The organism is Streptomyces sp. Je 1-369, from assembly GCF_026810505.1.
Classification (GTDB): domain Bacteria; phylum Actinomycetota; class Actinomycetes; order Streptomycetales; family Streptomycetaceae; genus Streptomyces.
Genome location: NZ_CP101750.1, coordinates 8,065,870 through 8,181,212, shown reverse-complemented (window position 1 = coordinate 8,181,212; position 115,343 = coordinate 8,065,870). Strand labels below are relative to the sequence as shown.

Here is a 115,343-nt window from a genome sequence, read left to right as displayed (position 1 = left end):
CGCCGGACGCCACCGTGGATAGCGCGCGCCCCACCTGCCGGGTGCGCAACTCCTCCGTGTCCAAGGGAAGGGGCCCTGTCGCCATGCGCGAAGAACACGCCGCCGAAGTGCACACCGTCGAAGAACACACCGTCGCGGAACACACCGTCGAGGTCCGCGGGCTCCGGGATGATCCGGGCCTCGTGCTGCCCACCGTCGACGTGACGGCCGCCGGGCCGACCGCGACTCCGATCCAGCAGTCCGTGGAGCTCGCGCGGCGGCACGGGCCCCTGTACGTCCGCCGGTACCACGGGCGCGAATCGGTGTGGGCCTGCTCCTTGGAGCTGGTCGAGGAGCTGTCCGACGAGACGCGGTTCGCCAAGGGGGTCGGGCCCGCCCTGGAGAACGTCCGCGGCATCGCGGGCGACGGCCTGTTCACGGCGTACAACGAAGAGCCGAACTGGGCCAAGGCGCACGACATCCTGCTCCCCGCGTTCGCCATGAACTCGATGCGGACCTACCACCCGCACATGCTGCGCGTGGCCCGGCGCCTCATCGCCTCCTGGGACGGCAGGTTCGCGGCGGGCGCGGCCGAGTCCGCGCCGGTGGAGGTCTCGGAGGACATGACGAGGATGACGCTGGACACCATCGGCCTGTCCGGCTTCGGCTACGACTTCGAGTCGTTCGGCCGCACCGACCCGCACCCCTTCGTGCAGGCTCTCGTACGGGGCCTGGCGCACAGTCAGGCGAAGCTGGCCCGCGACCCCGCCGGTGACTACGCCGCCGACGACGCCGCGTTCGAGGACGACGCCGCCTTCCTCGCCCGGGTCGTCGACGAGGTGATCGAGACCCGCAAGGCGTCGGGCGACACCTCCGCCGACGACCTGCTCGGCCTGATGCTCAACTCCCCGCACCCCGGCAGCGGGGAGACCCTGGACGAGGCGAACATCCGCAACCAGGTCATCACGTTCCTGATCGCCGGGCACGAGACGACGTCCGGCACGCTCGCCTTCGCCCTTCACCACCTGGTCAAGAACCCGGCGGTCCTGCACCTCGCGCAGGCCGAGGTCGACGCCCTGTGGGGCGACGACCCGGATCCCCAGCCGACGTACGAGGACGTGGGGAAGCTCCGGTACGTGCGGCAGGTGCTCAACGAGGCGCTGCGGCTGTGGCCAACGGCGCCCGCGTTCCAGCGCAGGGCCCGCGTCGACACGACCCTCGGCGGGCACCCGGTGAAGGCCGGACAGTACGTGGTGGTGCTGACGCCCATGCTGCACCGGGACCCCGTCTGGGGCGACAACGTCGAGGAGTTCGACCCCGAACGCTTCGCCCCGGAGACGGAGGCGGCCCGTTCCCCGCACGCGTACAAGCCCTTCGGCACGGGTGAACGCGCCTGCATCGGGCGGCAGTTCGCGCTGCACGAGGCGACGATGCTGCTCGGCATGCTGGTGCACCGCTACCGGTTCATCGACCGCGCCGACTACCGCCTGAAGGTCAAGGAGACCCTCACCCTCAAGCCCGACGGCTTCACCATGACGCTCGCGGCGCGGACCGCCGAGGACCGGGCGCGGAGCCGGACGGCGGCAGGGAGCGCACCGGGCAGTGCCGTCCTGCCGCAGACCGGTCCTGCCGCGGACGGCCTGCCCACCCGCGCGGTGCCCGGGACCGCCCTGACATTGCTGCACGGCTCCAACTTCGGGACCTGCCGCGGGTACGCCGAACAGCTCGCGGACCTCGCCGCCGGCCTCGGCTTCGACGCGCGCGTCGCCCCGCTGGACGACGCCGCCGACGCGCTGCCCGCCGACTCCCCCGTCGTGATCGTCACGGCCTCCTACAACGGCAAACCCACCGACGACGCACGCGAGTTCATGTCCTGGCTGACCGGGGCCGCGCCGGACGCGGCGGCCCGTGTGCGGTACGCGGTGCTCGGCGTCGGCGACCGCAACTGGGCGGCGACGTACCAGCAGGTGCCCACGCTCGTCGACGACGGTCTCGCCGCCGCGGGCGCGACCCGGCTCCTTGCGCGCGCCGAGGCCGACGCGTCCGGCGATCTGACCGGGGCCGTGGACCGCTTCACCTCGGCGCTCCGCGAGACGCTGCTGCGGGAGTACGGGGACCCGGAGAGCGCCGGAGCCACCGCGACCGCCCCCGAAACCAGGGTCTACAACGTCGTCGAGGTGTCCGGCGGGCCGCTTGACGCGCTGGACGCGCGGCACGGCACGGTGCCGATGACCGTCACGGAGGCGGCGGACCTCGCCGACCTCAGCCATCCTCTGGCCCGTCCGAAGCGGTTCCTGCGGGTGGCGCTCCCTGACGGCGTCACGTACCGCACCGCCGACCACCTCGCCGTGCTTCCGGTCAACGACCCCGCGTCGGTCGAGCGCGCGGCGTCCGCGTTCGGCGTCGGCCTGGACACGGTCCTCAACATCCGGGCACACCGCCGCGGCCGCACCACCCTGCCGCTCGACCGACCGGTCGCGGTACGTGAACTCCTCTCCCGATACGTGGAGTTGGGCGACGCCCCCACCGCCGCACAGGTGGCCCTGCTCGCCGAGCACAACCCGTGCCCGCCCGAGCGGGCCGCCCTGGAGCGCCTGGCGGCCACCCCGGACGAGCTGTCCGCACGACAGGGCAGCCTCCTCGACCTCATCGAGGACCACCCGGCCCTGCGCGGCCAACTCCCCTGGCCCGTCCTGCTCGAACTGCTGCCGTCCGTCCGCGCCCGCCACTACTCCATCTCGTCGTCACCCGCCGTCGCGCCCGGCCACGCCGACCTGATGGTGTCGCTCCTCTCGGCACCGGACCGCTCCGGACGCGGCACGTTCCGCGGTACGGGTTCCTCGTACCTCCACGGCCTGCGGCCCGGCGACACGCTCCACGCGCGCGTGCAGCCCTGCCGCGACGCCTTCCGCGTCCCCGCGGACGCCCACACCCCAGTCATCATGATCGGCGCGGGCACGGGTCTCGCCCCCTTCCGCGGCGCCATCGCGGACCGCCTGGAACTCCTCCGCGACGGCACCCGCCCGGCGCCCGCCCTCTGCTACTTCGGCTGTGACCACCCCGACGTCGACTACCTCCACCGCACCGAACTCGAAGCGGCGGAACGCGCGGGAGCGGTGTCGATGCGCCCGACGTACTCCAAGGCTCCCGAGGGCGAACTCCTCTTCGTCCAGCACCGCATCGCGGCCGAGTCCGAGGAGCTCTGGCACCTTCTGGAGGCCGGGGCCCAGGTCTACGTCTGCGGTGACGGCGCCCGCATGGCTCCCGGTGTCCGTGCGGCGTTCCAGGCCCTGCACATGAAGCACGCGGGCGCCGACACCTCACAGGAGGCGTCGGAGGCGTGGTGGCGTGGGCTCGTCGCCGAGGGGCGGTACGTGGAGGACGTCTATGTGAGCGCCTGAGGGGGCGGCGGCGGAGCTGCCTCGACGCTGCCCAGCCACAGCACGTCACGGGCCCGAGCAGCCGCCACCCGCGCTCGGTCACAACGAGGAGCTGGGCGGCGACGCGCTGCAGCCCTTACCGGGCGTCTCAGCCCCTGTACGTCTCGAGGAGCCGGAGCCACACCTCGCTGATCGTCGGGTACGCCGGGACCGCGTGCCACAGGCGGCTCAGCGGGATCTCACCCGCGATCGCCATCGTCGCCGAGTGGATGAGTTCGCCCACTCCGGGGCCGACGAAGGTGACGCCGAGGAGGATCTCGCGGTCCAGGTCGACGATCATGCGGGCGCGGCCGCGGTAGCCGTCGGCGTAAAGGCCCGCGCCCGCCACTCCGGACATGTCGTAGTCGACGGCGCGGACGCGGTGGCCCGCGGCTTCGGCTTCCGCGAGGGTCAGGCCCGCGGAGGCGGCCTCGGGGTCGGTGAAGACGACCTGCGGGACGGCGGCGTGGTCGGCGGTGGCGGCGTGGGCGCCCCAGCGGTCGGTCTCCAGGAGCGGGACGCCCTGGGCGCGGGCGGCGATGGCGGCGCCCGCGATGCGGGCCTGGTACTTGCCCTGGTGGGTGAGGAGCGCGCGGCGGTTGGCGTCGCCGACCGCGTAGAGCCAGTCGCTGCCCTCGACGCGGAGGCTGTCGTCGACCTTCAGATAGCTGCCCGGTTCCAGGCCGACCGTCTCCAGGCCGATGTCGTCGGTGCGCGGGGCGCGGCCCGTGGCGAAGAGGATCTCGTCGGCCTGGAGGGTGGAGCCGTCGTCCAGGGTCGCCGTCACCACGCCGTCCTCGCGCCGCACCGCGCTGACCGAGACGCCCTGGCGGACTTCGGCGCCCGCCTCTGTCAGGGCCTCCTGCACCAGTTCCCCGGCGAACGGCTCCATCCGGGGCAGCAGGCCCCCGCCGCGTACCAGGACCGTGACCTGCGACCCGAGGGCCTGCCACGCGGTCGCCATCTCGACGGCGACGACACCGCCGCCGACCACCAGGAGGCGGCCGGGGGCGTGGTCGGCGGCGGTGGCCTCGCGGCTGGTCCACGGCTTGACGTCGGCGAGGCCCGGCAGATCGGGCAGGGCGGCGCGGGTGCCGGTGCAGACGGCCACGGCGTGGCGGGCCCGGAGCGTGTGCGCGGTGCCGTCCGTGCCGGTGACCGTGACCTCGCGGGGGCCCGCGATGCGGCCGTGGCCCCGGTACAGGTCGACGCCGATCCCTTCCAGCCAGCCGACCTGGCCGTCGTCCTTCCAGTGCGAGGTGTAGTCGTCGCGGTGCGCGAGGACCGCGGACACGTCGAGTGGACCCTGCACGGAGTCGCGCAGGCCGGGCACACGGCGGGCGTCGGCGCGGGCGATGACGGGGCGCAGCAGGGCCTTGCTGGGCATGCACGCCCAGTAGGAGCACTCGCCTCCCACGAGCTCGCTCTCCACGATCGCGGCACTGAGGCCCGCGGCGCGGGCGCGGTCCGCCACGTTCTCCCCCACAGGGCCGGCTCCGATGACTACTACGTCGTACGTGATGGCATCCGTCATGAGGACAGTGTGTCGGCAGGTGTGCGCCGTGGCCACACGGGTACGCGCGCCGGACACGCCCCTGCGCGCGCGGCACCTTCCGCGCGTGCGACCAGGCGGAATACGTCCGCACGATCGGCCGTTGTGCACAGCGGCCACGCCCCAAAAGGAAGTAGGGACACACCATGAGCACTGTGGAGCTCACCAAGGAGAACTTCGACCAGACGGTCACGGACAACGGATTCGTCCTGATCGACTTCTGGGCGGAGTGGTGCGGGCCCTGCAAGCAGTTCGCCCCCGTCTACGAGAAGGCTGCCGAGGCCAACCCCGACCTGGTCTTCGCCAAGGTCGACACGGAGGCGCAGCCGGAGCTGGCGCAGGCCTTCAACATCCAGTCCATCCCGACGCTGATGATCGTCCGCGATCAGGTCGCGGTGTTCTCCCAGCCGGGCGCGCTGCCGGAGGCCGCCCTGACCGACGTCATCGGGCAGGCCCGGAACCTGGACATGGACGAGGTCCGCCGCCAGGTCGCCGAGGAGCAGGCCAAGCAGCAGGGCCAGCCGGAGCAGTAGGACCAGGAGAAGCAGTAGGGGCTGTGGGCTAGGGCCTGTGTCGGAAGTCCCGCCGTCCGCCCGGAGGGCGGGCCCCGCGGCGTCCGGTACGTGCGATCGCAAGGCGGAGGGTCGCCCCGATACTGGTTGTATCGGGGTGTCCCGACAACGCCGCGAGGGCGCGTGCCGGGCGTCGCGGGGCAGGCGGGACTTCCGACACAGGCCCTAGCTGGACTCGCGGTGCACGACGTCCGCTCCGAGGACGTCGTGCACTTCGGGTTCCGCGCCCGGGTCGCGCACCACGCGGTCGACCAGTTGGGCGAGGCCGCGGCCCGACGGCAGTTGTATGCGGACGGTGCTGAGGCGGGGGCGCAGCAGTTTGCCCAGCATCAGATCGTCCGAGCCGAGTACGGCGGTGTCCTCGGGTATGTCGATGCCCTCGTCCTGCAGCGCGCGCATCAGGAGCATCGCGTACTCGTCGTTGTAGGCGAAGACGGCGTCGATGCCCCGGGCGCGGCAGCGCGCGGCGAGCCGGGCGGCGGACGCCTCCTCGTAGGCGAGGGGCAGCTCGGTGACCGAGGCGCCCGCGGTACGCGCCCGCTCCACCGCCTGGCGGACCCCTTCGAGACGGGGCTGCGAGAAGGGTTCGAGGCCCTCTTCCTCGGGCACGACGACGCCGATGGTGCGCCGGCCGCGGGCCAGGAAGTGCAGGGCCGCCGCCTCGCCGACCCTGCGGCCGTCCATGAGCAGGGCGTGCGCGCCCTCGACGCGGTGCGGGCCGAGGGTGAAGACGGCCTTGGCGCCGGACCGCTTCAGGACCGTCACACCGCGCGGGTTGAGCGCGGAGGCGTCGGGTGCGAGGACGGCGACGGGGCGCAGCTCGGCCCAGGCGCGGGCGGCGTCCTCGCCGGTCAGGCCGAGGCTTGCGTACTGGACGACGGTGTAGTCGAAACTGCTGAGCGCCCACTGCAGTTCGTTGAAGAACCGGCTGAAGAGCGGGCCCATCGGGATTTCCGGCGTCGGCATGAGGACCATGCGGCTGTGTCCGGCGCGGAGGCTGCGGGCGGCGGCGTGCGGGACATACCCGAGTTCCCTGGCCGCTTCGTGGACACGGCGGCGGGTGGGTTCGCTGATCCGGACGGCGCTGGTGTTGTTGAGGACGTACGAGACGGTCGCACGGGAGACGCCCGCCAGGCGGGCGACGTCGGCGCTCGTCGGCACGGAGCGCTGTGCGGGCTGCTGCTTCGGTATCTGCACCATGGCGGGGCCAATCCTTGCAGACGGCGCCGGGGGCGCTTGCGGCGGGCGGTGGAGCCGACCGGTGCGGGCGTGGGCGCGCGGTGCCGGTGCGTGGCGCGGGCGCCCGGCGCGAACTCCCCAGCACGCGTCCCGCGTTGGTCCGGAGTGACACGCGTCCGCGTTGGCCCGGAGTGCGGCCCCACCCTCACCGCGCGGCCGTCACCGCCCCGGCCACCGGCCACAGCACCCTGTTCTCCGTACGGATCCGTACGACGAGCCAGGCCGTATTGGCGAGGGTGAAGAGCAGGGCCGTGACCCACGCGGTGTGGACGAGGGGCAGGGCGATGCCCTCGACCACGACGACGAGGTAGTTGGGATGCCGCATCCAGCGGTAGGGCCCGGTGGTGACCAAGGGGAGCGTGGGCACGACGATGACGCGGGTGTTCCACTGGGGCCCCAGTGCCCGCATGCACCAGCCACGGCCTGCCTGGGCCAGGGCGAGGAAGGCCAGGCAGGGCCAGCCGATCAGTGGCATGAAGGCGCGGTCGGCGAGGGCGGCCTCCGCGAGGATGCCGACGAGCAGGCAGACGTGGAGGACGACCATTGCGGGGTAGTGGCGTTGTCCGTACTCGGCGCCGCCTCTGTCGAACGCCCACCGTGCGTTCCGGCAGGCGACCGTCAGTTCGACCAGGCGCACGGCGGTGACCGCGGCGACGAGAAGGAGCAGGCTCGCCGGAAGCGTCACGCGGTCGTGAGCCGGTCGCGGCGTTCGGCGAGTGTGCGGTATCTGGTGGCGCGGTCGGCTGCCTCTTGCAGGTGGGCGCCGATGTCTTCCTGGGCCCGTCGGCCGACCGGAGTGAGTCCGGTGGCGTCGACGGCGCCGAGCATGCGGACGAAGGGGACGACGATGTCCCTGTGGTAGGTCTCCGGCGAGAGGATGCCCGACCTGGCCATGGAGCTGATCAGCCGGCCGAAGCCGGGCGCCCCGTGGCCCGGGGGACGGAAGGTGCGCAGGACTTTGGACACGGCCTGGAGGGTTCGGTCCGGGTGCATCGTCATGCATGCCTGGAGGACGGTTCGGTAGAACAGCATGTGCCGGTTCTCGTCCTGGGCGATGCACTGCATCAGTGCCGCACACACCGGTTCGTCGCACAGTCGACGGATCCCCTGATAGCTGACGCGCGTACCGAGTTCCTGGACCGTGACGTAGACCAGGGAGGCGATCAGGTCGCCGCGGTAGTCGATTTCGTAGCCGTGCTGCATGTGCCTGGCGCGGTCGTTCTCCAGCGCGACAGGGTCGGCGTTGCGGGTGACCACCAGGTAGTCGCGGATCGCGGTGCCGTGCCGGTCCTCCTCGAGCGTCCATCGGTTGACCCAGGTGCCCCAGGGGCCGTCCAGCGACAGCATCTCCCCGATGACCCGGTGGTAGCTGGGCAGGTTCTCTTCGCTGAGCAGGTTGTGGATCAGGCCGTCCCGTGCCGCCGCGTTCAGTTTCGGCTGGGAGGGGTCCCACGGCTCCCCTCCGAGGAGCCCGTCGTAGTCGCGGCCCTGGCTCCACGGGATGTACTGGTGCGGATACCAGTCGACGGTGGTCCGGAAATGGTTGTCCAGGGCCTCGGTCACCACCGGTTCGAGGTCGATCAGGATGCGTACGTCTTCAGGGAGGGCGCGCATGGTCACCGTTCTTCTCGTGCGGTCCGTCGGGTTCGGTGGGCCGGTCCGCTACCAGCTGAGGAGGACCAGTTCGATGGCGAAACCCGGGCCCATGGCGGCGACCAGGCCGGGGGCGTTCGGCGGTGGGGGCGCTTTCATGGCGGCGTGCAGGATGTCCAGTACGGAGACGGACGAGAGGTTGCCGTGCTCGGCCACGGACCCGCGGGTGAGTCGCAGGGCGCGCGGCGGCAGGTCGAGGGCCTGCTCCACGGCGGTGAAGACCTTCGGGCCGCCGCCGTGGACGATCCAGCTGACGATCTGGTCCGGCGTCAGCGCATGCCGCTCGAGGAGGCTGTGGACGGCTGTGGGCAGGTGCTCCCCCGTCAGCGCGGGGACTTCCGGGGCCAGCAGGACCCGCAGCCCGTGCGAGCCGATGTCCCAGCCCAGGACGTCCTCTGTGCCGGGGAGCAACAGGCTCTGGGTGTCCACGAGAGCGGGCCCGGCGGAATCGGTGTCCCGATCGGCTCCGGTGGCCACGACGGCCGCGGCGCCGTCGCCGAAGAGGCTGCCTGCGACGACGTTGGCGACGGCGGAGTCCGCGAACTGGTAGGCCAGGCTGGACAGTTCCACGGCGAGCAGGACGGCGACCTGGCCGGGGTGGGCCAGGAGGTAGTCGTGGAGCCGCGCCAGGCCCACGGCGCCGCCCGCGCAACCGCTGCCGAACAGCGGGACGCGCTTGACGTCCGGACGCAGCCCGACCCGATGGGCGAGGCGGGCCTCCAGCGAGGGCACGGCGAGGCCGGTGACGGTGGTGCTGATCACCGCGTCGACGTCCTGCGGACGGATTCCTGCGGCGCGCAGGGCGCCGGTGATCGCCTGCTCCCCCAGGTCCAGGGCCACGTCGAGCCACATGCGGTTCTGTTCGGTGAAGTTCTCCTGGCGGGCGAGGTCGACCAGCTTCTCCAGCGGCATCGCCAGGGACCGGGTGTCGATGCCCGAGCTGTGCGCGATCTTGCGGAGCACGAGAGCGCCCGCTTCGGACTCCAGCGCGGTGGTGCGGGCCAGGGTGGCGAGGATCTCCCGCTGGGGGTAGGTGTAGGGCGGGAAGACGGTCTGGATGGCGGCCACCCGTGGGGCGGTGGCCGACGAGGGTCCGGTGCGGTCATGTGGAGCCTGATGCATCTGGATCAGCCCCGCCTCTCTTGTCGGCTGCGACGATCCCGGGCCGGGACCCGGTACAGGTAGGGGACCACCAGTTCAGGGGGCCCAGGGCCGCCATCACGGCGGGCACCAGCACTCCGCGCACCAGGACGGCGTCGACGAGCGCGCCGAGTGCGACACCGATGCCGATGAACTTGAGCAGGGCCACCTGCGAGGTGGCCATCGCGGCGGTCGAGATCGCCACGGCCGCGGCGGCGGACGTCATGAGGCGACCGGTGCGGGCGATGCCTTCGACGATCGACGTGCGGTTGTCGCCTCCGCGGTCGAACTCCTCGCGGATACGGCCGAGCAGGAAGACCTCGTAGTCGACCGAGAGGGCCATGGCGATGAACAGGACGAACAGGAGCATGGAAGCGTCCAGCGTGCCCGTCGTGGCGAAACCGCCGAGCAGGGCGCTGCCGTGCCCGTCCTGGAAGAGGACGACGAGCGCCCCCAGGATCGCGCCGAGGCTCACCGCGGCGACGGCCAGCGCCTTGAGGGGAGCGACGACGGTACGGGTGAAGGCGCTCAGCAGGATCAGCAGCCCGGCGCCCAGCAGGAACAGGCAGGTGGGGAGGGCGTCGAGGACGCGGTGCGCGGTGTCGGTGACGTCCGCGGCCCGCCCGCCCACCATGACGCTTCCCGGCGCGGCGGTGTCCCGTACCTGCCGCACCGCGGTCTGCGCGGCGCGGGTGTCGGGGGCGGCCGACGTGGCCGCCAGGAGCACCGCCCCCTCGCCGGCCGGCGAGGTGGACGCCACGAGGACGGCGGTGATGCCCGGGAGGCGGGCGAGCCGCTCACCGTGGGCCGGGGCGCCCCCGGCCGCCCTGGGGCCGGTCACCACCACGGTGAGGAGCCGCTCGGGCGGTGCGGTGAACTCGGCGCGCACCCGCTGCGCCGCCGCGACGGAGGGGGCGGCTGCGGGCAGGGTGCGTTCGTCCACGATGCCGAGGCGGGCGTGGGTGAACGGCACGGCGAGCAGGGCCAGCAGCAGGAGCGCCAGGCCTCCCGCCGCCAGGGGCCGTGCGGTGACGGAGGAGGCCGTACGGCGCCAGAAGCGGCTTCCCTCGCCGATACGGGTACGGCGCCACCGGGCCAGCGGGTCGAAGGCCTGGGCCCGGGAGCCGAGCACGCACAGGCAGGCGGGCAGCACCGTCAGGGCGACCAGGGCCGCGAGCACGGCGACGGTCATGCCTGCCAGAGCCAGGGCGCGCAGCATCGGCACCGGCACGGCGAGGGCCGTGGCCAGACAGACGGTGACGGCGGCGGCCGAGAACGCCACCGAACGGCCGCTGGAGCGCCGGGCGGCCGCCAGCGCCGTCTGCAGGTCCGCGCCCCGCGCGCTCTCCTCCCGTACCCGGGCGAGCAGGAAGAGGCTGTAGTCGACGGCCAGGCCGAAGCCGATCGCGGAGGAGGCGCTCACCGCGACCCGCGAGACGTCGACGATCTGTGCGAGCAGGCCCAGGACCGGGATGGCGCAGCCGATGGTGAGCGCGGCCACGATCAGGGGCAGGAGTGCGGAGACCACGGATCCGTAGGCGAGGACCAGCACGACGAACAGCACCGGCGCGGCCAGGAGTTCGGCCCGCCGCAAGTCGCGTTCGACGCTCTCGTCGATCTCCCGGTTGGCCCACGTCGCGCCGCTGGGCTCCACACCGGACGCCGGGGCGGCCGCCCGGGCCGCGGCCACCACGCGGGGTGCCGCCTCCTTGCGCTCCTTGTCCGTCCCCTTCAGCCGTACGAGGACCAGGAGGGTACGCCCGTCCTTCGAGCGCAGCCAGGTGTTCCGTGTGGTCTGCGCCGACCACACGGCCTTGACGTCACCCCGCCCGGCCAGTGTCCGCACCACCGCCGCGGTGGCATACCGGGCGGTCTCACGGCCGGCGCCGGTGTGCCGGGAGACGGCCAGGACCAGATCGGGTGCGGGCACGCCGAGCCGTTCGGCCTGCCGGGCGGCGCGCTCGGCCTCGGTGCCCGTGGCGACCGCGCCGCCCGTGCTCAGCGCCGAGAAGGCGAGGGGGGTCAGCGCCGCCGCGCACACCGCCGCCAGCAGGGCGCAGGCCAGCACCAGCCAGGCACGCCGCACCGCACCACGCGTGCGGGCGTCGCGTGGGCCGTCGTCCGCGGACGGGTGCGCGGCCTGCACTAGACGGCGGCCGTGAACAGCAGGACCGCGTTCTGGCCGCCGAACCCGAAGGAGCAGCTGATGGCGGCGGTGCCGGGTACGGGCCGTGGCCGCCCGGCGACGATGTCGAGCTTGTGATCGCCGTCCTGGCCCTGGAAGTTCGCCACCGGCGGGACGAGCCCGTGCCGCAGGGCAAGGACCGTGTACGCCGCCTCGATGGCCCCGGCCGCCCCCAGCGCGTGTCCGATCACGCCTTTGGACGCGGTGACCGGCGGTCCGTCGTCACCGAAGACCTGGCGGAGGGCCGTGGCCTCGGCCGCGTCGTTCAACGGGGTCGAGGTGCCGTGCGCGTTGACGTGGGCGATGTCGTCCGGTCCGCATCCCGCGTCCGCCAGCGCCGCGCGGACGGCACGGACCGCGCCGTCTCCCCGCGGGTGCGGGGCGATGGGGTGGTGGGCGTCGGCTCCGGCGCCGTACCCCCGCAGCAGTGCCTGGACGGGGGCCCGACGGGCCCGGGCCGAGCGGGCGCGTTCCAGGACGAGGACGCCGGCGCCCTCGCCGAGGACGAAGCCGTCGCGGCGCGCGTCGAACGGACGGCTGGCCAGGGCGGGCTCCTCCCGGCGCCGGGACAGCGCCCGCATCCGGGTGAAGCAGGTGGCCGTCATGCGGGAGCGGGCGGACTCGCTGCCGCCCGCCAGCACGATGTCGCACGTCCCCGACCGCAGCAGGTCCCGGGCGACTCCGATCGCGGTGGCACCCGAGGCACAGGCGCTGGCGGTGGTGAAGTTGGGCCCCAGAGCGCCCAGATCGATCCCGACTTCGCCGGCGGCCATGCTGGGCACGCTGCGCGGAAGTGCGAGCGGCGAGACGCGATCCTGCCGCCCCGCACCGAGGTGACCGAACTCGCCGACGTAGGTGCTCAGGCTGTTCGATCCCACCCCGAGCACGACGCCCACCCGCTCCGCGTCCCACGTACGGCGGTCGAGGCCCGCGTCGGCGACGGCGCGCCGGGCGGCGACGAGGGCGAACTGGATGAAGCGGTCCACGCGCCGCGCCGGTGCGCGGCCGATCTCCGTGTCGGCGTCGAAGTCCGTCACGCGGCAGGAGAAGTCGACGGGGAGCCCCTCCAGTTCGGGGTCCGCGGCGGCCAGGGAGCGGCCCCGGCACAGGGCCGTCCAGTTCACCTCCGCCGTGTGGCCGGCCGGAGTCACCAGGCCGATCCCGGTGACCGCGATGTCAGGACACATGCTCGAATGCCGCGGCGGCCTCGCCGAGGGTGGAGGACGGGCGGAGGTCCAGGGCGTTCTCGGGCAGGACGATCCCGAACTCCTCCTCCGCCGCGACCACCAGCTCCATCAGCCACAGCGAGTCCAGGCCGAGACTCTCGAATGTCGTGGCGGGGGACAGTTGGTCGGACGTCGCCTGCACGTCGAGGCGGTCGGTCAGCAGGGCCACGAGCTCCGCGGGGAGTTCCGGCTGCTGCGGGCTCAGCGTCGACGGCTCGTCCATCTGTGTCATGCCTTCGTCTCCTGGTTCCTCAGTGGGCTCCGGGCGGCGGTGCTACGGCGTTCATCCGCGCGCGGAGGACACCCGCATCCCTTTTCAGCCACTTTTCGCCACCTTGACAGGACAGGTCCTGACAAACCATCAACCCGGATGAATCTCCACTCATTTGCGGCAGTGACGTCCAGCCGTTGGTGCCGTTCCCCGGCAAGCTACTCGCCGGTTAACGTTCGGGCACCCGTCGTCGAGCGAAGGTGTCCCCCACATGACTGCCGACCGTGCCGAAGGCCTGGTGCGCACCGCCCGCGCGCTGGCCGACGGAGAAGTGACCTCGCGCGCGCTGACCGAGCGGACACTGGCCGGGATCGAGGCCGCGCAGCCCGTCCTGAACGCCTTCAAGCTGGTGCGGGCCGAGGCCGCGCTCGCCGAGGCCGACGCCGCCGACCGGGAGCTCGCCGCGGGCGGGGCCGGTGCCGGGCGGCCACTGCTCGGGGTACCGCTTGCGGTGAAGGACGACATGGACGTGACGGGGGAGCCGACCGCGTTCGGGTGCAGGGGCGACTTTCCGCCGAAGACGGCGGACTCGGAGGCCGTACGCCGGCTCCGGGCGGCCGGGGCCGTGATCGTCGGCAAGACCAACACGTGCGAGCTGGGCCAGTGGCCGTTCACGGAAGGGCCCGGCTTCGGCGACACCCGCAATCCGTGGCACACCGGCCACACGCCCGGCGGCTCGTCGGGCGGCTCGGCGGCCGCCGTCGCGGCGGGGCTCGTCCCCGCGGCGCTGGGCTCGGACGGCGCGGGCTCGGTGCGGATCCCCGCCGCCTGGACCCACCTCGTGGGCATCAAGCCGCAGCGCGGGCGGATATCGACCTGGCCGTGGCCGGAGGCGTTCCAGGGCATCACCGTCAACGGCCCGCTGGCGAGGACGGTCGCGGACGCGGCGCTGCTCCTCGACGCGGCGAGCGGCGGTCATGCGGGCGACCTGCACCGGCCGCCCGCCATCCGGGCCGCGGAGGCCGCGACCCGCGATCCGGGACGGCTGCGGATCGCGCTGTCGCTGCGGATGCCGTTCACGGCGACGCCCAAGCAGCTGCATCCCGTGGTGCGGGACCGGGTGGTCGCTCTCGCGGGACGGCTCGCCGCGCTGGGCCACGACGTCGCGGCGGCCGACCCGCGCTACGGCCAGGTCGGCCTCGCGTTCGTGCCGCGCGCCACGGCGGGCATCGCCGAGTGGTCCCGGCAGGTGCCCGATGTCTCCCTGCTGGACCGGCGGACGCGGGAAGCGGCCCGCATGGGGCGGCTGTTGGGCGGCGCGCCGCTGCGGCTCGCACGCCGCGCGGAGGCCGTGCTGCACCGGCGGGTGGGGGCGATCTTCTCGACGTACGACGTGGTGCTCGCCCCGACGACGGCCGCGCCGCCGCCGCGTGTCGGCGCGCTCGCCACGCTGAGCGGCTGGCGGACCGACCGGGCCATGATCGCCGCCTGCCCCTACGCGTGGCCGTGGAACGTCCTCGGTTGGCCGGGCGTCAACGTGCCCGCGGGGCACACGCCGGGCGGGCTGCCCGTGGGCGCCCAGCTGCTCGGACCGGCCGGGAGCGAACCGCTCCTGATCTCTCTGGCGGCGCAGTTGGAGGCGGACCAGCGGTGGCACGAGCAGTGGCCCGCGCCCCTGCCGGGCGTGGCGGTCTCCTGAGCGCGGTGTCGCGCCGGGCCGCACAAACCGTACGGTGAACCGTGTGACTGCCTTCACCGATGACCCGCACCTGTCCGCGTCGCCCGGCCGTTCGGGCGCCACCGCGACCACCGAGGTCGAACCGCGCGCAGTGGGCCAGGTCCGCACGGAGTACGCGCCCGAGTGCGACGGCGACCCCGACCCGGGGGAAATCGTCTGGACGTGGGTGCCCTACGAGGAGAACGACGGCCGCGGCAAGGACCGTCCGGTGCTCGTGGTCGCCCGCGAGGCCTCCGGGACGCTGCTCGCCGTGCCGCTGTCCAGCAAGCGGCACGACGGCAGGGAGTGGGTGCCGATCGGGAGCGGGCCGTGGGACCGGGGAGGGCGCGACTCCTGGGTGGACGTCGACCGGGTGCTGCGCGTGCACGAGCGGGGGATGCGGCGCGAGGCGTGCGCGCTGGACCGCATGCGGTTCAACCTCGTCGTCCTCCGTCTCAAGGAGCGTTACGGCTGGCGCTGAGCGGGCCTGAGCCCAGCTCGCGCGCGAACTCCGTCTCGAACGCGCCGCGCGTCACCGCGCCCTTCGTGCGGTCGAGCACCCCGAACACGACGTGCGTGAACTCTCCGGCGAACCGGCCGCCTTCACCGAGCAGCACCCGGAAGGCCCCCGCCACGTGCGCGGGGTCGTTCATGAACACGCCGCAGCCCCAGGCGCCGAGCACCAGGCGCCGGTAGCCGCACGCGGCCGCCGTCTCCAGGACGCGTTCGGCGCGCGCGGCCAGGGCCTGCTCGACGGCGGCGGCGCGCTCGGGGGCCGTGCGGCGGATCACCCCGGCGTTGGGTGCCGCGGAGGTGAGGAAGCCGACGGTGTACGCCTCGTCGAGGAGCCGTCCGCGGTCGTCGCGGAAGACGGGAACGCCCGGTGAGCAGAGCACGCGGTCGCTGTAGAAGGGGTCGCGGTCGGCGCGGTGGTGGGCGTAGAACCCGGGGACTTCGAGCAGGCAGGTGTACAGCGCGGAGGCCCGGCACAGCGCTTCCTCCTGGGCCTGCGCGCCGTTCAGATAGCCGCCGCCGGGGTTGCGCGCCGAGGAGAAGTTCAGCACCGCGAGCCGGGAGGCGTCCGATGGCTCGTCGGCCGTCAGTCTGCGGGCCGCCTCCAGGCTGCTCTCGCCGGTGACCTCGAAGCGTGTGCTCTCCGCGCGCTCGCGGGGCGGCACTTCCACCGGGTCCGGTCCGAACATGCGCGTGCCGGCGCGTGCCGCGGCCACCACGTCGGCGATCACCGTCTCGCGGCCGCCCGGCGTCACGTACGCCCCCGCAGCGACGATCCGCTCGGTCTCCTGCGCCTGTCCGCGCAGCCGGGCGCTCATATCCGCGCCCTCTTGTCGTTCATGAACGCATGGTGAGCCGCGTGCGTCGGGCGGCGCAACAGAAATTCCCGGTACGTGAACGGCCTGGGGGGCACTCTTGTGCGGACGCCCTCAAGGGTTTTGGGTGTGACGAGCAGCACCGGATGGAAGGATCCCCGCATGCCTGAGGGAGACTGTAGGAAACACCGGACGGCGGGCCGCACAACGGCGCGTGACACGGTGTCGGAAGCCGAAGTGGAAGCGCTGGTCCGAGGCATCTGCTTCAAGACCGGCCCACCCCGCACCATCGGGGTCGAACTGGAATGGCTCGTTCACGAACCGGGCCTGCCCCACCTGCCCGTATCCGCCGCCCGCCTCGAAGCGGCCTACGCCGCGCTGCGGGCCCTGTCCCTGCACTCGTCCGTCACCGTCGAACCCGGCGGCCAGCTGGAGCTCAGCTCGCTTCCCGCCGACTCGCTGACGGAGTGCATCTCGGCCATGCAGGCCGATCTCGACGTCGTACGCGACGCGTTACGTCCCCACCGCCTCACCCTCAGCGGGATCGGCGCCGACCCGTGGCGCCCGCCGTCGCGGATCCTGCGCGAACCCCGCTACGACGCGCTGGAGTCGTGCCTCGACCGCGGCGGTCCTGCCGGACGCCGCATGATGTGCTCGACGGCGTCCGTGCAGATCTGTCTGGACGCCGGGTACGAGGAGCCGGGCCCGCTCGGCTACGCGCGCCGCTGGCGTCTGGCGCACCTGCTCGGGCCCGTCCTGGTCGCCGCGTTCGCCAACTCACCGCTGCAGGACGGCCGCCCCACCGGCTGGCGCTCGACCCGGCAGGCCGTGTGGGCGGGCATCGAACCCGGCAGATCCGGCGCCCCGCCGCTGGACGGGGAGCCGCGCGAGACCTGGACCAGACACGCTCTGGACGCGCCCGTGATGTGCGTCAAGAGAGAGCCCGGCGAAGGTCCCTGGAGCGTTCCGGAGGGGATGAGTTTCCGGGCGTGGGCCCGCGCGGGCGCGTCCCGCAGACCCACCCGGGAGGATCTCGTCTACCACCTGACCACGCTGTTCCCTCCGGTGCGCCCCCGCGGCCACCTGGAGCTGCGCATGGTCGACGCCCAGCCCGGCGAGGACGGCTGGATCGTGCCGCTCGCCGTGACGACCGCCCTGTTCGACGATCCCGAGGCCGCAGAGACCGCCTACCGCGCCGTGAAGCCGCTGGCCGAGCGGTACGGGCCGCCGGGTTCGACCGCCGCCCCGCACAATCCGCTCTGGCTGGACGCGGCACGCCACGGCCTCGCCGATCCCGAACTGCACGAGGCGGCCGCCGCGTGCTTCGCCGCCGCCGTCGCCGCACTGCCCCGGCTCGGCGCCGGGGTGTCCGTGCGGGACGCCGTGGCGACGTACGCCGCACAGTACGTCGCGCACGGGCGCTGCCCCGCCGACGACCTGCTCGACGCGGTGCGCGACGCGGTGCGCGACGACCCCACCCCCCACGACACGCCTGGGAAGGATGTCCGCCGATGACCGGCTCCACCACCGACCCGGAAACGACCGACCCGGAGGCCCTGCGGGAGCGCGCCCTGGCCGCGCTCCTCGCCGCCCGGGAACGTACGACCCTCCTCACCTCCTGCGTGGCGGACACCGAACTGACCGCGCAGCACTCGCCGTTGATGTCACCGCTGGTCTGGGACCTGGCGCACATAGGCAACCAGGAGGAGCAGTGGCTGCTGCGCGCGGTCGCGGGGCGCGAGGCCATGCGGCCCGAGATCGATCCGTTGTACGACGCCTTCGAGCATCCCCGCGCCGAGCGCCCGAACCTGCCGCTCCTCGCGCCCGCCGAGGCCCGTGGCTACGCGGCCGAGGTGCGGGGCCGTGCGCTCGACGTACTGGAGAGAACCCCGTTCCGCGGCACGCCGCTCACCGACGCGGGCTTCGCGTTCGGGATGATCGCGCAGCACGAGCAGCAGCACGACGAGACGATGCTGATCACGCACCAGCTGCGGTCGGGGCTGACCGCCCTGACCGCCCCGGATCCGCCGTCCGGTGAGCCGTTCACGGGACCCGCCGAGGTCCTCGTCCCCGGCGGCCCGTTCACGATGGGGACGTCCACGGAGCCGTGGGCCCTCGACAACGAGCGTCCGGCGCACCACCGCCTCGTCCCGCCGTTCTTCATCGACACCACTCCGGTGACGAACGGCGCGTACCAGCAGTTCATCGAGGACGGTGGATATGAGCGGATGCGCTGGTGGGACCCGGCGGGCTGGGCGATGGTCCGGCGTCACAACCTGTGCGCGCCGCTGTTCTGGTGGCGCGAGGGCGGGCAGTGGCTGCGGCGGCGCTTCGGGACGGTCGAGCCGGTGCCTGCCGACGAGCCGGTGCTGCACGTCAGCTGGTACGAGGCCGACGCGTACGCGCGGTGGGCGGGCCGGCGGCTGCCCAGCGAGGAGGAGTGGGAGAAGGCCGCACGGTACGACCCGGTGACCGACCGGTCGATGCGCTACCCGTGGGGCGACGCGGACCCCACTCCGGAGCGCGCCAACCTGGGCCAGCGGCATCTGCGTCCCGCGGCCGCCGGCAGCTACCCCGCCGGTGAGTCGCCGCTCGGGGTGCGCCAGTTGATCGGCGACGTGTGGGAGTGGACGTCCGGCGACTTCCTGCCCTATCCGGGGTTCGCCGCGTTCCCCTACCGCGAGTACTCCGACGTGTTCTTCGGCGGCGACTACAAGGTGCTGCGCGGCGGCGCGTTCTCCGTCGACGAGGTGGCCTGCCGCGGCACGTTCCGCAACTGGGACCACCCGGTGCGGCGGCAGATCTTCGCCGGGTTCCGCACCGCGCGGGACGCGGGCCCCACCGAGACGCCGACGCCGGGACCCGCCTGATGTGCCGTCACCTCGCTTACCTCGGCTCGCCGGAACCGCTGGGGAGTCTCATCGTGGCGCCCGCGCACAGCCTGTTCCGGCAGTCCTGGGCGCCCCGGAGGCAGCGCCACGGCACCGTCAACGCCGACGGTTTCGGCGTGGGCTGGTACGCCGAAGGGGACCCCGTGCCCGCCCGCTACCGCCGCTCCGGGCCCATCTGGGGCGACGGCTCGTTCGCCGATCTGGCGCGGGTCGTACGCTCCGGGGCGGTGCTCGGCGCGGTGCGCGACGCGACGCTCTCGGGGGCTGACGGGGAGGCCGCGGCCGCGCCCTTCGCCGCCGGGCCGTGGCTGTTCAGCCACAACGGCGCGATCACCGGCTGGCCCCGCTCCCTCGCCCCGCTCGCGCAGGACCTGCCCCCCGCCGAGCTGCTCACGATGGAGGCGCGCTGCGACTCCGCACTGGTGTGGGCGCTCGTCCTGAACCGGCTGCGCCGCGGCGACGAAGAGGCGCAGGCCCTCGCGGACACCGTCATCGAAGTCGCGGAGGCCGCACCCGGTTCGCGCCTCAACCTCCTGCTCACCAATGGCGACACGATCGCCGCGACCGCCTGGGGCGACACCCTCTGGTACCTCGCGGAACCCGGCCGCCGCACCGTCGTGGCCTCCGAGCCCTACGACGACGACCCGCACTGGCGCGAGGTGCCCGACCGCACCCTGCTCGCCGCCAGCCGCACCGACGTACTGCTGACCCCGCTCAAGGAGCCCCCCGCGTGAGCCCGTTCCTGCTGACCCGCACCCTGCCCGAGGACGCCACGGGCGCCGCCCTGCGCGCCGACGTCCTCCAGGGCCTCACCCGCACCCCTAAGACGCTGCCGCCCAAGTGGTTCTACGACGCGCGCGGCAGCGCCCTCTTCGAGGAGATCACCACCCTGCCCGAGTACTACCCCACCCGCGCCGAACGCGAGATCCTCGTCGCCCGCGCCGGCCTGATCGCCGAGATCACCGGTGCGCGGACGCTGATCGAGCTGGGCTCGGGCTCCTCGGAGAAGACCCGCCACCTCATCGACGCGATGGAGTCCCTGCACACCTACGTCCCCGTGGACGTCAGCGAGAGCGCGCTGACCGGCGCCGCGAACACCCTGCTCGCGCAGCGTCCCGCGCTCGACGTGCACGCCCTCATCGCCGACTTCACCCGCGGCCTCGCACTGCCGGGCACGCCGGGGCCACGCCTGGTCGCGTTCCTCGGCGGCACGATCGGCAATCTGCTGCCCACCGAACGCGCCGCGTTCCTCTCCTCCGTACACGACCTCCTCTCCCCCGGCGACGCGCTGCTCCTCGGCACGGACCTGGTCAAGGACGAGTCGGTGCTCGTCTCCGCGTACGACGACGGGACCGGCGTGACCGCCGCGTTCAACAAGAACGTCCTGACCGTCATCAACCGCGAACTGGCCGGGGACTTCGACCCGGACGCCTTCGAGCACGTGGCCGTCTGGGACCGCGAGCACGAGTGGATCGAGATGCGGCTGCGCTCCACGGCCGACCAGACGGTGAAGATCCACGCACTCGACCTCGCGGTCGACTTCCTCGCGGGCGAGGAGATGCGCACGGAGATCTCGGCGAAGTTCCGTGCGGACGGCGTACGGTCCGAACTGGCCGCCTCCGGGCTCGAACTGACGCACTGGTGGACGGACGAGAGGGGGCGGTTCGCTCTCTCGCTGAGCACGGTGGCTTAGCGGGGGCCCGGTTCGGGACCGGAGGTTCTGCTCGTGCACGGGGGCGCCGGCCCGCGGACGACGTGGGGCGGCCTGTCCGCCCAGGCGGACCGCTGGAACCTGGTCTACGTCCACCGGCGCGGCTGTCCGCCGACTCCGGCGCCACGGGCAGGTCAGGACTACGAGGTGGACGCCCTGGACCTGGCGCCGCTGCTCGTCGGCCGCCCGCACGTCGTCGCCCACTCCTACGGCACCCTCGGGGCGTTGGCGGCGTCCGCGGTCGCGCCGGGCAGCGTGCGCTCGCTCACCCTGATCGAGCCGCGGTCCTCACCCACAGAATGCGCACGCGGGCCATCGCGCATGCAGTGGATCTTTGTAAGGGGCATGTAACAGGGATCAGGGAATTGTTGATCGCAAATGAGCGCCGTGCTGTCCTGTTGAGGAGTCAGGGAGCAGCAGCCACAAACGCATGCCCCCTACATGCAGCACCTTGGCCGGTACCGGTACCGGTGCCGTGGCCATACCAAGCCGCTCGTCCCGCAGTCGGGTGGTGGACCGTACAGAGGAGAGACACATGCGCAGGAAGCTCGCGAAGGCCGCCGTCGTCATGGCCGGCATCGCCGCCGTCGCCGGAGGCACCACCGTCACCGCGCAGGCGGCCGAAGGGGCGCCGATCAAGATGGCCAACTTCGAGACGTGCGCCGCGTGGGGCCACGACCTGCAGGCCAAGGGCGTCGTCAAGGGCTACCACTGCGACAACATGAACCCCGAGAAGCAGTGGTACCTCACGCCCGTCTACTAGAGGCGGCAGGCCCCTGCCCGAGGGCCGCGGAGCGCAACCGGGCCAGAAGGGCCGCACCCTTGCCGGGTGCGGCCCTTCTCGTCCTAGTTCAGGAGGTCCGACACGATTTTGAGAGGGCCGGGCAGGTCGGGAATCTTGATCGGGGGCACGTTGGACACCGGCGGAGGCTCTACCGCGGCATTCGTGCTCTTCACGGACACTTCAGCCGTGGCCGAGGCGGCCGTGCCGAGAACGGCGACCGCCGCCAGCGACAGGGCGACAAGAGTTTTCCGGTACACAGGACGTCCTCTCATTCACAGGCAGCTCCTGGCGAGCAGGCCCCGTCATAGGTACCCGGAGGGCCCTCGCCTCGTACTCCCGCAATCGGGTGCACCTCACCGAACTCCGGCGCGGATCTCCGACCGAGCTCGCCGCGTCGGCAGGTTCCGGTGAATACGCGGGCGATCTGGTTGTCCAGCGCGGCGAGCATCGCCGGTTCTGGTGTGCCGTCGGGGTCGATGTGCATGTGCAGGGCGAGTCCTTCGGCGAACGCAACGATGCGCAGGGCCTGGTCCGCCGCGTCGATCCCCTGAGCGACCTCGCCGCACACCGTGCCGTTTCTGATGGCCTGCGCTACGCGTGAGCGGATGCCGACGAGGGTCTCTCTCCGGACGGCGGCCAGGTCGGCGTTGTGCGCGGCCTGACCTGCGAAGGCGAGACGGACCAGGAACTCGGCTCGGCGGTCGCCGTCCAGCGGCATGAGCTCGGCCAGCGCCTGCCGCAGCATCTCGGCGATGGTGCGGCCCTCGGCCTCACCTCGGTTCACCACCTCGTCCACTCGAGCGGTGAAACGCCCGTTGACGCGGGTGAACGTGGCCAGCAGCATCTCGTCCTTCGCCGTGAAGTAGTGCTGCACCAGGCCGACGGACACGCCCGCTTCCGCGGCGGTCCGCGCGACGGTCACGGCGGTGAGGCCGTCCCGTACGACCAGGCGTTGGACGGCGTCGGTGATCTGCCCGTGTCGGGCGTCAGCTCTGCTGCTGTCACCCGGTATGGCCGGTGCGGGCCAGGCCGGTGACGGACAGACGGCCGACAGCCGTCGTGACCCGGCCCTGCAGGCGCTGGTCGACCAGGTGGTGGCCGACCCGAACCCCAACCCAGGCGCTTTCCTGCTCGCCCGACGCGGCTCGGACGACCGCTTCGGCGCGGCCGGCGTCGCCGACCGTTCCGTCGGCACGCCGATGGCACCGGACCTGAAGTTCCGCGCCGGGAGCGTCACAAAGACGTTCACCGCGACGGTCGTCCTGCAACTCGTCGCCGAGCACCGGCTGCGACTCGACGACACCGTGCAGAGCCTGCTGCCCGACCAGGTCCGCACCGGCAACGCACTGTCCGGTGCGGACATAACCATTCGCCAACTGCTCAACCACACGAGCGGGCTGTACGACTATCGAACGGATCACCGACCGCGACCTGCGCACCAACCTCGAACGCCGCATCTTCGTCCCTCTGGGGCTGCGCGGCACCTCGTACGCGCTGGCACGGACCGCCATCGACGGAGCCCATGTGCACGGCTACGCGGACGTCTCGCTCCTACTGCCGAAGGCGCCGGACCCGACCCGGTTCGACGTCACCGCGTTCAGCCCGTCCGAGGCCGGCGCTTCGGGCGCCCTCGTCACGACTGCGGCCGACGTCGCACGCTTCTACCGGGCCCTGCTGCAAGGACGTCTCCTGCCCCCGGACCTGCTCCGCCGGATGCTCACCGACACCGTCCCCACCACCGGCAGCGCCCCGCCCGCTGTCGCCTACGGCCTGGGGGTCTACGTCTACGCCACCGGCTGCGGCCGTGCGTACGGCCACGGCGGCAGCGCACTGGGGTACTTGACGTTCGCCCTCAACAGTCGCGATGGGCGCGACCAACTCGTCGCCCACACCAACTGGAACTCGTTCGCCGACACCGGGATCGACGACGACTTCTGGGCTGCCTTCCAGCAGGGTTACTGCGAAAGGCCCGGGTAGATCCCCTCGACGTCAGGCAGTAGGGGCAGCTGCGGGTGGTTGTGCGTCGGTCACAGGCCGCCGACGTCCAGTGCCCTGGTGATCAGGGCCGACGCCTTGCGGGCCTCGGTCGCCGGGTCGCCGCCGGTCAGGACCCTCGTCATGTACCCCTTGATCGGGTTGTCCGCCTCGACCTCGGCCCAGCGCGGGGAGTTGGGGGTGGCCCGGCCGTTCGCCGCGCCGACGGCCATCGCCGCCGCGCCCTCCTCGTCGGCGACCGCCCGGGCCAGCTTCGCCTTGTTCGGGACGTAGTTCATGGTCCGCGCCAGATCGGTCTGCCACTTCTTGCCGGCCAGCGCCTCGATCACCTCGACCGCACCCTTGTGGTCGTTGCTGTGCTCGGGCACCACGAGGTCGGAACCGCCGGTGAAGACCGCGGCGGGCTTGCCCGCCTTCTTTCCGGGGATGGGGAAGTAACCGAGCTTGCCCTTGAGTTCGGGGTTCTTCTCCTCGATGGCGCGAGCCGCGCCGGGCACCGCGACGATCTGCGCGACGTCGCCGCCCGCGAACACCCCGGCCTGCGAGGGGTGCTCCTCGTCGGCGTCGCGCGGGCCCTCGCCGAGCGCCTGCAACTGCTGGTAGAACTCCATGCCGCGCAGCGCCTGGGGCGTGTGCAGCGTGCCGCGCCAGTCGCCGGAGGACTCCTTGGTCTCCTTGGCGAGTTCGCCGCCCTCGTCCCAGATGAAGCCGGACAGGGTGTACCAGTCCTGGCCCGCGAGGTAGATGCCCTGCTTGCCGCCGGTGTTGAGTTTCTCCGTGGCCGTGAGCCACTCCTCGCGGGTGCGCGGCGGAGTCTTGATGCCCGCTGCCGCGAACAGGTCCTTGTTGTAGATGACGACGCGGTTGGCGGCGTACCAGGGGATGCCGTACTGGGCTCCGCGGTAACGCCCCGGCTCGGCGAGACCCGGCAGCCAGTCGTTCATGCCGAGGTCGCGTGCGGACTCCAGGGTCAGGTCGTACAGGCCGCCCTCGTCGACGTACTGCGCGACCTGGGTGTTGCCGACCTCGATGACCTCGGGCCCGTCGCCGCCCTCCTCCTTGAGCGCCTTCTTCACCTTGGCGCCGATGCCGGTCCATTCCTGGATGCGGATGTCCAGCTCGATGTCGTCGTGCTCCTTCTCGAAGTCCGCCGTGAAGCGCTCGACGAACTCCGGGGACGCGCTGTCCTTCATCAGCCAGACCGTGACGGTCCTGGAGTCGTCACCTCCCGGCAGCATGCCGCACCCGGCGACCAGGACGGTGGAGGAAAGGGCGAGCGCCAGGGACACGGCGGCGCGGTGGTGCGGTCTCACGTGGGTCACTTTCTGCCTGCGGACAGGGGAAGGTCAGCCCGACGCGGGGGGTGAGCAGCGCTGCTCGAACGGGTACTGGCTGGATTTTGGTCCGTACCAATGAACTGGTCAAGGGGGTACGTCGTCTCGCACGCCGTCTCGCGCCACGGGAGCGACTGGGGCACGGTGGAGTGACGGCACTTCTCGGAGCCGTGCGGCAGCGCGCCGTACGGCCCCACCCGACGGCCCGGAGGAACATCCTCATGTCGAACCACACGTACCGTGTCACCGAGATCGTCGGCACCTCGCACGAGGGCGTCGACCAGGCGATCCGCAACGGCATCGCGCGGGCCTCGCAGACGCTCCGCTCGCTGGACTGGTTCGAGGTCACGCAGGTGCGCGGCCACATCCTGGACGGCGAGATCCAGCACTACCAGGTCGGCCTGAAGGTGGGCTTCCGTCTGGAGGACGACGCCGAGGTATGAGACCGGGGGCCTAGGTACGGCCCTCGCGTTCCTGCGCGTCCTTCAGGGCCTCCGGCGTGTTCGCCCAGGTCACCCGGACGACGGTGAAACCGGCGCGTTCCGCGTCGGCACAGACGAGCTCGTCGTCGTCCACGAGCATGCGGACCGTCCGTGTGCGGGCGAGCTCCTGGAGGATCTCCAGCTTGGTGCGGCGTGCGGGGCGCCGGTCGTTGTTGCGGCGCATCCAGATCCGTCCGTCCGGCAGCCCCTGCCGTGCCAGCCAGTCCACCGTGTCGGCACGGCAGCGCTCGGGGCGGCCGGTCAGATAGACGACCTCGCACTCCGCCGCGCTCGCCAGGGCCAGCTCGACACCGCGGGCCAGCGGCGGGTCCTGGGGCGCGGCGGCGAAGAACGCGTCCCAGTCGCGGGGCGTGCGCTCCAGGAATTGCTGCCGATGCCCGGTGTCCGCGAGGGTGCCGTCCAGGTCGAACACGGCCAGGGGCCTGCTGCTGTTCTTGCGGGATCTGCTGTCTGCCGTCACGTCGACAGCGTAGAAGCGTCCGGAGCGGATCCGCGAGGCGGGCCGGGAATCCTGGCGGGCCCCGTGCGTTGAACCCTGTGTGAGCTCAGTGATCGCGGAAACCCGGTTCTCCGTCCTCGACCGATCGCGCACCCGTGAGGGGCACGACGGAGCCGAGGCCCTGCGCGACACCGTGCGCCTGGCCCAGGACGTCGAAGCGCTCGGCTATCACCGGTTCTGGGTCTCCGAGCACCACGGAGTGCCGGGCGTCGCGGGCTCGGCGCCCACCGTCCTCGCGGCGGCCGTCGCGGCGGCCACCCGCACCATCCGGGTCGGCACGGGCGGTGTCATGCTGCCGAACCATCAGTCACTGGTGGTCGCCGAGCAGTTCGGGGTGCTCGAATCGCTCTTTCCCGGCCGGATCGACATGGGCCTCGGCCGGTCGGTCGGCTTCACCGACGGGGTGCGCAAGGCGCTGGGACGCGACAAGCACGACGCGGCGGACTTCGCGACCCAGCTCGGTGAGCTCCTCGACTGGTTCCGCGGTACGTCGGGGACGGGGGTGCGGGCCCGGCCCGCCGAGGGCCTGACCGTCCCGCCGTACGTCCTCGCGGTGGGCGAGGGCGCGGCGATCGCCGCCGACGCGGGCCTGCCGCTGGTCATCGGGGACATCCGGGGCCGCGAGAAGATGCTGCGTGGCATCGAGCAGTACCGGAACGGGTTCCGGCCCTCACCGTGGCTGGCGGAGCCGTACGTGATGATCGCGGGCAGCATCGCCGTGGCGGAGAGCCGGGAGGAGGCGCGGCGGCTGCTCGTGCCGGAGGCCTGGTCGATGGCGTATTCGCGCACGCACGGCACGTTCCCGCCGCTGCCGCCGGCCGAGCGCGTGGAGTCCCTGACCATGACGGAGAAGGAGCGCGGTTTCTACGAGTCGGGGCTGACCGGCCATGTGCACGGCACGGAGGAGCAGGTCGCCGACGAGCTGGAGCGGGTGATCAAGGAGAGCGGGGCGCGGGAGGTGCTGGTCACGACCAGTACGTACGACCGGGCGGGGCTGCTCGACTCGTTCCGGCGGCTGGCGCGGGTGGCGCGGCTGACGGCCTGAGCGCCGGGTCCCGTCCGCGTCGCGTTCCGGGATCGGCCCGGAGGCGGCGCGGACGGGCGCGGTGCGCCTGTGGCACGGGGGATGGTTCCAGCAGGAGCACCGCGGTCCCTGAGGCCCTTTCGGGTGCCTCGCGGAGGGTCTTGAGGGTCTTCAGGTGGGTGGCGGCGGTCTCATGTCGTCGCCAGGGCCTCGGTCGGGGGCAGCCGTGCCGCTCGTACCGCCGGATAGAAGCCGGCGAGGCCTCCGATGACGAGCGTGGCACCGACGCCGCCGGCCATCGCCCAGACGGGGACGACGGAGGGCCAGCCCTGGTAGGAGGCGTAGCCGCCGGTGACGGCGATGCCGAGCAGGACTCCGCCGACGCCGCCGAGTGCGGACAGGAGCAGCGCCTCGGCCAGGAACTGGGTGCGGATCTGGCCGCGGGTGGCGCCGAGCGAGCGGCGCAGGCCGATCTCGGAGCGGCGTTCCAGGACGGAGATGACCATGGTGTTGGCGACGCCGACGCCGCCCACGAGCAGGGCCACTCCGCCGAGGCCGAGCAGCAGTCCGCTGAGGGTGTCGTCGGTGGCTTCCTTGGCGGCCAGCGCGTCCGAGGGCCGGGAGACGTTGGCCTCGTTGGGGCTCTCGGGGTTGGTGGTGGCGCCGAGGACTTCCTGCACGTCGTTGACGGACGACTCGTCGGCCCGCGTGAAGATGGTGGTCGGGGAGCCGTCGAAGTCCAGTTCGCGCTCCGCCACGGACCAGCCGACCAGGGCCGACGAGTCCAGGGACGGCACGAGTTCGTTGGGGGCGAGCAGGCCGACGACGGTGAACCAGCGGCCGCCGATCCAGACCTTCACGTCGTCGCCCGCCCGGTGCACGCCGAGTTGCTCGGCGGCCTTGGGGCCGAGGACGACCGCCGGATAGCGGCTGTTGGCGGCGTTGAGCCAGCGGCCGTCGACGATCTCGGCGCCGACCGACTTCGGCAGGTCCGTGCGGGCCGCGGACACGTTGAGGCCGCCGGTCTCCTCCACGGGCGTGTAGTCGCTGCGGTACACCTTGGCGTCGGTCTTGCCGAGCGCGGAGACCGATTCGACGTCGTCCATCGCCGCGATCATGTCGACCGACTCGACCGGCAGATGGGCCTCGCCGCCGCTGAAGTTCTGCCCCGGAGTCACCGTCAGGAGGTTGGTGCCCAGGTCCTGCAGCCTGCGGTTGAGGTCCTCGGTGGAGGAGGTGGAGATGCCGACCACGCCCACCATCGCGGCGATCCCGATGGCGATGCCGAGCGCCGAGAGGAACACCCGCATCGGGCGGGAGCGCAGCCCGGAGCCGCCGACCCGCAGCACGTCCGCGGGGTTCATCCGGGCGGGCTTGGGTCGCCGCGGGGGCTCGGGCGGCTCGGGGGCCGCGGCGCGCTCCAGCTCCTTGATCGCGGTCATCGCACGGCCTCCTGGGGCACGAGGGCGTCCTGGGGAACGAGGACGGCGGGGCTGCCGTCGTCGCCGAGCGAGTCGTGCTCGATCCGGCCGTCCTTGAGGCGCACCTCGCGGGGCAGGGTCGCGGCGATGTCCCGGTCGTGGGTGATCACCACCACCGTCGTCCCTGCCTCGTGCAGCTCGTGGAGCAGCTCGATGACGACGGCTCCCGACCGTGAGTCGAGCGCGCCGGTCGGTTCGTCGGCGAGCAGCAGCGGCGGGTCGCCGAGCACCGCGCGGGCGATGGCCACGCGCTGCTTCTCGCCGCCGGACAGCTGGTGCGGCTGGTGGTAGAGCCGGTGGCCGAGGCCGACCCTGCGCAGCGCCCGCTCGGCGAGGCGGCGGCGCTCGCCGCGCGGCCTGCCGCTGTAGAGCAGTCCGTCGGCGACGCTGTCCAGCGCCGGTACGCCGAAGGCCAGGTGGAACTGCTGGAAGACGAAGCCGATGGTGTCGGCCCGCAGCGCGGACAGTTCACGGTCGGTCAGGTCCGCCACGTCGTGCCCGTCGATGCGGACGCGGCCCGCCGACGGGCGGTCCAGGGTGCCCATGATGTTGAGCATCGTGGACTTGCCGGACCCCGAGGGGCCGACGATGGCGAGGAGTTCACCGCGCCGGATGACCAGGTCGGCGCCGCGCAGGGCGGCGACGTCCTCGTACGTCTTGGAGACGCCAGTCAGCTCGACCACGGGCCGGTCCGTGGAGCGGGCGGCGGGAAGCTCCGGGGTGGACGAGGCCGCCCCCGAGGTGGCAGGCATCACTTGGGGACCCCCACGACGGTGCCTTCCTTGATGCCCTTGCCGGACACCTCGACCTTGCTGTCGGCGAACATGCCGAGCTTGACCGGGCGGTACTCGGTGCCGTCCGCGGTGACGACCTCCACCGCGTAACCTCCGCCGCGCTGCGCCACCAGGGCGCTCACGGGGACGACGAGGACGTCCTCGCGGGACTCGGCCTTCAGCGTGACCTGGACGGCGGCGGCCTGGTAGCGGCCGAGGCCCTTCTGGTCCTTCACCGTCAGCTCGACGGGCAGGGTGGCCTTGTCGTCGGAGTCCCCGGAGCCGGAGTCGCCGGATCCCGAGCCGTCGGCGGAGTCGTCGCCCTTGGAGGTGGAGGGCGTCCCGATGTCCGTGACCTCGGCCTGGACGGTGGTGTTGTCGGGGAGTTCGACGGTGACCTCGGTGCCCTTCTCGACCAGGTCCTCGAACTGCACGTCGAGGTCGACGCCGACGATCCGCTCGGTGCCGGTCCAGGAGAGGACGCTGCCGCTCAGGGCGGCGCCGGGCGAGGCCTTCACGTCGGCGACGCGCCGTGCGCCGTCGGCGACCACGGCGTCCCCCGCGGCCACGGTGCCGGTCTCCTCGCGGTTCAGGTCGTCCTGCCACTCCTTGACGGCCTCGGCGGTCGCGGAGTTGTACGTCTCGTCGACGGTGAAGCCCGTGTAGCCGAGGGCGCGGAGGTTCTTCTCCAGCATCTCGACGTCGTCGCCCTCGCTGCCGGACCGCAGGGTGCGGTACAGCGGGAACGAGCCGTACAGAAGCGGGATCCGCTGCTGGTCGACGCGGTACACGGTGTCGCCGCGTTCGATCCTCTTGCCCTCCTCGGGCACCCAGGTGACGATGCCGTCGCCCGCGCTCCCCGCGCCGGAGGTGCCTTGCCCCGACTGGTCGGACTGGCCGGACTGGCCTTGGCCCGACTGGTCCTGGCCCGACTGTCCTTCGCCCGTGCCGGACGCCGAGGCCGGTGCCTGCACGGTGGTCGCGTCGCCGTAGCCGAGGTTGCCGTCGACGGTCTCGGTGTCGGTCAGCGTCGTGCGTTCCACCTTCGCCGTGGCCGGCGGGCCCGAGGGCGCGGAACCCCCGGAGTCGTTGCCGTCGCCGCCGATGGCTCCGGTGGCGGCGACACCGGCCGCCGCGGTCACGGTGATCGCGGCGAGCGCGATCAGCGAGGTGCGCAGCGGGCGGCGCCTGCGGCCGCTGCCGGTAGGCGTCCCGTCTTCGGAACCGTCGTCGGAGCCGTCGTCCGACGCGGTGTCCGGCGCGGTGGCGGGTTCCGCGGTAAGCGATGTTTCGAGGTCGCGGGTGTGCGGGCGGTTGTCCGGGGAGGGTTCCTCGGCGGTGTCGACGGCTCCGGGCCGCTTCGTCGACACCTCACCGGAGCTGTGCCGTTCCAGCGCGCCGGACGGCTCGCCCGCCACGGACAGTGCTTCGGTCTCGTCGCGGCTGGTCACTGCGGGACGCCTCCCCCTTGACCGTTGTTCATCATCATGCCGCCGCCGGGGTACTTGCTCTGGCAGGCGCCCATGGCCTTGGTGAACTCAGGGCCGCCCGGGGTGATGCCGGTGCCGTTGATGTCGATCTTCATGTTGCTGCCCTCGATCTCCGGGTCGGGGAACTTGGGGAGCCCGTTCTCGCGCAGGCACTTCGCCCAGGCCGACACCTTCCCCGAGTCGAGGGCGGCGCCACCGCCACCGCCGCCGCCCAGGCCCTGCGGGGCCTTGTCGCGGCAGGCCTCCTCGGCCTTCTTGAACGACTCGGAGTTCGGATCGACGCCCTCGCCCGGGGTGAGCCTGACGCCGCCGGTGTCCTGCTGCGGGTCGGGGTAGTCGGACGCCCCGTTCTCGCGCATGCACTTGGAGTACGCGAGTCCCTGGTCGAAGGGGCTGGTCGGGGAGGCGGACGAGTCCTTGTCCGACGAGGCGGCGGAGGAATCCCCCGAGCAGCCCGTGAGGACGGCTCCGGTGACGAGGGCGGATGCGGCGACGAGTGCGGGTGCGATGGCTCGCTTGCGTGCGAATGCTCGCTTGTGTGAGGTGAACATGGACCCAACTTCTACGCGGCGGGCGGTCACACGGCGGGCACAAAGCGGGGCGTCCGCACAGTGCCCTGACGGGTACGGGCTCACGCGCCCGGGCAGGCCTGAGCGGCCGCGCACGCGAGGTGTGCGGCCGTTCCGGTTCCGGCACGGGGCACGCGGCCGGGGAACCCGGTCAGGTCTCCGCCCGCTCCGGGCTCCCCCGCGTCGGCGTCCCGCGCCACGCGGTGTGTCTGCGCTGCTCCTCCGGTGTGCAGTCGATACGTTTCACGGTCGCCTTGAGCAGCGGCGGTGCCATGACGGAGGTGACCACCGCGACGAGCACGATGATCGTGTACGTCCTGGTGTCGAGGATGCCGAGCCGCAGTCCGACCATGGCGACGATGATCTCGATGACGCCGCGGGCGTTCATTCCCGCGCCGAGCGCGAGGGCCTCCCAGCGGCTCAGTCTGCTGAGCCGCGCGCCGATGTAGGCGCCCGCGAACTTCCCGAGGACGGCGGTGGCGAGCACGATCAGCGCGGCCCCGAGCACCGCCGGTTCGGTGAGCGCGCGCAGGTCGATGCGGAGCCCCGCGGTGGCGAAGAAGACGGGCGCGAGGACGGCGAGGACGACCATGCGCAGCGACACCGTGCGGGCCCGGTCGAACTCCCCGCTGGAGCCGATGAGCATGCCGCACAGGTACGCCCCGAAGACCGCTTCGAGACCGAGCGACTGCGTGCCCGCCGCCGCGAGCAGGATCATCGCGGCGGCCGCGGACACCGTCCGCTCGTCCGACCCCTTGCACAGCCGCAGGGCTCTGCGTACGAGCGGGCGGCCGATGAGCAGCGCGATCAGGAGGACCAGCAGGAGCGAGCCGATGGCCTCGGCGAACACGCCCGCGGTCAGGCCGCCGACGGTCATCGCGGAGACCACGGAGAGCATGAGCCAGCCGAAGGTGTCATCGATCATCCCCGCGGCCAGCGTGAGTTGGCCGACGTCCCGGTGGATGAGGTCCATGTCCATCAGCGTCTTGGCGATGACGGGGATGGCGCTGACGCACATGGCGACGCCGAGGAAGAGCGCGAACATCTGCCGGTCGGACGCGCCGATGCCGAGCATGCGGGCCAGCGGATAGCCGAGGCCGATTCCGAGGGCGAGGGGCACGAGCAGCCCGGCGAGGCTGACGCGCAGTGCCGTGCCGCCCCTGCGGCGGATCATCCGCAGGTCCATCTCGATGCCGGTGAGCCCGACGAGGAGGAGGACCGCGATCTGTCCGACGGCGTCGAGCAGGTGCACCTGCGCCGGGTCCGACGGCAGCAGCCACGCCGCGGCGTCCGGCGCCACCCAGCCGAAGAGGGACGGGCCGAGGAGTACGCCCGCACTCAACTCCCCCACGATGGCCGGGAGTCCGCAGCGCGTGGCAAGCCTGCCGAGCATGATGGCGAGGAGCAGCAGCACGCCGACCTGCAGCAGGAAGATGAGCAGGGGGTGTGCCGCGATCGGCGGCACGGGGGCGGCCGACAGCAGTTCGGCGGCCGCGGGTGGACCGGCGGCAAGCACGGCGTTCACCCGCCCCGTTCGGAGAGGACTCCCACGGCCGTTTCACCCGGGGCGAGTTCGGCGTAGCGCCGGAAACCGTAGAGCAGGGCGCTCTCGTGCCGCAGCCGCTCGACCGAGCGCACCGCCCCGACGACGATCACATGGTCGCCGGAGGGATGGGTGCGCTCCACGGAGCACTCGGCGACGGCGTGCGCCGCGTCGACGAGCGCGGGGCTGCGCCCGCGGCCGAAGGGCCGCCAGGCGACGCGCTCGAAGCGGTCGGGCGCCCCGGACGCGAAGAGCGCCGCGACCCAACCCGCCTCGCCGTGCAGCAGGTTGACCGCGAAGGCGCCGCTGTCGGTCACGGCTCTCAGCGTCGGGCTGCCGCTGCGCAGACACGTCAGGAGCGTCGGCGGGTTCACGCTGAGGCTGCACAGCGAGGAGCACGTCATTCCCCGGGGCCCCGCACTGCCGTCCCGGGCCGTCACGACCGACACACCGGTCGGGAACGACGCCATCATTTCGCGGAACTCGATGTCCATGTGCCTCGGTCACACCCCGTCGCGCATGCGTTTGAAGTAGTCGTTCTGCGTGGGCAGCGTGCGGACCAGCGACCGCGCCTGGTCCCGGATGGCCTGGAACTCGGCGAGCGCGGCCTTCTCGTCGATGAGGTCGAGGGCGGGCGAGGGCCGGACGGGGATGCCGCCGGTGCCGAGCAGGATGCAGTTGTACGAGTAGGGCGGCAGGCCGTGGTAGCGGGGGTAGACCGTGCCGGTGTCGGGGACCTTGCTCTCCCACAGCTCCAGGCGCTCGGCGAGCGCGTCGGGCACGATGCGGGTCTTGGTGTCGCGCCAGTACTGGTTGTCCGCGCGCTTCGCGCCGCGGTAGTGCAGGACGAGGAACTCCCGTACGCCGTCCATGACGTTCATCAGCGCGCTGTTGTACTGCTCGCGCAGGGTGAGGTCCCAGTCGGCCGCCGGGTAGTACTTGACGAGCTGCTCGATCGCGTAGTGGATGAAGAAGATCCCGGTCGACTCCAGCGGCTCCACGAAGCCGCTGGACAGGCCGATGGCCACGCAGTTGTTGACCCAGGAGCGGCGGCTGCGGCCGATCCGCATCCGGATGTGGTTGGCGGATACGTCGGCCGCGGCGGGGCCGACGAACGCGCGCAGGGTGCGTTCGGCCTCCTCGGGGTCCATGTAGTCGCGCGCGTAGACGTAGCCGGTGCCGATCCGGCTGACCAGCGGGATGGTCCAGATCCATCCGGCGTCCTGGGCGGTCGCGGTGGTGCAGGGGCGGAGTGGTTCCTTGTCCATGTCCATGGGGACCTGGAGGGCGACCGCGCTGTCGTTGGGCAGGGTGTCCTGGTAGGAGACGAAAGGTTCCTCGAGCGCCTTGTTGATCAGCAGGCCGCGGAAGCCCGTGCAGTCGACGAAGAGGTCGCCTTCCAGTCGCCCGTGTTCGGCGGTCTGCACGTGCGAGAGCCAGCCGCGCTCGTCGAGTCCGGCGTCCACGACGTTGTCGACGACGTGCCGTACCCCGCGCTGAGTGGCGTACTTCGTCAGGTACTTGGCGAGGAGGTGCGCCTCGAAGTGGTAGGCGTACGGGAATTGGGCGCCCTGATACTCGGCGATGGTGTTCGGCGACGCCTCGCCCTCGACGAAGTCCTGTTCCAGGAGCCGGTTGTCGAGGTAGCGGGGGCTGCGGTTGCCGTCGATGAGGGAGGCCATCACGAAGCAGTCCACGTCGAACCGGTCGCTCGTGGGGTACCGCAGCCACCAGTCGGTGAGGGGGAAGCCCTTGACCGACCTGAGCTGCTCGAAGGGGTGGTAGAAGTGGTGCCCGGGCTCGCGCCAGTCCTCGAAGCGGACGGCGAGTTTGTACGTGGCGTTGCAGGCGGGCATCCAGTCCCGCTCGGCCAGGCCGAGGAACTCGAAGAAGTGCCTGATGTCGCTGAACGTGGCCTCGCCGACGCCGATGGTGCCGACGTCCGCCGACTCCACGAGCGTGACGTTGATCCGGTCGCCGAAGGCCGCCGTCAGATACGCGGCGGTCATCCAGCCGGCCGTACCGCCGCCGACGATGACGACGTCGCGTACGGGAGCATGCGTCATTTCCCCACCCCACTGTGATGTTTGAGCGATGTGTGAGCACCGATCGGTATGAAGTCCTAGCGGCCGCGCGCGTCCCCGCCGCTCAGCGTGATCGCGCCGGCCGGGCATCTCGCGGCGGCGCCGCGCACGGCCGCGGCCGAGCCCGCTTCGGGCCTCGCCGCTTTGAGCAGCACCTTCCCGTCGTCCTCGGACTGGTCGAACACGGCGGGCACGTAGCTCATGCACAGACCGGAGCCCGCGCACCTGCCGCGGTCGACGTGTACCTCCATCTCTCCCCTTCCCCCTCTCCTTCCTCGCCGGGCCTCCCTGGTCTCACCAGGTGACCGGTAGCCGTTCCACCCCGTACGCGGTCGAACGGACCCGGAATTCCACGTCCTGTACGGGCACCGCGAGCCGCAGTCCGGGAAAGCGCCGCAGCAGCGCCGAGTAAGCGATGCGGAGTTCCATCCGGGCCAGCGCCGCGCCGATGCAGTGGTGGATGCCGTGCCCGAAAGCGACGTGCGGCACGGGTTCTCTGGTCAGGTCGAGCCGGTCGGGCTCGGCGGTCAGGTGCGGGTCGCGGTTGGCCAGCGGGATCGAGCAGACGACGGTGTCGCCCGCTCTGATCAGCCTGCCGCCGAGGGTGATGTCCTCGACGGCGGTGCGGGGCGTGGGGGCGTGCGGCACCGACAGGTAGCGGAGCAGCTCCTCGACGGCGCGGTCCAGGGCCGCGGGATCGTCGCGTACGAGGGCGAGTCGGGCCGGGTCCTCCAGGAGGGCGAGGGCGCCGAGACCCAGCATTCCGGAGATGTTGTCGAGGCCGGCGAGCATCAGCAGGACGCAGATGCCCCGCAGCTCCTTGTCGGTGAATTCGCTTCCGTGGTCGCGGACCAGCATGCCGAGGAAGCCGTCGTCGGGGTTCTTACGCTGCCGGGCCACCAGGGCGGCGAGGTAGCGGGTGAACGCCGACCCGGCGGCCGTGCGCTCCTGTCGGCCGCGTCCCGTGGCGAGGTGGGCGTGGCAGCGGCGCAGGAAGTCGTCGCGGTCGTCGCGGGGCACGCCGATGAGTTCGCAGAGCACCGGGCCCGGGATCGCCGACGCGTAGAGCTCCGCCAGGTCGGCGGGGTGCCCGGCCCGCTCCATGGCGTCGAGGCGTTCGGCGACGATGGTCTCGATGCGCGGCTGGAGCCTGCGCATGCGCCGTACCGTGAACTCCGGCGTGAGCATTCTGCGCAGCCTGGTGTGTTCGGGCGGGTCGTAGTCCATGAGGAGCCCGACGCCTTCGTCGGGCCGCTCCCCTTCGCTGTCGGCGGGCTCGCGCGAGCCGAAGCGGCGGCGGGTGGAGAAGCGGGTGTGGTCGCCGAGGACCCTGCGCACTTCCTCGTGTCCTGTGACGAGCCACAGGGGCTCGCCGCCCGCGCCGGGTGCCAGGCTGACGCGGGTGACGGGCCCGTCGGCGGTGAGGCGCCGCAGGTCGTCGGCGGGGTCGAAGTGCGTGCGGCGGGTGTGCAGCGGTACCGGTGTGCTCTCGTGCGGCATGTCGCCCCTTACCCCTTACCAGGCCACCGGCAGCGTCTCCACGGCCTTCGACGTGAAGCGGAGTTCGTCGCGCGGCGCGGCGAGCCGCACCCCGGGGAACCTGCGCAGCAGTTCCGCGATCGCGATCCGCAGTTCCATCCTGGTCAGCGGTGCGCCGAGGCAGTAGTGGATGCCGTGTCCGAACGCCATGTGGCGGCTGTTGTCCCGGGTGATGTCGATGGGCTCCGTCGGCTCCCCGGGCGAGCGGGTGTTGTTGGCGCCGAGCAGCGAGCAGGCGACCGGCTCCCCCGCCTTGACCGTCCTGCCCGCGAGGGTGACGTCCTCCCGGGCGGTGCGGGGTGAGGCGTGCGAGATGATCGAGACGCTGCGGATCAGCTCCTCCACCGCGTGGTCGATGAGTTCCGGGCGCTCCTTGAGCAGGGCGAGCTGGTCCGGGTGTTCCAGGAGGGCGAGGATGCCCAGCCCCAGCGTGCCGCCCACGTTCTGGATGAAGGAGGCGAGGAGTGTCGCGGCGGTGCCCGTCAGTTCGGCGGGTGTGAGGTCGTCGCCGTGGCGCTGGATGAGCCGGCCGAGCAGGTCTTCGCCGGGGTTGCGGCGCTTCCGTGCCGTGAATTTGCTGAGGTAGACGAGGTACGAGTTGCCCGCCGCGTCCCGCTGGTCCCTGTCGGGGTTGTCGATGCGGTTGGTGTCGAGATGGCGGGCGAGTTCGGCCTGGTCGTCGCGGGGTATGCCGAGCAGCGCGCACCCGATGAGGCTGGTGGTGGGCCACACGAAGTGCGGTACGAGGTCGATGGGTTGCGCGGCGCCCTCCATGGCGTCGAGGCGCTCGGTCACGATGCCCTCGACGAGGGGTTCGAGGACGCGCACCCGGCGGAGTGTGAACTCGCCGGTGAGCATCTTCCGCAGCCGGGTGTGCTCGGGCGGGTCGTAGTGCAGCAGGTTGCCGGGCTGCACGAGGCGCCGGGAGTCCTCGATGTTGTCCGCGGGCGGCAGTGTGGTGAAGCGGTCCGAGTCGCCGAGGATCGCCCGCACCTCGTCGTATCCGGTGGCGAGCCATGCGCGGTCCAGCGTCCCGGGAGGGGTGGTCTCGACGAGCGGCGACTGCTCGGTTTCGTCCAGTGGCTTGGGCATTTCTCGGAATCCTTTCGCCCTTTCACACGAGTCTGAATTCGGCTCCGCACACCCGTCAAGGATGTCCAGGAAGCCGCGCTCACCACCGCACGAGGAGTTCGTCGACGCCATAATTGGGCGTCCAGGTGCGGAAGCGGATTTCTTCGGCCGGCACGGCGAGGCTCAGCTTGGGGAACCGGCGAAGGAGCGCCGATATCGCGATGCGGAGTTCCACGCGGGCGAGGACCGCGCCGATGCAGTGGTGGACGCCGTGGCCGAACGCCAGGTGTCCGGAGTTGTCGCGGGTGATGTCGAGCGTGTCCTGCGGTGCGCCGTTCGCCATGGCGCCGCCTGCCGGGTCGCGGCTCACCGCGAGCAGGGAGCAGATCACGGACTCGCCCGCCCTGATCAGCTGCCCGCCCACGGTCACGTCGACGAGGGCGGTGCGGGGTGTGGCGTTCTGCACCGACGAGACGTAGCGGATGAGTTCCTCCACGGCGGAGTCGAGCAGGTCGGGCCTGTCCTGGAACAGGGCGAGCTGGTCGGGGTGTTCGAGGAGGGCCAGCGGGCCGAGGCCGAGCATGCCGCCGATGTCCTCGAGGCCGGAGCCCATGATGGCGGCGGCCATGCCGGTCAGCTCTTCGTCGGTGAGGTCGTCGCCGTGCCGCCGGATGAGCATGCCGAGCAGGTCGTCGCCCGGGGCGCGGCGCTTCTGCCGGACGAGCCTGTTCATGTACGTCATGTACGCGTTGACGGCGGCCCGTTGGCGTTCGCGTTCCTCGCGGCTGGTGTGCCGGCCGAAGCCGGTGCCGGTCCTGCTGATGTTGAGGTTGCGGGCGAGCTCGGCCGCGTCGTCGCGGGGTACTCCGAGCAGCGCGCAGCCGACCAGGCCGGGGATGGGCCAGGCGAAGTGCCGCACGAGGTCGGCGGGCCTGCCCGCCCCCTCCAGCGCGTCGAGGCAGTGCTCGACGATCTCCTCGATGAAGGGTTCCAGCCTGCGGATCCGCCGCATCGTGAACTCGGGGGTGAGCATTCTGCGCAGCCGGGTGTGGTCCGGCGGGTCGTACTGGCGCAGATTGCCGACCTCGATCTGGCGTTTTCCGCCGTTCCTGCCGTCGTCGGGCGGCAGCATGCTGAACCGGTCGTCGCCGAGGATGGCCCGCACCTCGTCGTAGCCGGTCGCGAGCCAGTGGCGGCTCGGGGCGCGCCCGCCGGTGTCGAGTTCGACGAGCGGGGTGTGCGCGCCGATTTCGACGAGTTCCGGTACGGGTTCGATGCCGTCCCTGCGGGTGTGCGCGGACGTGCTCACTGCCTTCGACATTCGGGGGCCCTTTCGCCCTTTCCGGGTGGCGCACCGCATTCCGCCGTGTCGGGAATACCGTGTCGGGAATGCGGTGCCGGGAATTCCCTTTCCGTCACACCTTTCCGGTGCCGTCACTCCTTTCGGTGCCGTCACTCCTTTCGGTGCCGTCCGCGGACCGGAGCTTGTCCGCGATGACCCCGCCGATCCGTGCCGAAGGCGCGGGCTGCAGCATCGTGTAGTGGCTCGCGGCGATGTCGTGGGACTCGATGTTCCCGGCGACGTAGGGCCGCCAGCTGTCGCCCGGGGCCGCCGGGGTGACCGCGGGCCGGTCCTCCGTCGCGACGAAGAGCAGCAGGTCACCCGCGGAACGGCGCGGCGTGTGGCGCGGGGTGAGCCGTCCCACGTTGTCGATGACCTGGCGCATGTTGGCCCTGAGTCCCTCGTCCATGTCCTGCCCGATGTTTTCGTCGGGCGGCAGCCCCAGGTTGCTCGCGCGCGGCGCGGTGGTGCCGTCCTGGCCGTCCTCGGCCCGGGCGTCGCTGTACTGTGCCCCGCCGAACTCCTCGGGGTAGCCGTCGATCACCGCGAGGAGCTCGACCCGTTCGCCCTGTTCCTCCAGGTGCGTGGCGACGGCCTGGGCGATCAGGCCGCCGAGGGACCAGCCGAGCAGGTGGTAGGGGCCTTCGGGCTGGACGGTCCTGATCTGCTCCGCGTAGTCGGCCGCCATCTCCTCCAGGCTCTGCGGCAGCGGCTCCGGTTCGGCGAGCCCGCGGGCCTGTACGCCGTAGACGGGCCGGTCCTGCGGCAGGTGCCGGAGCAGCGCCGCGTACGCCCAGCTCAGTCCCGTACCGGTGTGCATGCAGAACAGCGGCGGGAGGTCGCCCTTGGGCCGCAGCGGCAGCAGCATCTCCAGGTCGCCGTGGTCACCGCCCGCACGGCGTCCGACCACGCGGGTTCCGCCGCGTCCCCTTCCGTGCAGGGTGAGCAGACCGTCGGCGGTCCGCCTGGCGCGTTCCCCGGTGTGCAGCATGCGGTCGCCTCCGGCCGTCGCGAAGGGGCAGGCGACGAAGCGTTGCCCGGTGAGGCCGGGGGCCTCCGCGTACCCGCGGGCGAGGGACGAGCCCGCGATGTACAGGTCGCCGGTGCCGCCGGGCGGAACCGGGCGCAGGTAGTCGTCCAGGACGTAGGCGCGCGCGTTGGGCACGGGGGTGCCGACAGGGGCACGGTCGGGCAGGGTCTCGCCCGGTCCCGTCCGGTGGTCGAGCCAGGGGCCTCCGGTCTCCGCCGCGCCGTGGGCGCTGACGAGGGTGGTCCGCGGGTGGGCGGCCAGCCAGGCACGGGTGTCGTCGACGGCCGGGGTGCCTCCGTTGTCGACCACGGTGACCTCGGCGAACGGCGCTTCGTCGGCGGCCCGTTCGTCGGCGGTGGACAGCAGGTCCCGGGTGGTGACCAGGTGTTGCGCGCCTCCCGGCCCGGCGGTCGGTGCCGCGTCCTCGCCCGGTACGCCGAGCCGGACGCCGCCGCCCGCGCACAGGGCGGAGAGCAACGGTGTCAGGAGCGCGGAGACCGGGGCCCGTACGTCGAGGAATGTCACCCCGTGGTGCGTGGGGGCGGCGTGCCGGTGGTGTACGGCGTGGTCGACGAGGGTGCGGTGTTCGACGACGGCGCCCGCGACGGTGCCGTCCGTGCCGTCCGGTGCCGGGGTGCCGAGGACGAGTGCCGCCTGGCGTGGCAGGGGCGTCGGCAGCGGCGGGTCGGTCTGCGGGGCCGCGCCGTCGGCGGCGGCGAGCCTCGGATCGTCGAGGAGCAGGAAGGGCACCGTCACGCCGTCGCCGAGGAGCGGGGCCATGGCGAACGTGCACACGAGGGCGGCGGGCGTGACCTGCCGCAGGCACGACGCCACGTCCTCCATGGGCCGGTTCGGGTCGGCGATCAGGCAGGCGGCGCCGGACCTGAGCACACCGAGGACCGCGACGACGAGGCCCGAGGTGGGCGGCAGGGCGAGGACCACGACGTCCTCCGCGCCGATGCCCAGGTCGGCGAGGCGCCGCGCCAGCTGCCCGGACGCGGCGTCCAGCGCGCCGTGGGTGAGCGGCCCGTCGTGATCCATGACGGCGACGGCGTCGGGGGCCAACGCAGCCTGTTCGGCGAGCAGCTCGACGACCGTGCCGTCCGGGACCGGCGCCGCGGTGGCTTCGCGGGGCTCGGTGACCTGGCGGCGCTCGGCCTCGTCAAGGAGGAGTTCCACCTGGCTGAGGCGCAGTTCGGGGTCGTCGGCCACCTGCTGGAGGACACGGGTGAGCCGCTGGGCGAGCGCGGATGCCGTGGAGCGGTCGAACAGCTCGGTGGCGTAGCGGAGCGTACCGTCGGCTCCGTCCGGGCCGCTGTCGGAGCCGTGCCGCTCGGTGAGGGCGACGACCAGGTCGGGGTGGGCGGCCGGGGTGCCCACCGGCAGGCGTGTGGTGCGCAGGCCCGGCAGCTCCGGCGACTCCCACATCTCGGCGGAGTCGCTGAGGATCTCCAGGACCACCTGGAACAGGGGGTGCCGGTGCCCGGCGGGCAGCGCGAGAGCGTCGGCGAGCCGCCCGAAGGGCACGTCCGGGTTCTGGACCGCGCGCTGGTAAGCGTCCCGTGCGCGGCCGAGCAGTTCGCGGTACGTGGGGTCGCCGGACGCGTCCGTACGCAGGACGAGCGGGTCGGCGAACGGCCCGACGACGCCGTCCAGGTCGCCTTCCTCGTCCCGGCGCGGCAGCACCGTGCCCAGGGTGAGGTCGGTGCCCGCGCCGAGCCCGGAGAGGAGGAGCGCGAGTGCGGCCTGCACCACCATGAAGAAGGTGGCGCCGTCGGCCTCGGCGATCTCCGCGAGCCTGATGTGCGTGGCGCTGTCCAGGGCCAGCGGTACCTCGTCGGCGCGGTGCGAAGGCAGCGCGGCCCGGGGCCTGTCGGCCGGCAGTTCCTGCTCGGGTTCGGCGTCCGCGAGGGCCTTCTTCCAGTAGGCGAACTGCTCGCCGATGAGGCTGTCGCGGTCCTCCTCGTCCCGCAGCATCTCCTGTTCCCAGAGCGCGTAGTCGGCGAACTGGAGGGGCAGCGGCGCCCGTTCGGGTGCGCGGCCTTCCCTGCGGGCGCCGTACGCGGCCGCCAGATCGCGGACCAGGACGATCAGCGACGCGTCGTCCGTGGCGATGCGGTGCACGACGAGGAGCAGCACGTGTTCGGTCTCCGCGACCGCGAAGAGGCGTGCCGTCCACGGCGTCTCACGGGCGAGGTCGAACTCGTGCCCCGCGTGGTCGGCGAGCAGCCGCGGCAGTTCTTCCTCGGTCGCGGCGGTCACGGGCAGGGCGGGGCGGGCGGCCTCGGCGTCGGGCTCCAGGACACACTGGCGTACGTCGTCGGTTCCGGCGGGAACATCGGCGCCGTCGGTCCCCGCATCGGGTCCGACGAAGACCGTGCGCAGGATGTCGTGCCGCGCCGCGACGTCTGCGAGCGCCGCTGCCAGCGCGTCCCTGTCGAGCCTGCCGCCCAGGCTGAGGGCGATGGACACCCGCTGGGCCGCGGAGCCGGGGTTCGCCTCGGCGAGCCGCCATGTCCGCAACTGCCCGGCGGTTACGGGTATTTCCTCCGGGTGGTCGACGGGGCGCAGCTCCGGAAGCTCCTTGGACGTGAGCATCCGGGCCACGCCGAGCGGTGTGGACTCGCCGAAGAACCGTCGCATGCTCAGCTCGCTGCCGAGCTCTTCGCGGATCCGCGCGGCGAGGCGCATGGCCAGGCCGGAGTCGCCGCCCAGGTCGAAGAAGTTGTTGTCGACGCCCACCCGTTCCAGGCCGAGGACCTCGGCGAAGAGCGCGCACAGGGTCGCTTCGAGTTCGGTCTCCGGCTCACGGCCCGAGATGCGCCCGGCGAAGTCGGGCCGGGGCAGGGCCGCGCGGTCGACCTTGCCGTTGCCCGTCAGCGGCAGCGCCTCCAGGACCACGACGGAGGCGGGCCGCATGTAGTCGGGCAGCGCCTGTGCCAGGTGGTCGTGTACGGACTGGATCTCCAGGTCCTTGGTCTCGGGCACGATGTAGCCGACGATGCGTTTGTCGCCGGGCCGGTCCTCGCGGGCGATCACCGCGGCCTGCCGCACCTCGGGATGCGCCGCAAGGACCGCCTCGACCTCCCCCGGCTCCACCCGGAACCCACGCACCTTCACCTGCTCGTCCGCACGCCCGACGAACGACAACTGCCCGTCGGCCGTCCAGCGGGCCAGGTCCCCGGTGCGATACATGCGGCCGCCCGCACCGAACGGGCAGGCCACGAACCGCTCGGCCGTCAGGTCCGGCCGCCCCACGTAGCCCCGGGCCACCCCGGGCCCGGCGACGTACAGCTCTCCCGTCGCCCCGACCGGAACCGGGTGCAGGAAGCCGTCCAGGACGTACGTCCGTACGTTGTCCAGCGGGCGGCCGATCGCCGGGGGCCTGTCCTGCGACCTGATGTTCTCGTCGACGGGTCCCGCGGTGGCCATCACGGTGGCCTCGGTCGGGCCGTAGGTGTTCCACACGCGTGCCTGTGCCGTCCATCGGCTGGCGAGGGCGGCGGTCATGAGTTCCGCGCCGAGGATCCAGTTGCCGACTCCGGGCACGGAGGCGGGGTCGAGCATGGTGAGCAGGGAGGGGACGACGCTGGCCGTGGTGACTCCGGCCGCCTCGATCATGTCCGCGAGCGCGGACGGCTCGGCCCGCTCCTCCGCGGAAGCGATCGCCAGCGTGCCGCCACCGGACAGCGTGACCGCCACATCCAGCACCGCCGCGTCGAAGCTGAACGACGCGAACTGCAACACCGAGACACCCGCGTCCACGCCGAGAACCGGACGCATCGCCGCCGCCAGATTCGCCACGCCACCATGCGCGACAGCCACACCCTTGGGACGACCCGTCGAACCCGACGTATAGATCACGTACGCCAGCCGCTCCGCAGACAGCCGCACGCCAACGGGGACCTCGGAGCACTCCGCGTCGTCCTCGCCGAGCAGCACGACCCGCGCCCCGCCGACCGCCACGCCCGCCAGGCTCTCCCCCGCACCCACCAATACACCCGCACCACTGTCGGCCACCATGAACGACAACCGATCAGCCGGATACTCCGGATCCAGCGGAACGAACGCACCACCCGCCTTCCACACCCCCAACTCCCCCACGACCATGTCGACACCACGCGGCAGACACAGCCCCACACGCGACTCAGGACCCACCCCCAGCCCCACCAACCGCCGCGCCAGCCGATCCGCCCGCACCTCCAACTCCGCGTACGACAAAGCCTCCTCACCACACCGCACCGCCACCGCGTCGGGCGAGTTCTGCACGTGTGCCGCGAACAGTTCGGGGATGAGGGTGTCCGGGTGGGACACGTCCGTGTCGTTCCACTCCTCCAGGACGCGTGCCCGGTCGGCGGTGTCGGAGAGCTGCAGCCTGCCGACTGGCGTCCCGGGGTCCGCGGCCATCTGCCGCAGCGCCCTCAGGAGCCGGTCGAGGAGTGCGTGGGCCGTCGGTTCGTCGAAGGCGTCCGGGCGGTAGGTCAGGCGCATCCGCAGACCGTTGAGCGGGTCCACGACCAGGCCGAGCGGGTAGTTGATCGACTCGCGCATGCCCGCTTCGGTGAGTTCCACGCCTGCGGGTCCCGGCTCGCGGTTGCTGCCGTCGCCCTGCGCGGACGGGTCGGACCCGGCAGTCCCAGCGGTTCCGGTGTTCCCAGCGGTCCCAGTAGTCCCGGTGGGGAAGCTCTCGAACGCCATCAGCGTGTCGAAGGTCGCTCCGCGGCCCGCCACGCGCTGGATGTCGCCGAGGCTGAGGTACTGGTGGTCCATCAGGGCGGACTGCCGTCCCTGGACGTCCGTGAGGACCTCCGCGACGGTCAGCGCGGGGGCGAACCGCACCCGTACCGGGACGGTGTTGATGAACAGGCCGAGCATGTTCTCCATGCCGGGCAGGTCGGCCGGGCGGCCGGCCACGGAGGCGCCGAAGACGACGTCCTGACGGCCCGCGAGCTGCCCGACGACCAGGGCCCAGGCGGTCTGGACGACGGTGTTCAGCGTCACGCCCTGGGCGCGGGCCAGTTCGCCGAGCCTGCGGTCGAGCGCCGGTCCCGCGACGGCGAAGACCTCGCCGGACGCGGCGTCCGGGTCGGTCGCGGCGACCGCGCCGGGCGCCATCGGGACGACCTGCGTCGGCTCGTCCGCGCCGGTCAGCTCCGCGCGCCAGGCCTCCTGCGCCGCCTCCTTGTCCTGCTGCCCCAGCCAGGTCAGGTAGTCGCGGTACGGGGTCACCGGGGGCAGTCCCGCCGCGGTGCCGCCGGCTTCGTAGCAGGCCCACAGTTCGCGGCGCAGGACGGGCAACGACCAGCCGTCGAGCACGATGTGATGGAGCGTCACCATCATGCGGTAGCGGTCCTGGCCCGTCCTGGCCAGGAGCACCTTCACCAGGGGCGGCTTCGCCAGGTCGAAGCCCTTGGCGCGGTCCTCCCTGCCGAGCCGTTCGGACTCCTCCCACGCCGCGTCGTCGTCGAGCTCGGAGAGGTCCTCCTCGCGCCACGGCAGGGTCGCCCGGTCGGCGACGACCTGCACGGACTGTCCGGAGCCCGCCACCTGGCGGAAGCCCACCCGCAGGCTGGCGTGCCGGTCGAGGAGCGCCTGCCAGGACGCGCGCAGGCGTGCCGCGTCGAGCGGTCCTTCCAGGCCCACGATCATCTGCTCGACGTAGACGTCGGTGCTCTGCCGGTCGAACAGGGCGTGGAAGAGGAGGCCTTCCTGGAGCGGTGAGAGCGGCCAGATGTCGACCAGGTCCGGTGCGGCCGTCTCCAGCTTGTCGATCTGGGGCTGGTCGAGGGTGACGAGCGGGAAGTCGGAGGCGGTGTGGCCGCCCGCGGTGGGCTCGTCGACGTGCGCGGCAAGTCCGGTCAGCATGGCGGCCCAGCCCTCGACCAGTACCCGGGCCGCCGTCTCGTCGAGCAGGCGGTGCGGCGCGTCGAGGCTGAGGGTGAGGCGGGGCCCGTCGGGGCCGTCGTGGACGACGCCCGCGAGTTCCAGCGGGTGCGCCACGGGGAACCGGCCGTCCGCGGGACCTCGGTCGTCGCTCACCGGTACGTCGGCGCTTCCGTCCGCCGGTCCCGACGGGATGCGGCCGAGGTAGGTGAAGCCGATGCGGGCGGCGGGCAGGGCGGCGAGTTCTGCGGCGGTCTCGAGGTTGAGGTGGCGCAGCAGGCCGTGGCCGAGGCCGTCGCCGGGGACCGCGCGCACCTGTTCCTTGACGCGCTTGACGGCGATGCCCGCGTCGGGGCCGCCTTCCCGCAGGTCCTCGAAGTCGGGCTTTCCCGCGTCGAGCCGCACGGGGTGGGTGCCGGTGAACCAGCCGACCGTGCGGGAGAGGTCCATGGTCTCGGAGAGGGCGATCCGGCCATGTCCTTCCACGTCCACGAGGAAGCCGCCCTCGGGCACGCCTCCGTCGGCCCACTCCGTGACGGCCGCGGCGAGTCCGGTCAGGAGCACGTCGTCGACGCCCGCGTGGAACGCCTCCGGTACGCCGGTCAGGAGCGCGGACGTGACCGGGGCGGGGACGGTGACCGACACGCGCCGCACGGTGTCGGCGAGGTCGAGGGCCGGGTCCGGGGCCAGGGCGGTGAACTGCGGGTCGGGGCCCTGGAGGAGCTGCGTCCACGCGTCGAGTTCCGCCGTCCGTTCCGCGCCGGTCGCCTGGTCGGCGAGGGCGCGGGCCCAGTGCCGGAACGACGTGGGCACGGGCGCGAGTTCGGGTGTGCGGCCCGCCGCGGTCGCGGCGCACGCCTGCTCCAGGTCGGGCAGCAGGATCCGCCACGACACGGCGTCCATCACGAGGTGGTCGACGACCAGGACGAGCCGCCCGGGGCTGCCGGGGCCCAGGTCGAGCCAGACCACCTGGAGCATGACCCCGGTCCGCGGGTCGAGCCGCGCCACCGCGGCGCGGGTCTCCTCGGCGACGATCCGGGGCAGTTCGTCGGGGGCCGTGCCGGTGGCGTCGTAGCGGCGTACGAACGACCCGGCGGGTACGGTGCCGGGACCGGACACGACGAGGCGCCGCTCCGGTTCCGTTTCGAGCCGGGCGCGCAGCACGTCGTGGTGGTCGACCACGGCTCGCACCGCGTCGGCGAGCGTCTCGGTGCTCAGGCCTGCCGGGGCCTCGACGACTGCGGTCTGGACGACGCGGCCCGTCGCCTCGGCGCCGACGCGGTCGAGCAGTTCGTGCATGACCGGTGTGAGCGGGACCTCTCCGGTGCCGGGGTCGCCGCCGCCCGCGGGCGTGGCCCGCGTCGGGACGGCGACGAGCGCGAGGGCTGCCGGGGTGCGGTGCTCGAAGACCTGGCGCGCGGTGACGGCGAGGCCCGCGCGGCGGGCGCCGGACACCAGCATCATCGACGAGATGGAGTCGCCGCCGAGCGCGAAGAACGAGTCATCGGCGCCGGCTCGTTCGATGCCGAGCACCTCCGCGAACAGGTCGCACAGGACGGTCTCGACAGGGGTACGCGGATCGCGGCCGCCTCGCACGGCGAGCTCGGGCGCGGGCAGCGCGGCACGGTCGAGCTTGCCGTTGACGGTGAGGGGCAGGGCGTCGAGGACGACCGTCGTCGCCGGGACCATGTAGGCGGGGAGGCGGGTGGCGGCGAAGGCGTGCAGGGCTTCGGTGTCGAGGTCGCGCGGTGTTCCGGAGCCGGGTTCCGCGTCCCCGGCCGTCGGCACCACGTACGCGACGAGGCGCTTGTCGCCCGGCAGGTCCTCGCGGGCGATCACCGCCGCCTCGCGCACGGACGGGTGCGCGGCGAGTACGGCCTCGACCTCGCCGGGTTCGATGCGGTAGCCGCGCAGTTTCACCTGCTCGTCCGCGCGGCCCGCGAACGACAGCTGGCCCTCGGCGGTCCAGCGCGCCAAATCACCGGTGCGGTACATGCGTCCGCCCTCGCCGAACGGGCACGCCACGAACCGCTCCGCCGTCAGATCGGGCCGCCCCACGTAGCCGCGCGCGACGCCGGGCCCGGCGACGTACAGTTCGCCGCTGACGCCCGGGGGCACCGGTCGCAGGAAGCCGTCGAGGACGTAGGTCCGCATGTTGCCGAGCGGCCGCCCGATGGGAGGCGGGGCGTCCACGGGCTTGATGCCCTCGTCGACCCGGCCCACGGTCGCCATCACGGTGGCCTCGGTGGGCCCGTAGGTGTTCCACAGCCGGGCCCGGCCCGCCCAGCGGCTCGCGAGGTCGGCGGTCAGCCATTCGCCGCCGAGGACCCAGTTGCGTACACCCGCGACGGTCTCCGGGTCCAGGGTGCGCAGCACGGACGGTACGACGCTGGCCGCTGCGACACCGGTCGCGCGGATCATGCCCGCGAGCGCGTCGGGTTCCGTGCGCTCCTCGGCGGACGCGATGGCGAGGGTGCCGCCTGCCGCCAGGGTGACGGCCACGTCCAGGACCGCGCCGTCGAAGCTGAAGGAGGCGAACTGCAGCATCACGACGCCGTCGCGCAGGTCGAGTGCGGGACGCATCGCCTCGGCCAGGTTCATGACGCCCCGGTGGGCGAGGGCGACGCCCTTGGGGCGGCCGGTGGAGCCCGAGGTGTAGATGACGTACGCGAGTTGCTCGGTGCCGACGGGCAGGCCGAGCGGCCCGCCGGGCTCCGCCGCTATCGCCCGGGCGGTCCGCGTCTCGTCGAGGACCACGACGCGGGCGGTGCCGTCGGGCACGTCGGCGAGGGTGGCCCCGGTGGCCAGGACGAGGTCGGCGCCGCTGTCCGTGATCATGTAGTGCAGCCGGTCGGCCGGGTGGTCGGGATCCAGGGGCACGAAGGCGCCGCCCGCCTTCCACACCGCGAGCTCCGCCACGATCATGTCGGTGCCGCGCGGCAGGCAGAGGCCCACGCGGCGTTCCCGGCCGACGCCGAGTCCGGCCAGGTGGCGGGCGAGCCGGTTCGCGCGCTCCGCCAGTTCGCCGTACGTCAGGACGTCGTCGCCGCAGCGTACGGCCGCCGTGTCCGGCGCCCTGCGGGCCTGCGCCTCGAACGCCTCGACGACCGAACCGGCGGCCAGTGGGCGCCCGGTCGTGTTCCAGCGCTCGGTCACCGCGGACCGCTCCGCCTGTTCCAGTACGTCGATGTCGCCCACGCGCGCCGCCGGGTCGGCCGTGACCTGTTCGAGGACCCGCACGAACCGCCGGACGACGGACTCCGCGGCGGTCCGGTCGAACAGGTCGGGCCGGTAGTCCAGCTTGAAGCGCATGCGGTCGCCGCCCGGGACGGCGACGAGGGTGAGCGGATAGTGCGAGGCGTCGCGGGACGCCTCCGCGGGCCTGATCGTCACGGCGTCGGGCCCGGGCTCGGGGCCCGCGGGCGGCAGCGGGTAGTTCTCGTACAGGACGAGCGTGTCGAAGACCGCGGCGGGCCCGGCGATCTTCTGCACCTCGGCGAGCCCGACGTGCTGGTGGGCGATCAGGCCGGACTGGGCTGCCTGCAGCCGCGCGAGGAGTCCGGCGACGGGCTGCGCGCCGTCGAGACGTACGCGCACCGGCAGCGTGTTGATGAACAGGCCGATCATCGATTCCACGCGCGGGAGTTCGGCCGGTCGGCCCGCGACGGTGGCGCCGAAGACGACGTCCGTGCGTCCGGCGAGGCGGGCGAGCACGAGCGCCCAGGCGCCCTGCACCACGGTGTTGACCGTCAGCCCGTTCGTACGCGCCAACTCGGTTACGGCGTGCGTGAGTTCGGCCGGGAGTTCCGTGTGGACGTGGTCGGGCAGCACCGGGGCGCGGCCCGGGTCCTTGGGTGCGACGAGCGTCGACCCGTCGGCGCCGGACAGCTCGGCGCGCCAGGCGTCGCGCGCCGCGTCCTTGTCCTGGCGGCCGAGCCACGCCACGTACTCGCCGTACGGTGCCACGCGCCCCAGCACGGAGGCGTCGCCGCCCGCCGCGTACACCTGGGACAGCTCGTTCAGGAGGACCGGCATCGACCAGCCGTCCATGAGGATGTGATGGAACGTCACGACGAGCCGGTGCCGCCGTTCGCCGAGCCGCACGAGCAGGAGCCGCAGCAGCGGCGGCACGGCGAGGTCGAACCGCTGCGCGCGTTCCCGGGCGGCGAGCCGGTCGATCTCGGCGAGCGCCTCGGGCTCCACGAGTGCGCTGACGTCCGTCTCGTTCCAGGGGAGCGCGACCTCGCGCGGGATGACCTGGACCATCCGGGCGCCGGTCACCGGGCGGAAGCAGGCGCGCAGCGCCGCGTGCCGGGTCAGCAGCGCCTGCCACGAGGCGCGCAGTCGAGCCGTGTCCACGGGCCCTTCGACGGCGAGGGTCGACTGCACGGTGTAGACGTCCGGGCCCTGGTCGTCGTAGGAGGCGTGGAAGAGCATCCCCTCCTGCAGCGGCGAGAGGGGCCACACGTCCTCGACGAGGGATCGGGGTCGGGTCGTCATCGCTCTGTCTCCTCACAACGCCTGGGCCTGTCGGCCATGGCTTCTATGGCATCTGTGGCTTCTCGCCTGCGAATCCGGCTTCGAGTTCGTCGATCTGGTGCTGTGCGAGGTCGAGGAGGTGGAAGTCGGACGGGGTGTGTCCGCCTGCCGTGGGGTCGGCGGTGTGGTCCGCGAGGCCGGCCAGCATGTCCAGCCAGGCCCTGCCGAGCCGGTCGGCGTCGGCTTCCTCCAGCAGCCGGCTCGCCCAGCTCAGGGTGATCGTCAGTGCGGGTCCTTCGGCGGTGTCCCGGACCACGGCGCCGGCGTCCAGTGCGTGGGTGGCGGGCATGTCCGGGTCGACCGAGCCGCCGATCGCGGTGTCGCCGGCCATCTCCCACGGGCCGGGCGGGCCCGCGGCGCGGCCTCCGCCGGCGGCGAACCGGCCCAGGTAGTTGAAGCCGATCTGTGCCGCCGGTGCGGCCTCGAACCCGGCGCGTGTCGCGGAGTTGAGGTGGCGCAGCAGTTCGTGGCCGAGTCCGTCGCCGGGCACCGCCCGCGCCTGCTCCTTGACGGCCTTCACCAACGTACCGGCAGCCGGGCCACCGGCCCTAGCGCCGTCCAGGTCGACGCCGGTCACGTCGAGCCTGACCGGCCGCACGCTGGTGAACCAGCCCACCGTCCGCAACAGGTCGACGCCGCCCAGGGGTTGGCGCCCGTGGCTCTCGATGTCGACCAGGAGCCCGTCGGCGGCACCGGGCCGTGAGCGTGCGACCGCCCCGGCGAGGGCTGCGAGCAGCACGTCGTCGACGCCGCAGTGGAAGGCGGTCGGGGTGCGGCCCACGAGGATGGCGGCGTGCTCGGGCGGCACGGTCCAGGAGCGGTGGCGCAGGGTGCGGACGGTGTCGGTCGTAGGCTCCAACTCGCGTGTTGCGACGCCCTGTTGTTCCTTGCCCAGGAGGGCGAGCCACTCGTCGGCCTCGGCGACGCGTGCCGCGTCGACCGCTTGGGCGGCCAGCAGCTCCGCCCAGCGCCGGAACGAGGTTCCGACGGGTTCGAGGTGGGGCGTCCGCCCCGCGGCCGCGGCTTCGCACGCTGCCCTCAGGTCGGGGACGAGGACGCGCCACGACACACCGTCGACGACGAGGTGGTGCACGACGAGGACGAGGCGTCCGGTGCGGTCGGGTCCGGCGTCGACCCACACGGCGCGGGCCATGGTGCCCGCGGCGGGGTCGAGTTGCTGCGCTGCTTCTCGGGCTGCTTGGGCGGCGACGGTGTCGAGGGACGGGGTGGGGGGCGGGGTGGGGGGTGTGCCGCCGCTGGGTGATGGCGCGTCCGTCGCGTCGACGCGTGAGGCGAGAGCGTTGGCGTCGACGTGTGAGACGAGGGCGTTCGCGTCGACGCGCGAGATGAGGCCCTTCGCATCGACCGAGCCCTGTTCGCCGACGACGAGCCTGGGCTCCCCGGGGACCGTGCGGGCGCGCAGCATGTCGTGGGTGTCGAGGAGGGCGGCGAGGCCCGTGGTCAGGGTGTCGAGGCCCAGTCCGGCCGGGGCGCCGACGACCACCCATTGTGCGAAGCCGGGGCTCGTGGCCCGTTCGCCCAGCGCGTGCATCACGGGGGTCCAGGGCACCTCGCCGACGCCGATGTCGTCGGGCGCCGTCTCCGGTTCCGCGGTCTCCGCGACCTGCGCGAGACGTTCCGGGGTCTTCTCCTCGAACACCTGGCGTGACGTCAGCACGAGTCCGGCCCCGCGCGCCCGCGACGCGAGCTGCATCGACATGATCGAGTCGCCGCCCAGCTCGAAGAAGCCGTCGTCTACGCCGACCCGCTCCAGGCCGAGCACCTCGGCGAACAGCTCGCACAGGGCTCGCTCGGTCGCCGTGCGTGGCGCGCGTCCCGTGACCCGTTCGGCGAAGTCGGGCGCGGGGAGGGCCGCCCGGTCCACCTTCCCGTTGGGGGTCAGCGGCAGCCGCTCCAGCGGGACGAACGCCGTCGGCACCATGTACTGGGGCAGCCGGTCGCGTACGTACGCGGCGAGGCCCGGAGGCTCTGCGGCGCCGGGGAACGTGCCGTCGGCGACGCCCGTGGTGACGTAGGCGATGAGACGGGGCGCGTCCTCGGAGCGGTCGCGGCGCGCGACGACCACGGCCTGCGCCACGTCCGGGTGCGCGGCGAGCACGGCCTCGACCTCACCCGGCTCGATGCGGTGGCCCCGGATCTTGATCTGGTCGTCGGCGCGCCCCACGAAGAGCAGCTCTCCGTCGTCGGTCCAGCGGGCCACGTCACCGGTGCGGTACATCCGCTCCCCCGCCCCGAACGGGCAGGCAACGAAGCGCTGCGCGGACAGTCCCGGACGTGCCAGGTAACCGCGGGCGAGCCCCGCTCCGGCCACGTACAGCTCACCGGTGACACCGGGTGGCACGGGCAGCAGGTAGTCGTCCAGGACGAACACCTGCGTGTTCGCCATCGGGCGGCCCAGGGGAACGACGTCGCGTCCCGGCGTCAGCGGCTCGCTCATCGCGGCGCACACCGTCGTTTCGGTCGGCCCGTACGCGTTGACCATGCGCCGCCCGGACGACCACCGGTCGACCAGGCCGGGCGGGCAGGCCTCACCCGCCACCACGAGGGTTTCGAGGCTGTCCGGCAGGGCGTCCTCGGCCGCCAGGACGCTCGGTGGCACGGTCACATGGGTCGCGCCCGACGCGCGCAGGGCGGCGTCCAGCGACACCCTCGGCGGCAGTTCGTCCGGCGCGGCGAGGATCAGCGTGCCGCCCGAGAGCAGCGCCATGCACAGCTCGGAGACGGCCGCGTCGAAGCTGAGCGAGGCGAACTGCAGGACGCGCGAGTCCGCCCGTACGCCGAAGCGGTCGATCTGGGCCCGCGCGAGGTTGTGCAGGCCCGCGTGGGTGACGGTGACGCCTTTGGGGGTGCCGGTGGAACCCGAGGTGTAGATGACGTACGCGGCATGCGCGGCCGACAGCACCCCCAGCCGCTCCCCGTCCCCCAACGGACCCGGCGCACACCGCCCGATCTCCGCAGCCGTCTCCGGATCGTCCACCACCACGACCCGACCCGCGAACCCCTCCGGCACCACACCCCGCGACCCGACCGTGCACACCACCACCGCCGGACCCACATCACCCAGCACAAACCCCACCCGCTCCACCGGATAACCCGCATCCACCGGAACGAACACACCCCCCGCCAACGACACCCCCAGCAACGCCACCACCAAAGACACCGACCGCTCACCCACCACGGCCACCCGCACCTCAGGCCCCACACCCAACCCCACCAAGAACCGAGCCAACCGACCCGCCCCAGCCCCCAACTCCGCATAAGTCAGCCGCTCCTCACCCGACACCAACGCCACCGCACCCGGCGACACCCCCACCCGCCGACCGAACAGCTCAGGAAGCGGTGCCCCGATGACCGTCGACTCCGTGGCGTTCCACGCGTGTACGACCGTCTCGCGCACGTCGGCGTCCGCCACGTCCAACTGCCCCACGGGGGCCTGTGGGTCGGCAACCAGTTGATCGAGGAGCCGTATGAGTGACGCGATCATCTGCTCGGCGCGGGCGCGGTCGCATACGTCCGGCCGGTGCACGAAGTCGCCCTGCATGGGCGTGCCCGGCGACACGACGAAGGTCAGCGGGTAGTGGCCCATGTCCTGCGGCGCGCCCGCGGGGCGGATCGTGAGGGCGGTGGGCGCGGAGTCTCCGGAGGGCGGGTGGGGGTAGTTCTCGTAGACCACGAGCGTGTCGAACTCCGCTCCGGGCCCGGCGAGTCGACGGATCTCCGACAGGCCCATGTGCTGATGGGCCATCAGTGCGACCTGTCGTTCCTGGAGTTCCGCCAGCATGTCGGCCGCGGGCTGCCGGGCGTCGAGTCGTACGCGCACCGGCAACGTGTTGATGAAGAGGCCGATCGCCGACTCCGCACCCGGCAGATCGGTGGGCCGCCCCGCCACAGTGGCGCCGAACACCACGTCGGCGCGCCCGGCGAGACGGGCGAGCAGGAGCGCCCACGCTCCCTGGACCAGCGTGTTCACGGTCAGACCGCGGTCGCGGGCCAGCGCGGCGACACCTCGTGACAGCTCCTCGGGGAACGCGAACCGCACCCGCTCAGGCACGACCGGCACGCGCACCGAGTCCGCGGGCACGACGAGGGTCGGCCCGTCCAGACCGGCGAGTTCGGCGCGCCATGCCTGCCGTGCCACGTCGGCGTCCTGATGGCTGAGCCAGGCGAGGTACTCGCGGTAGGACGTCGCCGCCGGGAGGTCCCGTTCGTCGCCGCCCGTCGCCAGTGCCTCGTACACGGCGGTCAGGTCGCCGATGAGGACGGGCAGGGACCAGCCGTCCATGATGAGGTGGTGGCTGGTGATCACCAGGTGGTGCCGGTGCTCGGATAGCCGGATCAGGAGCAGCCGCAGCAGCGGGGGCTTGGTGACGTCGATCCGTTGCGCCCGCTCGCGCTCGGCGAGCCGCTCGGTCTCGGCGAGGGCTTCGGCCGGGGCCAGTCCGGTCAAGTCCGCTTCGTTCCAGGGGAGTTCCACGTCGGCGCCCACGATCTGTACCGCCTCGCCCGATGTGAGGCGGTGGAAGCCGGCGCGGAGGGTCGGGTGCCGGCGCAGCAACGCCTGCCATGCGGCGCGCAGCCGGGCGGCGTCCAGCGGGCCTTCGAGTTCCAGGGCACGCTGGCCTTCGTAGACGTCGGGGCCGCTCTCGTCGTACGTGGCGTGGAAGAGCATGCCCTCCTGCAACGGTGACAGCGGCCATACGTCAGCTGGGGCGGGTACCGCGGTCTCCAGCTCCTCCACGTCGGCCTGCGTCAGGGCGGCGCCGAGGAGGGGGAAGTCGGCCGGGGTGTGGCCGCCCGCGGTGGCCTCGGTGACGGTGTGCCCGGCGAGTCCTCCCAGCATGGCCGCCCAGGTGCTGCCGAGCCGGTCGGCCTCCGCGTCCGGCAACAGTTCGCCCGCCCAGCTCAGAGTGAGCGTCAGCTCCGGGCCCTCGGGGGTGTCGCGCACCGCGGCTCCTGCTTCCAGGGCGTGGTGGAGCGGCATGTCCGGCGGGACGGTGCCGCCGATGGCGGTGTCGCCGGTGAGCTGCCAGGCGACGGCGGGGCCGGATGAACCTATGGCCGTTCCAAATGTGCGTACGGCCGTCGCGAACCGGCCCATGTAGTTGAAGCCGATCTCGGGAGCGGGCCGGGCGCGGAGAACGGGCGCGGTCTCCGCGTTGAGATGGCGCAGGAGCTCGTAACCGAGCCCGTCGCCTGGGACCGCGCGCAGCTGCTCCTTGACCGACTTGAGCAGCTTGCCCGCCGCGGGGCCGCCGTCGAGGACTTGCGCGAGGTCGATCCCGGACGCACTCGTCCGCACCGGGTGCGCGCTCGTGAACCAGCCGACCGTGCGGGAGAGATCCACGCCGTGACCCTCGACCGGCTCACGACCGTGCCCTTCCACGTCGATCAGAAGCCCTGCGGCCGTCTCCGGCTTCCAGTGCGCGACCGCACCGGCCAGAGCCGCGAGCAGGACGTCGTCGACACCGCAGTGGAACGCGGCCGGTGTCCTGCCGAGCAGTGCCTCGGCCTGGTCGCCCGGCACCAGCCAGGAGCTTCGGCGCAGGGTGCGGGCGGTGTCGACGGCCGGGTCCAACTCCCTGTGTGTCAGCGGCTGTACGTCGTCGCCCAGCAGCGTCAGCCAGTCCTGAAGCTCCGCGACACGGTGCTCGCCGGTGGCCTCCGCGGCCAGCAGTTCCGACCAGCGGCGGAACGACGTGCCGACGGGGTCCACGGTCGGCTCGCGCCCTTCGGCCGCCGCCTCGCACGCGGCCCGCAGGTCCGGGACCAGCACGCGCCAGGACACCCCGTCGACCACCAAGTGGTGTGCGACAAGGATGAGTTGACCGGGGCGATCGGATCCGGCGTCCGCCCAGACGGCCCGCACCATGGCGCCGCGGGCGGGGTCGAGGCGGTCCGCGGCCTCGCGGGCCAGCTCGCCCGGATCGGCTGCGCCGTCCGATGCGTCCACGCGGTCGATCAGACTCCCCGCGTCGACCGACCCCGCGTCGTCGACGATCAGCTTCGCCTCGCCCGGAACCGTACGGGCCCGCAGCATGTCGTGCCGGTCCAGTACCGCGCCCAGGCCCGCCGCAAGGACATCCGGGCGCAGGTCCGCCGGGGTGCTCAGCACCACCCACTGCGCGAAGTGCGCACTGGTGACGCGTTCGCCCAGCGCCCGCATGACCGGCGTCCACGGCAGCTCACCGACCCCGACGTCAACGATCTCCTCGATCTCGCGCCCCGCCGACTCCGCGACCAGTGCCAGCCGCTCCGCGGTCTTCTCCTCGAACACCTGGCGGGGCGTGAGGACCACGCCTGCCTGACGTGCGCGGGAAGCCAGCTGCATGGAGCTGATCGAGTCGCCGCCCAGCTCGAAGAACCCGTCCTCGACGCCGACCCGCTCCAGCCCCAGCACCTCGGCGAACAGCGCGCAAAGAACGCGCTCCGTCTCCGTACGCGGCTCACGGCCTGTGGTCCGCGCGGCGAAGTCCGGCGCGGGAAGCGCGGACCGGTCCACCTTTCCGTTGACCGTCAACGGCAGCTCGTCCAGGACCACGACGGCCGCGGGCACCATGTACTCCGGCAGCGCTCCGGCCACGTACGCACGCAGCGACTCGGCATCCACCTCACGCCCGCCGTCCGGCACGACGTACCCGACGAGCCGCTTCTCGCCGCCCGGCACGTCCTGGCGGGCCACCGCGACGGCCTGCGCGACCGACTCGTGCCCGGTCAGCACCGACTCCAGCTCGCCGAGCTCCACCCGGTACCCGCGCACCTTCACCTGTTGGTCCGCACGTCCGACGAACAGCAACTCGCCGCCCGCCGTCCACCGCACCAGGTCACCCGTGCGGTACATCCGCCGTCCGACCCCGGCCCCGTCGTCGCCGAAGGGGCACGCCACGAACCGCTCGGCCGACAGGCCCGGCCGGTGCAGGTACCCGCGCGCCAGACCAGGCCCCATGACGTACAGCTCGCCCACGGTCTCCGGCCCGACCGGTTTCAGGAAGTCGTCGAGCACGTACGTCCGGGTGTTGATCAGCGGACGGCCGACCGGTACGGGGCCGTCGCCCTGTCCTTGCCCGTTCACGAGGCTCAGTGGCTCGCTCATGGCCGCGCAGACGGTCACCTCGGTGGGTCCGTAGGCGTTGACGAGACGGCGGTCCGACCATCGCCGCGCCAGCCGGGGCGGGCACTCCTCGCCCGCCACCACCAGCGTCTCCACGGTGTCGGGCAGCTCGTCCACGGTCCCCAGGACGGACGGCGGCACCGTCATGTGCGTGATGCCGAACTCGTCGGCGATCTCCTCCAGCGAGCCGTGCGGCGGCAGCCGGTCGCCGTCGACCACGACGAGCGCCGCGCCGGAGAGCAGGGCCATGCACATCTCGGAGACCGCGGCGTCGAAGCTCCAGGAGGCCAGTTGGAGGACGCGCGATTCGGGGCGTACGGCGAAGCGTTCGATCTGGCCGGTGGCGAGGTTGCCGATGCCGCCGTGCGTGACGACGACGCCTTTGGGCGTGCCCGTCGAACCGGAGGTGTAGATGACGTACGCGGGGTCCGACACGTGGCAGGCGGCGGGCGTGCAGCCGGGGCCGCCCGGCCGGGACGAACGCCTCGCCAGGCGGGACACCGTCCCGGTGACCGATCCAGCGGCTGTGTCCAACGCGTGGGCGTCGAACACCCAGCACCCCTCCCCCGCGGGCGCCACCCGTACCACCGGCTCCGTCGCGGTCGTGCACACCACGAGCGCGGGAGCCGCGTCGGCGAGGACGTGCGCGATCCGCTCGGCCGGATGCGCCGGATCGACCGGCACGAACGCCGCTCCGGCCCGCACCACGCCCAGCAGCACCGCGACCACGTCCACGGAGCGTTCCATGACGACGCCGACCAGGTCGCCCCCGCGCACCCCGCGCGCCAGCAGGCCGTGTGCCACGCGGTCGGCGGCACGGGCGAGTTCCGCGTACGTCCACCGCAGGTCCTCCCCGATCACGGCCGGCGCGTCGGGGGTGCGGCGTGCCTGCGCGTCGAACAGTTCCCCGAGCGTTCCGGTCGCGACCGGCCGGTCCGTGTCGTTCCACCGTTCGACGACCGCGGTGCGTTCCGCCGTTCCGAGTACGTCGATGTCGCCGACCCGCAGCGTCGGGTCGGCCGCGATCTGTTCGAGGACGCGCGTCAGCTGCCGTCCCACCTGGAGGGCGCGCTGCCCGTCGAACACGTCGGGCCGGTACGTCACGCGGACCTCGACGCGGTCGTCGGGGACGACTCCGATGGCCAGGGGGTAGTGCGTGCCCGCCTGGCTGCTGAGCTGGGTGAGCGTGACCGGGGTGGCGGAACCGGAGAGCCGGGAGGTGTTCCGCGGGTAGTTCTCGACCATCAGCATCGTGTCGAATACGGCGCCGGGTCCGCCGAGCGCCTGGATCTCGGCGAGGCCGGTGTGCTGATGGGGCATCAGAGCGGCCTGCCGGTCCTGCAGTTGCGCGAGGAGCGTCAGAACCGGCTCGCGCGCGTCAAGCCGTACGCGCACCGGCAGGGTGTTGATGAACAGACCGATCATCGACTCGGCGCCGGGGACCTCCGGTGGCCGTCCCGCCACGGTCGTGCCGAACACGACGTCCGTGCGCCGGGCGAGGCGTGCGAGGACCAGTGCCCAGGCTCCCTGGACGAAGGTGTTGACGGTCAGCCCGTGCGAGCGGGCCAGTGCGGTGATGGCTCGCGTGGCCCTGCCGGACAGCCGCACGGAGCGTTCCTCGGACAGGACGAGGCCGCCGGGGAGGTCCGCGGGTGCCACGAGGGTCGGCTCGTCGGCTCCGGCCAGCTCCGCACGCCAGGCGTCCCTCGCAGCCTCCTTGCCCTGCCGGTTCAGCCAGGCGAGGTAGTCCCCGTACGAGGCCGACGTGGCCGGTGCGGGGGTGGCGCCGTCCGCCGCGTAGATCGCGGAGACCTCGTTGAGCATGAGGGGCGTCGACCAGCCGTCGGCCACGATGTGGTGGCTGGTGACGACGAGCCGGTGCTGTTCCGCGCCGAGGCGGATGAGCAGGAGGCGCAGGAGCGGGGCGGCCGTCAGGTCGAGCCGTTCCGCCGCCTCGTTCTCGGCACGACGGTCGGCTTCGGCGAGCGCCTCGTCGGGGTCGAGGCCCGACAAGTCGACCTCGGTCCACGGCAGTTGTACGTTCCGGGCCACGACCTGCACGGCCTCGCCGGAGCCGAGTCGCTGGAAACTGGCGCGCAACGCGTCGTGCCGCGCGACCAGCGTCTCCCAGGCGGCCCGTAGGCGCTGGGCGTCCAGCGGCCCGTCGACGGCGAGCACGCGCTGGCTCTGGTAGGCGTCCGGCCCCTCCGCGTCATAGGTGGCGTGGAAGAGCATGCCTTCCTGCAACGGTGACAGCGGCCATACGTCGGCCGGCTCCCGTACCGCCGCCTCCACCCTGTCGACGTCGCCCTGCGTGAGCGCGGCGGCGCCGAGCAGCGGGAAGTCGGACGGGGTGTGCCCGCCCGCGTCGGCGTCGGCCGTCACGTGGGCGGCGAGGCCGCCCAGCATGGCCGCCCAGGTGCTGCCGAGCCGCTCCGCGTCGTCCTGCGCCAGCACACCGTCGGGCCAGCTCAGCCGGAGCTCCAGCTCGGGTCCGTCGGGCGTGTCCCGGACGGTGACGTTCGCTTCCAGGGCGTGGTGGAGCGGCATGTCCGGCGGGACGGTGCCGCCGATGGCGGTGTCGCCGGTGAGCTGCCAGGCGACGGCGGGGCCGGATGTACCTATGGCCGTTCCGGATGTGCGTACGGCCGTCGCGAACCGGCCCATGTAGTTGAAGCCGATCTCGGGAGCGGGCCGGGCGCGGAGGACGGCTGCGGTCTCCGCGTTGAGATGGCGCAGGAGCTCGTAACCGAGCCCGTCACCGCCCGGAACCGCCCGCAGCTGCTCCTTGACCGACTTGAGCAGCGCGCCCGCCGCGCGGCCGCCGTCGAGGACTTGCGCGAGGTCGATCCCCGACGTACTCGTCCGCACCGGGTGCGCGCTCGTGAACCAGCCGACCGTGCGGGAGAGATCCACGCCGTGACCCTCGACCGGCTCACGACCGTGCCCTTCCACGTCGATCAGAAGCCCCGCCGCCGTCTCCGGCTTCCAGTGCGCGACCGCACCGGCCAGAGCCGCGAGCAGGACGTCGTCGACACCGCAGTGGAACGCGGTCGGCGTCCGGCCGAGCAGCACCTCCGCCTGCTTCGACGGCACCACCCAGGCCTGCTGACGCAAGGTGGCCACCGTATCGACGTCGTCCTGCAACGCCCGTTCGCCGAGCGACTGTTGTGGCGCGTCGAGCGGCTGTCGCGGTTCGTGGAGCAGGTCCAGCCAGCCGTCGAGCTCCGCGACCCGCCGCTCCCCGGTGGCCTCCGCCGCCAGCACCTCCGACCAGCGACGGAACGACGTGCCCACCGGATCAATCTCCGGCACACGCCCCTCGGCCGCCGCCTCGCACGCCGCCCGCAGATCCGGGACCAGCACGCGCCACGACACTCCGTCCACCACCAAGTGGTGGACGACGAGGGCGAGTTGTCCGGCCCGCTCGGGCCCTGCGTCCGCCCAGACCGCCCGCACCATCTCCCCGCGCGCCGGATCGAGCCGCCCGGCAGCCTCGCGGGCCAGCTCGCCCACATCGGCAGCGCCACCCGCCACGCCCGACACGTCCGACACATCCGACACGTCCACGCGCTCGATCAGAGTCCCGGCGTCGACCGACCCCGGCTCGTCGACGATCAGCTGCAACTCGCCCGGCACCGCACGGGCCCGGAGCATGTCGTGCCGGTCCAGTACCGCGCCCAGGCCCGCCGCCAGGACATCCGGGCGCAGGTCCGCCGGGGTGCCGACCACCACCCACTGCGCGAACCCCGGCCACGCCGCCCGCTCACCCAGGGCCCGCATGACCGGCGTCCACGGCACCACGCCGGTACCGACATCGGCGACCTGCGCGGCCTCGCGCCCCACCGCCTCCGCGACCAGCGCAAGCCGCTCCACGGTCTTCTCCTCGAACACCTGCCGGGGCGTGACGACGAGCCCCGCACGGCGCGCCCGCGAAGCCAGCTGCATGGAGCTGATGGAGTCGCCGCCCAGCTCGAAGAACCCGTCCTCGACGCCGACCCGCTCCAACGCCAGCACCTCGGCGAACACCGCGCACAACACACGCTCGACGTCGGTACGTGGCTCACGCCCCGTGACTCGCCCGGCGAAGTCCGGCGCGGGCAGCGCGGCCCGGTCCACCTTCCCGTTCACGGTCAAGGGCAGCGCATCGAGCACCACAACGGCCGCCGGGGCCATGTACTCCGGCAGCGCTCCGGCCACGTACGCACGCAGCGATTCGGCATCCACCTCGCACTCGCCGTCCGGCACGACGTACCCGACGAGCCGCTTCTCACCGCCCGACACGTCCTGGCGGGCCACCACCACCGCCTGCCCGACCCCCTCGTGCCCGGCCAGCACCGCCTCGACCTCACCCAGCTCCACCCGGAACCCACGGACCTTCACCTGCTCGTCCGCACGCCCCACGAACAGCAACTCACCGCCCGCCGACCAGCGCACCAAGTCACCCGTGCGATACATCCGCCGCCCGACCCCGACCCCGACCCCGTCACCACCGAACGGACACGCCACGAACCGCTCGGCCGACAACCCAGGCCGCCCCAAGTAGCCGCGCGCCAGACCGGATCCGGCGAGATAGAGCTCGCCCGTCGTTCCGGGCGGGACGGGGCGGAGGAAGGCGTCCAGGACGTACGCGTGGCGGTTGGACAGCGGACGGCCGATCGGGAGGGCGTCGCCCATCGACGTACCCGGCGACAGAAGGTGTGTCGTCGCGCAGAGGGTGATCTCCGTGGGCCCGTACAAATGCCGTACCGCCACCCCAGGACAAGCCTCCCGCACCCGCGCCACCGCACCCGCAGGCACCACATCCCCACCCGTCAACACCTCACGCAGACCGGCGAAACACCCCGGCGACTCCTCCGCCAACACCCGGAACATCCCCGCCGTCACATGCACCGCCGACACACCACCACCCACAGCCGACCGGACACGCCCCGCATCCACCACACCCGAACCCGCCACCACCACCCGGCCACCCGCCACCAACGGCACCCACACCTCGAACAACGACACATCAAACGCATGCGGCGCATGCATCAACACCGCATCACCAGCACCCACCGACCAACCCGAATCCCCCACCAGACCCGCCACCGCACCATGCGAAACCACCACACCCTTCGGCACCCCCGACGACCCCGACGTGTACATCACATACGCCACATCACCCCCACCCACCCGCGCCACGGGCCCATCCGCACGACAGGCATCGACAGCCGCACGCACGCCCGGGGCGTCCAACACCACCCTCAGGCCCGCGTAATCCGCGGGAAGCAAGTCACGGTGCGCCTCGGTACACACGACCGCCGCCGGATCCGAATCCGCAAGCAGAAACGCCACCCGCTCCGCCGGATACTCCACATCCACCGGCACGAACGCCGCCCCCACCCGCCACACCCCGAGCAACACCACGACCAGATCCACCGACCGCTCCATCACCACCGCGACCCGGTCGCCACGGCGCACGCCGATTCGCGTCAGGTGCTGGGCGAGGCGTGCGGAACCGGCCTCCAACTCCGCGTATGAAAGCGTCCGTTCGTCGTCCGTCACTGCCGCCGCGTCCGGCGTGCGGTGCGTCTGCCGGGCGATCAGTTCGGGCACAGAACGGTTCGTGACCGGCCGCCGGGTCGCGTTCCACTCCTCGACGACGAGGGACCGTTCGGCGTCTCCGGCCACGTCGATCCGGCCCACCGGTACCGAGGGGTCTGCCACCACCTGTTCGAGGACCCGCGACAGCCGGTCGACGACCGACCGGGCGTCCGCGCGGTCGTACAGGTCGGGGCGGTGGTCGAGCTTGAAGCCCATGCGGTTGCCCTCGGGGGCGACGACCAGCGTGAGCGGGTAGTGCGCCGCTTCCTCGCCGCCGAGGAAGCGGATGGCGAAGGTGTCGGGGGCGGGCTGCCGCTCCGGGGGGCGCGGGTAGTTCTCGTACACGATGATCGTGTCGAAGACCGATCCGGGACCGGCGAGCCGCTGGATCTCGGGCAGTCCGAGGTGCTGGTGGGCCATGAGAGCGGCCTGTCGCCGCTGCAGGGCGGCGAGCATCTCCGACACCGGTTGCGCGCCGTCGAGTCGTACGCGGACCGGGAGCGTGTTGATGAACAGGCCGATCATCGACTCCACGCCCGGCAGTTCGGCCGGGCGGCCCGCCGCCGTCGCGCCGAACACGACGTCCGTGCGCCCGGCGAGGCGGGCAAGGACCAGTGCCCATGCTCCCTGGATCACCGTGTTCACCGTGATGCCGTGGTTGCGGGCCACCCGCGTGAGGCCCGCGGTCAGCTCCTCGGATATGTAGGTGATCAGGCTGTCCGGGGTCACGGGTGTCCGGCCCGGGTCGGCCGGTGCCACGAGGGTCGGCTCGTCGGCCCCTGCCAGCTCCGCCCGCCAGGCGTCCCGCGCCGCCGCCTTGTCCTGGCGGTTCAGCCAGGCCAGGTACTCGCGGTAGGACGTCACGCGGGGCAGGCCCCGGGTGTGGCCGCCGTACGCGTACACGGCGGGCAGTTCGTTGAACAGCACCGCCATGGACCAGCCGTCCATGACGACGTGGTGGCTGGTGACGACAAGACGGTGCCGTTCGTCGCCGAGCCGGATCAGGAGCAGCCGCAGCAAGGGCGCGACTGCCGGGTCGAAACGCCGCGCACGTTCGCCCGCGGCCAGCCGATCGGTCTCGGCGAGGGCGTCGTCCTCCGCGAGGCCGGAGAGGTCGACCAGCCGCCAGGGCAGTTCCGCCTCACGCGCGATGACCTGCACGGACTCGCCGGACTTGCGGCCCCGGAAGCTTGCCCGCAGCGCGCCGTGCCTGGCAAGCAGCGCTTCCCACGTCCTGTGCAGCCGGTCCACGTCCAGGGGGCCGACCAGTTCCAGCATCCGCTGTCCTTGGTAGACGTCCGGTCCCTGGTCGTCGAAGGCCGCGTGGAACAGGAGCCCTTCCTGCAACGGCGACAGTGGCCAGACGTCCTCGACTACGGAGCGGGTCATCGTCTCTGTCTCCTCACAGCGGCAACGGCGAGATGTGTGGGCACGAGCGGGGTTCTGCGGGATGGGAGGGGTGTCGGGTGCGCGTCAGGAGGGGTCTTGGGCCGCGGTCGGGCCCGGTGCCCCTTCGAATTCGTCGACTTCGTCCTGCGCCAGATCGAGGAGAGGGAAATCGGAGGGCGTGTGACCGCCCGCGGCGGGCGCGTCGGTGTGGGCGGCCACGCCGCACAGGAGCTCCACCCAGGTGCGGCCGAGCTCTTCGGCCTCGTCGTCCGCCACTAGGTGTCCGGGCCGGCTCAGGGTGACCGTCAGTTGCGGCCGCCTGCCTCCCGGGGTGTCCTGGACCATCGCGCCCGCGTCCAGCAGGTGCCGCAGAGGCATGTCCGGGTCGGACGACCCGCCGATGGCCGTCTCGCCCTGCAACTGCCATGCGCCGGTCGCGGAGGATGCCCGTACGTCGGATGTGAACCGGCCCATGTAGTTGAAGCCGATCTCGGGAGCGGGCCGGGCGCGGAGGACGGGTGCGGTCTCCGCGTTGAGATGGCGCAGGAGCTCGTAACCGAGCCCGTCACCGCCCGGCACCGCGCGCAGCTGCTCCTTGACCGACTTCAGCAGCGCGCCCGCCGCGGGGCCGCCCGCGCGGGCCTCGGCGAGGTCGATCCCTGAGGCGTCCAGGCGGACCGGGTGGGCGGCGGCGAACCAGCCGACCGTGCGGGACAGGTCCACGTCGTCGTGTCCGCCGAGCGGTTCACGGCCGTGCCCCTCCACGTCGACCAGGAGGCCCGCGGCCGCCTCCGGCCTCCAGTGCGCGACGGCGCCTGCGAGAGCCGCGAGCAGGATGTCGTCGACACCGCAGTGGAACGCGGTCGGCGTCCTGCTGAGCAGCGCCTCCGCCTGCTCCGGGGGCACCACCCAGCTCTGTCGGCGCAAGGTGCCCACGGTGTCGAGGCACGAGTCCAACCCGCGGCGTGCAAGGTGGGGTTGGGTCTCCCCGAGCAGGTCCAGCCAGCCGTCGAGCTCCGCGACCCGCTGCTCCCCGGTGGCCTCCGCGGTCAGCAACTGCGACCAGCGCCGGAACGACGTACCCACCGGATCGACTTCCGGCACACGCCCCTCGGCCACCGCCTCGCACGCCGCCCGCAGATCCGGGACCAGCACCCGCCAGGACACGCCGTCGACCACCAAGTGGTGTGCTACTAGCACGAGTTGACCGGCCCGGTCGGGTCCCGCGTCCACCCACACCGCCCGCACCATCACCCCGGCCACCGGATCCAGCCGCCCCGCCGCCTCCCGAGCAGCACCGGCCGCCAGCTCCCGCACCACCTCGGGCCCGGCCCCCACCGCATCCACACGTGACAGCGACGAAGCCGCGTCGACCGACCCCGGCTCCGCCACCACGAGCCGCGCCTCACCGGGAACGGTGCGGGCCCGCAACATGTCGTGCGCGTCCAGCACGGCCGACAGACCCACCGCAAGAACGTCCAGCCCGAGGCCGCCCGGCACCCCCAGCACCACCCACTGCGCGAACCCGGGCCGCGCCGCCCGCTCCCCCGACGCCCGCATCACCGGCGTCCACGGCACCTCGCCCACGCCGACGTCGACCGTCGTCCGTGCCTCGTCGGGCGCCCGCACGACGGCCGCCAGGCCTTCCGGCGTCCGCTCCTCGAACACCTGCCGGGGCGTGATGACGAGCCCCGCACGGCGCGCCCGCGAAGCCAGCTGCATGGAGCTGATGGAGTCGCCGCCCAGCTCGAAGAACCCGTCCTCGACGCCGACCCGCTCCAACCCCAGCACCTCGGCGAACAGCGCGCACAACACGCGCTCGCTCTCCGTGCGTGGCTCCCGACCGATGGTCCGCGCGGCGAAGTCCGGCGCGGGCAGCGCGGCCCGGTCCACCTTCCCGTTCACGGTCAACGGCAGCTCGTCCAGGACCACGACGGCCGCGGGCACCATGTACTCCGGCAACCGCCCCGCGACGTGTACGCGCAGCGACTCGGCATCCACCTCACGCTCACCGTCCGGCACGACGTAACCGACGAGGCGTTTGTCGCCGGGCCGGTCCTCGCGGGCGATCACCGCGGCCTGCCGCACCCCCGGATGCGCCGCAAGGACCGCCTCGACCTCCCCCGGCTCCACCCGGAACCCACGCACCTTCACCTGCTCGTCCGCACGCCCGACGAACGACAACTGCCCGTCGGCCGTCCAGCGGGCCAGGTCCCCGGTGCGATACATGCGGCCGCCCGCACCGAACGGGCACGCCACGAAGCGTTCAGCCGTCAGGTCCGGCCGCCCCACATACCCCCGGGCCACACCCGGCCCGGCCACGTACAACTCTCCCGTCGCCCCGACCGGAAGCGGTCGCAGAAACCCGTCCAGGACGTACGTCCGTACGTTGCCCAGCGGGCGGCCGATCGGCGGCGGATCGTCGGTGGGCCCCGTCGTGGCGTCCACCGGTCCCGCCGTGGCCATCACGGTGGCTTCCGTCGGGCCGTAGGTGTTCCACACGCGTGCCTGTGCCGTCCACCGGCTCGCCAGCTCGCCCGTCAACAGCTCGGCGCCGAGGACCCAGTTGTGTACGCCCGGCACCGTGGCGGGGTCCAGCACGCCCAGCAAGGAAGGCACGACGCTGGCTGTGCTCACCCCCGCCGACTCGATCATCGCCACCAGCGCGGACGGCTCGGCCCGCTCCTCCGCGGAAGCGATCGCCAGCGTGCCGCCACCGGACAGCGTCACCGCCACATCCAGCACCGCCGCGTCGAAGCTGAACGACGCGAACTGCAACACCGAGACGCCCGCGTCCACACCAAGAACCGGACGCATCGCCGCCGCCAGATTCGCCACGCCACCATGCGCGACAGCCACACCCTTGGGACGACCCGTCGAACCCGACGTATAGATCACGTACGCCAGCAGCTCCGCAGACAGCCGCACGCCAACGGGGACCTCGGAGCACTCCGCGTCGTCCTCGCCGAGCAGCACGACCCGCGCCCCGCCGACCGCCACGCCCGCCAGACTCTCCCCCGCACCCACCACAACACCCGCACCACTGTCGGCCACCATGAACGACAACCGATCAGCCGAATACTCCGGATCCAGCGGAACGAACGCACCACCCGCCTTCCACACCCCCAACTCCCCCACGACCATGTCGACACCACGCGGCAGACACAGCCCCACACGCGACTCAGGACCCACCCCCAGCCCCACCAACCGCCGCGCCAGCCGATCCGCCCGCACCTCCAACTCCGCGTACGACAAAGCCTCCTCACCACACCGCACCGCCACCGCGTCCGGTGTACGGGACGCCCAACGCTCGAAGTCGTGCAGGACGGACTCGGTCGGCGCCGTGCGTTCCGTGTCGTTCCACTCGCGGAGTACGCGTTCGCGCTCCGGGGCCTCCAGGACGTCGATGCGGGCGGTCGGGGTCGTCGGGTCGGTCGCGATCTGCCGGAGGACGCGGATGAGCCGTCGGCCCAACTCGGCTGCCTTCTCCTGGGGGATGAGGTCCGGGCGGGACGTGACGTGGACGTGGAGGTGGCGGTCGGTGGCGAGGATGCCGAGGGTCACCGGGTAGTTGGTCGCCTGATGGCCTGCCGACGCGGTGAAGGCGGGGAGGTCTTCGGTGGCAGGGCGGGCGGGAGGCGTGGGGTAGTTCTCGTAGACCACAAGGGTGTCGAAGACCGCTCCGGGACCGGCGAGCTTCTGGATCTCCGCGAGGCCCAGGTGCTGGTGGGCGATGAGGGCCGACTGGCGCTCCTGGAGGCGGGTCAGGAGCTCGGTCACGGGCTGCGCGCCGTCCAGGCGTACACGGACCGGGAGCGTGTTGATGAGCAGGCCGACCATCGACTCGACGCCCGGGAGTTCGGCGGGGCGGCCCGCGACGGTGGCGCCGAAGACGACGTCCGTGCGGCCGGCGAGGGGGGCGAGCACCAGGGCCCACGCGCCCTGCACCAGTGTGTTCACCGTGAGTCCGTGGGCGCGGCCCGTCTCCGTCAGGGCCCGCGTGTCGTCCTCGGACAGGCGCAAGGGTGTCTCTTCCGGCAGGACGAGGGCGCCGCTCGGGTCGGCCGGTGCCACGAGCGTCGGCCCGTCCGCTCCTGCCAGCTCCGCTCGCCATGCCGCGCGCGCGGCCTCCTTGTCCTGGCGTCCCAGCCACGCCAGATATTCACCGTAGGAGGCCGCGCGCTTCAGTACGAGCGGGCCGCCGCCCGCCTCGTACACCTGTGAGAGCTCGTTCAGGAGGACCGGCATCGACCAGCCGTCCATCAGGAGGTGGTGGGACGTCACGACGAGGCGGTGCCGGTCCGTGCCGAGTCGGAGCAGGAGGAGGCGGAGCAGCGGGGGGACGGTCAGGTCCAGGCGCTGGGCGCGTTCCTGTGCCGCCAGTTTCTCGGCCTGGTCGGTCATGTCCTGCGGCTCGGTGAGGTCCGAGAGGTCGGCCTCGCGCCAGGGCAGCGGCACGTTGCGGGTGATGAGCTGCACCGCCTCGCCGGACTTCCTGCGGTGGAAGCTGGCCCGCAGCGCCGCGTGCCGGTCGAGCAGCGTCTCCCACGAGGCGCGGAGCCGGTCCGGGTCCAGGGGCCCTGTCACGTCCAGCAGGAACTGGACGGCGTAGACGTCGGGGCCCCGGTCGTCGAAGTCCGCGTGGAACAGCAGCCCTTCCTGCAAGGGCGACAGGGGCCACACTTCGGCCAGGGCCGCGCCGTGGGCGGCGGTTGAAGACTTCACCGGGACAGACCTCCCTCGAGCTTCGCTGCTATCGCTTGGAACTGGTCGACCTCGTCCTGCTCCAGGTCGAGGAGGTGGAAGTCGGACGGGGTGTGTCCGCCCGCGGCCGGGTCGTCGGTGTGGGCGGCGAGCCCGGCGAGCAGGCGCACCCAGGTCCGGCCGATCCGTTCCACGTCGGTCTCGGTGAGGAGCCGTTGCGGCCAACTGAGCGTGACGGTGAGTTCGGGACCTGCCGGTGTGTCCCGGACGACCGCGATCCCCTCCAGTACGTGCGGGGCCGGTGTGTCCGAGCCGTCCGTGCCGCCCGCCCCCGCGGGGCCCGCCAACTGCCAGGCGCCGACCGCTCCCGGCTCCCGCGCTCCCGGTTCCCCGGCTGCCGCCGCCTCCGTCGTCTCCGCGGCTTTCGCCGCCGCGGTGAACCGGCCGAGGTAGTTGAAGCCGATCTCCGCCGCCGGTGCGGCCCGCAGGACCGGGGCCGTCCGGGGGTTCAGATGACGCAACAGGCCGTAGCCGAGTCCGTCCCCGGGGACCGCCCTCACCTGCTCTTTGACGGCCTTCACCAACGTACCGGCAGCCCTGCCACCGGCCATAGCGTCGTCCAGGTCGACGCCGGTCACCTGGAGACGCACCGGGTGCGCGCTCGTGAACCAGCCGACCGTCCGCAGCAGGTCGGTGCCGTCCAGCGGTTCGCGCCCGTGCCCCTCGATGTCGAGCAGCAGCCCGGGGGCGGGGTCGGCGCGCCAGTGCGTCACCGCGCCCGCGAGGGTGGCGAGGAGCACTTCGTGGACACCGCAGTGGAACGCGGCCGGTGTCCGGCCGACCAGCGTCCCGACCTGCTCCGGGGGAACGGTCCACGAGCGGCGGCACAGGGTGCGGGACGTGTCGATGGAGGGGTCCAATGGGCGCCCCGCCAGGGGCTGTTGGTGCTCACCGAGCAGGGTCAGCCAGTCCGGGAGCTCCGCGAGCCGCGACTCCTCGGCCGCCTGCGCGGTCAGCAGTTCGGACCAGCGGCGGAAGGACGTCCCCACGGGGTCGAGCCGCGGTGTGCGGCCCGCGGCCACCGCCTCGCAGGCCGCACGCAGGTCCGGTACGAGGACGCGCCAGGACACGCCGTCCACCACCAGGTGGTGGGCTACGAGGACCACCCGGCCGGTGCGGTCGGGGCCCGCGTCGACCCATACCGCCCGCAGCATCGTTCCTGCCGCCGGGTCGAGCTCGCCGGCCGCTTCCCGTGCCGCCCGGCCCGCGATCTCGTCCAGGGCTCCGGTGGCGGCGCCGGTCGCGTCGACGCGGGACACCGCCGCCCCCGCCCCCGCCGATCCGGGCTCGCCGACGATCAGCTTCGGCTCACCGGGCACGGTGCGGGCCCGCAGCATGTCGTGGGTGTCCAGGAGGGCGGCGACGCCTGCGGTGAGGGCGTCGAGGCCGAGCCCGGCCGGTACGCCCAACGTCATCCACTGCGTGAAGTCCGGGCCCGCGACCTTCTCCCCGAAGGCCCGCATCACCGGCGTCCACGGCACCTCGCCGACGCCGTCGTCGTCCGCCGCGGTCTTGTGCTCGGCGAGCTCCGCCACTTCCGCGAGGCGTTCCGGGGTCTTCTCCTCGAAGACCTGCCGGGGCGTCACGACCAGACCCGCCCGGCGGGCCCTGGACACCAGCTGCATCGAGCTGATCGAGTCGCCGCCCAGCGCGAAGAAGCTGTCCTCGGCGCCGACCCGGTCGAGCCCCAGCATGTCGGCGTAGAGCGAGCAGAGGATCTCCTCGGTCGCGGTACGCGGCTCACGGCTCGTGACGCGTCCCGCGAAGTCGGGGGCGGGCAGCGCGGCCCGGTCGACCTTGCCGTTGGCGGTGCGCGGCAGGGCGTCGAGGACCAGTACGGCCGTCGGCACCATGTACTCGGGGAGTACGCTGGTGACGTACTCGCGGACCGTCCGTCCGTCGACGGTCTCGCCGTCCGCGGCGACGTAGCCGATGAGGCGCGGCTCGCCGGGCCGGTCCTCCCTGATGGTCACGGCCGCGTGGCGCACTCCGGGGGAGCTCGCGAGGGCGGCCTCGATCTCGCCGGGTTCGATGCGGTGGCCCCGGATCTTGATCTGGTCGTCGGCGCGGCCCGCGAAGACGAGCTCGCCGTCGCTGGTCCAGCGGACGACGTCACCGGTGCGGTACATCCGGCGGCCGGGACCGAACGGGTTCGCCACGAACCGCTGGGCGGAGAGGCCCGCGCGGCCCACGTAGCCGCGGGCGAGCCCGGCACCTGCGACATACAGCTCCCCGGCCACCCCCGCGGGCACCGGGCGCAGGGACGCGTCCAGCACGTACGCCTGGGTGTTGGCGACCGGGCGCCCGATCGGCGGCGGGCCTTCGCTGTCGCGGATCAGGGCGGTCGTCGAGATGATCGTCGACTCGGTGACCCCGTACTGGTTGTACATGGCCCGCCCCGCCGACCAGCGCCGACGCACCTCCACCGGCATGGCCTCGCCTCCCGTGATGAGCAGGCCCAGGTCGGGCAGTTCATCCGGGGGCAGCTGCGAGAGGAAGGTCGGGGGGATCGCGGCGTGGGTGACGCGGCGGGTGCGCAGGAGGCGGGCCAGTTCGTCGCCGGAGATGTCCAGGCGGGTGGGGGCGAGCACGAGCCGGCCGCCTGCGCAGAGGGTGGGCCAGATGTCCGCGAGGGAGACGTCGAAGCTCGGCGAGACGAGTTGCAGGACCCGGCTGTCGGGGTCGATGGCGTAGCGCCGCACGTTCTCCGCGATCAGGTTGCGCAGACCTCCGTGCGAGACGGTGACGCCTTTGGGGGTGCCGGTGGAACCCGAGGTGTAGATGACGTACGCCGCATGCGCGGCCGACAGCACCCCCAGCCGCTCCCCGTCCCCCAACGGACCCGGCGCACACCGCCCGATCTCCGCAGCCGTCCCCGGATCGTCCACCACCACGACCCGACCCGCGAACCCCTCCGGCACCACACCCCGCGACCCGACCGTGCACACCACCACCGCCGGACCCACATCACCCAGCACAAACCCCACCCGCTCCACCGGATAACCCGCATCCACCGGAACGAACACACCCCCCGCCAACGACACCCCCAACAACGCCACCACCAAAGACACCGACCGCTCACCCACCACAGCCACCCGCACCTCAGGCCCCACACCCAACCCCACCAAGAACCGAGCCAACCGACCCGCCCCAGCCCCCAACTCCCCATAAGTCAGCCGCTCCTCACCCGACACCAACGCCACCGCACCCGGCGACACCCCCACCCGCCGACCGAACAACTCGGGGGCCAGGTCGTCCGAGACGGGTGCTGTCGTGTCGTTCCAGCGCCGCACGATCTGCGTGTGTTCGGCGGGGGCCAGGAGGTCGATCTCGCTGAGGCGGAGGTTCGGGTCCGCGGCGACCTGTTCGAGGACGCGGGCGAGCCGGTTCGCCAGGGACAGGGCCGTGTCGTGGTCGAAGAGGTCGGCCGCGTAGAGGATCTCGCCGTCGAGGCCCGCCGGGGCCCCGTACTCGTCGCGGCGCTCGACGACGGACACCGCCAGGTCGAAGCGGGCGGCGAGTTCGGGCGGCAGGGGCGCGGGGCGGACGTCGACACCCGGGAGGTCCCAGGTGACTTCGGGGATGTTCTGGAGGGCGAGCATCACTTGGAACAGGGGGTTGCGCGAGAGCGAGCGCGTCGGGTTCAGCTCTTCGACGAGGCGCTCGAAGGGGACGTCCTGATGCGCGTACGCCGCGAGATCCGCGGCCCGCACCCGCTCCAGGAGCTCGGCGAAGGTCGGATCCCCTCCCACGTCGGCACGCAACACCAGCGTGTTCACGAAGAAACCCGCCAGATCCTCCAGGGCGGCATCCTCACGGCCCGCCGTCGGCGTCCCGACCGTGATGTCATCGCCCGCCCCCAGACGGGACAACAACAACGCCACAGCCGCGTGTACGACCATGAACATCGTCGCCCGGCCCTGCCCGGCGACCCCCACCAGCCGGGCATGCGTCGCCGCATCCGCCGCCACCGGCACCAGCCGCCCCCGGAACGACGGCACCGCAGGACGAGCCCGATCCACCGGCAACACCAGCTCCTGGGACACGCCCTCCAACGTGTCCCGCCAGTACGCCAGTTGGCCGCTCAGGACACTCGCCGGGTCATCCAGCTCCCCCAGCACCTCCCGCTGCCACAACGCGTAATCCGCGTACTGCACCCGCAACCCGGCCCAGCCCGGCACCCGACCCTCACACCGCGCCGCATACGCCGTCTCCAAGTCCCTGGCCAGCACCCCCATCGACCAGCCGTCCACCGCCACGTGATGCGCCACCACCGACAACACACATTCACGCTCACCCGCCACCACCAGGCGGACCCGCCACGGCAGATCGGTGCGCAGGTCGAAGCCGGTCGCCAGCTGCGCGGCGAGCGTGCGGTCGATGTCGCTCACGTCGTCCGCCCGCAGCACGATCAGCGGCGGGCGTCCCGCGTCGCCGTGCCGCACCTGCTGGCGGGGGACGCCGTCGATGTCGGGGAACACCGTCCGCAGGCTTTCGTGGCGGTCCGCCACATCGCCCAGGGCCGCCTCCAACGCGGCCACGTCCAGCAGGCCCGATATCCGCAGCACCAACGGCAAGTTGTACGCGGACGCCGCCCCCGGAACCGTCTCCTCCAACCGGTTCAAGAACCACATCCGCTGCTGCGCGAACGACAACGGCACCACATCCGGCCGCACCCGCACCCCCAACACAGGACGCCCCCCGGCCGCCGCCGACCCCGCACGCTCACCCACCCACCGCGCCAACCCCGCCACCGTCGGAGCCCCGAACAACTCCCCGATCCCCACCTCCACATCAAGCACCGCACGCACCCGCGCCACCAACCGCATCCCCGACAGCGAATCCCCACCCAGCTCGAAGAACCCGTCCTCGATCCCGACCCACTCCAGGCCGAGAACCTCCGCGAAGAGGCCGCACAGGATCTCTTCGGTCTGCGTGCGCGGTTCGCGCCGGGAGACGCGGGCGGCGAAGTCGGGAGCCGGAAGGGCGGCGCGGTCGAGCTTGCCGTTGACGGTGAGCGGCAGCGCGTCCAGGACCAGCACGGCCACCGGGACCATGTACTCGGGCAGGACCCCGGCCGCGTACGCGCGCAGCTCCTGGGGGTCGATGTCGCCGCCGCGCTGAGGCCGCTGGTGGTGCCGGTGCTGATGCCGTCGTTCTTCGGGGACGACGTAGGCGACCAGGCGTTTGTCGCTGCCCGGTCCGCCGTCCTGGCGGGCCACGACGACCGCCTGGCCGACCGCCTCGTGCCGGGTGAGCACCGCCTCGACCTCGCCCGGTTCCACGCGGAACCCGCGCACCTTCACCTGCTCGTCCGCGCGGCCGGCGAACGACAGCTGCCCGTCGGCCGCCCAGCGGGCCAGGTCCCCGGTGCGGTACATGCGCTCCCCGCCACCCCCACCGCTCATGGCGAACGGGCACGCCACGAAGCGTTCCGCCGTCAGATCGGGACGCCCCGAGTAGCCCCGGGCGAGGCCCGGACCCGCGATGTACAGCTCGCCGACGACCTTCGGCGGGACGGGGTGCAGGAACTCGTCCAGTACGTAGAGCCGTACGTTGTCGAGGGGGCGGCCGATGGGCGGCGCCTCGTCGCCGGGCTCGATCCCGGCGTCCACGGGACCCGCGGTGGCCATCACGGTGGCTTCGGTGGGGCCGTAGGTGTTCCACACCCGCGCCTGGGACGTCCACCGGCTCGCGAGGTCGGCGGTGAGCAGCTCGGCGCCGAGGACCCAGTCGCGTACGCCGGAGACCGCGGCCGGGTCCAGGACGCTCAACAGGGAGGGCACGACGCTCGCCGTCGTCACCTGCGCCGACTCGATCATCGCCGCCAGCGCCGACGGCTCGGCCCGCTCCTCCGCGGAGGCGATCGCCAGCGTGCCGCCACCGGACAGCGTCACCGCCACGTCCAGCACCGCCGCGTCGAAGCTGAACGACGCGAACTGCAACACCGAGACACCCGCGTCCACACCAAGAACCGGACGCATCGCCGCCGCCAGATTCGCCACGCCACCATGCGCGACGGCCACACCCTTGGGACGACCCGTCGAACCCGACGTATAGATCACGTACGCCAGCTGGTTTCGGGGCGGCCGCCTGCCAAGGGAGTCGGAGGACGCCGCCGCCAGCGCCCGACCGACGTCCGGGTCGTCCAGGAGCACCGCTCGCGCCGTGCCCGCGGGCACCGCTCCGAGGGTCTCGGCGACGCCCAGTACGACGGTCGCTCCGCTGTCGGCGAGCACGTAGCCGAGGCGGTCCGGCGGGTACTCCGGGTCCAGCGGCACGAACGCGCCGCCCGCCTTCCACACCGCCAGCTCCGCGACGACCATGTCGACGCCACGCGGCAGACACAGTCCCACCCGCGACTCGGGCCCGACCCCCAGCCGCATGAGATGCCGGGCCAGCTGGTTCGCCCGCGCCTCCAGCTCCCCGTATGTCAGCGCCTCTGCACGGCACCGCACTGCCGACGCCCCCGGCGAGCGGGACACGCACCGCTCGAAGAGCTCGGGTATCGACGCGTCCGGGACGTCGGTCGCGGTGTCGTTCCAGCGCCGCACGATCTGCGTGCGTTCGGCGGGGGCCAGGAGGTCGATCTCGCTGAGGCGGAGGTTCGGGTCCGCGGCGACCTGTTCGAGGACGCGGGCGAGCCGGTTCGCCAGGGACAGGGCCGTGTCGTGGTCGAAGAGGTCGGCCGCGTAGAGGATCTCGCCGTCGAGGCCCGCCGGGGCCCCGCGTTCGTCGCGGCGTTCCGTCAGAGTCACCGCGAGGTCGAAGCGGGCGGCGGGCGCCCTCATCGAGGCGGAACGCACCTCCACGCCCCGGAGGCGCCACTGCGGTTCGGGCACGTGGTCCAGAGCGAGCATGACCTGGAAGAGCGGGTTGCGGGACACCGACCGCGTCGGGTTGACCTCTTCGACGAGGCGCTCGAAGGGGACGTCCTGATGCGCGTACGCCGCGAGATCCGCGGTCCGCACCCGCTCCAGGAGCTCGGCGAAGGTCGGATCCCCTCCCACGTCGGCACGCAACACCAGCGTGTTCACGAAGAAACCCGCCAGATCCTCCAGGGCGGCATCCTCACGGCCCGCGGTCGGCGTTCCGACCGTGATGTCATCGCCCGCCCCGAGGCGGGACAACAACAACGCCACGGCCGCGTGTACGACCATGAACATCGTCGCCCGGCCCTGCCCCGCCACCCCCACCAGCCGGGCATGCGTCGCCGCGTCCGCCGCCACCGGCACCAGCCGCCCCCGGAACGACGGCACCGCAGGACGAGCCCGATCCACCGGCAACACCAGCTCCTGGGACAGGCCCTCCAACGTGTCACGCCAGTACGCCAGTTGGCCGCTCAGGACACTCGCCGGGTCATCCAGCTCCCCCAGCACCTCCCGCTGCCACAACGCGTAATCCGCGTACTGCACCCGCAACCCGCTCCAGCCCGGCACCCGACCCTCACACCGCGCCGCATACGCCGTCTCCAAATCCCTGGCCAGCACCCCCATCGACCAGCCGTCCACCGCCACGTGATGCGCCACCACCGACAACACGCACTCACGCTCACCCGCCACCACCAGGCGGGCCCGCCACGGCAGATCGGTGCGCAGGTCGAAGCCGTGTCCCGCCTCTTCCGCCAGCGCCTCTGCGACCCGAGGCGCGGCGCACTCCACGGTCAGCAGGGGCGGTCGTCCCGCTTCGCCCTCGAGGACCAGCTGGCGGGGAACGCCGCTCGCTTCGGGGAAGACCGTCCGCAGGCTTTCGTGGCGGTCCGCCACATCGCCCAGAGCCGCCTCCAACGCGGCCACATCCAGCAGGCCGGAAATCCGTAACACCAACGGCAAGTTGTACGCGGACGCCGCCCCCGGAACCGTCTCCTCCAACCGGTTCAAGAACCACATCCGCTGCTGCGCGAACGACAACGGCACCACATCCGGCTGCACCCGCACCCGCAACACAGGACGCCCCCCGACCACCGCAGACCCCGCACGCTCACCCACCCACCGCGCCAACCCCGCCACCGTCGGCGCCCCGAACAACTCCCCTATCCCCACCTCCACATCAAGCACCGCACGCACCCGCGCCACCAACCGCATCCCCGACAGCGAATCCCCACCCAGCTCGAAGAACGACACGTCGGTGCCGACCCGACCCAGGCCGAGGATCTCGCCGAAGAGTCCGCTCAGGACGTCCTCCACGGGGGTCGCAGGGCCGCGCACCGTCCCCGCGCCCTCGAAGTCGGGCGACGGCAGGGCGGGGCGGTCGAGCTTGCCGTTGGCCGTGAGCGGCAGGGCGTCCAGGACCAGCACGGCGGCCGGGACCATGTACTCCGGCAACCGCCCCGCCACGTATGCCCGCAGTGCCGCGGCATCCACCTCGCACTCGCCGTCCGGCACGACGTACCCGACGAGCCGCTTCTCACCACCGGGCACGTCCTGGCGGGCCACCACCACCGACTGCCCGACCCCCTCGTGCCCGGCCAGCACCGCCTCGACCTCACCCAGCTCCACCCGGAACCCACGGACCTTCACCTGCTCGTCCGCACGCCCCACGAACAGCAACTCACCGCCCGCCGACCACCGCACCAAGTCACCCGTGCGATACATCCGCCGCCCGACCCCGTCACCACCGAACGGACACGCCACGAACCGCTCCGCCGACAACCCAGGCCGCCCCAAGTAGCCGCGCGCCAGACCGGTCCCCGCGACGTACAACTCCCCCACCACTCCGGCCGGGACCGGCTGCAACGCCGCGTCCAGGACGTACACCTGCCGGTTGGACAGCGGACGGCCGATGGGCAGCGTCCGCCCCGCCTCCGCTTCCGCGCCCAGGAGGTGGGTCGTCGCGCAGAGAGTGGTCTCCGTGGGCCCGTACAAATGCCGTACCGCCACCCCAGGACAAGCCTCCCGCACCCGCGCCACCGCACCCGCAGGCACCACATCCCCACCCGTCAACACCTCACGCAAACCCGCAAAACACCCCGGCGACTCCTCCGCCAACACCCGGAACATCCCCGCCGTCACATGCACCGCCGACACACCACCACCCACAGCCGACCGAACACGCCCCGCATCCACCACACCCGAACCCGCCACCACCACCCGGCCACCCGCCACCAACGGCACCCACACCTCGAACAACGACACATCAAACGCATGCGGCGCATGCATCAACACCGCATCACCAGCACCCACCGACCAACCCGAATCCCCCACCAGACCCGCCACCGCACCATGCGAAACCACCACACCCTTCGGCACCCCCGACGACCCCGACGTGTACATCACATACGCCACGTCCTCCCCGCCCACCCGCGCCACGGGCCCGTCCGCACGACAGGCATCGACAGCCGCACGCACGCCCGGATCGTCCAACACCACCCTCGGGCCCACGTACTCCGCGGGAAGCAAGTCACGGTGCGCCTCGGTACACACGACCGCCGCCGGATCCGAATCCGCAAGCAGAAACGCCACCCGCTCCGCCGGATACTCCACATCCACCGGCACGAACGCCGCCCCCGCCCGCCACACCCCGAGCAACACCACGACCAGATCCGCCGACCGCTCCATCACCACCGCGACCCGGTCGCCACGGGTCACTCCCTCGTGCGCGAGATGCGAGGCAAGACGACCGGACGCCCTGTCCAACTCCGCATAGGTGAGCCGTTGTTCGCCGTCCTCCACCGCCACCGCGTCCGCCGACCACGCGAGGTGGCGGGCCAGCAGCTTCGGCACCGAGTCCGCGACAGGGACCGGCCCTTCGGTGGTGTTCCAGCTGTTCAGTACCTGGGTGCGTTCAGCCGTGTCCAGCAGAGTCACTCCGCCGACAGGCTGCGACGGGTCGGCCGTCGACCGTTCCAAGAAGCGCAGGAAGGCGTGGAGGCCCGCTCGGACCCAAGCACGGTCGTACAGGGCGGAGTTCGCCTCAAAGGTGATCTCCATGTCCTGGCCCTCCGACGCGCCGCTCACCAGCACGCCGAACTCCTCGACGCGGCGGCTCGACAGGTCACGCACGACCGAGCGGTGACCGCCGAACGACAGGGTTTCCCCGGCCCTCGGCATGACGTTGACGTAGGGGCCGAAGTGCCAGCGGTCACCCGTCGGCCAGCCGAGTTCGCGGCGCAGCCGTTCTCCTCGCAGGCCCTGGTGGTCGAGGAGGGCGTCGATCTCCCTGTCCGTCGTCCGTGCGAGGTCCAGGAGGCTCGTGGATGCCGTCACGGGGACGCGGAGCGGCAGGATGTTGGCCGAGGTACAGGGCGTGCGTCGGGCCGGGTCGCTGGTGCGGCCCGCTACCGGGAGGCTCAGGATCGCCTCGTCCGTTCCGCTCAGGCGGCCCACGAAGGCGGCGACCGCCGCTACGACGAGGCGTGGCCAGCTCGCCTCGGCGCGGGCGGCGGCCGCGCGCAGCGCCGCGACGGCGTGGGGCGGCAGGTGGCCGGTCTCCCGCAGGATGTCGCCGGGGCGGGTGTCGTGCGGGAGCCCGCCCTCGCCGTCGCCGGGCGTGGCGTGGCCCGGGATGCCGGTCAGGTCGGGGCGGTCCGCGAAGTGTTCGTGCCAGTACCGGCGGTCGGCCTCGTGGCGTTCCGATGTGCGGTGCGCGGACTCCTCCTCCATCAGCGTGCGCAGCGGCGCGTGGTCCGCCGGGGTGCAGGGCCGTCCGGTGAGGAGTGCTGTGTAGACGTCCGCGGCGCGGCGGGCGAGCAGGGAGCAGCCGTGGGCGTCCATGAGGAGGTGGTCGTAGCGCTGGTACCAGATGTGGTGGTCGGGGGCGAGACGGAAGAGTGCGTGGGAGAAGAGGCGGTCGGCGTGGGAGGCGATCTCCTGGTCGAGTTCTGCCCGCATCCACGCCTCGGCGGCCTTCTGCGGGTCTTCCTGCCCGGTCAGGTCGTGGAAATCGAGAAGGGGGTGTGCAGTGCTCTGGTCCCGGGCATTCAGGGGCTGGGGCGGGAAAGTCATGCGCGCTCCGCCCGCGCCGTCGTCCTCGAATCGTGCGTGCAGGATTTCCGTCTCGTCCGTCAACTGCCGCAGTGTGCGCTCGAGCAGGTGCGGTTCGACGGGCCCGTGTATGTCGACGTACTGCCCGACGCTGTACAACCTGCGTGAGCCCGACACGCGTTGTGCCAGCCAGATTCCCTCCTGGGCGTCGAGGAGGGGCAGAGTGCGAGCCGCGTTGCCGTTCATCATTCCCCCTGGCCGAGCAATTCCCCTCGGCTGTTCCGAATGTTCGGGCCGTTCTCCTGGCGACTGGACCGTACGAGGACGAGAGCCGTCCAACCGCTCAGTTCTCGCACTTGGACGGCGAGGTGGGCAGGCGCTCGGGCGTACCGGAAGGCCTGCCCGGGAAAATGCGCGCGGCCTCGCACGGAGAATTAGATGTTATGGCCGCGGGAGGAATGGGCGCGACCGTCCGGGATTGGCATTGGCCGGGACGTACCCGGGCTATTCCTATTCCGAGGCGGCGCTCAAGGAGCGGGGCCCGGCGTCGTAAGGCTCGGTGACCGGTGTCGGCGGCTGGTTCTGCGCGTACGGCGCGTACGGCGCCTGCGTCGCATACGGCGCGTGCGGCAGCGGTGGTGCCGTCGTTCGCAGAGGGAAGCCCACTTCCACGACGAGGCCGCCCTGTGCCCGCGCGTGCGCGTTCAGCGTCGCGTCGTGGGCCGCGGCGATGGAGCGCACGATCGACAGACCGAGCCCGTGATGCCCGTTGTCGGCTTTCCTGCCGATGCGCTGGAAGGGCTCGAAGAGGCGGCTCACTCCGGTGGGCGGTATCCGCGGTCCGGTGTTGGAGACGCGGACGAACGCGCAGCCGCCCCGTACGCCGGTCACGACCGTCACCCAGCCGTCGGGCACGTTGTAGCCCATGGCGTTGTCCACGAGGTTGGCGACGAGGCGTTCGACGAGGGCGTCGTCGCCCCAGAGGCCCGCGGGGTGGGTGTGCGACTCGACCCGCAGGTTGTGGCGTTCGGCCTCCTTGCGGGAGCCGAGCAGCACGTTGTCGGTCAGCTCGGCCAGGTCCAGCGGTTCCCTGCGGTCGAGGCCGCGTTCGCTGCCGGACAGGGTGAGGAGCGACTCCAGGAGGCGGGCCTGCTGTTCGCTGAGGGTGAGGAGGCGCTCGAAGTTCGACCGGAAGGAGTCCACCGTGGCCTCTCGGTCGATGAGGGATTCCTCCAGGAGTGCGTGTTCCACGGTCAGGGGGGTGCGCAGTTCGTGTGCCGCGTTGGCGACGAAGCGTTTGTGGGAGTCCAGGGCCGCTTCGAGGCGGCCGAGGAGGCCGTCGACGGTGTCGGCCAGGTCCTTCAGTTCGTCGCCGGGCCCTTCGACGGCGAGGCGTTCGTGCACGTTGTGCGCGGAGATGCGCTGGACGGTGGTGGTGATGGTGCGCAGGGGGCGCAGGACGCGGCCCGCGACGATCCAGCCGAGGCCGATGGCGATCACCGACATGATCGCCAGCGCGATGCCGGACTGGGTCAGCAGGTGCTGCATCTCGGCGGCGTGCTGGCGCACGGCTTGCTGTTGCTGCGCGTGCGCGAAGCTGTCGACCGCGCCGGGGACCTCGTCGCGCGTGTACATGTGGACGCCCGCGTCGCCGGGTGCGCCGGAGCCTCCGCGGCGGCTGACGAGGACCGTGTTGGTGGGGCGGTTGACCAGTAGGTACGTGATGGTGAGCAGGACGGCGCCGGAGATGACGAACAGCAGGCCGTACAGGAGGGTGAGCCGCATGCGGACCCGCCTGGGCACGAGGCGCGAGACGAGCCCGGCGCTGGGGAGGACACCTCGGGACAGGACTGCTCGGGGCAGGGACCCGCGTAGCAGGGCCGTGCGTGACAGGGCCGCGCGTGCCGCGCTTCGCAGACGCTTCGTCATCTCGTCTCGCTTCACATCGTCAGATCCGGTAGCCGCCGCGGGGCACGGTCTCGATCACCGGCGGGGCACCGAGCTTCGGCCGCAGCCTGTTGATGGTCGCCTTGACCGTCGTGGTGAACGGGTCGGTCGCCTCGTCCCACACCCGCTCCAGGAGCTCCTCGGCCGATACGACGCGGCCGCGGGCGGCCAGCAGGTATTCGAGGACCCCGAACTCCTTGGGCGTGAGGGCCAGTCGGTGCCCGGCCCGGGTCGCGATCCGCTGGGCGGGGTCGAGCCGCAGGTCGCCGTGGACGAGGATCGGCGGGACGGCCGGCTGGGCGCGGCGGGCCACCGCCCGGATGCGGGCGACGAGTTCGGCGTACGCGAAGGGCTTGGGGAGGTAGTCGTCGGCGCCGAGGCTGAGCCCCTCGACGCGGTCCGCGATGGTGCCGGACGCCGTGAGCATGAGGACTCGCGTGCGGGCGGGCTCCGCCATCAGGGCTCCGCACACCTCGTCGCCGTGCACGGTGGGGAGGTCGCGGTCGAGTACCACCACGTCGTAGTCGACGACGGACGCACGCTCCAGGGCGTCCTCTCCGTCGTAGACGACGTCGACGGCCATGCCTTCCCTGCGCAGCACTCTGGCCACGGAGTCCGCCAGTTCGGTCTGGTCCTCGGCCACCAGCACCCGCACAGCCCCACCCCCCGATGGATCATGGCTGACCAGGATCTCCGAGCGGGGGTCACACACTGGTCACAGCCCGCCGCCCGGGCTCAGCCTACCGGCGGGGCGCCCGGGCGGGACCGGTACGGCGGAACGGCATCCGTGGCGCGGGGTGCCGCGCCACGGATGCCGTGGGAGGGGAGGGCTGGTCTCATCCGTGGCCGGGGGGCGGTGGGCCGCCGGGGCCAGGGCCTTGGTGGTGGCGTGCGCCTCCCGGGCCACCGGGACCTCCCGGGCCACCGGGTCCGCCAGGGCCTCCAGGTCCACCCGGTCCCGCCAGGAAGACGCCCGGTCCGCCGGGGAAGGCGCCGTGCGGGCCGCCCGGCATCGGGCCGCCGGGGCCGCCCGGTCCGCCGGTGAGCACCGGTCCGGGGCCGTGCGGCGGGCCGCCGACCGGCTCGGGCACCGGAGCGTCGCCGTTCTCTGAGGGCTGGCGGGAGAACTGCGTACGGTACAACTCCGCGTACAGGCCCTCCAGTCGCATGAGCTCCTCGTGCGTGCCGCGCTCCTGGACCCGGCCCTTGTCGACGACGAGGATCTGGTCGGCGTCCCTGATGGTGGAGAGGCGGTGTGCGATCACCAGGGAGGTGCGGCCCTTCAGGGCGGATTTCAGGGCGCGTTGGAGTGCCGCCTCGGACTCCGAGTCGAGGTGCGCGGTGGCTTCGTCGAGTACGACGATGGGCGGGGCCTTGAGGAGCAGCCGGGCCATCGCGACGCGCTGTTTCTCGCCGCCGGAGAAGCGGTAGCCGCGGTCGCCGACGATGGTGTCGAAGCCGTCGGGCAGCGAGGAGACCAGGTCCCAGATCTGCGCCGCCTTGCACGCGTCGATCAGTTCCTGCTCGGTCGCTTCGGGGCGTGCGTAGGTGAGGTTGTCGCGGATGGTCGCGTGGAAGAGGTGCGCGTCCTGCGTGACCATGCCGACGGTGTCGTGCAGCGACTTCAGGGTGACGTCGCGGATGTCGTGGCCGCCGATCCGGATGACGCCCTCGACGGGGTCGTAGAGGCGCGGCACCAGGTGGGTGATGGTGGTCTTGCCCGCGCCCGACGGGCCGACCAGCGCGGTGAGTTTGCCCGCGGGGACGGTGAAGGTCAGGTCGCGCAGCGTCCAGGTGTTCTGCGTGCGCTCCTGCGAGGGCAGCGCGATGGACTCCAGTGAGGCGAGCGAGACGTCCGCGGCCTTCGGGTAGCGGAACGAGACGTTCTCGAAGGTGACCTCCGGAGCCGTGCGGCTGCCGTCCGCGGCCGCTGTGGCCGAGGCGGCGGGCAGCGGCACCGCGTTCTCCTTCTCGGAGATGAGCGGCTTGAGGTCGAGGATCTCGAAGAGCCGGTCGAAGCTGACGAGGGCGGTCAGGACGCTCGTCTGGGCGCTGGACAGCTGGTTGATCGGGCCCATCAGCCGGGTGAGCAGGGTCGCGAGCGCCACCAGGGTGCCGATCTGGAACGTGCCCTCGATGACGAGGGCGCCGCCGATGCCGTACACGAGGGCGGTGGCGACGGCGCCGACGAGCGTCATCGTCAGGAAGAGCATCTTGCCGTAGACGGAGGTCAGGACCCCCAGGTCGCGGCCCTTGCGGGCCAGCCGGGAGAACATGCCCATCTCGCTGGCGGGGCGGCCGTACAGCTTGGTGAGCAGGGCGCCGGTGACGTTGAAGCGCTCGTTCATGAACGAGCCGACCTCGGCGTTGACCTGCATGTGCTCGCGCATGATCCGCTGCAGCCTGCGGCCTACGACACGGCCCGGCAGGATGAAGAGCGGGATCACGACGAGGGAGACCAGGGTGACCACCCAGGACAGGTAGAACATCGCGCCGAGGACGAGGATCAGGGTCAGCCCGGCGGAGACCACCGTGGACAGCAGTGCCGTGACCGCCTGTTGGGCGCCGACGACGTCGGTGTTGAGGCGGCTGACGAGGGACCCGGTCTGGGCGCGGGTGAAGAACGCCAGCGGCTGTCGCTGCACGTGGTCGAAGATCTTGGTGCGCAGGTCGTAGATGAGCCCTTCGCTGACCCGGCCCGAGTACCAGGCCTCCGCGAAGCCGAAGACGGTGCTGAACAGGGCGAGTACGGCGACCGCGACGGCGATCCACACGACCACCGAGGTGTCCCCTGCGACGATGCCGTCGTCGATGAGGTACTTGAAGAGAATGGGGGTGGCCACCACGTTGCATGCGTTGAGCACGGTGACGACCAGGAGAACGCCTATGTTGAAGCGATACGGTTTCGTATAGGGGAGGATTCGCTTGGCCGTGCCACGCTTGATTTTCTGCTTGGTCACCGCCTCGTCGGGACCCATCCCCCGCATCAGTACCGGCCCCGGGCCGCCGATCATGGCCACGAAAACCTCCTGTTTTCGTTGTCGTTCCGGTCGGGGATCGCCTAGCCGGCGGCTTCGAACTTCTCCATCTCGTCGATGAGACTCTGCGGACGCATGTCCGTCCAGTTCTCCTCGATGTAGTCCAGGCAGGCCTTCCGTGTGTCTTCTCCGAACACGGTCCGCCAGCCGGCCGGGACTTCGGCGAAGGCGGGCCAGAGCGAATGCTGGTTCTCGTCGTTGACGAGAACCAGGAACGTACCGTTTTCGTCGTCGAACGGGTTCGGCATAACCACTCCGATCAATTGCCGTCGGCAGGACGTGTTTCACGCTAGCCGGGCGGTTCGGGGCCTACAAGGCCGTCCAGAATGAGCACCGTGCAATGTGCCGTTCAGTGCGCAATTCGCGGGCTTCGGCCCGCGAAGAATCCTGTGATCGCGGAATTCACTTCGGCGGGTCGCTCCAGATATCCGTAGTGGCCGCAGCCGGGGATCTCCGTATGGACGCTGCCGGGAATGGCCTGCGCGACCTCGCGGGTGAGGTGCGGGCGGATGACCAGGTCGTCCTGGAACCCGATGACCAGACAGCGGCTGTCGATGTTCCGGTACGCGCTCAGCCGGTCGGGGACGAGTTGCAGGCCGAGCTGCCCGCGTACGCCCGTCACGTCCACGGTGGACATCTCGAAGACGGCCAGCCAGTCCCGCAGCCGCTCCTCGTCGTTGAGGGTGCGCGGGGAGAGGTTCTGGAGGGCCTGTACGTAGGCGGCGAAGCGGGGCGGGAGTTTGCCGCCGGCGTCGCTGAGTTCCATGTCGGCGGCGGTCATCGCGGCGGTCAGGGCGTCCGTGCGGCCGCTCGTCGCCATCAGGACGGCCTGGTGGACGAGGTCGGGGCGGGCGAGCAGGAGTTCCTGGACCGCTATCGCGCCGAGCGAGTAGCCGACGACCCTGCACGCCCCGTCCCCCAGGTGCTCGATGAGCCCCGCGACGTCCGCCACCATGTCGGCGAGCGTGAACCCTTCGGGGCACGGATCGCTCGGCGGGACGCCTCGGTTGTCGAGGGTGATCACCCGGTACCCGGCGACGGTGAGGGCCGGCACCTGGTGCGTCCGCCACATGCGGCCGGGCGCGCCGGTGCCGGTGACCATGACGACCGGCTCCCCGGTGCCGTACTCGTCGTAGCCGAGGCGGGTCCCGTTGATCCGGGCGATCGGCATCGCGGTGTCCTCTCACCCGGCGCTCGGCGAGGCCGCGGCGAACCGGCCGACCTTGTCGATGACGTCCTGTCCGTAGATACGTAGGGCCTGTTGGAGCGCGAACTCCGCCATGTAGGCGCGGAACGCGTCGGGCGGTTCCTCGGCGAGGTTGAGCATCCGCCGGTTGGCGAGCACCGCGTCGCCGTCGAGACGCGCCAGGCTCGCCTCGACGGCGGCGTCCATGTCCGCGGGCTCCACGACCTCGTCGACGAGGAGCCGTGCGTCGGGCTCGGCCGCCCTGATCCTGCGGCCTTCGAGGATGACCTGCCGGGACAGGCGCGGCCCCGCGTACCTGCCGAACCGGAAGTTGGCGACGCCGGGGATGATCCCCTCCTTCGCCGCGGGGAGGCTGAGGTAGGCGTCGGAGGCGGCGAGCACGTGGTCGCAGACCAGCAGGATCTGGGTGCCGCCGCCGATGGCGAATCCGTCGACGGCGGCGACCCACGGCTTCTCCGCGTGGGGCGAGTGCCACTGCCCGGGGTGGTCGGTCCGGATGCCGCGCACGAGCTTGTGGAGGTAGCCGAGCTCGCGGCGCAGCAGGAAGCCGGCCAGCGGGATGTCGCCGGAGCTGAGGCTCTTGAGGTTGATGCCTGCGCTGAACACGCGCCGGCCGCGGTATCGGGGGTGGCGCATCACGCCGCCGCGTATCAGCCCCACCCGGACGGCCGGGTCGAGCAGCGCGAGGTCGACGGCGGTCTCCATGTCGTCGACCTGCCGGACGTCCTCGGCGTTCAGGCAGTCGTCCCTGCACATGGTCAGCCGCGCGACCCCGTCCGCGCCCCGCTCGACGCGCACGGACTCCATCTCGGCCACGCCGGTACGTGTGAACTCGTCCAGGAGCGCCAGGGCGCGGGGGGTCGGCCGGAGCATGGCGTCGAGCAGGTGCGGTCCCGCGTACGCGGAGCGGAGCACGGCCCGCAGGAAGATGCCCTGGTCGATCTCGTGCCCCTCTTTGGCCGCCTGCGGCTTGCTCCGCTCGATCGCGAGCAGCTTCTCGTCGGGCACGAGGCCGGGGAGCGCCGCGGCGGCCGCGTCGAGGAGTGCGTCGATACGCGGGGACTCGGCGCGGTCCGCGGTCAGCAGGTCGTACACGGCGTCCGCGTGTACGTCGAGGAAGGCGGACCGCAGGGCACGTGCCGCGTCCTTCGCCGCCGCGATCCGGGCGCGTTGCCCGGGAGTACGCGCGGGCGGTTCCGGCAGGGCGGCGACCAGATCGTCCACGCGGGCCAGGGCCCCGGAGGAGGCGAGGAGGCGGGACCAGACGTCCTGTACGGACTCGCTCCCGGCCCCGCACGCAGACCGCTCCGCACCGGCCCCAGGCACAGACCGGTACGCGCCGGCCGCGTCCGTGGACCGCTGTCCACCGGCCCCGTCCACAGACCGCTGTCCAGCAGGCCGGACCCTCGTCATAAGGTCTCCACCTCCGCCGCGCCCTGCCGCAGAGCCCGGTCGCAGGCCGCGAGGTGTGCGCCGAGCGCGTCCTCGAAGCCCGTGGTCGCGGCGTCGAACATCAGCTGCCGCCGGATCGCGATCTCCTTGCCCGACAGCTCGCCGACGAGTTCGGCCACGGCCGCCACCGCTGCCGCGGGGTCGTCCGTCAGCTCGTCCACGACGCCGAGGTCGCGTGCCTCGGCGGCCTCGACCGGGCGTCCGAACAGGAACGCCCTGCGGATCCGGGCGACCCCGGCGAGCCGCACCAGGCGGTAGCCCGCCATGCCGGGCCAGGTCGCCGTCGCGTCGCGCGGGAGCAGCAGCCGGGTGTCCGGGGCGGCGACGCGGACATCGGCGGCGAGGAACGCTTCGAGCGCGGTGCCGCCGCAGTCGCCGCGGGCCACGGCGACCGTGGCCACGGGCAGCCGCTCCAGGCGGCGCAGCGCGCGCTCCCACTTGGTGACCAGCATGACGTCGAGGCGTCCGGCCCAGCCGTGGTCCGGCGCGCCCGTGACGTGGACGGCCACGACGGGCACGTCGGCGCCCGCGCGTGCCGCGTCCTCGGTCCGGTCGCAGAGGGCGGCGACCGCCTTGACGGCGGTGGCCGACATCGGCTCGGAGCCGTCCAGCTCCAGTGCGTACAGAGGGTGCATGGCTTCTTCCGTCCTCACCATCGGATCAGCGCCGTCTCGATCGTGGAGCCCGGGCCCATCGTCATGAGCACTCCGTACTCGCCGGGCCGCGCGACGTCCTCTTCGAGGAGGCGTTCGTACGAGAACAGGAACGAGCCGCTGGACACGTTCCCGTGGTCGCGCAGCACACCGACCGTGTGGCGCACGTCGTGGCGGGTCAGGCCGAGGTTGACCACGACCGCGTCGATCACCTTCTTGCCCCCGGAGTGCACCAGCCAGTGCCTGATGTCGCTCCTGCGCAGCCCCGTGCCCGCCAGCAGGCGGTCGACGACGAGCTCGGTGTGCGCCCCGACCACGTACGGGATCTGCGGGTCGAGGAAGAAGCTGAACCTGCTCTGGACGCGGTCCCAGTCGTAGCGCATGGCGTCGACCGCTTCGGGAATGACGCAGCTCGCGAACTTCAGGACGGAAGGGGGCTCGGCGCCCGTCGGGGAGAGCGCGGGGTCCTCGCCCGCCAGCAGCGCGACAGCCGCCGCGCCGTCGCCGAACAGGCTGTTCACGACCGCCGTCCGCATCGTCGAGTCGACCGTGTAGGCGGCGGAGCACGCCTCCACGCAGAGCACGACGGCGAGTTCACCCGGGTGGGCGGTGGCCCAGCCGGCGACCACGCCCAGGGCGTTGAGGCCCGCGTTGCAGCCCATGCCGACGATGTCGGTCCTGGAGCAGTGGCGGTCGATGCCCAGTTCGCGGATGAGCAGGGCGCTGATGCCTGGCGTGAGCAGGCCGGTGGAGGTGACGCAGCACAGGTGGCGGAGGTCGGACAGTTCGGCGCCCGCCTCCTTCAGGCAGGCGCGCAGGGCCTCGCCGCCCATCTCCAGGGCCAGTGCCTTGTGCTTGTCGAGCAGGTCGCCCTGGGACTCGGGGGCGCGGACGCCGTGTTCGTCCTCCGCGGGGAGGGTGAGGTTGCGGCGCTCGATGGCGCTGTTGAGGAAGACGGAGCGCACTTTGGGGTCGGTGATCCCGAAGGCGTCGAGCACTTCCTGCTGGGAGTAGGAGGCGGGTGTGACGGCCGTGCCCACTCCGGTGATGCGGGGGCGGGCGGCAAGGGTCGTCGTGGTCATCGGAAGGTCCACCCCCACATGCGTGGTTTGCTGCGCGGATATAGCGTGCTGCCGGTCACGGTCAGGACCCTTCTCGTGGGGCGGAGGCTCGCGCGCTCTCGGCTTCGATGAACCGCACGAGCCGCGCGACGCCCTCGCTGATCTGGGCGGGCGTCAGATAGCTGGTCGACAGGCGGATGCCGTGCACGCCACCGCCGCCGGGATGGAAGTACGTCATCGGCGTCCAGATGACCCCGAAGTCCTGCGCCGAGCGGATCAGCGCGGCGTTGTCCGCGCGGAACGGCACCCGCAGGGTGAGGAAGAAGCCGCCGGTGGGCTCGTTCCACCGCACGCCCAGGGCCTTGCGGCGCTCCGGAGGCAGGTGGGTGTCGAGCTCCCTGAGCGTGGCCCGCATGGCGTCGCCGTAGTACGCGGACGCCGCACTGTTCAGCTCCGAGACCTTGCCGCCCGCGGCGAGGAGCGTGCCCGCCACGGCCGCCTGGCTCAGCGACGAGGTGTTGACCGTCACCATGCTCTTGATCTTGGCGAGGTCGTCCGCGAGCAGTCCGGTGCGCCCCGACGCGTCGACGACGGGCTGGTCGGCGACGACGAAGCCGACGCGGGCGCCGGGGAACACCGTCTTGGAGAAGGAGCCGAGGTGGACGACCGTGTGGGCGCGGTCCTGGGACTTCAGGGTCGGCAGCGGCGGGCCCGGGCTGACCAGACGGTACGGGCTGTCCTCGAGGATCAGGATGCCGTGCCGGGCCGCGAGTTCGAGGAGCTCGGCGCGGGCCCGCGGTCCCATGGTGGTGCCCGACGGGTTCGAGTGGTCGGGTACGACGTAGAAGGCGCGGGGCCTGCGTCCGCGGGCCCGCTCGTTCCTGATGACCGCCTCCAGGTCCGCGCAGGACACGCCGTCCTCCCGCTCCTCCACGGGGGTCACGGCGATGTCGAGGAGGCGGGCCGCGCCGGTGATGCCGACGTAGCAGGGGCTGGAGACGAGGAGGACGTCGTCGGGCCCTGTGATCAGGGCGCGCAGCACGAGGAGCATGGCTTCCTGCGCGCCGACCGTCACCACGATGGACTCGGCCGGTACGTCGATGTTCTCGTCGGCGCGCAGCGAGTCGGCGATGATCTCGCGGATCAGGCCCGCGGTGGGCCCGTACTGGTACATGGCCGTCCGCACCTGCTGCGGTGAACACCCCTGCTCCGCCAGGTGGTTCAGGTACCGGCGCAGGTGGGTGAAGATCTGCTCGCTGTCGAAGAATCCGTCGTAGGGGCGCCCCGGCGCGAAGGAGATCGCCTCCGGGTAGCGGGTGGTGATCTCGTTGAGGAACGTCATCGTGTCCAGGACCGGGTCGGACACGCTGGCGTGCAGTTCGCTCCGCTGCAACGGCCGCGCGACCGGGGGCGGGGCCGGATCCGCCGGGCGGGGTCCGGTGCGGACCAGGCCGGGGCCGATGTCCGCGACTGTGGCGGTGCCGGTGAACGTCATCGCGTCGCCCAGTTCCCGGACGAGGACGTCGAGGACCTCCGCCACGCCCGCGCGCCCGCCGGCCCGCAGCCCGTGCAGGACCGGGCGTCCCGCGAAGACCGCGTCGGCCCCGGCGGCGACCGCCGTCAGCACGTCGGCGCCGCGCCGGACCCCGCCGCTCAGCAGGACGGGGCAGCGTCCCGCCACGGTCTCCGCGATCCCGGGGAGCGCGTCGAGGGAGGTGACCACGACGCCGTCGGCGCCGCTGTCCAGGGCGCGCAGCGCGTCGGTCGTATTGCGCACGCCGGCGACGAGCAGCGGCAGGGCGGTGGCGGCGCGGAGCCGGTCCACGTCGGCCCAGTCGGTGCGGGCTTCGAGCAGGGACCGTACGTCGCTCAGTGGCCCCTGCTGCGTCAGGTTGGCGGGGGCCGCGGCCCGCTTGAGGCGGGTGTCGTCGAGGCTGCCCAGGGCGAGGAGTACGGCGCCGAACCCGGCGTCCTCGGCGCGTTCGGCGAGCCGGCGCCCGGTGGCGTGGTCCCGGAAGGCGTAGCTGCGCAGCCACGGCGGGACCTCGGTGGCGGAGCCGAGTTCGGCGAAGGTCCGTTCGGCGAAGGCACCCACGACGCACGGCAGTTGGGCGGTTCCGGCCGCCCCGACCACGGCGAGTTCGCCGCCCGGCCTCGCGGGGGCGGAGAGCGGCCCGACGATCAGCGGCGCCGACCACACGCGGCCGAGGACCTTCACGGTGGTGTCGGGCGGCCCGGGAATCCCCGGGCCGCCCTGCCGCAGCCCCCTGCGCTCGAACGCCTCACGGTTCGCGGCCGATGCGCTGCCTTGTCCCGCGCCTTCGGTCTGTTCCGGCATGAATGTCTCCCAGGCGTCCGGAAGTTATCGGGAAAGTGTCATCCGTCGCTCAGAGTCACACGGTTCTCGACGGATCGACAGCGCGTCCAACCGGCCGATTCGCACACTTGGACAGGCACGGACAGGCACGGACACACACGGACACGCTTGAACATGCTCGCCGATGGTCACTGTGGGCGACGGCCGGATCGGACCGTGTCCGCGAGCAACACTCCATCGAGATCACGGTCGAGGTCGAGGTCGCGGTCCAGTTCCTCGGTGGGGTCGCGGTCCTCTTCTCGTTCCCGTACGACATCCCAGCCCCCGGCATCGAGCACGGCCACGAGCCGGTCGGCGGTACGCGGCGGAACGGTGAAGCGCACCACGAAGCCCGGGACGGCCGGGTCGCCCGCAGGACTCACGCTCTCCACACCCGCGTCGTCCGCCGCCACCCCCGCCTCCGCCGCCGCGGCGAGCAGCCGCGCCAGCTCCCCGGGACGGTCCGCGACGGCGACCCGCACCCGAGGTCCTCCGCGTGCGGCGCCGGGCCGGGTGTCCGGGATCTCCGCGAGACCGGAGATGCCACGGTCGAGGAGGTCCACGAGCGTGCGCATGCCGCGGTCGCGCCCGCTGCCGCCGCCGGGCCTGGCGAGCGCGTCCAGCGCCGGTACCAGGCGGGAGAGGTCCGTGTGCAGATCCTTGAGGACCCCGGCGATCGCAGGTGCGTTGGCCTGGAGGATGTCGCCCCAGAGCCGCGAGTCGCCGCCCGCGATCCGGGTGGCGTCGCGCAGGCCCTGCCCGGCGAGGCTGGGCAGGTCGGCCGGGCCCTCGCGGAGCCTCGCGGCCATCAGACTGGCCATCAGGTGGGGCACGTGGGAGGTCACGGCGACCGCCGCGTCATGGTCCTGGCTGCGCATCACGACCGGGACGGCCTCGCACAGGGCGACCAGTTCCAGAGCGCGGTCGAAGGCGTCGGCCGCGGTCAGCCGGGACGGGGTGAGCACCCAGTTGCGGCCGCGGAAGAGGTCGGCGCGGGCGGCGAGCGGGCCCGAGCGCTCCCGGCCCGCGAGCGGATGCCCGCCGATGTAGCGGTGCGGGTCGGGGGCGCGGCTCAGGGCGGCCCGCTCGGGGCCCGCCTTCACCGACGCGACGTCCGTGTAGGTCTCGGCGAGCCCGCGCTGCTGCGCCTCGGCGAGCACGGCGCCGACCTGGCTGGGCGGGACGGCGATCACGGCCAGGTCCACCGGTTCCGCCGGGGCGTCCGTGACACCGGCGCCGAGGGCGGCGGCGGTGCGGGCCGCTGCGGGGTCGCGGTCGGCCAGGTGCACCGTCACGCCGCGCCGGCTCACCGCCAGGGCGACGGAGGTGCCGATCAGGCCCGTACCGATGACGGCCATGGTGCGCATCACTAGTCATCACCCGTTCGAAAGGCCACCGACCATAAACGGAAAGGCCCGCCGATTTTACGGCCGGGATCTCGCCCCGCATTTCCCCTCCGACTTATTGGACGCCACACACCTTGGACACCGACCGGCCGTCCATATCGCGCGTGGCCAAATCCGAAAGCGGATCGTAGAGTCCAGAAGCTCATTTCTCTCCGGATCTGGAGACACTCATGAGGGATTTACCGGAAGCAGCAGAATCAGCGGAATCACCAGAATCAGCGGATCCGCTCGCCGACCTCTCCATCGACTACGTGGAGATGTACGTCGAGGACCTGGACGCGGCGGTCGCCCATTGGACCGACCGGTACGCCTTCACGGTCGTCGGCACCGGCACTTCCGCGGAGCACCGCGGCGTCACCGTCCGGCACGGGCGGATCACGCTCGTCCTGACGCAGGCGACGTCCGAGCTGCATCCCGCGTCCGCCTACGTCATGAGCCACGGGGACGGCATCGCGGACATCGCGCTGCGCACCGCCGACCCCGACGCCGCCTTCGAAGCGGGGCTCGCGCGCGGCGCGATCGCCCACCGTTTCCCCCGGCAGCGCACGGAGAGCGGCCGCGCCGAGACCGCGGCGTTCCGCGGCTTCGGGGACCTGGTCCACACACTCGTCCGACGCGGTCCCGACGAGGGCCCGGGACTGCCCGCCGGCCATGTGCCGGTGCGGAGCACGGAGTCGGACGCCGGACCGGCCGCCGCGGTCGGCCTGTTGGAGCTCGACCACGTCGCCGTCTGCCTGCCCGCGGGCGACCTCGACGCGATGGTCGCGTACTACCGCGACGCCCTGGGCTTCCGGTTCGTCTTTGAGGAGCACATCGTCGTCGGCGCGCAGGCCATGGAGTCGAAGGTCGTGCAGAGCAGGTCCGGCACGGTGACCCTGACCCTCATCGAGCCCGACACCTCGGCCGCCACGGGCCAGATCGACGAGTTCCTCAAGGGTCACCAGGGTGCGGGCGTGCAGCACCTGGCGTTCTCGTCGCGGGACGCGGTGGGTTCGGTGCGGGCGCTGTCCGGGCGCGGTGTCTCGTTCCTGCGCACCCCGGCGTCGTACTACGACCTGCTCGGGCAGCGCGTGGAGCTCGGCGAGGAGCGGCTGGCCGATCTGCGGTCGACGCACGTGCTCGCGGACGAGGACCACGACGGGCGGCTCTTCCAGATCTTCACCGCCTCGACCCACCCGAGGAAGACCCTGTTCTTCGAGGTCATCGAGCGGCAGGGCGCGGCGACCTTCGGCAGCGCGAACATCAAGGCGCTGTACGAAGCGGTGGAGCTGGAGCGGACCAAGCAGCGTGGCTTCGACCAGCGCTGACCCGGACGTGAGCGGCCCCGTGCGCCCCGAGGACCTGCACTGCCTCGCCGACGCCGAACGCGCCGCCGCCACCGTGCTGCCCGCCGCTGTCCGAGACTTCGTGGCAGGGGGCAGCGGCGCAGAGGTGACGCTGGACGCCAACCGCGCCGCGCTGGACCGGGTCTTCCTGGTCCCGCGGGTGCTCAGGGACGTGTCGGCGTGCACGACCGGGACCACGCTGCTCGGGCGACCGGCCCGACTGCCTCTCGCACTCGCGCCGGTCGCCTACCAGCGGCTCGTGCACCCCGAGGGGGAACTGGCCGCCGCCCGGGCGGCGCAGGCGGCAGGAGTGCCGTTCACCGTGAGCACCCTCAGCAGCGTCCCCGTCGAGCGGCTCACGGCGCTCGACGGGACCGTCTGGTTCCAGCTCTACTGGCTGCGCGACGCCGAAGGCTCCCCCGACCTGGTCCGGCGGGCCGAGGACGCCGGCGCGCAGGCGATCATGCTCACGGTCGATGTGCCGTGGATGGGGCGGCGCCTGCGCGACGTACGCAACCGGTTCGCGCTTCCGGATTACGTGCGCGCCGCCCACCTGGCGGAGGGACCGTCCGCGGCGCACCGGGTGCCGTCCGGTACCGGTGCCGCGTCCGCGCTGGCCGCGCACACGGAGGCCGTGTTCTCACCCGCTCTGACGTGGTCGTCGGTGGAGGCGCTGCGCGAGCGCACCCGGCTGCCGCTGGTACTCAAGGGGATCCTGGCGGCCGAGGACGCTGTGCGCGCCGCCGAGTGCGGGGTGGACGCCGTGGTGGTGTCCAACCACGGCGGCCGCCAGCTGGACGGCGCCCTGCCGAGCGTCGACGCGCTGCCGGAGGTGGTGGCCGGTGTGGCGGGACGCTGCGAGGTCCTGCTGGACAGCGGCATCCGCAGCGGTACGGACGTGCTGCGGGCGCTGGCGCTCGGCGCGTCCGGTGTCCTGGTGGGCAGGCCCGCGCTGTGGGGTCTTGCCGTGGGGGGCGAAGGCGGGGTGCGGCGGGTCCTCGACCTGCTGGCGGTGGAGTTCCGGGACGCTCTGGGGCTCGCGGGGTGCGCGGATGCGACGGACGCGCGGGAACTGCGGACGGTACGGCGCGCGGGCTGAGGCGAATGCACGCGTCCATCGCCCATTGCGGAATCGACCGGACCCAGGTATATCGACCGAACCCAGGTATATCGAAATGCGCGCTCCGAATGAGCCGATTGGCGGATGCGTGACGAGCGGCGGCACGATTGGCAGCGGGCCGAACGCGCGGCCTAGAATCGTGGGGTTTGCCCCCGAGCCGCGTACGGAGCCCCGCCCATGCACAGCCCTCACGATCCGTTCGTACGCGTCCGGGGTGCCAGGGAGCACAATCTGCAAGGTGTCGACGTGGACATTCCGCGCGATGTCCTGGCCGTCTTCACGGGCGTGTCCGGCTCCGGAAAGTCCTCGCTCGCGTTCGGCACGATCTACGCGGAGGCGCAGCGGCGGTACTTCGAGTCCGTCGCCCCGTACGCCCGGCGTCTGATCCACCAGGTGGGCGCGCCGAAGGTCGGCGAGATCACCGGTCTGCCGCCCGCGGTCTCGCTCCAGCAGCGCCGCTCCGCACCGACGTCCCGCTCCTCCGTCGGCACGGTGACCACCCTCTCCAACTCCCTGCGGATGCTGTTCTCGCGCGCGGGCAGCTACCCGGAGGGCGCCGAGCGGCTCGATTCGGACGCCTTCTCGCCCAACACGGCGGCGGGCGCCTGCCCGGAGTGCCACGGTCTGGGCCGCGTCCACCGCACCACGGAGGAGCTGCTCGTCCCCGACGCCTCGCTCTCCATCCGTGAGGGCGCCATCGCCGCCTGGCCCGGCGCGTGGCAGGGCAAGAACCTCCGCGACGTGCTCGACGCGCTCGGGTACGACGTGGACCGGCCGTGGCGCGACCTTCCGCGGTCGGAGCGCGACTGGATCCTGTTCACCGACGAGCAGCCGGTCGTGACCGTGCACCCGGTGCGCGAGGCGGGCCGGATCCACCGCCCCTACCAGGGCACGTACATGAGCGCCCGGCGCTACGTCATGAAGACCTTCGCGGACTCCAAGAGCCAGACGCTGCGCGCCAAGGCCGAGCGGTTCCTGGCGAGCGCGCCGTGTGCGGCGTGCGGCGGGAGCAGGCTGCGTCCGGAGTCGATGGCGGTGACGTTCGCGGGTCGCACGATCGCCGAGCTCGCCGCGCTGCCGCTGTCCGAGCTCGCGGACGCGCTGGCCGGGGCGGCGGACGCGTCCGAGACGGCGCGTGTCCTGACCGAGGACCTGCTCGCCCGGATCGCGACGGTCACCGAACTCGGTCTCGGCTACCTCAGCCCGGACCGTGCCACGCCCACCCTGTCGGCGGGCGAGTTGCAGCGCCTGCGCCTCGCGACGCAGCTGCGCTCGGGGCTCTTCGGCGTGGTGTACGTGCTGGACGAGCCGTCGGCGGGACTCCATCCGGCCGACACGGAGGCCCTGTTGACGGTCCTCGACCGGCTCAAGGCGGCCGGGAACTCCGTGTTCGTGGTGGAGCACCATCTCGATGTCGTACGGCACGCGGACTGGCTCGTCGACGTCGGTCCGTACGCGGGCGAGCACGGCGGGCGGGTCCTGCACAGCGGGCCCGTGGCGCAGCTCGAAGGCGTCGCCGAGTCGGCGACGGGCCGCTTCCTCTTCGACCGGGCGACTCCGCCCGTACGTGAAGTGCGCACTCCGCGGGGCTGGTTGAAGGTCGGCCCGGTCACCCGGCACAACCTGCGCGGGGTGACGGCGGAGATCCCGCTCGGCGCCTTCACGGCGGTCACGGGCGTGTCGGGTTCGGGCAAGTCCACTCTCGTCGGCGAGATCACCGAGGACCTGCCGGGGGTCGGGCGGCTGGTCTGCGTCGACCAGAAGCCGATCGGTCGTACCCCGCGCTCCAACCTCGCGACGTACACCGGTCTGTTCGACGTCGTGCGCAAGGTCTTCGCCGCCACGGACACGGCGAAGGAACGCGGTTACGGCGTCGGCCGCTTCTCCTTCAACGTGGCGGGCGGCCGCTGCGAGACCTGCCAGGGTGAGGGTTTCGTCAGCGTCGAGCTGCTCTTCCTGCCGAGCACGTACGCTCCCTGCCCCGACTGCGCGGGCGCCCGCTACAACCCCGAGACGCTGCAAGTGACGTACCGGGGAAGGAACATCGCGGAGGTGCTCGACCTGACCGTCGAGGCCGCCGCGGACTTCTTCGCCGACACCCCGGCCGTCGTACGCAGCCTGCGCACACTCCTCGACGTCGGCCTCGGCTATCTGCGCCTCGGCCAGCCCGCCACGGAGCTCTCGGGCGGCGAGGCCCAACGCATCAAACTCGCCAGCGAGTTGCAGCGCGTCCGGCGCGGCCACACCCTCTACCTCCTGGACGAGCCCACGACCGGCCTGCACCCCGCCGACGTGGAAGTCCTCACCCACCGTCTGCACGAGCTGGTCGACGGCGGGAACTCAGTGGTCGTCGTCGAGCACGACATGGCGGTGGTCGCCGGCGCGGACCGGGTGATCGACCTGGGCCCGGACGGCGGCGACCGCGGCGGACTCGTCTTGGCGGCGGGCCCACCCGCGGAGGTGGCACGCGCGGAGGGCAGCCGCACCGCGCCGTACCTGGCGCGGGCGCTGGCGGGTGGCGCGGGGACCGAACGGGTCTGACCTACCGGCTCACCTTCCGGGTGGCCCGCAGCCACTCCTTGTTCATGGCGGCGATGGAGGGAAGGGGGATGCCCTTCGGGCAGGCGGTGGCGCACTCACCGGTGAGCGTGCAGCCGCCGAAGCCCTCGGCATCCATCTGCTCGACCATGTCGAGAACGCGCGTCTCCCGCTCGGGCGCGCCCTGCGGAAGCACGTTCAGGTGGTTGACCTTGGCCGAGGTGAAGAGCATCGCCGACCCGTTGGGGCAGGCCGCCACGCACGCCCCGCAGCCGATGCACTCCGCGTGCTCGAACGCCGAGTCCGCGTCCGGCTTCGGCACCGGCGCGGCGTGTGCCTCGGGTGCCGCGCCGGTCGGTGCGCTGATGTAGCCGCCGGACTGGATGATGCGGTCGAAGGCGGACCGGTCCACCACGAGGTCCTTGACGACGGGGAAGGCCGAGGCGCGCCACGGCTCGATGTCGATCGTGTCGCCGTCCTCGAAGGAGCGCATGTGGAGCTGGCAGGTGGTGGTGCGCTCGGGTCCGTGCGCGTCGCCGTTGATGACGAGCGAGCAGGCTCCGCAGATGCCCTCGCGGCAGTCGTGGTCGAAGGCGACGGGGTCCTCGCCCTGGACGATGAGCTCTTCGTTGAGGGTGTCGAGCATTTCGAGGAAGGACATGTCGGAGGAGATCCCGTCCACTTCGTACGTGGACATCGCTCCGTCGGCGTCGGCGTTCTTCTGGCGCCAGACGCGCAGGGTGAGCTTCATGCGTAGCTCCGCTGAGTGGGGTGGACGTACTCGAAGACGAGGTCTTCTTTGTGGAGGACGGGGGCGGCGCCGGTGTCGGTGAACTCCCAGGCGGCGGCGTACGAGAACGTCTCGTCCACGCGGGCCGCCTCGCCGTCCGGGGTCTGGGACTCCTCGCGGAAGTGGCCGCCGCAGGATTCGGCGCGGTGCAGGGCGTCGAGGCACATCAGCTCGGCGAGTTCGAGGTAGTCGACGATGCGGTTGGCCTTCTCCAGGGACTGGTTGAACTCCTCGCCGGTGCCGGGCACCTTGATGCGGCGCCAGAACTCCTCGCGGATCTGCGGGATGCGCTCCAGGGCCTTGCGCAGCCCCGACTCGGTCCGCGCCATACCGCAGAACTCCCACATCACCTCGCCCAGTTCGCGGTGGAAGGAGTCGGGCGTGCGGTCGCCGTCGACGGACAGGAGCAGGTTGAGGCGGTCCTCGGTCTCGGCCAGCACCTCCTGCACGACCGGGTGGTCGTCGCCGACCTCGTCCTTGTGCGGGTTGCGGGCGAGGTAGTCGTTGATGGTGGACGGCAGCACGAAGTAGCCGTCGGCGAGGCCCTGCATGAGGGCGCTCGCGCCGAGCCGGTTGGCGCCGTGGTCGGAGAAGTTCGCCTCGCCGACCGCGAAGAGGCCGGGGACGGTGGTCTGCAGGTCGTAGTCGACCCAGAGGCCGCCCATCGTGTAGTGCACGGCGGGGTAGATCCGCATCGGCACCTCGTACGGGTTCTCCGCGGTGATCCGCTCGTACATGTCGAAGAGGTTGCCGTACTTCTCCTCGACCTTCTTCTTGCCCATCCGCTGGATGGCGTCGGCGAAGTCGAGGTAGACGCCCTGCCCGCCGGGGCCCACTCCCCTCCCCTCGTCGCAGACGTTCTTCGCGGCGCGCGAGGCGATGTCGCGGGGGACGAGGTTGCCGAAGGAGGGATAGATGCGCTCCAGGTAGTAGTCGCGCTCGTCCTCGGGGATCCGGGCGGCCGGGCGGTCGTCGCCCTTGGCCTTCGGCACCCAGATGCGGCCGTCGTTGCGCAGCGACTCGCTCATCAGCGTCAGCTTGGACTGGTGGTCGCCGGTGCGCGGGATGCAGGTGGGGTGGATCTGGGTGAAGCAGGGGTTGGCGAAGTACGCGCCGCGCCGGTGGGCCCGCCAGACGGCGGTGGCGTTGGAGTTCATGGCGTTCGTCGACAGGTAGAAGACGTTGCCGTAGCCGCCGGAGGCCAGCACCACCGCGTCGGCGAAGTACGTGTCGATCTTGCCGGTGATCAGGTCACGGGCCACGATGCCGCGCGCCCGCCCGTCGACGACGATCACGTCCAGCATCTCGGTCCGCGGATGCATCTCCACGTTTCCCGCGGCGATCTGCCGGCTGAGCGCCTGATAGGCGCCGAGCAGCAGCTGCTGTCCGGTCTGGCCGCGGGCGTAGAACGTCCTGGACACCTGGACGCCGCCGAAGGAGCGGGTGTCGAGGAGCCCGCCGTACTCGCGGGCGAAGGGCACGCCCTGCGCGACGCACTGGTCGATGATCTCGACGGAGATCTGCGCGAGGCGGTGCACGTTGGACTCGCGGGCGCGGAAGTCGCCGCCCTTGACGGTGTCGTAGAAGAGCCGGTGCACGGAGTCGCCGTCGTTGCGGTAGTTCTTCGCGGCGTTGATGCCGCCCTGCGCGGCGATGGAGTGGGCGCGGCGCGGCGAGTCCTGGTAGCAGAACTGCACGACGCGGTAGCCCTGTTCGGCGAGGGTGGCTCCGGCGGACCCGCCCGCGAGTCCCGTCCCGACGACGATCACGGTCTGCTTGCGCCGGTTGGCCGGGTTGACGAGCTTCGCCTCGAAGCGGCGGGTGTCCCAGCGCTCGGCGATGGGCCCGGCGGGGGCCTTGTCATCGACGAGCGGCTCACCCGTCGTGTACGCGGAGTACTCACTGGAGTAGTTCATGGGTCAGCTCACCAGTCCGGTCATGACGGCCACGGGTACGGAGACGAAGCCCACGGTCAGCACGAGGGCGAGGCCGTTGGCGAGGGGCTTGAGGACGCGGTTGCGGGCCGCGGTGCCGACGCCCAGGGTCTGCGCGGCGCTCCACAGTCCGTGCCGCACGTGGAAGCCGACGGCGACCACGGCGACGATGTAGACGACGTTGCTGTACCAGGTGGAGAAGGTGTCCACGATGTTCTGGTACGGCTTCAGGTGCTCGTAGCCGCCCGGGTGCACGGTGCCGGTCGTCAGGTCGAGGATGTGCCAGACGATGAACAGCGCGATGATGATGCCGCCCCAGCGCATGGTGCGGGTCGCGAAGCTCGCCTCGCGCCGCTTGTGCACGTACTGGGTGGGGCGTGCCTTGATGTCGCGGCGGCTCAGCTGGTACGCGGACGTGGCGTGGGCGACGACGGCGGCGACCAGCACGACGCGGAACAGCCAGAGCGTCCACTCGTAGTGCATGAAGGGCTCGCCGAGGGTGCGGAGCCAGTGCGCGTAGTGGTTGATCTCGGCCGGGCCGAAGAAGATCTTCAGGTTCCCGATCATGTGCAGGAACAGATAGAGCAGCATGATCAAGCCGCTGACCGCCATCACCGTCTTCTTGCCGATGGTGGAGTCCCAGAGCGTGCGGGTCATGGACGGCCGTTTGTCCGTCCGCGTTGCCAGAGCCATGCCGGAGACGCTACGGCCGAAAGTCCCGATCGGTCCAAGAGATGGTTCGGCTCATCTCCATAGCCAGAGCCTATGCAGGGCTCTACGCTATGGACATGCAGTTCCAACAACTCCACTACTTCGTCGCGGTCGCCGAGACCCGGCACTTCACGCGGGCCGCGGAAGAGGTCCACGTCTCGCAGCCCTCCCTCTCGCAGCAGATCCGGGCCCTGGAGAAGGAACTGGGCGCAGAACTCTTCAGCCGGGCGCGGGGCAACATCACGCTCACCGACGCGGGCGAGGCGCTGCTGCCCCTGGCCCGCCGCATCCTCGCGGACGCCGACACGGCCCGCATCGAGGTGCAGGAACTGGCGCAGCTGCGCCGCGGCCGGATCCGGCTCGGCGCGACCCCGAGCGTGTGCACGGGCCTGCTCCCCGACGTCCTGCGCGCCTTCCACGACCGCCACCCGGGGATCCAGCTCCTCATCGAGGAGAGCGGCTCGCACGACCTGGTCCGGGAACTGGCACGCGGCGCCCTGGACCTGGCGCTGGTGGTCCTCCCCCTCCCCACCCCTTCACCGGCCCTGACGACACTCGAACTGCTCCGCGAGGACCTGGTCGTGGTCTCGGCACCGGGTTCGCGCCCCCTGGGCCGCACGGTCCGCATCGCCGACCTCCAAGGCGAACGCCTTGTCATGTTCCGCCACGGCTACGACCTGCGCGAACTCACCGTCTCCGCGTGCCGGGCCGAGGGCTTCGAGCCGGAGTTCGCGGTGGAGGGCGGCGAAATGGACGCGGTCCTCGGCTTCGTCCGCGCGGGCCTGGGCGTGGCGGTGGTCCCCCGCATGGTCGCGGAACGCTCGGGCCCCGACCTCCGCGCGACCCCCCTGGCGAAGCCGAGCCTCCACCGCACGATCGCGCTGGCCCACCGCAGCGATGTGGCGCCGCCGCGGGCGGCGCGTGAACTCCAGCGAATGCTGCTGGAACGCTGACGGCTCCCCGCCGGACGGAGCGGTGGAGGACGCCGACGGATGGACCTCCACCGCCTCGCGGCACCAGGCCCTGCCCTCCCTGCTCGCTCTCTTCCTCGCCGCGGGCGGCGCCCTCGTCGGGCTGTGCGGGCCGTCCGTCGTCACCACTCAGCCGGTCGCGTCCGCCAGTGCCAGTTCGTGGAGGCGGTCCGGCGGGCCGGGGCGGGCGTAGTACCAGCCCTGTGCCGTGTCGCAGCCGAGTTCGCGCAGCTGGTCCGCCTGCGCGCCCGTCTCGACGCCCTCCACCGTGACCGCGAGGTCGAGGCTGTGCGCGAGGGCGACGATGCCCTCGACGATCTTCAGGTCGACCGGGTCGGCGGGGAAGTGCTGCATGCCCTGGGTGAACGAGCGGTCCAGCTTGAGGACGCTCACCGGGAGGCGGCGCAGGTTGGCGAGGTTGGAGTAGCCCGTGCCGAAGTCGTCGAGGGCGATGTCCACGCCCATCTCGGCGAGCCTGCGCAGCGGCTTGAGCAGGTCGTCGTCGGCTCCTATCAGCGCGGACTCCGTGACCTCCAGGCACAGGGCGCCCGGTTCGAGGCCCTCGCGCTCCAGGATGTCGACCGTGTCGGAGACCAGGCCGGGGTGCGTGAGCTGCATCGGCGACAGGTTGACGTTGACGCGGAGCGGGCCCGCCTCGGTGTGGCGTGCCTCCCAGCGGCGGGCCTGGCGCACGGACTCCTCGAGGACCCAGCGGCCGAGCGGCACGATCAGGCCGGTGTGCTCGGCGAGCGGGATGAAGCGGTCCGGGCCGATGATGCCGTGCTGCGGGTGCAGCCACCGCACCAGCGCCTCGGCGCCGCGCACGCTGCCGTCGCCGAGGTGCACGAGCGGCTGGTACTCGATGAAGAACTCGCCGCGCTCCAGGGCGGCGGGCAGCGCCGTGGTCAGACCGTGCCGGGTGATGGCGCGGGCGTCGGCCTCGGGGTCGGCGAGTTCGTAGCGGTTGCCGCCCGCGGACTTGGCGCGGTACATCGTGATGTCGGCGCTGCGCAGGACCTCCGCCGCGCCGCGCTCACCGGCCGGGCCCTCCACGATGCCGATGCTGCCGCGCACGGTCAGTTCGCGTCCTTCGACGCGGACCGGGACGGCCAGGGCGTTCATGATGCGCCCGGCGAGCTCGTCCACCTCGGTCTCGGTGTCGGGTCCCGTGGTGAGCGCCACGAACTCGTCGCCGCCGAGCCGGGCCACCATCTCGCCGGGTGCGGTCGCGCAGGACTGCAGCCGGTCGGCGACCTCGACGAGGAGCCGGTCTCCGGCCGCGTGCCCGAGGCTGTCGTTGACGGTCTTGAAGCCGTCGAGGTCGAGGTAGCAGAGCCCGAACCGGGCGTTCTGTCCCGCGGAGAGCGCTTTGTCCAGTCGCTCGAAGAACAGGGTGCGGTTGGGCAGTCCGGTGAGCGCGTCGTGGGTGGCCTCGTACCGCAGGCGGAGGTTGAGAAGACGGCGCTCGGTGGTGTCCTCCATCAGGGCCAGCTGGTACTGCGGCACTCCGTCCGCGTCGCGCAGCAGCGACACCGTCAGGTTGGTCCACAGGACCGTGCCGTCGGGGCGGTAGAAGGCCTTCTCGACGCGGTAGTGCTCGCGCTCGCCGCGCACCAGCTCCTCGTAGAGCTTCCAGACGTGGGGCGAGTCGTCGGGATGCGTCCACTCCCCCACGTTGCGTCCGCGGAGCTGGTGCTCCAGGCCGCCGAACATGCGGATCAGCGCGTCGTTGACTTCGAGGACGGTGCCGTCGAGGTCGGCGATGCCGATGCCGATCGCGGCGCCGTGGAAGACGGCGCGGAAGCGCGCCTCACTGGCGTGCAGGGCCTCGGCGACGGCGCTGCGCGCGCTCAGCGCGGCGCGGGAGATGGCTTCCTGCTCGGCGAGGGTGCGCTCGCGCAGCGCCTGGGCGAAGCCCGCGGCCATGGCGTGCTGGATACGGGCGGAGCGGGCCCGCAGCTCTTCACGCGGCCCCTCGCCGCCGCAGTACAGGACCAGGTAGGCGTCGACGCAGTCGAGCGTGCGGCTGAGCGCCTCGGGGTCCGTGCAGTGCGTGCCGATGAGCGCGGCCCCGACGGCCTGGCTCTCCGCCGCGTCGAAGACCCGCTCCTGGAGCGCGTCGCTCAACCGCCGGGCGAGCGGCACCAGTTGCTGTTCGAATTCGGGACGGGTCAGCGAGGTGGCCGTCACGGGGAAGATCGCACGGCTCCAGATGGTGGCGAACCGGCGGAGTCTGCCCTCGGGTCCGTCCTGGTCGCCGCTCAACGCTTCCGTCCCACGCCCGCGAATCCCGAGAAGGAGTACGGATCCTCCTCCTCGGGCGCGGTGTCGGGCCGCCAGTGCGGCATCGGCACCAGGCCGGGTTCCACCATGTCGTATCCCTCGAAGAACCGCGCGATCTCGTCGCGCGAGCGCATGATCAGTGGATTGCGGATGTCCTTGTATACACCGACCGTCCGGCCGGCCTGCTCGGGGGGAACGGGGATCCCTTCGTACGAGGCGTGGCTGAGGACGACGAGGCTGCCGGGCGCGAGTGCGTCCCGCAGTTCGGCGACCGCCGCGTAAGGATCGTACGCGTCCTCGACGAAGTGCAGGACGGCGACGAGGAGAAGAGCCACCGGGCGGTCCAGGTCGAGGACCGACGTGACCTCCGAACTGCCCAGAATGTCCCGGGGCTTGCGCAGGTCCGCGGCGATGGCCGCGGTGCGCTCGGTGCCTTCGAGCACGGCACCGCTGTGCGCGACGGCGACCGGGTCGTGGTCCACGTAGACGACGGCGGCCTCGGGGCTGGCCTGCCGCGCCACCTCGTGGACGTTGCCGAACGTCGGGATGCCGGAGCCGATGTCGAGGAACTGGGTGACGCCCTCCCCGACGGCGTGGCGCACCGCGCGCCGCATGAAGGCACGGTTCGCCTGCATGATCTTCGGGAGTCCCGGCATGAACTCCATCGCCTTGCGGGCCGCCTCCCGGTCCACCTCGAAGTTGTGCGAGCCGCCCAGGTAGTAGTCGTAGATGCGGGAGACGCTGGGCATCGAGAGGTCGATGCCGGGCGGTGCCCAGGCGGGACGCTCCATCAAGACTCCAAGGCGTAGGGGGACGGCGCAGGCGATCCGGTGTTCGAGGGTGAGGCTACTGATCGTCCGCCAAGGGAGCGAGTCAAAACGGAAATTGGCCGTCCGTTCTCGGTCACTGCCTTTGGCAAGTGCCGTGTCCCACACCGTCGACCGGCCCGTCCCCTCCCTGTGATATGGGAGGGGACGGGCCGGTCTGTCCGTGCGCCGGAGGGCTACTTGGGGGCGCCCACCGGCTTGCCCTGGGGGCTCGCCGCGTACCAAGTACCGCCCACGCCCTGACCGTTGGTGTCGCCGGGCTTCTTGTCGCCGGAGAACGTGTACATCGGCCAGCAGTCGATCGTCTGCTGTTTCCTGCCGTCCGGACGGTCGAACACGGTGAAGCCCTTCTTGAGGATTCCTCGAGTGTCGTTCTTGTCGACGGGCGCCACCACGGGCCACTTGTCGAGGCAGGCCCCGGTGCAGGCGGACTTCATGGGCCAGGCGGAGTCCTTCGTGAAGCGGTAGACGGTCATGCCGTTCTTGTCGACGACGATCTCGCCGAGCTTCGGGTCCTTGCGGGTGGACAGGCCCGCGGGGTCGACGGGGGCGGTGTCGGCCGCGGCGGGCGCCGCCTTCTTGCCGTCCGGAGCGGCCGCGTACCAAGTGCCGCCGACCCCCTGGCCCTTGACGTCGCCCGCCTTGGCGTCCTGTGCGTACCGGTACATCGGCCAGCCGTCGATGGTCAGCTGCTTGGTGCCGTCGGCCGCGGTGACCTCGCCGAGCAGCGATTCGTCGACGCCCGGGGCGGCCTTGGCGCCGTCGGCGGCGACGGCGGGCCATGCCTTCAGGCAGGCGGCGTCGCAGTTGGACTCGGGCGGCTGGGCTGTGTCCTTGTCGAAGCGGTAGAGGGTGAGGCCCGCGCTGTCGGTGACGACCTTCCCGAGCTTCTTGCTGTCCCACACCGCGAGTTGCCCGGCCGCCTTCGCCTTGGCGCCCGCGCCCTTGTCCGCGGCGTCGGCGTCCTCTCCGTAGCCACCGTCCCCGCCGTAGCCGTCGTCCTTCGCCGGTGCTTCGTTGCCCACGTTCTGCCCGTTCGGGGACTGGTCGCCCTTCTCCTGGCCGCACGCCGTCGTCAGCGCCAGCAGGGCCGCGGCTGTCGCCACGAGCGAGGCGCTCCGCCAGGCCCTGGGGGAACCCCCACTTGGATACAGCATCGTTGACTCCCACTGTCCGCAGAGTGTCGTGACGCCCGTTTGCGTCGCAACATGGCCCTAGGTACGGGTCGGGCCGTGCGGCGCGTTCAACCGCGGTTCAAGATTCTTTGCGCGGCTCGCGGTGCGCGTGCGGTGCGCATGGGGCGCGTGGGGTGTTCGAACACGGGCGTGGCTGTGCGTACCCGGCGTCAAACGCGTGACGCATGCGAGTCCTCCCTTCGGGTCATTCGGTGGCTCGGATGGCGTAGCGGGCGTGCGCGGGGCTCATGCTCCTCGTCGTGCACGGAACTCCGCGAGCCTTGTCGCCCCTCGTCACCCGCGTGTTGGCGCTCGTCGCACTCGCCCTGCTGCTCGGCGCGTCGTCGGCCGTCGGCTCGGCGTCCGCCGACGCGTGCGCCTACGCGTCGGTCGACCAAGGTGCCACGGGTGGCGGCACGGTGGCCGTCGCGGGCGATGGCGCCGACTGCTACGCCGGGCCCACGCATCCCCCCGAAGCCGCCACCCCCGCCCCCACCACCGGAACCACCGCCTCCGCCCCCGCCGCCCAAGCCGCCCGCGCCGGAACCGCCCCCTCCGCCCCCGGCTCCCGCACCGCCCGAGCCGTCCGTCCGCCCCGCGGCGCCATCGCCTCCGCCGCCCCGGCAGGCCGCGGCACCGGCGCCCGCGCCGAAGCCCGAACCCAAGCCCTCCCCCCGCCCGCCGAAGCCTCCCGAGGCCGAACCGAAGCCCGTGGCGTATCCGGAGTACCACGCCCCGCCCCGTAAGCAGCCGCCGCGCCACGGCCCGTCCCTCGTCTCGCTCACCCTGCTCGTCACAGCGCCCGCGGTGCTCGCCGTCGCCGCGCTCCGCCCGCGCTGATCGCCGGAGGAATTCATGTCGGAATGGCTTGTTCTCACCCTCGCGATGGTGGCCGCTTGCGGCGTCGTGCTCATCGTGACCCTCCTGCGGCACCGCAGGACCGGCGCGGACTACGACGCCTCCGGGACACCGGACGTCATCGAGTACATGACGATGATGATCGGTGTCGTGTACGCCATCGTGTTGGGCCTGGCCATCGCGGGTGTCTGGGAGGCCCGCGGCGCCGCCCAGGAACACGTCCGCGTCGAGGCGCAGTCGTTGCACGAGGTCTCGGAGCGTGCGCGGATCTACCCGGAGGAAGTGCGGGACCGCATTCGGGACGACGTCCACACCTATGTCAGCCATGTCGTCACCACCGAGTGGGACACGATGAGGACCAAGGGGGAACTCACCGACCGCGGCGCGGAGCTCCTGGCCCGCGTACGGCACGACGTGACCGACTACGAACCGAAGTCCGACTTCGAGGCGCAGGCGTATCAGCCCCTGGTCGACTCGGTGGCGGCCGCGGACGACGCGCGCAGCGCCCGCGCCGACAGCGTGGGCGCGACGATGCCAGGCGTGGTCTGGTTCGGCCTGATCACGGGCGGCCTCGTCACCATCGGCATGATCTTCGCCCTGCAGATCCGCCGTACGCCACGCGAACTGGTCCTAGCCGGACTGTTCTCCGCTCTCTTCGCCTTCCTGCTCTTCCTCATCTGGGACTTCGACGCGCCCTACAGCCGGGGCATCGCGGCGACGGCGGAACCGTTCAAGTCGCTCTTCCCCGGACTCGGGGGCTGATCCCGCATTGGCCGTGAAATACGGTGCGCCGCGGCCCGAAACGGCGCACCCTGGTCCCATGGCCTGGCAATCACCGATCGTCGTCCACCCGCCCGCCCCCGACGGCGGGCGGCAGGTCACCGTGCGCGGAGAGGACGCGGGCGTCGCCCGCAGCGACGAGGGCCTGACGGAACTCCTGCGGCGGGCCGGGCTCGGCGAGGCCGACATCGCGCTGGACGACCCGCACCTCGTCGAGTGGCGCGGCGGCCGGCACGTATGGCCGCACAGCTGACGGCACCCCGGGCCTCCCCCGGGGCCCCCGGACCGCGACCGGGCGCCGTCGCACACCACCGGCCCCCATCGTCCGCGCCGCGCCGCGCCGTTCCCCCGTCCGGCCCACCCGATTGCCCCGTTCGCGCGACACGGATCGCGGCGCGCCGGGTCCGTATCTAGCGTTTCGGGCATCGAGGTGCATTTCGGCGCCAGCGGAAGAAGGTCCGCAGCTGCTCCTCGGAGACCCGGAGGATTCACCATGCGCGCGATACGCGTCGCTTCGGCCGCTCTGCTCACCGCTTCCGCGCTGGCCCTCTCCGCACCGGTCGCGTCCGCGGCCGCCGTCGGCGAGGAGAACGTCACCGCTTTCGGCTTCAGCATCTCCCCCAAGACGGTCGCCGCGGGCGGCCAGGTCACCCTCAACGTCGACGGATGCGACGACGGCGACACGAAGGTCGCCTCGGGCGTCTTCGACGACACCACCATCCCGAAGGGGCAGAAGTCCGCCACCGCCCACGTGTTCTGGGACGCGAAGCCCGGCGCGATGTACGAGGTGACGTTCACCTGCAACGGCAGCAACCCCGGCAGCGACAAGACCGACCTGACCATCGCCACCGGGCGCCCCGACAACAACTCGCACCACAACCAGAACAACCAGCACAACCAGCACAACCAGCACAACCAGCACAACAAGGGCGTCAAAGCGGGCATCGGCGGCAGCCTCGGCGGGCTCGACCTGCACGAGATCGCCCTCGGCAGCGCGCTGATCCTCGGCACGCTGGGCACCGCGTACTACAAGGCCCGCCGCCGCACCGGCGAGGACAACTCCTGACCCGCGGCGGGCAGCCCGCGGCCCCCGGGATGTCTCCGGATCCCGGGGGCGCGGCGCTCTTCACCTGCCGTGCGAGCAGGGTGGTGCCGGGCGCGGGGCGGAAGGGGGTCGCGCCGTCCCGGCGGTGGTACGGGGTCCCGGGTCAGATCCTGTTCTCCGAGCGGCGGCGCATCCAGAACACACCGCCACCGAGCAGCGCGGCGGCGACCAGCGCGCCGCCGATCGCCATGTCGGTGCCGGTCGCGCCCGAGTGCGCGCTGCCGCCGACGCCGCCGCGCACACCGCCGTGGATGACGGTGAAGGCGGCCGGGCGGGTCAGCGTCTTGCCGCCGCAGTGGGCCGTGATGTCGTAGGCGCCGGGGCGTGCGTGCTTGTGGACGATCGCGGTGCCGCTCGCCGTCGAGCCGCCGGAGATCTGGTGCAGGTTCGTGTCCGGGAAGGCGGGCGACGTGAGCTTGCTGCCCGGCGTCTGGCAGGACGACCCGTCGACGGTGACCGTCAGATGCCCCCCTCTCGGAATCACGCTGGGCATCGCCACGATGTTGGTCGGGTCGGCCCAGGCGGACGCGGCCGGGGCGGCGAGCCCGACGGCACCGACGGCCGCCGCGGCGACCGCGAGGGCACGTGTGGTCCGCATACGAGAAGTTCGCATGGCATTCCTCCGCGGAAGACGCCCCGGGGATACAGTCCCCGGTCGATCGGCGAGAGCGCCTCCCAGACTGACCCTCAGATGACGTGCGCGGGCCCGCATGTCGGCGATCGGCCGTCCTGGTGAGACGACACGCCGGGGCGCGTCCGCGCGACCCGGCATCACCGCAGGTCACGGACCGTCAGAAAAATCCTGTCCGGCGCGACTCGGATGGCGCACTTCGCCCCTGTCGCCACCCGTTCGCTCCCGCCCTTTCGCACGCCGCGCGCCCCGCGTTTAGCGTTTTGGTACGCGCAACGGACGCGGCTCTCCGCCGTGTTCGAGAGGGGATAGAGCATGCCTTCGTCCCATCCGGCCGATGAGTTCGAATTCCAGGACCTGCAGGACTTCCAGGAGGAGGAGAAGCAGAGGAAGCGCGCCCCGTGGGGTGTGATGGCGCTTGTCCTGCTGACCGGACTCGCGCTGATCCGCAATGGTTCCGGGGAATTCGACGTGGGCCCGCCGCAGCCCGCGTCCGCCGCGGCCGCGGACCGTGCGCCCGACGCGGGAGCCGCCGCCCCGGTGCCGCTCGCGTTCTCGCCGGCCGAGCGTGTCCGCATCAAGGGCATCCGGGTGGACGCGCCGATCATGCAGGTGGGGCTGGATCCGGAGGGGTGGGTGGATGCGCCGCCGCCCGAGGACCCGAATCTCGCGGGCTGGTTCACCGGCGCCGTGTCGCCCGGCGAGAAGGGCACGGCCGTGGTGGTCGGCCATGTGGACAACCAGCGGGGGCCCGCCGTTTTCTACGGCCTGGGTTCGCTGAAGAAGGGCAATCACATCGAGGTCGGCCGCGCGGACAAGAAGACGGCTATTTTCGAGGTCTACGGCATCGAAGTGTTCGACAAGAACAAATTCCCCGGGAAGCGCGTCTACGGGAACGGCGGAACTCCCGAATTGCGGGTCATCACCTGCGGCGGCGGTTTCTCCAAGCAGTCCGGATACGACGGGAACGTCGTGGTGTTCGCCCGTCTGGTCGCCGTGCGCTGAGCGGGAAACCAGACGGACGGGGGGCTCGTGGCGAGTACGCCCCGGGGACTCAGGACATGTAGCGGCTCGGCACCGTGAGGCGGTAGCCGGAGTCGAGCAGTTCCGGCAGGTACGTGTGCAGCGCCTCGACGCTGCCCGAGCGGTCGCCGCCCGCGTCGTGCGAGAGCACCACGACGCCGGGCCCCGCGCCGGCCCGGACGCGCCGCACGATGGTCGCCGCGCCCGGCTCGGTCCAGTCGAGGGTGTCGACGGTCCAGGCGAGCGGCTCCATGCCGAGCTCGGCGCCCAGCTGGAAGGCGTTGCGGTTCCACGCGCCGTAGGGGGCCCTGAACCACTCGGGAGGCTCGCCGGTGGCCTCCTCGATGACGTCGCAGGTGCGCTCCATCTGCTCGCGCATCGCCGCCCTGTCGAGTCGGGGCAGCAGCGGGTGGCTCCAGGTGTGGTTGCCGATGAGGTGCCCGTCGTCGGCCATCCGACGCAGCAGGTCCACGTTGTCGACGGCCATCTCGCCGCAGACGAAGAACATCGCCCGCACGTCGTGCTTGCGGAGCGTGTGCAGGATGCCCGGGGTGTAGCGCGGGTCCGGCCCGTCGTCGAACGAGAGCACCATCGTCCGCTCACGGCCCGGCATGCGCAGGATCGGCGCCTTGCGCACTTGGGGCAGGGCTCGTCCGGCGCGCGGGGGGCCGTATCCCGTGAGGGGCTGCAGGCGGTACGCGGAGGGTTTGAGGCGGCGTGCGGCCTGCGGGCCCGCGGCGGGTCTGCCCGCGGGGGCGGCGGGTCCCGGACCGGATGGGCCCTCCGCTCCCCCGCACGCCGCGGTCGTGGCCAGGCCGAGGACCGCGGCGGCGCGGAGCAGGACCCGCCGCCCTGGAGTCAGCTGATCATCTTTCATGACTAATCCGTCGCATGGCGGAAGGCCCGCGCGGAACACCAACACCGGGGCGGCCCCCGAAAGCACCCGTTCAGACGCGGCGGACCAGGGGGAAGGGCAGGGTCTCGCGGATGGTCAGGCCGGTGAGGAACATGACGAGCCGGTCGACGCCGATGCCGAGGCCTCCGGTGGGCGGCATCGCGTACTCCAGGGCGTCGAGGAAGTCCTCGTCGATCTCCATGGCTTCGGGGTCTCCCCCGGCGGCGAGCAGCGACTGCGCGGTGAGGCGGCGGCGCTGCTCGACCGGATCGGTCAACTCGGAGTAGGCGGTGCCGAGTTCCGTACCGAAGGCGACGAGGTCCCAGCGTTCGGCGAGGCGCGGGTCGGTGCGGTGCTGGCGGGTGAGCGGGGAGACGTCGGTCGGGAAGTCCTTGTAGAAGGTGGGCAGCTGGGTCTTCTCCTCGACCAGCCGCTCGTACATCTCCAGGACGACGTCGCCGCGCCCGTCGTCCGTCGTGTACGGGACGGCGGCCCGGTCGCAGAGCCGGTGCAGGGCCGCCACCGGGGTGTCCGCGTCGATCTCCTCGCCCAGCGCCTCGGAGAGCGCGCCGTACACCGTCTTGACGGGCCAGGGCCCGGAGATGTCGTGCTCGACGCCGTCCTTGTGCGCCACCGGTCTGCCGAACGCGGCGGTCGCGGCGCCCTGGATGAGTTCGCGGGTGAGGTCGAGCATCACGTCGTAGTCGGCGAAGGCCTGGTAGGCCTCCAGCATCGTGAACTCGGGGTTGTGTTTGTAGGAGACGCCTTCGTTGCGGAAGGTGCGGCCCATCTCGAAGACCTTCTCCATGCCGCCGACGCAGAGCCGCTTCAGGTACAGCTCGGGGGCGATGCGCAGATAGAGGTCGAGGTCGTAGGCGTTGATGTGGGTGGTGAAGGGGCGCGCGTTGGCGCCGCCGTGGATCTGCTGGAGCATCGGCGTCTCGACCTCCAGGTAGCCGCGGTCCAGGAGGCCCTGTCGGAGCGCCTGTACGGCGGTGGAGCGGGCCCGGACCACGTCGCGGGCGCCGGGGCTCGCGACCAGGTCGAGGTAGCGGCGGCGGACCTTGGCCTCGGGGTCGGTCAGGCCGCGGCGCTTGTCGGGCAGCGGGCGCAGGCACTTGCCGGTGAGGTGCCAGTCGGTGACGAAGACGGTGAGCTCGCCCCGGTCGCTGGTGCCGACCGTGCCGGTGGCGGTGATGTGGTCGCCGATGTCGGTGCCCGCGGTGAAGCGGTCCAGGACGTCGGGGCCCGAGGTGTCGCGGGTGAGGGCGAGTTGCAGATCGCCCGACCAGTCGCGGAGTACGACGAAGACGACGCCGCCGAAGTCGCGTACGAGCATGACGCGGCCCGCGACCGTGACCTCGGACGCCGCCATGTCGTGGCGGATCGCCGCGAGTTCGTGGGTGCGCGGGGGCGGGCCGACGGGGTAGGGGTCGACACCTTCCGCGCGCAGGCGGTCGAGTTTGCGGTGCCGGATGCGGATCTGTTCGGGGAGCCTGGACGTCGGGTCGGCGTCGGTGGTGTCGTCCGCGCCGGACAGGCCGAGCGCGGCGATCGACGGGAGTCCCTCGGTGGTCGTGGGCTGGGTGACGCCCCGCGGCTTGTGGTGGCCCTTGCCCCAGAGCTTGCGCAGGGACGGCACGGAGACGAAGCCCTCGGCGATGCCGGACGCCAGGCTGATGCGGGCGAGGGCGCCGCTGTCGCCGTAACAGATGAAGCGCGGGTACCACTCGGGGTGGTACTTGGCGTTGGAGCGGTAGAGCGCCTCCAGTTGCCACCACTTGGAGAAGAAGAGGAGCAGCTTGCGCCACAGGCGCAGCACCGGGCCCGCGCCGATGCGGCCGCCCTCCTCGAAGACCGAGCGGAATACGGCGAAGTTCAGGGAGATGCGGCGCACGCCGGTCCGGGGAGCGGCCGCGCACAGTTCGGCGACCATGAACTCCATGACGCCGTTGGGTGCGGCGCGGTCGCGGCGCATCAGGTCAAGGGAGATGCCGTCCTTGCCCCAGGGGACGAGGGAGAGCAGCGCGAGGAGTTTCCCGTCGGCGTCCAGGGCCTCGACGAGGAGGCAGTCGCCGTCCTCGGGGTCGCCGAGGCGGTCGAGGGCCATGGAGAAGCCCCGCTCGGTCTCGGTGTCCCGCCAGGCGTCGGCCTTGTCGACGATCTCCTCCATCTCCTCGTCGGTGAGGGTGGAGTGGCGTCGGATGCGGGTGGTGGCTCCGGTGCGGCGGACGCGGTTCACGGCCTGGCGGGTGACGCGCATGTCGCGGCCGTCCAGGTCGAAGTCGGCGACGTGCAGGATGGCCTCGTCGCCGAGTTGCAGCGCGCCGAGTCCGGCGCGGGCGTACGCGGTCGCGCCGTCCTCGGACGCGCCCATCACGGCGGGGGCCCAGGCGTACTGCCGTGCCACGTCCAGCCAGGCGCCGATCGCGTGCGGCCAGGCCTCGCGGTCGCCGACGGGGTCGCCGCTGGCCAGGCAGACGCCGGCCTCGACGCGGTAGGTGACGGCGGCCTTGCCGCTCGGTGAGAAGACGACGGCCTTGTCACGCCGGGTCGCGAAGTAGCCGAGTGAGTCCTGCGCGCCGTAGGCCCCGAGGAGGGCGCGGATGCGGGGTTCCTCGTCGCCGTGCAGGGCCGCTTCCATGCGCTGGGAGCGGAAGAGGGTGGCGGCGGCGTTCAGCAGGGCGAGGGCGCCGAACAGGCCGAGCCAGAAGTAGAGGCCGCGCGGCGGGCTGCCGTCGAAGTACTCGTGGCCGTGGATCAGGCCGCCGCAGACCCGGTTCGCCGCCCACAGCAGCCGCTCGCCGCGCACCAGGGTGCCGGGGAACAGCTCCACCAGGCCCCAGCCTGCCAGGACCGCGACGCCGAGTCCGGCGGCGAGGACCGCGATGGCCCGCCGGACGGCGCCGCGCCGGGAGTCGGCGGAGAACTCCTTGCGGGCGAGGATCAGCAGCACGAAGGCGGCGCCGCAGATCACGAAGGAGGGCAGCGATTCCGCCCAGAAGCCGAGGGCCGCGCCGAGCACGTCGAAGGCGAGGAGCAGGCCCAGATAGCTGACGACGAGCCACCAGGCGACCTTCTTGCGCGCGGCGGTCGCGGCGGCGAGCAGGAAGAGGAAGACGGCGTACGCGAGGTTCGCGCTGACCGGGACCGTGAGGAGG

Annotated in this window: 68 protein-coding genes and 2 pseudogenes (1 of these 70 running past the window's edge); 22 read left to right on the top strand and 48 right to left on the bottom strand. The window is 72.2% G+C overall.

The window, feature by feature from the left end; all coding sequences use genetic code 11:
* Positions 1-83: 83 nt before the first annotated feature.
* On the top strand, positions 84-3,380 hold the full coding sequence (locus NOO62_RS36105) for a cytochrome P450 (RefSeq protein WP_268775005.1): 3,297 nt from the start codon (positions 84-86) through the stop codon (positions 3,378-3,380).
* Positions 3,381-3,507: 127 nt separating this feature from the next.
* On the opposite strand, the gene NOO62_RS36100 is transcribed toward NOO62_RS36105, so the two are convergent.
* Positions 3,508-4,932 carry a dihydrolipoyl dehydrogenase family protein gene (locus NOO62_RS36100; protein WP_268775004.1) on the bottom strand — a complete coding sequence of 475 codons (1,425 nt, stop codon included), beginning with the start codon at positions 4,930-4,932 and terminating at the stop codon, positions 3,508-3,510.
* A 164-nt stretch (positions 4,933-5,096) separates the two neighbouring features.
* Here NOO62_RS36100 and trxA point away from each other — a divergent pair, with 164 nt between their 5' ends.
* Positions 5,097-5,483, top strand: coding sequence for a thioredoxin (trxA, locus tag NOO62_RS36095; RefSeq protein WP_268775003.1), 387 nt, complete (start codon positions 5,097-5,099; stop codon positions 5,481-5,483).
* A gap of 204 nt (positions 5,484-5,687) precedes the next feature.
* Here the strand turns inward: trxA and NOO62_RS36090 are convergent, their stop codons facing one another.
* The 7 genes from NOO62_RS36090 to NOO62_RS36060 form a co-directional block, all read right to left on the bottom strand.
* On the bottom strand, positions 5,688-6,722 hold the full coding sequence (locus NOO62_RS36090) for a LacI family DNA-binding transcriptional regulator (protein WP_268775002.1): 1,035 nt from the start codon (positions 6,720-6,722) through the stop codon (positions 5,688-5,690).
* Between the two features lie 184 nt (positions 6,723-6,906).
* Complete coding sequence (locus NOO62_RS36085) at positions 6,907-7,446, bottom strand: isoprenylcysteine carboxyl methyltransferase family protein (RefSeq protein WP_268775001.1); 540 nt, start codon at positions 7,444-7,446, stop codon at positions 6,907-6,909.
* The gene (locus NOO62_RS36080; protein ID WP_268775000.1) at positions 7,443-8,375 is read right to left on the bottom strand and encodes an acyl-ACP desaturase; all 933 of its coding nucleotides are present in this window, start codon (positions 8,373-8,375) and stop codon (positions 7,443-7,445) included. The genes NOO62_RS36085 and NOO62_RS36080 overlap by 4 nt, the downstream gene beginning before the upstream one ends.
* Positions 8,376-8,423: 48 nt before the next feature.
* The gene (locus NOO62_RS36075; protein ID WP_268774999.1) at positions 8,424-9,482 is read right to left on the bottom strand and encodes a type III polyketide synthase; all 1,059 of its coding nucleotides are present in this window, start codon (positions 9,480-9,482) and stop codon (positions 8,424-8,426) included.
* 34 nt (positions 9,483-9,516) lie between these two features.
* Positions 9,517-11,700 carry an MMPL family transporter gene (locus NOO62_RS36070; RefSeq protein ID WP_268774998.1) on the bottom strand — a complete coding sequence of 728 codons (2,184 nt, stop codon included), beginning with the start codon at positions 11,698-11,700 and terminating at the stop codon, positions 9,517-9,519.
* A complete protein-coding gene (locus NOO62_RS36065) occupies positions 11,700-12,926 on the bottom strand; it encodes a beta-ketoacyl-[acyl-carrier-protein] synthase family protein (RefSeq protein ID WP_268774997.1) in 1,227 nt (408 codons plus the stop codon). The genes NOO62_RS36070 and NOO62_RS36065 overlap by 1 nt, the downstream gene beginning before the upstream one ends.
* Entirely contained in the window at positions 12,916-13,197 is a 282-nt protein-coding gene (locus tag NOO62_RS36060; RefSeq protein WP_268774996.1) for an acyl carrier protein, read from the bottom strand. The genes NOO62_RS36065 and NOO62_RS36060 overlap by 11 nt, the downstream gene beginning before the upstream one ends.
* 250 nt (positions 13,198-13,447) lie before the next feature.
* Here NOO62_RS36060 and NOO62_RS36055 point away from each other — a divergent pair, with 250 nt between their 5' ends.
* Together NOO62_RS36055 and NOO62_RS36050 are read left to right on the top strand one after the other, a co-directional pair.
* Entirely contained in the window at positions 13,448-14,875 is a 1,428-nt protein-coding gene (locus NOO62_RS36055; RefSeq protein ID WP_268774995.1) for an amidase, read from the top strand.
* A gap of 43 nt (positions 14,876-14,918) precedes the next feature.
* Positions 14,919-15,374, top strand: coding sequence for a type II toxin-antitoxin system PemK/MazF family toxin (locus NOO62_RS36050; protein WP_268774994.1), 456 nt, complete (start codon positions 14,919-14,921; stop codon positions 15,372-15,374).
* Here NOO62_RS36050 and NOO62_RS36045 read toward each other — a convergent pair.
* Positions 15,349-16,224, bottom strand: a complete 876-nt coding sequence (locus tag NOO62_RS36045; protein ID WP_268774993.1) for a TIGR02452 family protein — start codon at positions 16,222-16,224, stop codon at positions 15,349-15,351. The genes NOO62_RS36050 and NOO62_RS36045 overlap by 26 nt on opposite strands.
* 159 nt (positions 16,225-16,383) lie before the next feature.
* Between NOO62_RS36045 and egtA the strand changes: the two genes are divergently transcribed.
* From egtA to NOO62_RS36015, 6 genes are all read left to right on the top strand, one after another.
* Complete coding sequence (egtA, locus tag NOO62_RS36040) at positions 16,384-17,736, top strand: ergothioneine biosynthesis glutamate--cysteine ligase EgtA (protein WP_268774992.1); 1,353 nt, start codon at positions 16,384-16,386, stop codon at positions 17,734-17,736.
* Positions 17,733-19,091, top strand: coding sequence for an ergothioneine biosynthesis protein EgtB (gene egtB / locus NOO62_RS36035; protein WP_268774991.1), 1,359 nt, complete (start codon positions 17,733-17,735; stop codon positions 19,089-19,091). Before egtA ends, egtB begins: the two co-directional genes overlap by 4 nt.
* Positions 19,091-19,846 carry an ergothioneine biosynthesis protein EgtC gene (gene egtC / locus NOO62_RS36030; protein ID WP_268774990.1) on the top strand — a complete coding sequence of 252 codons (756 nt, stop codon included), beginning with the start codon at positions 19,091-19,093 and terminating at the stop codon, positions 19,844-19,846. Before egtB ends, egtC begins: the two co-directional genes overlap by 1 nt.
* Complete coding sequence (gene egtD / locus NOO62_RS36025; RefSeq protein ID WP_268774989.1) at positions 19,843-20,805, top strand: L-histidine N(alpha)-methyltransferase; 963 nt, start codon at positions 19,843-19,845, stop codon at positions 20,803-20,805. The genes egtC and egtD overlap by 4 nt, the downstream gene beginning before the upstream one ends.
* 33 nt (positions 20,806-20,838) lie before the next feature.
* Positions 20,839-21,174, top strand: a complete 336-nt coding sequence (locus tag NOO62_RS36020; protein ID WP_268774987.1) for an alpha/beta fold hydrolase — start codon at positions 20,839-20,841, stop codon at positions 21,172-21,174.
* A 184-nt stretch (positions 21,175-21,358) separates the two neighbouring features.
* Positions 21,359-21,586, top strand: a complete 228-nt coding sequence (locus NOO62_RS36015) for a hypothetical protein (RefSeq protein ID WP_268774986.1) — start codon at positions 21,359-21,361, stop codon at positions 21,584-21,586.
* Between the two features lie 83 nt (positions 21,587-21,669).
* Here NOO62_RS36015 and NOO62_RS36010 read toward each other — a convergent pair whose 3' ends face one another.
* Both NOO62_RS36010 and NOO62_RS36005 read right to left on the bottom strand, forming a co-directional pair.
* Entirely contained in the window at positions 21,670-21,879 is a 210-nt protein-coding gene (locus NOO62_RS36010; RefSeq protein WP_268774985.1) for a hypothetical protein, read from the bottom strand.
* Complete coding sequence (locus tag NOO62_RS36005; RefSeq protein ID WP_414930946.1) at positions 21,876-22,529, bottom strand: TetR/AcrR family transcriptional regulator; 654 nt, start codon at positions 22,527-22,529, stop codon at positions 21,876-21,878. The genes NOO62_RS36010 and NOO62_RS36005 overlap by 4 nt, the downstream gene beginning before the upstream one ends.
* Positions 22,530-22,617: 88 nt before the next feature.
* On the opposite strand from NOO62_RS36005, the pseudogene NOO62_RS36000 reads away from it, so the two are divergent.
* Positions 22,618-23,584, top strand: a pseudogene (locus NOO62_RS36000) (serine hydrolase domain-containing protein).
* A 50-nt stretch (positions 23,585-23,634) separates the two neighbouring features.
* Here NOO62_RS36000 and NOO62_RS35995 read toward each other — a convergent pair.
* Positions 23,635-24,840: an extracellular solute-binding protein gene (locus tag NOO62_RS35995; RefSeq protein ID WP_268775938.1), complete on the bottom strand. Its 1,206-nt coding sequence runs from the start codon at positions 24,838-24,840 to the stop codon at positions 23,635-23,637.
* Between the two features lie 317 nt (positions 24,841-25,157).
* Here NOO62_RS35995 and NOO62_RS35990 point away from each other — a divergent pair, with 317 nt between their 5' ends.
* Positions 25,158-25,379 carry a dodecin gene (locus NOO62_RS35990; RefSeq protein WP_150175059.1) on the top strand — a complete coding sequence of 74 codons (222 nt, stop codon included), beginning with the start codon at positions 25,158-25,160 and terminating at the stop codon, positions 25,377-25,379.
* Between the two features lie 10 nt (positions 25,380-25,389).
* On the opposite strand, the gene NOO62_RS35985 is transcribed toward NOO62_RS35990, so the two are convergent.
* Positions 25,390-25,899 (bottom strand): HAD family acid phosphatase, encoded by a 510-nt coding sequence (locus NOO62_RS35985; RefSeq protein ID WP_268774984.1) that lies wholly within the window; start codon positions 25,897-25,899, stop codon positions 25,390-25,392.
* A gap of 79 nt (positions 25,900-25,978) precedes the next feature.
* Between NOO62_RS35985 and NOO62_RS35980 the strand changes: the two genes are divergently transcribed.
* A complete protein-coding gene (locus NOO62_RS35980; protein ID WP_268774983.1) occupies positions 25,979-26,983 on the top strand; it encodes an LLM class flavin-dependent oxidoreductase in 1,005 nt (334 codons plus the stop codon).
* A gap of 170 nt (positions 26,984-27,153) precedes the next feature.
* Here the strand turns inward: NOO62_RS35980 and NOO62_RS35975 are convergent, their stop codons facing one another.
* The 26 genes and pseudogenes from NOO62_RS35975 to NOO62_RS35855 all read right to left on the bottom strand — a co-directional run bounded on the left by NOO62_RS35975 (position 27,154) and on the right by NOO62_RS35855 (position 93,177).
* Entirely contained in the window at positions 27,154-28,404 is a 1,251-nt protein-coding gene (locus NOO62_RS35975) for an ABC transporter permease (protein ID WP_268774982.1), read from the bottom strand.
* A complete protein-coding gene (locus NOO62_RS35970; protein ID WP_321170663.1) occupies positions 28,401-29,126 on the bottom strand; it encodes an ABC transporter ATP-binding protein in 726 nt (241 codons plus the stop codon). Before NOO62_RS35970 ends, NOO62_RS35975 begins: the two co-directional genes overlap by 4 nt.
* Before the next feature lie 68 nt (positions 29,127-29,194).
* Positions 29,195-30,667, bottom strand: coding sequence for a peptidoglycan-binding protein (locus NOO62_RS35965; protein ID WP_268774980.1), 1,473 nt, complete (start codon positions 30,665-30,667; stop codon positions 29,195-29,197).
* A complete protein-coding gene (locus NOO62_RS35960) occupies positions 30,664-31,257 on the bottom strand; it encodes a hypothetical protein (RefSeq protein WP_268774979.1) in 594 nt (197 codons plus the stop codon). The genes NOO62_RS35965 and NOO62_RS35960 overlap by 4 nt, the downstream gene beginning before the upstream one ends.
* Before the next feature lie 169 nt (positions 31,258-31,426).
* Positions 31,427-32,791 carry a cation:proton antiporter gene (locus tag NOO62_RS35955; protein WP_268774978.1) on the bottom strand — a complete coding sequence of 455 codons (1,365 nt, stop codon included), beginning with the start codon at positions 32,789-32,791 and terminating at the stop codon, positions 31,427-31,429.
* Between the two features lie 5 nt (positions 32,792-32,796).
* A complete protein-coding gene (locus NOO62_RS35950; protein WP_268774977.1) occupies positions 32,797-33,312 on the bottom strand; it encodes a flavin reductase family protein in 516 nt (171 codons plus the stop codon).
* A gap of 9 nt (positions 33,313-33,321) precedes the next feature.
* Complete coding sequence (locus tag NOO62_RS35945; RefSeq protein WP_268774976.1) at positions 33,322-34,884, bottom strand: tryptophan halogenase family protein; 1,563 nt, start codon at positions 34,882-34,884, stop codon at positions 33,322-33,324.
* A 56-nt stretch (positions 34,885-34,940) separates the two neighbouring features.
* Entirely contained in the window at positions 34,941-35,153 is a 213-nt protein-coding gene (locus NOO62_RS35940) for a ferredoxin (protein WP_268774975.1), read from the bottom strand.
* Positions 35,154-35,196: 43 nt separating this feature from the next.
* Positions 35,197-36,402 (bottom strand): cytochrome P450, encoded by a 1,206-nt coding sequence (locus tag NOO62_RS35935; RefSeq protein WP_268774974.1) that lies wholly within the window; start codon positions 36,400-36,402, stop codon positions 35,197-35,199.
* A 15-nt stretch (positions 36,403-36,417) separates the two neighbouring features.
* Positions 36,418-37,533 carry a cytochrome P450 gene (locus NOO62_RS35930; RefSeq protein WP_268774973.1) on the bottom strand — a complete coding sequence of 372 codons (1,116 nt, stop codon included), beginning with the start codon at positions 37,531-37,533 and terminating at the stop codon, positions 36,418-36,420.
* Between the two features lie 79 nt (positions 37,534-37,612).
* On the bottom strand, positions 37,613-38,833 hold the full coding sequence (locus tag NOO62_RS35925; protein WP_268774972.1) for a cytochrome P450: 1,221 nt from the start codon (positions 38,831-38,833) through the stop codon (positions 37,613-37,615).
* 94 nt (positions 38,834-38,927) lie between these two features.
* A complete protein-coding gene (locus NOO62_RS35920; protein WP_268774971.1) occupies positions 38,928-50,267 on the bottom strand; it encodes an amino acid adenylation domain-containing protein in 11,340 nt (3,779 codons plus the stop codon).
* 43 nt (positions 50,268-50,310) lie between these two features.
* The gene (locus tag NOO62_RS35915; protein WP_268774970.1) at positions 50,311-64,410 is read right to left on the bottom strand and encodes a non-ribosomal peptide synthetase; all 14,100 of its coding nucleotides are present in this window, start codon (positions 64,408-64,410) and stop codon (positions 50,311-50,313) included.
* Between the two features lie 84 nt (positions 64,411-64,494).
* Complete coding sequence (locus tag NOO62_RS35910) at positions 64,495-69,135, bottom strand: non-ribosomal peptide synthetase (protein ID WP_268774969.1); 4,641 nt, start codon at positions 69,133-69,135, stop codon at positions 64,495-64,497.
* Positions 69,132-80,342 (bottom strand): non-ribosomal peptide synthetase, encoded by an 11,211-nt coding sequence (locus NOO62_RS35905; RefSeq protein WP_268774968.1) that lies wholly within the window; start codon positions 80,340-80,342, stop codon positions 69,132-69,134. Before NOO62_RS35905 ends, NOO62_RS35910 begins: the two co-directional genes overlap by 4 nt.
* A 264-nt stretch (positions 80,343-80,606) precedes the next feature.
* The gene (locus tag NOO62_RS35900) at positions 80,607-81,881 is read right to left on the bottom strand and encodes a sensor histidine kinase (protein ID WP_268774967.1); all 1,275 of its coding nucleotides are present in this window, start codon (positions 81,879-81,881) and stop codon (positions 80,607-80,609) included.
* Between the two features lie 163 nt (positions 81,882-82,044).
* Positions 82,045-82,698, bottom strand: a complete 654-nt coding sequence (locus NOO62_RS35895; protein WP_268774966.1) for a response regulator transcription factor — start codon at positions 82,696-82,698, stop codon at positions 82,045-82,047.
* 181 nt (positions 82,699-82,879) lie between these two features.
* Entirely contained in the window at positions 82,880-85,057 is a 2,178-nt protein-coding gene (locus NOO62_RS35890; protein ID WP_268775937.1) for an ABC transporter ATP-binding protein, read from the bottom strand.
* Positions 85,058-85,104: 47 nt separating this feature from the next.
* Complete coding sequence (locus NOO62_RS35885; protein WP_150187631.1) at positions 85,105-85,329, bottom strand: MbtH family protein; 225 nt, start codon at positions 85,327-85,329, stop codon at positions 85,105-85,107.
* A 101-nt stretch (positions 85,330-85,430) separates the two neighbouring features.
* Entirely contained in the window at positions 85,431-86,252 is an 822-nt protein-coding gene (locus NOO62_RS35880) for an alpha/beta fold hydrolase (protein ID WP_268774965.1), read from the bottom strand.
* Between the two features lie 12 nt (positions 86,253-86,264).
* The gene (gene dpgC, locus NOO62_RS35875; RefSeq protein WP_268774964.1) at positions 86,265-87,512 is read right to left on the bottom strand and encodes a (3,5-dihydroxyphenyl)acetyl-CoA 1,2-dioxygenase DpgC; all 1,248 of its coding nucleotides are present in this window, start codon (positions 87,510-87,512) and stop codon (positions 86,265-86,267) included.
* A gap of 185 nt (positions 87,513-87,697) precedes the next feature.
* The gene (gene dpgB / locus NOO62_RS35870; RefSeq protein WP_268774963.1) at positions 87,698-88,375 is read right to left on the bottom strand and encodes an enoyl-CoA-hydratase DpgB; all 678 of its coding nucleotides are present in this window, start codon (positions 88,373-88,375) and stop codon (positions 87,698-87,700) included.
* Positions 88,376-88,389: 14 nt separating this feature from the next.
* Positions 88,390-89,475: a 3,5-dihydroxyphenylacetyl-CoA synthase DpgA gene (gene dpgA, locus NOO62_RS35865; RefSeq protein WP_268774962.1), complete on the bottom strand. Its 1,086-nt coding sequence runs from the start codon at positions 89,473-89,475 to the stop codon at positions 88,390-88,392.
* A 61-nt stretch (positions 89,476-89,536) separates the two neighbouring features.
* A complete protein-coding gene (locus NOO62_RS35860) occupies positions 89,537-91,327 on the bottom strand; it encodes an aminotransferase class I/II-fold pyridoxal phosphate-dependent enzyme (protein ID WP_414931037.1) in 1,791 nt (596 codons plus the stop codon).
* A gap of 81 nt (positions 91,328-91,408) precedes the next feature.
* Positions 91,409-91,792: pseudogene (locus NOO62_RS39365) on the bottom strand (alpha-hydroxy-acid oxidizing protein); the annotation flags it as partial.
* 167 nt (positions 91,793-91,959) lie between these two features.
* Positions 91,960-93,177, bottom strand: a complete 1,218-nt coding sequence (locus NOO62_RS35855) for a prephenate dehydrogenase (RefSeq protein WP_268774960.1) — start codon at positions 93,175-93,177, stop codon at positions 91,960-91,962.
* 209 nt (positions 93,178-93,386) lie between these two features.
* Here NOO62_RS35855 and hppD point away from each other — a divergent pair, with 209 nt between their 5' ends.
* From hppD to NOO62_RS35840, 3 genes are all read left to right on the top strand, one after another.
* On the top strand, positions 93,387-94,523 hold the full coding sequence (gene hppD / locus NOO62_RS35850) for a 4-hydroxyphenylpyruvate dioxygenase (RefSeq protein ID WP_268774959.1): 1,137 nt from the start codon (positions 93,387-93,389) through the stop codon (positions 94,521-94,523).
* Positions 94,504-95,640, top strand: coding sequence for an alpha-hydroxy acid oxidase (locus NOO62_RS35845; protein ID WP_414930945.1), 1,137 nt, complete (start codon positions 94,504-94,506; stop codon positions 95,638-95,640). The genes hppD and NOO62_RS35845 overlap by 20 nt, the downstream gene beginning before the upstream one ends.
* A gap of 198 nt (positions 95,641-95,838) precedes the next feature.
* Entirely contained in the window at positions 95,839-98,202 is a 2,364-nt protein-coding gene (locus NOO62_RS35840) for an excinuclease ABC subunit UvrA (protein ID WP_268774958.1), read from the top strand.
* 1 nt (position 98,203) lies between these two features.
* Here the strand turns inward: NOO62_RS35840 and NOO62_RS35835 are convergent, their stop codons facing one another.
* From NOO62_RS35835 to NOO62_RS35825, 3 genes are read right to left on the bottom strand one after another with little or no spacing between them, the layout of a single operon-like run.
* A complete protein-coding gene (locus tag NOO62_RS35835) occupies positions 98,204-98,950 on the bottom strand; it encodes a succinate dehydrogenase/fumarate reductase iron-sulfur subunit (protein ID WP_268774957.1) in 747 nt (248 codons plus the stop codon).
* The gene (locus tag NOO62_RS35830) at positions 98,947-100,905 is read right to left on the bottom strand and encodes a fumarate reductase/succinate dehydrogenase flavoprotein subunit (RefSeq protein WP_268774956.1); all 1,959 of its coding nucleotides are present in this window, start codon (positions 100,903-100,905) and stop codon (positions 98,947-98,949) included. The genes NOO62_RS35835 and NOO62_RS35830 overlap by 4 nt, the downstream gene beginning before the upstream one ends.
* Positions 100,906-100,908: 3 nt before the next feature.
* Entirely contained in the window at positions 100,909-101,616 is a 708-nt protein-coding gene (locus tag NOO62_RS35825; protein WP_268774955.1) for a succinate dehydrogenase, read from the bottom strand.
* Between the two features lie 95 nt (positions 101,617-101,711).
* On the opposite strand from NOO62_RS35825, the gene NOO62_RS35820 reads away from it, so the two are divergent.
* Positions 101,712-102,587, top strand: a complete 876-nt coding sequence (locus NOO62_RS35820) for a LysR family transcriptional regulator (protein ID WP_268774954.1) — start codon at positions 101,712-101,714, stop codon at positions 102,585-102,587.
* A gap of 147 nt (positions 102,588-102,734) precedes the next feature.
* Here the strand turns inward: NOO62_RS35820 and NOO62_RS35815 are convergent, their stop codons facing one another.
* From NOO62_RS35815 to NOO62_RS35805, 3 genes are all read right to left on the bottom strand, one after another.
* Positions 102,735-104,870: a putative bifunctional diguanylate cyclase/phosphodiesterase gene (locus NOO62_RS35815; RefSeq protein WP_268774953.1), complete on the bottom strand. Its 2,136-nt coding sequence runs from the start codon at positions 104,868-104,870 to the stop codon at positions 102,735-102,737.
* Positions 104,867-105,679: an SAM-dependent methyltransferase gene (locus tag NOO62_RS35810; RefSeq protein ID WP_268774952.1), complete on the bottom strand. Its 813-nt coding sequence runs from the start codon at positions 105,677-105,679 to the stop codon at positions 104,867-104,869. The genes NOO62_RS35815 and NOO62_RS35810 overlap by 4 nt, the downstream gene beginning before the upstream one ends.
* A gap of 212 nt (positions 105,680-105,891) precedes the next feature.
* The gene (locus tag NOO62_RS35805) at positions 105,892-106,872 is read right to left on the bottom strand and encodes an SCO0930 family lipoprotein (RefSeq protein ID WP_268774951.1); all 981 of its coding nucleotides are present in this window, start codon (positions 106,870-106,872) and stop codon (positions 105,892-105,894) included.
* A gap of 278 nt (positions 106,873-107,150) precedes the next feature.
* Here NOO62_RS35805 and NOO62_RS35800 point away from each other — a divergent pair, with 278 nt between their 5' ends.
* The 4 genes from NOO62_RS35800 (at position 107,151) to NOO62_RS35785 (ending at position 109,594) form a co-directional block, all read left to right on the top strand.
* Positions 107,151-107,636, top strand: a complete 486-nt coding sequence (locus tag NOO62_RS35800; RefSeq protein ID WP_268774950.1) for a hypothetical protein — start codon at positions 107,151-107,153, stop codon at positions 107,634-107,636.
* A gap of 109 nt (positions 107,637-107,745) precedes the next feature.
* Positions 107,746-108,510, top strand: coding sequence for a DUF4239 domain-containing protein (locus NOO62_RS35795; protein WP_268774949.1), 765 nt, complete (start codon positions 107,746-107,748; stop codon positions 108,508-108,510).
* A gap of 58 nt (positions 108,511-108,568) precedes the next feature.
* Positions 108,569-108,781 (top strand): hypothetical protein, encoded by a 213-nt coding sequence (locus tag NOO62_RS35790; protein ID WP_268774948.1) that lies wholly within the window; start codon positions 108,569-108,571, stop codon positions 108,779-108,781.
* Positions 108,782-109,021: 240 nt separating this feature from the next.
* Entirely contained in the window at positions 109,022-109,594 is a 573-nt protein-coding gene (locus NOO62_RS35785) for a hypothetical protein (protein ID WP_268774947.1), read from the top strand.
* Between the two features lie 142 nt (positions 109,595-109,736).
* Here the strand turns inward: NOO62_RS35785 and NOO62_RS35780 are convergent, their stop codons facing one another.
* Positions 109,737-110,231, bottom strand: a complete 495-nt coding sequence (locus NOO62_RS35780; protein WP_268774946.1) for an LPXTG cell wall anchor domain-containing protein — start codon at positions 110,229-110,231, stop codon at positions 109,737-109,739.
* Between the two features lie 348 nt (positions 110,232-110,579).
* Here NOO62_RS35780 and NOO62_RS35775 point away from each other — a divergent pair, with 348 nt between their 5' ends.
* The gene (locus NOO62_RS35775; RefSeq protein ID WP_268774945.1) at positions 110,580-111,269 is read left to right on the top strand and encodes a class F sortase; all 690 of its coding nucleotides are present in this window, start codon (positions 110,580-110,582) and stop codon (positions 111,267-111,269) included.
* A gap of 49 nt (positions 111,270-111,318) precedes the next feature.
* On the opposite strand, the gene NOO62_RS35770 is transcribed toward NOO62_RS35775, so the two are convergent.
* Positions 111,319-112,164 (bottom strand): polysaccharide deacetylase family protein, encoded by an 846-nt coding sequence (locus tag NOO62_RS35770; RefSeq protein ID WP_268774944.1) that lies wholly within the window; start codon positions 112,162-112,164, stop codon positions 111,319-111,321.
* A 70-nt stretch (positions 112,165-112,234) separates the two neighbouring features.
* Positions 112,235-115,343, bottom strand: the 3' portion of a protein-coding gene (lysX, locus tag NOO62_RS35765; protein WP_268774943.1) for a bifunctional lysylphosphatidylglycerol synthetase/lysine--tRNA ligase LysX. The gene runs 179 nt beyond the window's last position; 3,109 of the gene's 3,288 nt are visible here — the last part of the coding sequence; its start codon lies beyond the right edge, outside the window — the gene reads right to left on this strand; the stop codon is at positions 112,235-112,237.

Bases quoted from the DNA above. Each gene is read 5' to 3' on its own strand.
- NOO62_RS35950 (WP_268774977.1), bottom strand. From the start codon at position 33,312: ATGGACATCGAGTTCCGCGAAATGATGGCGTCGTTCCCGACCGGTGTG.
- NOO62_RS36105 (WP_268775005.1), top strand. From the start codon at position 84: ATGCGCGAAGAACACGCCGCCGAAGTGCACACCGTCGAAGAACACACC.
- NOO62_RS36055 (WP_268774995.1), top strand. From the start codon at position 13,448: ATGACTGCCGACCGTGCCGAAGGCCTGGTGCGCACCGCCCGCGCGCTG.
- NOO62_RS35945 (WP_268774976.1), bottom strand. From the start codon at position 34,884: ATGACGCATGCTCCCGTACGCGACGTCGTCATCGTCGGCGGCGGTACG.
- NOO62_RS36010 (WP_268774985.1), bottom strand. From the start codon at position 21,879: ATGAGAGGACGTCCTGTGTACCGGAAAACTCTTGTCGCCCTGTCGCTG.
- NOO62_RS35930 (WP_268774973.1), bottom strand. From the start codon at position 37,533: ATGCCCAAGCCACTGGACGAAACCGAGCAGTCGCCGCTCGTCGAGACC.
- NOO62_RS35795 (WP_268774949.1), top strand. From the start codon at position 107,746: ATGTCGGAATGGCTTGTTCTCACCCTCGCGATGGTGGCCGCTTGCGGC.
- egtC (WP_268774990.1), top strand. From the start codon at position 19,091: ATGTGCCGTCACCTCGCTTACCTCGGCTCGCCGGAACCGCTGGGGAGT.
- NOO62_RS36065 (WP_268774997.1), bottom strand. From the start codon at position 12,926: ATGTGTCCTGACATCGCGGTCACCGGGATCGGCCTGGTGACTCCGGCC.
- NOO62_RS36060 (WP_268774996.1), bottom strand. From the start codon at position 13,197: ATGACACAGATGGACGAGCCGTCGACGCTGAGCCCGCAGCAGCCGGAA.
- NOO62_RS35790 (WP_268774948.1), top strand. From the start codon at position 108,569: ATGGCCTGGCAATCACCGATCGTCGTCCACCCGCCCGCCCCCGACGGC.
- NOO62_RS35905 (WP_268774968.1), bottom strand. From the start codon at position 80,342: ATGAACGGCAACGCGGCTCGCACTCTGCCCCTCCTCGACGCCCAGGAG.
- NOO62_RS35810 (WP_268774952.1), bottom strand. From the start codon at position 105,679: ATGGAGCGTCCCGCCTGGGCACCGCCCGGCATCGACCTCTCGATGCCC.
- NOO62_RS35775 (WP_268774945.1), top strand. From the start codon at position 110,580: ATGCCTTCGTCCCATCCGGCCGATGAGTTCGAATTCCAGGACCTGCAG.
- NOO62_RS35975 (WP_268774982.1), bottom strand. From the start codon at position 28,404: ATGACCGCGATCAAGGAGCTGGAGCGCGCCGCGGCCCCCGAGCCGCCC.
- NOO62_RS35915 (WP_268774970.1), bottom strand. From the start codon at position 64,410: ATGACCCGCTCCGTAGTCGAGGACGTCTGGCCACTGTCGCCGTTGCAG.
- NOO62_RS36100 (WP_268775004.1), bottom strand. From the start codon at position 4,932: ATGACGGATGCCATCACGTACGACGTAGTAGTCATCGGAGCCGGCCCT.
- egtB (WP_268774991.1), top strand. From the start codon at position 17,733: ATGACCGGCTCCACCACCGACCCGGAAACGACCGACCCGGAGGCCCTG.
- NOO62_RS35920 (WP_268774971.1), bottom strand. From the start codon at position 50,267: ATGACGACCCGACCCCGATCCCTCGTCGAGGACGTGTGGCCCCTCTCG.
- NOO62_RS35880 (WP_268774965.1), bottom strand. From the start codon at position 86,252: ATGCCGATCGCCCGGATCAACGGGACCCGCCTCGGCTACGACGAGTAC.
- hppD (WP_268774959.1), top strand. From the start codon at position 93,387: ATGAGGGATTTACCGGAAGCAGCAGAATCAGCGGAATCACCAGAATCA.
- NOO62_RS35780 (WP_268774946.1), bottom strand. From the start codon at position 110,231: ATGCGGACCACACGTGCCCTCGCGGTCGCCGCGGCGGCCGTCGGTGCC.
- dpgB (WP_268774963.1), bottom strand. From the start codon at position 88,375: ATGCACCCTCTGTACGCACTGGAGCTGGACGGCTCCGAGCCGATGTCG.
- NOO62_RS35960 (WP_268774979.1), bottom strand. From the start codon at position 31,257: ATGTTCACCTCACACAAGCGAGCATTCGCACGCAAGCGAGCCATCGCA.
- NOO62_RS35840 (WP_268774958.1), top strand. From the start codon at position 95,839: ATGCACAGCCCTCACGATCCGTTCGTACGCGTCCGGGGTGCCAGGGAG.
- NOO62_RS35940 (WP_268774975.1), bottom strand. From the start codon at position 35,153: ATGGAGGTACACGTCGACCGCGGCAGGTGCGCGGGCTCCGGTCTGTGC.
- NOO62_RS36015 (WP_268774986.1), top strand. From the start codon at position 21,359: ATGCGCAGGAAGCTCGCGAAGGCCGCCGTCGTCATGGCCGGCATCGCC.
- NOO62_RS35890 (WP_268775937.1), bottom strand. From the start codon at position 85,057: ATGATCGGCGGCCCGGGGCCGGTACTGATGCGGGGGATGGGTCCCGAC.
- NOO62_RS35770 (WP_268774944.1), bottom strand. From the start codon at position 112,164: ATGAAAGATGATCAGCTGACTCCAGGGCGGCGGGTCCTGCTCCGCGCC.
- NOO62_RS35825 (WP_268774955.1), bottom strand. From the start codon at position 101,616: ATGGCTCTGGCAACGCGGACGGACAAACGGCCGTCCATGACCCGCACG.
- trxA (WP_268775003.1), top strand. From the start codon at position 5,097: ATGAGCACTGTGGAGCTCACCAAGGAGAACTTCGACCAGACGGTCACG.
- dpgA (WP_268774962.1), bottom strand. From the start codon at position 89,475: ATGACCACGACGACCCTTGCCGCCCGCCCCCGCATCACCGGAGTGGGC.
- NOO62_RS35925 (WP_268774972.1), bottom strand. From the start codon at position 38,833: ATGTCGAAGGCAGTGAGCACGTCCGCGCACACCCGCAGGGACGGCATC.
- NOO62_RS35835 (WP_268774957.1), bottom strand. From the start codon at position 98,950: ATGAAGCTCACCCTGCGCGTCTGGCGCCAGAAGAACGCCGACGCCGAC.
- NOO62_RS35935 (WP_268774974.1), bottom strand. From the start codon at position 36,402: ATGCCGCACGAGAGCACACCGGTACCGCTGCACACCCGCCGCACGCAC.
- NOO62_RS36090 (WP_268775002.1), bottom strand. From the start codon at position 6,722: ATGGTGCAGATACCGAAGCAGCAGCCCGCACAGCGCTCCGTGCCGACG.
- NOO62_RS35830 (WP_268774956.1), bottom strand. From the start codon at position 100,905: ATGAACTACTCCAGTGAGTACTCCGCGTACACGACGGGTGAGCCGCTC.
- NOO62_RS35855 (WP_268774960.1), bottom strand. From the start codon at position 93,177: ATGCGCACCATGGCCGTCATCGGTACGGGCCTGATCGGCACCTCCGTC.
- NOO62_RS35785 (WP_268774947.1), top strand. From the start codon at position 109,022: ATGCGCGCGATACGCGTCGCTTCGGCCGCTCTGCTCACCGCTTCCGCG.
- egtA (WP_268774992.1), top strand. From the start codon at position 16,384: ATGCCTGAGGGAGACTGTAGGAAACACCGGACGGCGGGCCGCACAACG.
- NOO62_RS35900 (WP_268774967.1), bottom strand. From the start codon at position 81,881: ATGCGGCTCACCCTCCTGTACGGCCTGCTGTTCGTCATCTCCGGCGCC.
- NOO62_RS35990 (WP_150175059.1), top strand. From the start codon at position 25,158: ATGTCGAACCACACGTACCGTGTCACCGAGATCGTCGGCACCTCGCAC.
- NOO62_RS35995 (WP_268775938.1), bottom strand. From the start codon at position 24,840: ATGCTGCCGGGAGGTGACGACTCCAGGACCGTCACGGTCTGGCTGATG.
- NOO62_RS36045 (WP_268774993.1), bottom strand. From the start codon at position 16,224: ATGAGCGCCCGGCTGCGCGGACAGGCGCAGGAGACCGAGCGGATCGTC.
- NOO62_RS35820 (WP_268774954.1), top strand. From the start codon at position 101,712: ATGCAGTTCCAACAACTCCACTACTTCGTCGCGGTCGCCGAGACCCGG.
- NOO62_RS36080 (WP_268775000.1), bottom strand. From the start codon at position 8,375: ATGCGCGCCCTCCCTGAAGACGTACGCATCCTGATCGACCTCGAACCG.
- NOO62_RS35805 (WP_268774951.1), bottom strand. From the start codon at position 106,872: ATGCTGTATCCAAGTGGGGGTTCCCCCAGGGCCTGGCGGAGCGCCTCG.
- NOO62_RS35885 (WP_150187631.1), bottom strand. From the start codon at position 85,329: ATGCCGAACCCGTTCGACGACGAAAACGGTACGTTCCTGGTTCTCGTC.